This window comes from Pseudomonas sp. DF11 (assembly GCF_058148565.1).
Genome location: NZ_JBYVYN010000001.1, coordinates 1,322,050 through 1,435,045, shown reverse-complemented (window position 1 = coordinate 1,435,045; position 112,996 = coordinate 1,322,050). Strand labels below are relative to the sequence as shown.

At 59.6% G+C, this 112,996-nt stretch carries 102 protein-coding genes, 9 tRNA genes and 3 pseudogenes (2 of these 114 running past the window's edge); 75 read left to right on the top strand and 39 right to left on the bottom strand.

The window, feature by feature from the left end; genetic code table 11:
* The 4 genes and pseudogenes from AC30D9_RS06160 to AC30D9_RS06145 all read left to right on the top strand — a co-directional run.
* Positions 1 to 1,068, top strand: partial view of a sensor histidine kinase gene (locus AC30D9_RS06160; protein ID WP_307571661.1) — the 3' portion only. It extends 246 nt beyond the left edge of the window; the window shows 1,068 of its 1,314 coding nt (coding positions 247-1,314); the start codon falls outside the window, past its left edge; its stop codon occupies positions 1,066 to 1,068.
* A 272-nt stretch (positions 1,069 to 1,340) separates the two neighbouring features.
* On the top strand, positions 1,341 to 2,657 hold the full coding sequence (locus tag AC30D9_RS06155; RefSeq protein ID WP_307572408.1) for a Na+/H+ antiporter family protein: 1,317 nt from the start codon (positions 1,341 to 1,343) through the stop codon (positions 2,655 to 2,657).
* Positions 2,658 to 2,744: 87 nt separating this feature from the next.
* Positions 2,745 to 3,707, top strand: a pseudogene (locus AC30D9_RS06150) (cache domain-containing protein); the annotation flags it as partial.
* Between the two features lie 36 nt (positions 3,708 to 3,743).
* Positions 3,744 to 4,565 (top strand): methyl-accepting chemotaxis protein, encoded by an 822-nt coding sequence (locus tag AC30D9_RS06145; protein ID WP_370873826.1) that lies wholly within the window; start codon positions 3,744 to 3,746, stop codon positions 4,563 to 4,565.
* Positions 4,566 to 4,854: 289 nt separating this feature from the next.
* Here AC30D9_RS06145 and trhP read toward each other — a convergent pair whose 3' ends face one another.
* Complete coding sequence (gene trhP / locus AC30D9_RS06140; RefSeq protein WP_307571663.1) at positions 4,855 to 6,192, bottom strand: prephenate-dependent tRNA uridine(34) hydroxylase TrhP; 1,338 nt, start codon at positions 6,190 to 6,192, stop codon at positions 4,855 to 4,857.
* A gap of 150 nt (positions 6,193 to 6,342) precedes the next feature.
* On the opposite strand from trhP, the gene AC30D9_RS06135 reads away from it, so the two are divergent.
* Complete coding sequence (locus AC30D9_RS06135; RefSeq protein ID WP_134925118.1) at positions 6,343 to 7,404, top strand: AI-2E family transporter; 1,062 nt, start codon at positions 6,343 to 6,345, stop codon at positions 7,402 to 7,404.
* Here the strand turns inward: AC30D9_RS06135 and AC30D9_RS06130 are convergent.
* The 3 genes from AC30D9_RS06130 to AC30D9_RS06120 all read right to left on the bottom strand — a co-directional run bounded on the left by AC30D9_RS06130 (position 7,401) and on the right by AC30D9_RS06120 (position 8,191).
* Positions 7,401 to 7,583 (bottom strand): hypothetical protein, encoded by a 183-nt coding sequence (locus tag AC30D9_RS06130; RefSeq protein ID WP_490143648.1) that lies wholly within the window; start codon positions 7,581 to 7,583, stop codon positions 7,401 to 7,403. The genes AC30D9_RS06135 and AC30D9_RS06130 overlap by 4 nt on opposite strands.
* A 90-nt stretch (positions 7,584 to 7,673) precedes the next feature.
* A complete protein-coding gene (locus AC30D9_RS06125; RefSeq protein WP_003203896.1) occupies positions 7,674 to 7,868 on the bottom strand; it encodes a hypothetical protein in 195 nt (64 codons plus the stop codon).
* 247 nt (positions 7,869 to 8,115) lie between these two features.
* Positions 8,116 to 8,191, bottom strand: a tRNA-Asn gene (locus tag AC30D9_RS06120).
* Between the two features lie 234 nt (positions 8,192 to 8,425).
* Here AC30D9_RS06120 and AC30D9_RS06115 point away from each other — a divergent pair.
* Positions 8,426 to 8,653, top strand: coding sequence for a hypothetical protein (locus AC30D9_RS06115; protein WP_307571665.1), 228 nt, complete (start codon positions 8,426 to 8,428; stop codon positions 8,651 to 8,653).
* 251 nt (positions 8,654 to 8,904) lie between these two features.
* Here the strand turns inward: AC30D9_RS06115 and AC30D9_RS06110 are convergent, their stop codons facing one another.
* Positions 8,905 to 10,101, bottom strand: a complete 1,197-nt coding sequence (locus AC30D9_RS06110) for an amino acid aminotransferase (protein ID WP_134925114.1) — start codon at positions 10,099 to 10,101, stop codon at positions 8,905 to 8,907.
* Positions 10,102 to 10,432: 331 nt separating this feature from the next.
* Between AC30D9_RS06110 and uvrB the strand changes: the two genes are divergently transcribed.
* The 11 genes from uvrB (at position 10,433) to AC30D9_RS06055 (ending at position 19,108) form a co-directional block, all read left to right on the top strand.
* A complete protein-coding gene (gene uvrB / locus AC30D9_RS06105; protein ID WP_053123488.1) occupies positions 10,433 to 12,448 on the top strand; it encodes an excinuclease ABC subunit UvrB in 2,016 nt (671 codons plus the stop codon).
* A gap of 217 nt (positions 12,449 to 12,665) precedes the next feature.
* On the top strand, positions 12,666 to 14,147 hold the full coding sequence (gene gltX / locus AC30D9_RS06100; RefSeq protein ID WP_072407052.1) for a glutamate--tRNA ligase: 1,482 nt from the start codon (positions 12,666 to 12,668) through the stop codon (positions 14,145 to 14,147).
* 146 nt (positions 14,148 to 14,293) lie between these two features.
* A tRNA-Ala gene (locus AC30D9_RS06095) sits at positions 14,294 to 14,369 on the top strand.
* A gap of 79 nt (positions 14,370 to 14,448) precedes the next feature.
* Positions 14,449 to 14,524 (top strand) — tRNA-Glu (locus AC30D9_RS06090).
* 53 nt (positions 14,525 to 14,577) lie between these two features.
* Positions 14,578 to 14,653, top strand: a tRNA-Ala gene (locus tag AC30D9_RS06085).
* A gap of 76 nt (positions 14,654 to 14,729) precedes the next feature.
* Positions 14,730 to 14,805, top strand: a tRNA-Glu gene (locus AC30D9_RS06080).
* Between the two features lie 180 nt (positions 14,806 to 14,985).
* The gene (locus AC30D9_RS06075) at positions 14,986 to 15,525 is read left to right on the top strand and encodes a TetR/AcrR family transcriptional regulator (protein WP_109754589.1); all 540 of its coding nucleotides are present in this window, start codon (positions 14,986 to 14,988) and stop codon (positions 15,523 to 15,525) included.
* Positions 15,526 to 15,553: 28 nt separating this feature from the next.
* Positions 15,554 to 16,387, top strand: coding sequence for an alpha/beta fold hydrolase (locus tag AC30D9_RS06070; protein ID WP_134925113.1), 834 nt, complete (start codon positions 15,554 to 15,556; stop codon positions 16,385 to 16,387).
* Positions 16,388 to 16,476: 89 nt separating this feature from the next.
* Positions 16,477 to 16,926 (top strand): acyl-CoA thioesterase, encoded by a 450-nt coding sequence (locus AC30D9_RS06065; protein WP_307571666.1) that lies wholly within the window; start codon positions 16,477 to 16,479, stop codon positions 16,924 to 16,926.
* Between the two features lie 650 nt (positions 16,927 to 17,576).
* Positions 17,577 to 18,536: a tRNA dihydrouridine synthase gene (locus AC30D9_RS06060; RefSeq protein WP_490143647.1), complete on the top strand. Its 960-nt coding sequence runs from the start codon at positions 17,577 to 17,579 to the stop codon at positions 18,534 to 18,536.
* Positions 18,537 to 18,655: 119 nt separating this feature from the next.
* Entirely contained in the window at positions 18,656 to 19,108 is a 453-nt protein-coding gene (locus AC30D9_RS06055; protein ID WP_003203872.1) for an Hsp20 family protein, read from the top strand.
* 230 nt (positions 19,109 to 19,338) lie between these two features.
* Here the strand turns inward: AC30D9_RS06055 and AC30D9_RS06050 are convergent, their stop codons facing one another.
* Together AC30D9_RS06050 and AC30D9_RS06045 are read right to left on the bottom strand one after the other, a co-directional pair.
* A complete protein-coding gene (locus AC30D9_RS06050) occupies positions 19,339 to 22,617 on the bottom strand; it encodes an EAL domain-containing protein (protein ID WP_134925108.1) in 3,279 nt (1,092 codons plus the stop codon).
* A gap of 67 nt (positions 22,618 to 22,684) precedes the next feature.
* Positions 22,685 to 23,575, bottom strand: coding sequence for a LysR family transcriptional regulator (locus AC30D9_RS06045; protein WP_109754595.1), 891 nt, complete (start codon positions 23,573 to 23,575; stop codon positions 22,685 to 22,687).
* A gap of 155 nt (positions 23,576 to 23,730) precedes the next feature.
* Here AC30D9_RS06045 and leuC point away from each other — a divergent pair, with 155 nt between their 5' ends.
* From leuC to AC30D9_RS05950, 19 genes are all read left to right on the top strand, one after another.
* Positions 23,731 to 25,149 (top strand): 3-isopropylmalate dehydratase large subunit, encoded by a 1,419-nt coding sequence (gene leuC / locus AC30D9_RS06040; protein WP_134925106.1) that lies wholly within the window; start codon positions 23,731 to 23,733, stop codon positions 25,147 to 25,149.
* An 11-nt stretch (positions 25,150 to 25,160) separates the two neighbouring features.
* Positions 25,161 to 25,805 carry a 3-isopropylmalate dehydratase small subunit gene (gene leuD, locus AC30D9_RS06035; protein WP_134925105.1) on the top strand — a complete coding sequence of 215 codons (645 nt, stop codon included), beginning with the start codon at positions 25,161 to 25,163 and terminating at the stop codon, positions 25,803 to 25,805.
* 133 nt (positions 25,806 to 25,938) lie between these two features.
* Complete coding sequence (locus AC30D9_RS06030; protein WP_116833048.1) at positions 25,939 to 26,703, top strand: class I SAM-dependent methyltransferase; 765 nt, start codon at positions 25,939 to 25,941, stop codon at positions 26,701 to 26,703.
* 54 nt (positions 26,704 to 26,757) lie between these two features.
* Entirely contained in the window at positions 26,758 to 27,840 is a 1,083-nt protein-coding gene (gene leuB / locus AC30D9_RS06025) for a 3-isopropylmalate dehydrogenase (protein ID WP_490143646.1), read from the top strand.
* Positions 27,841 to 27,894: 54 nt separating this feature from the next.
* Positions 27,895 to 29,007, top strand: coding sequence for an aspartate-semialdehyde dehydrogenase (gene asd / locus AC30D9_RS06020; protein ID WP_134925104.1), 1,113 nt, complete (start codon positions 27,895 to 27,897; stop codon positions 29,005 to 29,007).
* A gap of 309 nt (positions 29,008 to 29,316) precedes the next feature.
* Complete coding sequence (locus AC30D9_RS06015; protein ID WP_307571669.1) at positions 29,317 to 30,327, top strand: aspartate-semialdehyde dehydrogenase; 1,011 nt, start codon at positions 29,317 to 29,319, stop codon at positions 30,325 to 30,327.
* A 210-nt stretch (positions 30,328 to 30,537) separates the two neighbouring features.
* Positions 30,538 to 33,132 (top strand): FimV/HubP family polar landmark protein, encoded by a 2,595-nt coding sequence (locus AC30D9_RS06010; protein WP_490143645.1) that lies wholly within the window; start codon positions 30,538 to 30,540, stop codon positions 33,130 to 33,132.
* A gap of 438 nt (positions 33,133 to 33,570) precedes the next feature.
* Positions 33,571 to 34,395 (top strand): tRNA pseudouridine(38-40) synthase TruA, encoded by an 825-nt coding sequence (truA, locus tag AC30D9_RS06005; RefSeq protein WP_134926672.1) that lies wholly within the window; start codon positions 33,571 to 33,573, stop codon positions 34,393 to 34,395.
* 63 nt (positions 34,396 to 34,458) lie between these two features.
* The gene (locus AC30D9_RS06000; RefSeq protein WP_307571671.1) at positions 34,459 to 35,091 is read left to right on the top strand and encodes a phosphoribosylanthranilate isomerase; all 633 of its coding nucleotides are present in this window, start codon (positions 34,459 to 34,461) and stop codon (positions 35,089 to 35,091) included.
* 255 nt (positions 35,092 to 35,346) lie between these two features.
* Positions 35,347 to 36,267, top strand: coding sequence for an acetyl-CoA carboxylase, carboxyltransferase subunit beta (accD, locus tag AC30D9_RS05995; protein WP_109754604.1), 921 nt, complete (start codon positions 35,347 to 35,349; stop codon positions 36,265 to 36,267).
* Positions 36,264 to 37,571: a bifunctional tetrahydrofolate synthase/dihydrofolate synthase gene (gene folC / locus AC30D9_RS05990; RefSeq protein WP_490143644.1), complete on the top strand. Its 1,308-nt coding sequence runs from the start codon at positions 36,264 to 36,266 to the stop codon at positions 37,569 to 37,571. The genes accD and folC overlap by 4 nt, the downstream gene beginning before the upstream one ends.
* Positions 37,555 to 38,235, top strand: a complete 681-nt coding sequence (locus AC30D9_RS05985; protein ID WP_490143643.1) for an SPOR domain-containing protein — start codon at positions 37,555 to 37,557, stop codon at positions 38,233 to 38,235. The genes folC and AC30D9_RS05985 overlap by 17 nt, the downstream gene beginning before the upstream one ends.
* 89 nt (positions 38,236 to 38,324) lie before the next feature.
* Positions 38,325 to 38,885, top strand: coding sequence for a CvpA family protein (locus tag AC30D9_RS05980; protein ID WP_003179770.1), 561 nt, complete (start codon positions 38,325 to 38,327; stop codon positions 38,883 to 38,885).
* A gap of 41 nt (positions 38,886 to 38,926) precedes the next feature.
* Positions 38,927 to 40,432 (top strand): amidophosphoribosyltransferase, encoded by a 1,506-nt coding sequence (purF, locus tag AC30D9_RS05975; protein ID WP_109754607.1) that lies wholly within the window; start codon positions 38,927 to 38,929, stop codon positions 40,430 to 40,432.
* A gap of 58 nt (positions 40,433 to 40,490) precedes the next feature.
* Entirely contained in the window at positions 40,491 to 41,702 is a 1,212-nt protein-coding gene (locus AC30D9_RS05970; RefSeq protein ID WP_109754608.1) for an O-succinylhomoserine sulfhydrylase, read from the top strand.
* Entirely contained in the window at positions 41,699 to 42,472 is a 774-nt protein-coding gene (locus tag AC30D9_RS05965) for an SDR family oxidoreductase (protein ID WP_134925099.1), read from the top strand. Before AC30D9_RS05970 ends, AC30D9_RS05965 begins: the two co-directional genes overlap by 4 nt.
* Before the next feature lie 104 nt (positions 42,473 to 42,576).
* A tRNA-Val gene (locus AC30D9_RS05960) sits at positions 42,577 to 42,652 on the top strand.
* A 58-nt stretch (positions 42,653 to 42,710) separates the two neighbouring features.
* Positions 42,711 to 42,787: transfer RNA gene (locus tag AC30D9_RS05955), tRNA-Asp, on the top strand.
* Positions 42,788 to 42,876: 89 nt separating this feature from the next.
* Positions 42,877 to 42,953: transfer RNA gene (locus AC30D9_RS05950), tRNA-Asp, on the top strand.
* Positions 42,954 to 43,176: 223 nt separating this feature from the next.
* Here the strand turns inward: AC30D9_RS05950 and AC30D9_RS05945 are convergent.
* On the bottom strand, positions 43,177 to 44,460 hold the full coding sequence (locus AC30D9_RS05945; RefSeq protein ID WP_134925098.1) for an NAD(P)/FAD-dependent oxidoreductase: 1,284 nt from the start codon (positions 44,458 to 44,460) through the stop codon (positions 43,177 to 43,179).
* Between the two features lie 183 nt (positions 44,461 to 44,643).
* Here AC30D9_RS05945 and AC30D9_RS05940 point away from each other — a divergent pair.
* The 8 genes and pseudogenes from AC30D9_RS05940 to AC30D9_RS05905 all read left to right on the top strand — a co-directional run bounded on the left by AC30D9_RS05940 (position 44,644) and on the right by AC30D9_RS05905 (position 51,848).
* Positions 44,644 to 44,720, top strand: a tRNA-Val gene (locus AC30D9_RS05940).
* Between the two features lie 116 nt (positions 44,721 to 44,836).
* The gene (locus AC30D9_RS05935; protein WP_490143642.1) at positions 44,837 to 45,175 is read left to right on the top strand and encodes a DUF2388 domain-containing protein; all 339 of its coding nucleotides are present in this window, start codon (positions 44,837 to 44,839) and stop codon (positions 45,173 to 45,175) included.
* A gap of 133 nt (positions 45,176 to 45,308) precedes the next feature.
* The gene (locus AC30D9_RS05930; protein WP_490143641.1) at positions 45,309 to 45,650 is read left to right on the top strand and encodes a hypothetical protein; all 342 of its coding nucleotides are present in this window, start codon (positions 45,309 to 45,311) and stop codon (positions 45,648 to 45,650) included.
* Between the two features lie 227 nt (positions 45,651 to 45,877).
* Positions 45,878 to 47,072: pseudogene (locus AC30D9_RS05925) on the top strand (IS3 family transposase).
* Between the two features lie 317 nt (positions 47,073 to 47,389).
* A complete protein-coding gene (locus tag AC30D9_RS05920; RefSeq protein ID WP_490143640.1) occupies positions 47,390 to 48,742 on the top strand; it encodes a hypothetical protein in 1,353 nt (450 codons plus the stop codon).
* A 748-nt stretch (positions 48,743 to 49,490) separates the two neighbouring features.
* A complete protein-coding gene (locus AC30D9_RS05915) occupies positions 49,491 to 49,682 on the top strand; it encodes a hypothetical protein (protein ID WP_490143742.1) in 192 nt (63 codons plus the stop codon).
* A gap of 313 nt (positions 49,683 to 49,995) precedes the next feature.
* Positions 49,996 to 51,081 (top strand): PIN domain-containing protein, encoded by a 1,086-nt coding sequence (locus AC30D9_RS05910; RefSeq protein WP_490143639.1) that lies wholly within the window; start codon positions 49,996 to 49,998, stop codon positions 51,079 to 51,081.
* A gap of 494 nt (positions 51,082 to 51,575) precedes the next feature.
* On the top strand, positions 51,576 to 51,848 hold the full coding sequence (locus AC30D9_RS05905; RefSeq protein WP_003203821.1) for a hypothetical protein: 273 nt from the start codon (positions 51,576 to 51,578) through the stop codon (positions 51,846 to 51,848).
* 130 nt (positions 51,849 to 51,978) lie between these two features.
* On the opposite strand, the pseudogene AC30D9_RS05900 reads toward AC30D9_RS05905, so the two are convergent.
* A pseudogene (locus AC30D9_RS05900) lies at positions 51,979 to 52,161 on the bottom strand (addiction module antidote protein); the annotation flags it as partial.
* Positions 52,162 to 53,111: 950 nt separating this feature from the next.
* On the opposite strand from AC30D9_RS05900, the gene AC30D9_RS05895 reads away from it, so the two are divergent.
* The 9 genes from AC30D9_RS05895 to AC30D9_RS05855 all read left to right on the top strand — a co-directional run bounded on the left by AC30D9_RS05895 (position 53,112) and on the right by AC30D9_RS05855 (position 61,534).
* The gene (locus AC30D9_RS05895; protein WP_490143638.1) at positions 53,112 to 53,546 is read left to right on the top strand and encodes a hypothetical protein; all 435 of its coding nucleotides are present in this window, start codon (positions 53,112 to 53,114) and stop codon (positions 53,544 to 53,546) included.
* A gap of 93 nt (positions 53,547 to 53,639) precedes the next feature.
* Positions 53,640 to 54,029 (top strand): SMI1/KNR4 family protein, encoded by a 390-nt coding sequence (locus AC30D9_RS05890; RefSeq protein WP_176689391.1) that lies wholly within the window; start codon positions 53,640 to 53,642, stop codon positions 54,027 to 54,029.
* Between the two features lie 121 nt (positions 54,030 to 54,150).
* Complete coding sequence (locus AC30D9_RS05885) at positions 54,151 to 54,405, top strand: DUF7660 family protein (RefSeq protein ID WP_490143637.1); 255 nt, start codon at positions 54,151 to 54,153, stop codon at positions 54,403 to 54,405.
* A gap of 1,341 nt (positions 54,406 to 55,746) precedes the next feature.
* A complete protein-coding gene (locus AC30D9_RS05880; protein ID WP_490143636.1) occupies positions 55,747 to 56,679 on the top strand; it encodes a hypothetical protein in 933 nt (310 codons plus the stop codon).
* 71 nt (positions 56,680 to 56,750) lie between these two features.
* Positions 56,751 to 57,125: a DUF6152 family protein gene (locus AC30D9_RS05875; protein ID WP_307571685.1), complete on the top strand. Its 375-nt coding sequence runs from the start codon at positions 56,751 to 56,753 to the stop codon at positions 57,123 to 57,125.
* Positions 57,126 to 57,714: 589 nt separating this feature from the next.
* Entirely contained in the window at positions 57,715 to 59,052 is a 1,338-nt protein-coding gene (locus AC30D9_RS05870) for an alginate export family protein (RefSeq protein ID WP_307571686.1), read from the top strand.
* A gap of 413 nt (positions 59,053 to 59,465) precedes the next feature.
* Entirely contained in the window at positions 59,466 to 60,230 is a 765-nt protein-coding gene (locus AC30D9_RS05865; RefSeq protein WP_490143635.1) for a hypothetical protein, read from the top strand.
* Between the two features lie 569 nt (positions 60,231 to 60,799).
* Positions 60,800 to 61,225 (top strand): hypothetical protein, encoded by a 426-nt coding sequence (locus tag AC30D9_RS05860; RefSeq protein ID WP_307571688.1) that lies wholly within the window; start codon positions 60,800 to 60,802, stop codon positions 61,223 to 61,225.
* Positions 61,226 to 61,333: 108 nt separating this feature from the next.
* Complete coding sequence (locus AC30D9_RS05855; RefSeq protein WP_307571690.1) at positions 61,334 to 61,534, top strand: hypothetical protein; 201 nt, start codon at positions 61,334 to 61,336, stop codon at positions 61,532 to 61,534.
* Positions 61,535 to 61,644: 110 nt separating this feature from the next.
* On the opposite strand, the gene AC30D9_RS05850 is transcribed toward AC30D9_RS05855, so the two are convergent.
* Together AC30D9_RS05850 and AC30D9_RS05845 are read right to left on the bottom strand one after the other, a co-directional pair.
* Positions 61,645 to 61,863 (bottom strand): hypothetical protein, encoded by a 219-nt coding sequence (locus tag AC30D9_RS05850; protein WP_490143634.1) that lies wholly within the window; start codon positions 61,861 to 61,863, stop codon positions 61,645 to 61,647.
* Between the two features lie 146 nt (positions 61,864 to 62,009).
* A complete protein-coding gene (locus tag AC30D9_RS05845; RefSeq protein ID WP_307571692.1) occupies positions 62,010 to 62,225 on the bottom strand; it encodes a DUF6434 domain-containing protein in 216 nt (71 codons plus the stop codon).
* A 175-nt stretch (positions 62,226 to 62,400) separates the two neighbouring features.
* On the opposite strand from AC30D9_RS05845, the gene AC30D9_RS05840 reads away from it, so the two are divergent.
* From AC30D9_RS05840 to AC30D9_RS05830, 3 genes are all read left to right on the top strand, one after another.
* Complete coding sequence (locus AC30D9_RS05840; protein ID WP_307571693.1) at positions 62,401 to 63,012, top strand: hypothetical protein; 612 nt, start codon at positions 62,401 to 62,403, stop codon at positions 63,010 to 63,012.
* Between the two features lie 109 nt (positions 63,013 to 63,121).
* On the top strand, positions 63,122 to 63,628 hold the full coding sequence (locus AC30D9_RS05835) for a P-loop nucleotide/nucleoside kinase family protein (RefSeq protein WP_307571694.1): 507 nt from the start codon (positions 63,122 to 63,124) through the stop codon (positions 63,626 to 63,628).
* 157 nt (positions 63,629 to 63,785) lie between these two features.
* Positions 63,786 to 63,998, top strand: coding sequence for a hypothetical protein (locus AC30D9_RS05830; protein ID WP_163857735.1), 213 nt, complete (start codon positions 63,786 to 63,788; stop codon positions 63,996 to 63,998).
* 89 nt (positions 63,999 to 64,087) lie between these two features.
* On the opposite strand, the gene AC30D9_RS05825 is transcribed toward AC30D9_RS05830, so the two are convergent.
* The gene (locus AC30D9_RS05825) at positions 64,088 to 65,026 is read right to left on the bottom strand and encodes a LysR substrate-binding domain-containing protein (RefSeq protein WP_490143633.1); all 939 of its coding nucleotides are present in this window, start codon (positions 65,024 to 65,026) and stop codon (positions 64,088 to 64,090) included.
* 106 nt (positions 65,027 to 65,132) lie between these two features.
* Here AC30D9_RS05825 and AC30D9_RS05820 point away from each other — a divergent pair, with 106 nt between their 5' ends.
* From AC30D9_RS05820 to AC30D9_RS05810, 3 genes are all read left to right on the top strand, one after another.
* Positions 65,133 to 65,624 (top strand): PACE efflux transporter, encoded by a 492-nt coding sequence (locus AC30D9_RS05820; RefSeq protein ID WP_490143632.1) that lies wholly within the window; start codon positions 65,133 to 65,135, stop codon positions 65,622 to 65,624.
* 64 nt (positions 65,625 to 65,688) lie between these two features.
* Entirely contained in the window at positions 65,689 to 66,360 is a 672-nt protein-coding gene (locus AC30D9_RS05815) for a hypothetical protein (RefSeq protein WP_307571697.1), read from the top strand.
* A gap of 8 nt (positions 66,361 to 66,368) precedes the next feature.
* Positions 66,369 to 66,962: a hypothetical protein gene (locus AC30D9_RS05810; RefSeq protein ID WP_490143631.1), complete on the top strand. Its 594-nt coding sequence runs from the start codon at positions 66,369 to 66,371 to the stop codon at positions 66,960 to 66,962.
* A gap of 208 nt (positions 66,963 to 67,170) precedes the next feature.
* Here the strand turns inward: AC30D9_RS05810 and AC30D9_RS05805 are convergent, their stop codons facing one another.
* Entirely contained in the window at positions 67,171 to 67,947 is a 777-nt protein-coding gene (locus AC30D9_RS05805) for an APH(3')-II family aminoglycoside O-phosphotransferase (RefSeq protein WP_490143741.1), read from the bottom strand.
* A 265-nt stretch (positions 67,948 to 68,212) separates the two neighbouring features.
* On the opposite strand from AC30D9_RS05805, the gene AC30D9_RS05800 reads away from it, so the two are divergent.
* Positions 68,213 to 68,365 carry a hypothetical protein gene (locus tag AC30D9_RS05800; RefSeq protein ID WP_307571700.1) on the top strand — a complete coding sequence of 51 codons (153 nt, stop codon included), beginning with the start codon at positions 68,213 to 68,215 and terminating at the stop codon, positions 68,363 to 68,365.
* A gap of 95 nt (positions 68,366 to 68,460) precedes the next feature.
* Here the strand turns inward: AC30D9_RS05800 and AC30D9_RS05795 are convergent, their stop codons facing one another.
* Entirely contained in the window at positions 68,461 to 68,889 is a 429-nt protein-coding gene (locus tag AC30D9_RS05795; protein WP_134925085.1) for a DUF2628 domain-containing protein, read from the bottom strand.
* A gap of 402 nt (positions 68,890 to 69,291) precedes the next feature.
* Here AC30D9_RS05795 and AC30D9_RS05790 point away from each other — a divergent pair, with 402 nt between their 5' ends.
* Positions 69,292 to 70,002 (top strand): AzlC family ABC transporter permease, encoded by a 711-nt coding sequence (locus AC30D9_RS05790; RefSeq protein ID WP_134925084.1) that lies wholly within the window; start codon positions 69,292 to 69,294, stop codon positions 70,000 to 70,002.
* Complete coding sequence (locus tag AC30D9_RS05785; protein ID WP_134925083.1) at positions 69,999 to 70,307, top strand: AzlD family protein; 309 nt, start codon at positions 69,999 to 70,001, stop codon at positions 70,305 to 70,307. Before AC30D9_RS05790 ends, AC30D9_RS05785 begins: the two co-directional genes overlap by 4 nt.
* Before the next feature lie 53 nt (positions 70,308 to 70,360).
* On the opposite strand, the gene AC30D9_RS05780 is transcribed toward AC30D9_RS05785, so the two are convergent.
* Positions 70,361 to 70,567: a hypothetical protein gene (locus tag AC30D9_RS05780; RefSeq protein WP_134925082.1), complete on the bottom strand. Its 207-nt coding sequence runs from the start codon at positions 70,565 to 70,567 to the stop codon at positions 70,361 to 70,363.
* Positions 70,568 to 70,798: 231 nt separating this feature from the next.
* Entirely contained in the window at positions 70,799 to 72,010 is a 1,212-nt protein-coding gene (locus tag AC30D9_RS05775) for an MFS transporter (protein WP_490143630.1), read from the bottom strand.
* 128 nt (positions 72,011 to 72,138) lie between these two features.
* Between AC30D9_RS05775 and AC30D9_RS05770 the strand changes: the two genes are divergently transcribed.
* Positions 72,139 to 72,642, top strand: a complete 504-nt coding sequence (locus tag AC30D9_RS05770; protein ID WP_134925081.1) for an anti-virulence regulator CigR family protein — start codon at positions 72,139 to 72,141, stop codon at positions 72,640 to 72,642.
* Between the two features lie 199 nt (positions 72,643 to 72,841).
* Here the strand turns inward: AC30D9_RS05770 and AC30D9_RS05765 are convergent, their stop codons facing one another.
* Positions 72,842 to 74,686 (bottom strand): sigma-54-dependent Fis family transcriptional regulator, encoded by a 1,845-nt coding sequence (locus AC30D9_RS05765; RefSeq protein ID WP_134925080.1) that lies wholly within the window; start codon positions 74,684 to 74,686, stop codon positions 72,842 to 72,844.
* A 421-nt stretch (positions 74,687 to 75,107) separates the two neighbouring features.
* Here AC30D9_RS05765 and AC30D9_RS05760 point away from each other — a divergent pair, with 421 nt between their 5' ends.
* From AC30D9_RS05760 to AC30D9_RS05735, 6 genes are read left to right on the top strand one after another with little or no spacing between them, the layout of a single operon-like run.
* A complete protein-coding gene (locus tag AC30D9_RS05760) occupies positions 75,108 to 76,202 on the top strand; it encodes an ABC transporter ATP-binding protein (RefSeq protein ID WP_134925079.1) in 1,095 nt (364 codons plus the stop codon).
* Positions 76,202 to 77,311, top strand: coding sequence for an ABC transporter ATP-binding protein (locus AC30D9_RS05755; RefSeq protein ID WP_490143629.1), 1,110 nt, complete (start codon positions 76,202 to 76,204; stop codon positions 77,309 to 77,311). The genes AC30D9_RS05760 and AC30D9_RS05755 overlap by 1 nt, the downstream gene beginning before the upstream one ends.
* Positions 77,308 to 78,174 carry a carbohydrate ABC transporter permease gene (locus AC30D9_RS05750; RefSeq protein WP_014337489.1) on the top strand — a complete coding sequence of 289 codons (867 nt, stop codon included), beginning with the start codon at positions 77,308 to 77,310 and terminating at the stop codon, positions 78,172 to 78,174. The genes AC30D9_RS05755 and AC30D9_RS05750 overlap by 4 nt, the downstream gene beginning before the upstream one ends.
* 10 nt (positions 78,175 to 78,184) lie before the next feature.
* Positions 78,185 to 78,985 (top strand): carbohydrate ABC transporter permease, encoded by an 801-nt coding sequence (locus tag AC30D9_RS05745; protein WP_134925077.1) that lies wholly within the window; start codon positions 78,185 to 78,187, stop codon positions 78,983 to 78,985.
* Between the two features lie 10 nt (positions 78,986 to 78,995).
* Complete coding sequence (locus AC30D9_RS05740; RefSeq protein ID WP_134925076.1) at positions 78,996 to 79,268, top strand: DUF2160 domain-containing protein; 273 nt, start codon at positions 78,996 to 78,998, stop codon at positions 79,266 to 79,268.
* 48 nt (positions 79,269 to 79,316) lie between these two features.
* Positions 79,317 to 81,059: an ABC transporter substrate-binding protein gene (locus tag AC30D9_RS05735; RefSeq protein ID WP_490143628.1), complete on the top strand. Its 1,743-nt coding sequence runs from the start codon at positions 79,317 to 79,319 to the stop codon at positions 81,057 to 81,059.
* Between the two features lie 497 nt (positions 81,060 to 81,556).
* Here the strand turns inward: AC30D9_RS05735 and AC30D9_RS05730 are convergent, their stop codons facing one another.
* From AC30D9_RS05730 to AC30D9_RS05645, 18 genes are all read right to left on the bottom strand, one after another.
* Positions 81,557 to 82,495, bottom strand: a complete 939-nt coding sequence (locus tag AC30D9_RS05730) for an alpha/beta hydrolase (RefSeq protein WP_307571703.1) — start codon at positions 82,493 to 82,495, stop codon at positions 81,557 to 81,559.
* A gap of 277 nt (positions 82,496 to 82,772) precedes the next feature.
* A complete protein-coding gene (locus AC30D9_RS05725) occupies positions 82,773 to 83,564 on the bottom strand; it encodes a carbohydrate deacetylase (RefSeq protein WP_490143627.1) in 792 nt (263 codons plus the stop codon).
* Positions 83,536 to 84,714, bottom strand: coding sequence for a GNAT family N-acetyltransferase (locus AC30D9_RS05720; protein ID WP_490143626.1), 1,179 nt, complete (start codon positions 84,712 to 84,714; stop codon positions 83,536 to 83,538). Before AC30D9_RS05720 ends, AC30D9_RS05725 begins: the two co-directional genes overlap by 29 nt.
* A 5-nt stretch (positions 84,715 to 84,719) precedes the next feature.
* Positions 84,720 to 85,409: a GNAT family N-acetyltransferase gene (locus tag AC30D9_RS05715; RefSeq protein ID WP_307571706.1), complete on the bottom strand. Its 690-nt coding sequence runs from the start codon at positions 85,407 to 85,409 to the stop codon at positions 84,720 to 84,722.
* Positions 85,410 to 85,507: 98 nt separating this feature from the next.
* Positions 85,508 to 86,197, bottom strand: a complete 690-nt coding sequence (locus AC30D9_RS05710) for a GNAT family N-acetyltransferase (protein ID WP_307571707.1) — start codon at positions 86,195 to 86,197, stop codon at positions 85,508 to 85,510.
* Entirely contained in the window at positions 86,194 to 88,143 is a 1,950-nt protein-coding gene (locus tag AC30D9_RS05705; RefSeq protein WP_490143740.1) for a hypothetical protein, read from the bottom strand. Before AC30D9_RS05705 ends, AC30D9_RS05710 begins: the two co-directional genes overlap by 4 nt.
* A 68-nt stretch (positions 88,144 to 88,211) precedes the next feature.
* Positions 88,212 to 89,516, bottom strand: coding sequence for a lipopolysaccharide biosynthesis protein (locus tag AC30D9_RS05700; protein WP_307571708.1), 1,305 nt, complete (start codon positions 89,514 to 89,516; stop codon positions 88,212 to 88,214).
* A complete protein-coding gene (locus AC30D9_RS05695; protein WP_307571709.1) occupies positions 89,513 to 90,517 on the bottom strand; it encodes a polysaccharide deacetylase family protein in 1,005 nt (334 codons plus the stop codon). The genes AC30D9_RS05700 and AC30D9_RS05695 overlap by 4 nt, the downstream gene beginning before the upstream one ends.
* 12 nt (positions 90,518 to 90,529) lie before the next feature.
* The gene (locus tag AC30D9_RS05690) at positions 90,530 to 91,666 is read right to left on the bottom strand and encodes a glycosyltransferase family 2 protein (RefSeq protein ID WP_490143625.1); all 1,137 of its coding nucleotides are present in this window, start codon (positions 91,664 to 91,666) and stop codon (positions 90,530 to 90,532) included.
* Entirely contained in the window at positions 91,659 to 92,618 is a 960-nt protein-coding gene (locus AC30D9_RS05685) for a glycosyltransferase (RefSeq protein ID WP_134925067.1), read from the bottom strand. The genes AC30D9_RS05690 and AC30D9_RS05685 overlap by 8 nt, the downstream gene beginning before the upstream one ends.
* Positions 92,615 to 93,985: an O-antigen ligase family protein gene (locus AC30D9_RS05680; RefSeq protein ID WP_490143624.1), complete on the bottom strand. Its 1,371-nt coding sequence runs from the start codon at positions 93,983 to 93,985 to the stop codon at positions 92,615 to 92,617. Before AC30D9_RS05680 ends, AC30D9_RS05685 begins: the two co-directional genes overlap by 4 nt.
* Positions 93,982 to 95,085, bottom strand: a complete 1,104-nt coding sequence (locus tag AC30D9_RS05675; protein ID WP_490143623.1) for a glycosyltransferase family 4 protein — start codon at positions 95,083 to 95,085, stop codon at positions 93,982 to 93,984. The genes AC30D9_RS05680 and AC30D9_RS05675 overlap by 4 nt, the downstream gene beginning before the upstream one ends.
* A complete protein-coding gene (locus AC30D9_RS05670; RefSeq protein WP_307571714.1) occupies positions 95,082 to 96,674 on the bottom strand; it encodes a GumC family protein in 1,593 nt (530 codons plus the stop codon). Before AC30D9_RS05670 ends, AC30D9_RS05675 begins: the two co-directional genes overlap by 4 nt.
* Positions 96,675 to 96,689: 15 nt before the next feature.
* On the bottom strand, positions 96,690 to 97,715 hold the full coding sequence (locus AC30D9_RS05665; RefSeq protein ID WP_307571715.1) for a polysaccharide biosynthesis/export family protein: 1,026 nt from the start codon (positions 97,713 to 97,715) through the stop codon (positions 96,690 to 96,692).
* A 20-nt stretch (positions 97,716 to 97,735) separates the two neighbouring features.
* On the bottom strand, positions 97,736 to 98,380 hold the full coding sequence (locus tag AC30D9_RS05660; protein WP_134925062.1) for a CpsD/CapB family tyrosine-protein kinase: 645 nt from the start codon (positions 98,378 to 98,380) through the stop codon (positions 97,736 to 97,738).
* Positions 98,381 to 99,127 carry a sugar transferase gene (locus AC30D9_RS05655; RefSeq protein WP_134925061.1) on the bottom strand — a complete coding sequence of 249 codons (747 nt, stop codon included), beginning with the start codon at positions 99,125 to 99,127 and terminating at the stop codon, positions 98,381 to 98,383. It abuts the gene before it with no gap.
* The gene (locus AC30D9_RS05650) at positions 99,114 to 100,193 is read right to left on the bottom strand and encodes an NAD-dependent epimerase (protein ID WP_490143622.1); all 1,080 of its coding nucleotides are present in this window, start codon (positions 100,191 to 100,193) and stop codon (positions 99,114 to 99,116) included. The genes AC30D9_RS05655 and AC30D9_RS05650 overlap by 14 nt, the downstream gene beginning before the upstream one ends.
* Positions 100,190 to 101,554, bottom strand: a complete 1,365-nt coding sequence (locus tag AC30D9_RS05645) for a UDP-glucose dehydrogenase family protein (protein ID WP_134925059.1) — start codon at positions 101,552 to 101,554, stop codon at positions 100,190 to 100,192. Before AC30D9_RS05645 ends, AC30D9_RS05650 begins: the two co-directional genes overlap by 4 nt.
* A 376-nt stretch (positions 101,555 to 101,930) precedes the next feature.
* Between AC30D9_RS05645 and AC30D9_RS05640 the strand changes: the two genes are divergently transcribed.
* The 6 genes from AC30D9_RS05640 (at position 101,931) to AC30D9_RS05615 (ending at position 108,493) form a co-directional block, all read left to right on the top strand.
* Positions 101,931 to 103,628: a sulfatase-like hydrolase/transferase gene (locus tag AC30D9_RS05640; protein ID WP_490143621.1), complete on the top strand. Its 1,698-nt coding sequence runs from the start codon at positions 101,931 to 101,933 to the stop codon at positions 103,626 to 103,628.
* Between the two features lie 156 nt (positions 103,629 to 103,784).
* A complete protein-coding gene (locus AC30D9_RS05635; RefSeq protein ID WP_490143620.1) occupies positions 103,785 to 104,456 on the top strand; it encodes an ABC transporter ATP-binding protein in 672 nt (223 codons plus the stop codon).
* Positions 104,453 to 106,921 carry an FtsX-like permease family protein gene (locus tag AC30D9_RS05630; RefSeq protein ID WP_490143619.1) on the top strand — a complete coding sequence of 823 codons (2,469 nt, stop codon included), beginning with the start codon at positions 104,453 to 104,455 and terminating at the stop codon, positions 106,919 to 106,921. Before AC30D9_RS05635 ends, AC30D9_RS05630 begins: the two co-directional genes overlap by 4 nt.
* Entirely contained in the window at positions 106,911 to 107,981 is a 1,071-nt protein-coding gene (locus tag AC30D9_RS05625) for a lipocalin-like domain-containing protein (RefSeq protein ID WP_490143618.1), read from the top strand. The genes AC30D9_RS05630 and AC30D9_RS05625 overlap by 11 nt, the downstream gene beginning before the upstream one ends.
* A 65-nt stretch (positions 107,982 to 108,046) precedes the next feature.
* Positions 108,047 to 108,289 carry a hypothetical protein gene (locus AC30D9_RS05620; RefSeq protein ID WP_134925054.1) on the top strand — a complete coding sequence of 81 codons (243 nt, stop codon included), beginning with the start codon at positions 108,047 to 108,049 and terminating at the stop codon, positions 108,287 to 108,289.
* 30 nt (positions 108,290 to 108,319) lie between these two features.
* Positions 108,320 to 108,493, top strand: a complete 174-nt coding sequence (locus AC30D9_RS05615) for a hypothetical protein (RefSeq protein ID WP_490143617.1) — start codon at positions 108,320 to 108,322, stop codon at positions 108,491 to 108,493.
* Between the two features lie 519 nt (positions 108,494 to 109,012).
* On the opposite strand, the gene AC30D9_RS05610 is transcribed toward AC30D9_RS05615, so the two are convergent.
* From AC30D9_RS05610 to glcE, 4 genes are all read right to left on the bottom strand, one after another.
* Positions 109,013 to 109,531 (bottom strand): Hcp family type VI secretion system effector, encoded by a 519-nt coding sequence (locus tag AC30D9_RS05610; RefSeq protein ID WP_307571720.1) that lies wholly within the window; start codon positions 109,529 to 109,531, stop codon positions 109,013 to 109,015.
* A gap of 298 nt (positions 109,532 to 109,829) precedes the next feature.
* Positions 109,830 to 111,206: a 2-oxoadipate dioxygenase/decarboxylase HglS gene (gene hglS, locus AC30D9_RS05605; RefSeq protein WP_490143616.1), complete on the bottom strand. Its 1,377-nt coding sequence runs from the start codon at positions 111,204 to 111,206 to the stop codon at positions 109,830 to 109,832.
* An 89-nt stretch (positions 111,207 to 111,295) separates the two neighbouring features.
* Positions 111,296 to 112,516 (bottom strand): glycolate oxidase subunit GlcF, encoded by a 1,221-nt coding sequence (glcF, locus tag AC30D9_RS05600; RefSeq protein ID WP_490143615.1) that lies wholly within the window; start codon positions 112,514 to 112,516, stop codon positions 111,296 to 111,298.
* A gap of 1 nt (position 112,517) precedes the next feature.
* Positions 112,518 to 112,996: the end of a glycolate oxidase subunit GlcE gene (glcE, locus tag AC30D9_RS05595; RefSeq protein ID WP_490143614.1), read on the bottom strand. The gene runs 580 nt beyond the window's last position; only the last 479 of its 1,059 coding nucleotides appear in the window; the start codon falls outside the window, past its right edge; it ends in the stop codon at positions 112,518 to 112,520.

Below are 112,996 nucleotides of genomic sequence, written 5' to 3'. Positions count from 1 at the left end.
ATCGATTTCGCCGATGTGCACTGGCGCTCCCGTTCCCTGTGGGACCAGGAGTTGCCCCGGCTCGATCACCCAGGCCTGCACAGCAACCTGCAGTTGGGCCCCGAGGGCCAGAAGCTGCTGGTGCTGCGTACCGATTACCGGCGGCTGGGCCAGGCGATTTCCATCAGCGTGGCCCAGGACTACACGCCGGTGCGTGACAGTTTCCGAAGGATGCAGCAGGTTGGCCTCGGGCTGGGGTTGGCGGGGCTGCTGCTGATTCTGTTGCTGCAACGCATCACCGTGCGCCGCGCCTTGCGTCCGCTGGACCGGGCCCGGGAGCAGATTGCCCAGTTGCAGCGCGGGCAACGTTCGCAACTCGACGAACAGGTGCCACGGGAGCTGGAACCGCTGGTGGCGCAAATCAACCATCTGCTGGCCCACACCGAAGACAGCCTCAAACGTTCACGCAACGCCCTGGGCAACCTCGGTCATGCCTTGAAAACCCCGCTGGCGGTGCTGCAAAGCCTGGCGTCGAACGAGAAGCTCGACCCGTATCCCGAGCTGCGCAAGCTGTTGCTCGAGCAATTGGAGCAAGTCCGGCAGCGCTTGAACCGCGAACTCAACCGCGCCCGCCTGTCCGGCGATGCGTTGCCTGGTGCGCACCTGGACTGCGACGCCGAACTGCCAGGATTGCTGGCCACGTTGAACATGATCCACGGCGAACACCTGCACCTGAGCTACGTCGCCCCGCCAGGCATGCACCTGCCCTGGGACCGTGAGGACCTGTTGGAATTGCTCGGCAACCTGCTGGACAACGCCTGCAAATGGGCCGACGCCGAGGTACGCCTGACCATGACCGAAACGGCCGAGGGCTTCAGCCTGGCGGTGGAGGACGACGGCCCGGGCATCCCCAAGGACCGCCGCGACCAAGTGTTCAGCCGGGGCACGCGGCTGGACGAACAGACCGATGGACACGGCCTGGGCCTGGGCATCGTGCGGGATATCGTCGACACCTGGGGCGGCCTGCTGGCGTTGGACGACAGTGAGTGGGGTGGGTTGAAGGTCGTGATCGAGTTGCCCAAGCGCTGATGTCTGCGCTAACCCTTTATAGCCGTGCCACAGATTCTCTGTCTGGCTTGGCCCCTGTGGGAGCGAGCCTGCTCGCGATGGCGTTGGGTCAGCCACATCAATGTCGACTGGCAGACCGCTATCGCGAGCAGGCTCGCTCCCACATTGGTCTGTGGTGACTGCAAACCTTGTGAAAACCCGCCCCACGGCCCTTGCAGCTTGCCGCCGCTTGCTGCAAAGTCGCGACCTTTTTGTCCGGTGGCTTTCCATCGCTGTGCTTTGAGGTAACGATGATAAATGCAGTAATTGCCGCGGTAGGCGTCATGCTGGTGCTCAGCCTGTCCCGCGTGCATGTGGTGATCGCGCTGATTATTGGCGCGTTGGTGGGTGGCCTGACAGGCGGCCTGGGGATCGAGGCGACGCTCAAGGCGTTCAATGCCGGCCTGGGTGGCGGTGCGACGGTGGCGTTGTCTTATGCCTTGCTCGGAGCCTTCGCCGTGGCGATTGCCAAGTCCGGCATGGCCCATGCCCTGGCCGACAAAGCCCTGGCCCTGGTGGATCGCCAGGATGCCGCCGGCGGCTCGGGCGTCAAGTGGGTCCTGATCGGCCTGCTGGGAACGGTCGCGGTCGCCTCCCAGAACATTTTGCCGATCCATATCGCCTTCATCCCGCTGCTGGTGCCGCCACTGCTCTATGTGCTGACCAAGTTGCAGTTGGACCGCCGGTTGATCGCCTGCGTCATGACCTTCGGCCTGATCACCCCCTACATGTTCCTGCCGGTGGGCTTCGGCAATATCTTCCTCAACGAAATCCTGCTGGCCAACATCGCCCGCAGCGGCGTGGACGTCAGCGGTATCAATGTCACCCATGCCATGGGCATTCCGGCGCTGGGCATGGTGTTCGGCTTGCTGTTGTCGTTGTTCTCCTATCGCAAGAAGCGTGTCTACGACCTGAAGAAAATCGCCCGGGTCGAGCAAGTGGCGGTGCGCTACAACCCGCTGAGCCTGATGGTGGCCGGGTTTGCGGTGGCGGCGGCGTTCGCGGTGCAGCTACTGGTGGACTCGATGATCATCGGCGCCCTGGTCGGGTTCCTGATTTTCTCGCTGTCGGGGGTGGTGCGCTGGCGCGAGACTGACGACCTGTTCACCGAAGGCATGAAGATGATGGCGATGATCGGCTTCATCATGATCGCCGCCTCGGGGTTCGCCGAAGTGATGAAGGCCACCGGTGAAGTCCAGGGCCTGGTGGAAGCCTCGGCGGCCTGGATCGGCCACAACAAGGGCATCGGTGCGCTGATGATGTTGTTGGTGGGGCTGCTGGTGACCATGGGCATCGGCTCGTCGTTTTCCACGGTGCCGATCCTGGCGACGATTTTCGTGCCGCTGTGCCTGCAACTGGGCTTCAGCCCGCTGGCAATCGTCTGCATCGTCGGCACCGCCGGCGCCCTGGGCGATGCCGGCTCGCCCGCCTCGGACTCGACCCTGGGCCCGACCTCCGGCCTGAACATCGACGGCCAGCACCATCACATCTGGGACACCGTGGTCCCGACCTTCATCCACTACAACCTGCCGTTGCTGGCGTTTGGTTGGGTGGCGGCGATGGTGTTGTAATCCGAGACGGCGTTGCCTGCATCGCGAGCAGGCTCGCTCCCACAGGGGACTTGCAGTGGACACAACATCTGTGAACACCTCAATCCAATGTGGGAGCGAGCCTGCTCGCGATGGGACCCTCCAGGTTCAATCCCTCCCTCAAGCCTTGTTCACTTTGTCCTACAGTTTTGCCGTGCCTTGCCGTTAATACAGCTAACCACGCCAATAACACCAAAAAGAGTGAACAGCATGCGCCTGAGCCTGAAGGCTAAAGTCCTGTCCCTGGCAGTACTGCCTGTATTGTTGTCCGCTGTGATCATCAGCCTGACCACGGCATTCATTCTGCAGGAACAGGCTGTCAAAGAGGTCCAGCAGACCCGCGAACGCCTGCTCAGCGAGGCCAAGGCTACGTTGCAGAACTACGTGGCGGTGGGGCTGACGGCCATCAAGCCGTTATACGACGCAGCCGCGCCCGGTGATAACGAAGCGCGTGCCCAGGCGATCAAGCTGCTGTCGAATATCAGCTATGGCAAGGACGGCTATTTCTTCGGCTACGACTCCGAAACCATTCGTCTGTTCAAGGCCAACAGCCCCGATGGCGTGGGCAAGAGTTTCAAGGACAACCGCGACCCGAACGGTGTCTACGTCAACCGTGACCTGGTGAAAGTCGCCAAGGACGGGACGCATTACCTGGAATACAGCTCGCCGCTGCCCGGCAGCAAGGACCTGGTGCCCAAGCTTGGCTACACCGAATATTTGTCCAAGTGGGACATGGCGGTCGGCAGCTCGGTCAACCTGGACGGCATCGAAGCCCAGGTGGCGTTGGTGGAAACCAAGGTCCATGAGCGTCTGCAAGGCGTGGTGCTGAGCATTGTCGGGATCGCCGCCGTGGTGTTGTTGGTGATCGCGGTGGTGGGGATCGTGCTGGCCAATACCATTCTGCGGCCGCTGCACTTGATGAAAGACAACCTCGATGACATCGCCGCCGGCGAGGGCGACCTGACGCGGCGCCTGGCCATCACCAGCCAGGACGAACTCGGCCAACTGGCCGGTTCCTTCAACCGCTTTGTCGACAAGATCCACGGCCTGGTGCGGCAGATCACCGAGATGACGTCCCAACTGACCGGGCTGGTGACACAGGTTTCCGAACAGGCCCAGCGCTCCGAACAGGCCATGGAACGCCAGCGTCACGAAACCGATCAGGTCGCCACGGCGATCAACGAGATGTCCTCGGCCGCCCAGGAAGTCGCCCGCAGCGCTCAGGGTGCCGCTGTCGCGGCCCAGCAGACCGACGAGGAAGGGCAGTCGGCCAAGCGCGTGGTGGCTGGCAGCATCCAGCAGATTCATGCGTTGGTGAACGATATTCGCAGCAGCGGCGTGTCCCTGGACAGCCTGCAGCAGGACGTGGCTTCGATTGTCAGTGTGCTCGGGGTGATTCGTTCGATCGCCGAGCAGACCAACCTGCTGGCCCTCAACGCCGCCATCGAGGCCGCGCGTGCCGGGGAAGCGGGGCGTGGATTCGCGGTGGTGGCCGATGAAGTGCGGGCCCTGGCCAGTCGGACCCAGCAGAGCACCCAGGAAATCCAGGGCATGATCGACCGCTTGCAATCAGGCACCCATGCGGCGGTGGAAGCGATGCGTCGTTCCAGTGAGGCCGGCGATGGTACCTCGGAACGGGCCAACGAGGCGGGTGCTTCCCTGGACACCATGGCGCAGTTGATCGGCACCATCAATTCGATGAACGCCCAGATCGCTAGCGCTGCCGAAGAACAAACCGCGGTGGCCGAAGAAATCAACCGCAGCGTGCATCAGATCGCCGTGGCGGTGGACAGCGTTGCCGATGAAACCCAGCTCGGTGCCCAGACCTCCCGCAGCCTGGCCGACCTGGGCCAGCGCCTGGGCCAACTGGTGGGGCAGTTCCGGATCTGATCCCGCCGCAGCAGGAGCTGCCGAAGGCTGCGATCTTTCGCTTTCGATCCAGATGTTTTCGCCTGGGCTACCAGGCCCTATCGGAAGCGGAGGATCGCAGCCTTCGGCAGTTTCTGCCGGGCAAGTCGTTCCGCCAACTTAAGTCATACACCATTGTGGCGAGGGGATTTATCCCCGCTGGGCTGCGAAGCAGCCCCAAGGTAGATTTCGTGGTGCATCAGGTAAGCCGTATTGGATTTTTTTGGGGCCGCTTCGCAGCCCGGCGGGGATAAATCCCCTCGCCACAGTTTCATGATCCGGCAGGTGACTCGCGCAGATCCCGCATCAACAACCCAAACCGCAAATCCACCGCATCCGGAATCGGCAGGTACACCACATGCCCATCCCCGGGCGCCACCTCGATGCTCTGGCCTTTGACGTCCTGCAACTGATGCAGGTCGAAGTGGAAGTTGCCCTTGGGGGTCATCAGTTCCATGTGATCGCCCAGGCCAAAACGGTTCTTCACCCGCACTTCGGCCAGGCGTTCGCGGCGTTCGCCGGTCAGCTCGCCGACGAACTGCTGGCGCTCCGACACCGAGCTGCCGTTCTGGTAGTTCTGGTACTCGTCGTGCACGTGGCGCCGTAGAAAACCTTCGGTGTAACCACGCTGGGCCAGGGACTCCAGGTCGGTCATCAGGCTGCGATCGAACTCCCGGCCAGCCACCGCGTCATCGATGGCCCGGCGATAGACCTGGGTGGTGCGCGCGCAATAAAAGTGCGACTTGGTCCGGCCCTCGATCTTCAACGAATGCACGCCCATGCGCGCCAGCCGCTCCACGTGCTGCACCGCTCGCAGATCCTTGGCATTCATGATGTAGGTCCCATGCTCGTCCTCGAAAGCCGGCATGGAGTCTTCCGGGCGGTTGGCTTCCTGGAGCAAAAACACCTGGTCGGTGGGCGCGCCGAGGCCCAGGGTCGGTTCGGGCTGATAGGTTTGCACGATGTCGCCCACGGCGTTTTCCACCGCCGGTTGCGCCGAATATTTCCAGCGACAGGCATTGGTGCAACTGCCCTGGTTGGCGTCGCGCTTGTTCAAGTAGCCGGACAGCAGGCAGCGCCCGGAATAGGCCATGCACAACGCACCATGGACGAACACCTCCAGTTCCATGGTTGGCACCTGCTCGCGGATCTCGGCGATTTCCTCCAGGGACAGTTCCCGGGACAGGATGATCCGGCTCAAGCCCTGCTGTTGCCAGAACTCGACGCTCGCCCAGTTCACCGTGTTGGCCTGCACCGACAGGTGAATCGGCATCGCTGGAAAATGCCGGCGTACCAGCATGATCAGCCCCGGGTCGGACATGATCAGTGCGTCCGGCGCCATGGCGATCACCGGTTCGAGGTCTTTGAGGAAGGTGCGCAGCTTGGCGTTGTGCGGGGCAATGTTCACCACTACGTAGAAGCGCTTGCCCATGGCCTGGGCCTCGGCGATCCCCAGGGCGAGGTTGGCGTGGTCGAATTCGTTGTTGCGCACCCGCAGGCTATAGCGCGGCTGGCCAGCGTACACCGCATCGGCACCGTAGGCGAAGGCATAGCGCATGTTTTTCAGGGTGCCGGCGGGCGCCAGCAGTTCGGGGGCGGCGAGGGTCATGGTGGGGTCAGGTCGCAAAAAGCGGGGAGGGTACGCCAGGGCGAGTCGGGACTTATTGACTTGGGTCAATGTACAGCGCCGCAAACGTGAAGGCACTCCGGCGAGTCCTGGATGACTAATGTTTATCCCGCCTTTGGACATGGAAAGCTGATGAATCGAAAGATGCTGCAAAACAAAGCCCAGATGTTGCTCCTGGTGCTGGTCACGGTCGCCTTCATCTGGATTCTGCTGCCATTTTACGGCGCGGTGTTCTGGGCGGTGATCCTGGGCATCGTCTTTGCCCCGATGCAACGCCGCCTGCAGTTGAGGTTCGGCTGGCACCGCAATGTCACCTCGTTGTTCACGTTGAGCATCTGTGTGGTCAGCGCGATCCTGCCGGTGATCATCATCAGTACGTTATTGGTCCAGGAAGGCGCGGCGCTGTACAAGAGCCTGGAAAGCGGCGAGCTGGACATTGCCGATTACCTGGCCCGCTTCAAGGATGCCTTGCCGCCGTACTTCCAGCACCTGCTGGACCGCTTCGGCCTGGGCAACCTGAACGGCTTGCGCGACAAGATCGTCAAGAGCGCGATGCAAGGCAGCGAGTTCTTCGCCACCCAGGCCTTCAGTTTCGGCCAGGGCACGTTCCAGTTCCTGGTCAGCTTCTTCGTGATGATCTATCTGCTGTTCTTCTTTCTGCGCGACGGTCCGGAATTGGTGCGCAAAGTGCGCACGGCTGTTCCCTTGGGGGAGCATCAAAAACGCCGCCTGCAATTGAAATTCAATCGGGTGGTGCGGGCCACGGTGAAAGGCAACCTGCTGGTCGCCATCAGCCAGGGCGCGCTGGGCGGGCTGATCTTCTGGATCCTGGGAATCCCGACGGTATTGCCCTGGGCGGTACTGATGGCGTTCCTGTCGCTGTTGCCGGCGGTGGGGGCGGGGCTCGTCTGGGCACCGGTGGCAGTGTATTTCCTGCTCTCGGGGGCGATCTGGCAGGGCGTGGTGCTGACGCTGTTCGGGGTGTTCGTGATTGGCCTGGTGGACAACTTCCTGCGGCCGATCCTGGTGGGCAAGGACACCAAGATGCCCGACTACATGGTGCTGGTCTCGACCCTGGGCGGGCTGGCGGTGTTCGGGCTGAACGGCTTCGTGATCGGACCGCTGATCGCCGCGCTGTTCATGTCATGTTGGGCGTTGTTCGTCGAAAGTACGCCGCGCATACAACTTCCCTAGGCGCTCAGCGCATACGGGCCGATGCGTTGCGACAGGGCTTGGGCGGCGGGCAGTGAAGTCAGCGGGCCGCTGATGGTCACGCCGTCCTGCACCAGATACCAGCAGGCCAGCAAACCGCGCTCCCGGAGTGGGGCGGGGACGGCACTGCCTATGACAGACATGATTTGAACCTTGGGCATGGGAAACCTCCATCAAACGATGGGGTTACCTTACGACTCAGTAGGGGATGAGGAAAAATCAACCGGCTCAATAGTAGGAATCGATGCCGCTCAATCGACGACCAAATCGAGCATGTGCACCACTTCCTGCTCGTTGAGCAGGCCCTTGCGCACCAGGTTTTCCGCCAGCAGCGAAAGGAATTTGGCGCTGCGGTGGCCTTCCAGTTGCTTGAGTTCGGTCAGCACGTTGTACACCTTGCTGGAGGTGCACAGGCCGACAATGCGATGGGGATTTTGCGTGGGCATACTTTCGTCCTTGTTTTTATGAAGCTGTTGTTGGCGGACAGTGCCAGTTTGCGGCCCTGTCATGACGCTCACGTGACAGCTCAGGTGGTTGGAAAAAGAAAGCAGGATCCGGACCATAATGCCTTTTTGGCGCCGGATTATTGTTCCGGCAGCGACCTCGGGCAGGCTCATACGGCCATCTGGACTATTTTTCACCCACAAAAAAGCCCCTGGATCTTTCGATCCAGGGGCTTTTTCTGTTGCTGTCTGGCTCCACGACCTGGACTCGAACCAGGGACCCAGTGATTAACAGTCACTTGCTCTACCAACTGAGCTATCGCGGAATGGCGCGTATGTTACTGATTGGAAAAGAGAAGTCAAGCGTCTATTGCCGGGTGGCGCATTCCTGGGGCCCATTGACGATCAATCAACGATTGCGGTTACCGCAATGGCGGGAGAGGGCTACCATGCTCGCCCGGAAGTGGCAGGACGCGCTGCCGGCCATTCGCCGACATTGAGGTACGCGCCATGAACCACCTGTTACCACTTCACACAGCCTGTTGCGCCAAGGTGTGCCTGTGAGCACCGCCCAGATCAGTTTGCCCAAGGGTGTGGGGCCTCACGCCGAGAAACTGTATGACGCCATCACCCAGGCCAGCACCGCCGAAGAGCTGAACCGCGCCGCTGGCAAGGCCGAAGGATTTGTCCTGGGGCTGGAAAGCACCAAGGCGATCAAGAGCCAGATTGCCGAGTCGTTGTATGTGATCTATGACGATGCGGCGAGCCAGCGGGCGACGGAGCTGTAGCCTGGTTTGAATAGGCGTGTCAGGCCAGACGCGTTTGTGGCGAGGGGATTTATCCCCGCTGGGGCGCGAAGCGGCCCTAAACCAGACCACCCGGTGTGTCAGGCCGATTGAGTTGACTGTCTTGGGTCTGCTTCGCAGTCCAGCGGGGATAAATCCCCTCGCCACAGGTTGGGGGGTTACCTGGCCTGGTAGTGACGCTTAAAAAAACGGGAAGCCCCATGGCTTCCCGTTTTTCATCCAGCGCGAAAGTTTCAGATCACCTGAACAATCGCTTTGGTCACCACATCGATGTTGTTCTGGTTCAACGCGGCCACGCAGATGCGGCCGGTGTCCAGGGCATAGATGCCGAACTCGTTGCGCAGGCGCGTCACTTGTTCAACGGTCAGGCCGGAGTAGGAGAACATCCCGCTCTGGCGTGCGACGAAGCTGAAGTCGTGCTGCGGGGCGGCCTTGGCCAGCATGTCTACCATCTGGTTGCGCATGCCGCGAATCCGCAGGCGCATTTCGGCCAGTTCGGCTTCCCACTGTGCGCGCAGCTCAGGGCTGTTGAGCACGGCGGCGACGATGCTGGCGCCATGGGTTGGCGGGTTGGAGTAGTTGGTGCGGATCACGCGCTTGACCTGGGACAGCACGCGGGCGCTTTCTTCTTTCGATTCGCTGACGATCGACAAGGCGCCGACGCGCTCGCCGTACAGCGAGAACGACTTGGAGAACGAGCTGGAGGCGAAGAAGGTCAGCCCCGACTCGGCGAACAGGCGCACGGCCGCTGCGTCTTCGTCGATGCCGTCGCCAAAGCCCTGGTAGGCCATGTCCAGGAACGGTACGTGGTTCTTGGCCTTGACCACGGCCAGCACGTCTTTCCAGTCCTGCGGGCTCAGGTCCACGCCGGTCGGGTTGTGGCAGCAGGCGTGCAGCACAATGATCGAGCGTTCGGGCAGGGCGTTGAGGTCTTCCAGCAGGCCGCTGCGGTTCACGTCATGGGTGGCGGCGTCGTAGTAGCGGTAGTTCTGCACCGGGAAGCCGGCGGTTTCGAACAGGGCGCGGTGGTTTTCCCAGCTCGGGTCGCTGATGGCCACGACGGCGTCAGGCAGCAATTGCTTGAGGAAGTCGGCACCGATCTTCAGTGCGCCGGTGCCGCCCACGGCCTGGGTGGTGATGACGCGACCGGAGGCGATCAGCGGCGAATCCTTGCCGAACAGCAGGGTCTGCACTGCTTGGTCGTAGGCGGCAATGCCGTCGATCGGCAGGTAACCACGGGAAACGTGCTGAGCCACGCGAGCCGCCTCGGCTTCGACAACCGCGCGCAGGAGTGGAATGCGCCCCTCCTCGTTGCAGTAAACACCTACGCCCAGGTTGACCTTATTGGTACGGGTGTCGGCGTTGAAAGCTTCGTTGAGGCCCAGGATGGGGTCGCGGGGTGCCAATTCGACAGCGGAAAACAGGCTCATTATTGCGCGGCTCTGAATGGAGTGAGGGGGACGTGTCGCGCTCCAGCCGGATGCACTAGAGCGGTGCACAAACGGGGAGCTAGTATAGAGGCCATCACCCGGCACGGCGACAGGCGATTCGGCTTTTGCGGTAAGTATTTTCGATTTTTTTTGACCGTTAGTCCCTTCTCCACGTCAAAGTCTGCAAGGCGTGTAGGACGTTCGTCTTGAAAGCGAAGGCATTCACCTCCACATTGTGTGCATCCCAGCTTTTTCCTCGGACGGCATCAGTCGTTTCGGTCTTTCTCGTTCCTGTCGGCTGGCCGACAGGGATGAACCCAGAGGTTATGTCATGTCTGAATTCCAGCTAGTCACCCGATTCCAGCCCGCCGGCGACCAGCCGGAAGCCATCCGCCTGATGGTCGAAGGCATCGAGGCCGGGCTGGCGCACCAGACGCTGCTCGGTGTGACCGGCTCGGGCAAGACCTTCAGCATTGCCAACGTGATCGCTCAGGTGCAGCGCCCAACCCTGGTACTGGCACCGAACAAGACCCTGGCGGCGCAGTTGTACGGTGAGTTCAAGGCGTTTTTCCCGAATAACGCCGTGGAGTACTTCGTTTCCTACTACGACTACTACCAGCCCGAGGCCTACGTGCCGTCGTCGGACACTTTCATCGAGAAGGATGCCTCGATCAACGACCACATCGAACAGATGCGCCTGTCGGCGACCAAGGCGTTGCTGGAGCGCAAGGACGCGATCATCGTCACCACGGTGTCGTGCATCTACGGCCTGGGAAGCCCGGAAACCTACCTGAAGATGGTGCTACACGTGGACCGCGGCGACAAACTCGACCAGCGCGCCTTGCTCAGGCGCCTGGCGGACTTGCAATACACCCGCAACGACATGGATTTCGCCCGGGCGACGTTCCGGGTGCGCGGCGATGTGATCGACATCTACCCGGCGGAATCGGACCTCGAAGCGATCCGCATCGAGCTGTTCGACGATGAAGTGGAGAGCATTTCCGCGTTCGATCCGTTGACCGGCGAAGTCATCCGCAAGCTGCCACGCTTCACCTTCTACCCCAAGAGCCACTACGTGACGCCGCGGGAAACCCTGCTGGACGCCATCGAGGGGATCAAGGTCGAGCTGCAGGAGCGCCTGGAATACCTGCGGTCGAACAACAAGCTGGTGGAAGCCCAACGTCTGGAGCAGCGGACCCGCTTTGACCTGGAGATGATCCTGGAGCTGGGCTACTGCAACGGTATCGAAAACTACTCGCGCTACCTGTCGGGTCGCCCGGCGGGCGCGCCACCGCCGACCTTGTATGACTACCTGCCGGCCGATGCCTTGCTGGTGATCGACGAGTCCCACGTCAGCGTGCCCCAGGTCGGCGCGATGTACAAAGGTGACCGTTCGCGCAAGGAAACCCTGGTGGAATACGGTTTCCGTCTGCCATCGGCCCTGGATAACCGGCCGATGCGCTTCGATGAATGGGAAAGCGTGAGCCCGCAGACGATTTTTGTCTCGGCCACCCCCGGCAACTACGAAGCCGAGCATGCCGGGCGGGTGGTCGAGCAAGTGGTACGACCGACCGGGTTGGTGGACCCGCAAGTCGAGGTGCGTCCGGCGTTGACCCAGGTCGACGACCTGCTCTCGGAGATCACCAAGCGTGTGGCGGTGGAGGAGCGGGTGCTGGTCACCACGCTGACCAAGCGCATGGCTGAAGACCTTACCGATTACCTGGCCGACCATGGCGTGCGGGTGCGTTACCTGCACTCGGACATCGACACGGTGGAGCGGGTCGAGATCATCCGCGACCTGCGCCTGGGGACCTTCGACGTGCTGGTGGGCATCAACCTGCTGCGCGAAGGCCTGGACATGCCGGAAGTGTCGCTGGTGGCGATCCTTGACGCCGACAAGGAAGGTTTCCTGCGTTCCGAGCGCTCGTTGATCCAGACCATCGGTCGCGCGGCGCGTAACCTCAACGGCCGGGCGATTCTGTATGCCGACCGCATCACCGGTTCCATGGAGCGGGCCATCGGTGAGACCGAGCGCCGTCGCGACAAGCAGATCGCCTTCAACCTGGCCAACGGCATTACCCCTAAGGGCGTGTTCAAGGACGTCGCCGACATCATGGAAGGCGCCACCGTGCCAGGCTCGCGCAGCAAAAAGCGCAAGGGCATGGCCAAGGCCGCCGAAGAGAGCGCTCGCTACGAAGCCGAACTGCGCTCACCAAGCGAAATCACCAAGCGGATCCGGCAATTGGAAGAGAAGATGTACCAACTGGCTCGGGACCTGGAGTTCGAAGCGGCGGCGCAGTTGCGCGACGAGATTGGCAAGTTGCGCGAGCGCTTGCTGACTGTCTGAGGTTTGTAGTGGTTGTAATGGCCTCATCGCGAGCAGGCTCGCTCCCACATTTTGACCGAGTCGAGGTCCCTGTGGGAGCGAGCCTGCTCGCGATGGGCGCGACTCGGTCCAACGGCTGACCATACAAATCCCGCTCTCACTGGAGCCCGCCCGCCATCGCCTGTTACCATTCGCCCCCTGTTTCATCTTCGCTTTTATATTCTTTCCGAGACATGCCATGACCACCGTCCGCACCCGCATCGCGCCTTCGCCCACTGGCGATCCCCATGTCGGCACCGCCTACATCGCTTTGTTCAACTATTGCTTTGCCAAGCAGCATGGCGGCGAGTTCATCCTGCGGATCGAGGACACCGACCAATTGCGTTCGACCCGCGAGTCCGAACAGCAGATCTTCGACGCCTTGCGCTGGCTGGGCATCGACTGGAGCGAAGGCCCGGACGTCGGCGGCCCGCACGGTCCGTACCGCCAGAGCGAACGGGGTGACATCTACAAGCAGTATTGCCAGCAGTTGGTGGACATGGGGCACGCGTTCCCGTGTTTCTGCACCGCCGAAGAGCTGGACCAGATGCGCGCCGAGCAGATGGCCCGTGGCGAAACCCCGCGCTACGACGGCCGGGCGCTGCTGCTGTCCAAGGAAGAAGTCGCCCGTCGCCTGGCGGCCGGCGAGCCCCATGTGATCCGCATGAAGGTGCCGAGCGAAGGCGTCTGCGTGGTGCCGGACATGCTGCGGGGCGATGTCGAGATCCCGTGGGATCGCATGGACATGCAAGTGCTGATGAAGACCGACGGCCTGCCGACGTACTTCCTGGCCAACGTGGTCGACGATCACCTGATGGGCATCACCCACGTCCTGCGCGGCGAAGAATGGCTGCCGTCGGCGCCGAAACTGATCCTGCTCTACGAATACTTCGGCTGGGAACAGCCGCAACTGTGCTACATGCCGCTGCTGCGTAACCCGGACAAGAGCAAGCTGTCCAAGCGCAAGAACCCGACTTCGGTGACGTTCTACGAGCGCATGGGCTTCATGCCCGAGGCGATGCTCAACTACCTGGGACGCATGGGTTGGTCGATGCCGGACGAGCGCGAGAAGTTCTCGCTGCAGGAAATGGTCGAGCATTTCGATCTGTCGCGCGTGTCCCTGGGCGGGCCGATCTTCGATATCGAGAAGCTGTCGTGGCTCAACGGCCAGTGGTTGCGGGACCTGCCGGTGGAAGAGTTCGCCGCGCGCGTACAGAAGTGGGCGTTGAACCCTGAGTACATGATGAAAATCGCGCCCCATGTGCAGGGCAGGGTGGAGACGTTCAGCCAGATCGCCCCGCTGGCTGGTTTCTTCTTTGCCGGTGGCGTGACGCCGGATGTGAAGCTGTTCGAGTCCAAGAAGTTGTCGGGTGACCAGGTGCGCCAATTGATGCAGTTGATCCTGTGGAAATTGGAAAGCCTGCGTCAGTGGGAGAAAGACAGCATCACCGCGACCATCCAGGCCGTGGTCGAGTCGTTGGAGTTGAAATTACGCGATGCCATGCCGCTGATGTTCGCCGCCATTACCGGTCAGGCCAGCTCGGTGTCGGTGCTCGATGCGATGGAAATCCTCGGACCTGACCTGACCCGTTTCCGTCTGCGCCAGGCTATCGATCTGCTCGGTGGCGTGTCGAAGAAGGAAAACAAAGAGTGGGAAAAACTGCTGGGCGCGATCGCGTAAGCGCTCGATGAGGCAGGACATACCCCGGTTTTCCGGGGTTTGTCGGTAAGTGATTGTTATCCCGGCAAAAAATTTTCAAATTTGTTGAAAATAAATTTGACAGCCCTCCGATACGCCCTTAAGATTCGCCCCGTCCTCAGCGATGAGGGGCTATAGCTCAGCTGGGAGAGCGCTTGCATGGCATGCAAGAGGTCGACGGTTCGATCCCGTCTAGCTCCACCAATTTACACTTCAAGGCCTGGCCACACCGGTCTTGAAGCGATCAACACTCAGCGTTGATCAGTTGTATAGAAGGGTTTGCGTCCCCTTCGTCTAGTGGCCTAGGACACCGCCCTTTCACGGCGGTAACAGGGGTTCGAGTCCCCTAGGGGACGCCAGTTTTACAGAAGCGATGTTACAAGATGTCGCTCCGCCGCGAGGCGAAAAATCCGGGGCTATAGCTCAGCTGGGAGAGCGCTTGCATGGCATGCAAGAGGTCGACGGTTCGATCCCGTCTAGCTCCACCAATTTACAGGTTCAAGATCTGGCCACACCGGTCTTGAGCCGATCAGTTCTCAGTGCTGATCACGTCAGAAGGTTTGTGTCCCCTTCGTCTAGTGGCCTAGGACACCGCCCTTTCACGGCGGTAACAGGGGTTCGAGTCCCCTAGGGGACGCCACGATTACCCGCTCTGCGGGATTTTATAAGGGTCATTCAATTCTTGAATGGCCCTTTTGTTTGTCTGGCGTTCGGCCAACTCCCTTATCCTTGAAAGCGACTTCTGACCAGCGGTCAAAATTTCTGCTTGCGGAAAATTATTATGGGAATAATATTTCAATCGTAATATTCGGAGGCGACGATGAGCGATAAGAAGGCACAAACCCGTGAACGCATTCTCAAGGCCGCCAGCGATGCGCTGATCCAGCGCGGGCCGGCTGAACCGAGCGTGGGCGAGGTGATGGGCGCGGCGGGGCTGACGGTGGGCGGTTTTTATGCCCATTTCGAAAGCAAGGATGCCTTGATGCTGGAGGCATTCAAGCAATTGCTCAATCGGCGCCGCGGCTTGATTGCCGATATGGACGGCGAGCTGACAGGCGAAGAGCGGCGTGCGTTGGTAGCGGCGTTCTATCTGTCACGAAAACACCGTGACTCCACCGAGAATGCCTGCCCGATTCCTGCGTCGGTCGGCGAGCTGGGCCGGCTGCCGGATGCGTTTCGTGAGGTGCTCAACGAGCATGTTGAATTGATGGTCGCGCAATTGGCGGCCAGCCCGGAGGACGCCGACAAGGCCCTGGCCGACATCGCCTTGATGGTGGGCGGCCTGGCCCTGGCGCGGGCCTTGGGGCCTGGAGAGTTATCCGATCGTTTGCTGCGCGCCGCCAAGTCGGCGGTGCAATGAGCTGAGGCGCAAGCCCTGGAGATGAGCGATGAACAGGTTGAGCTGGATTCGTAGCGTCAATGGCACGCTTGGTTGGGTAGCTCCGCGCCTGGTGGCCAAGCAGATGCGTCTGCTGTTCATGCGCCCTCGAGACCTGCCGCCGCGGGATTGGGAGTTACCGCTGCTGGCCTCGTCCGAGCGTATCACCTTGCGCTTCGGTCTTTCGGCGTTGCGCTGGGGCAAAGGCCCGGTAGTCTTGCTGATGCACGGCTGGGAAGGGCGGCCGACTCAATTCGGGGCGCTGATCACGGCCCTGGTGGACGCCGGTTACATGGTGGTGGCCCTGGACGGTCCGGCCCATGGTCGTTCGCCGGGCCGCGAGGCGAATGTCCTGTTGTTCGCCAGGGCCATGCTCGAGGCCGCGGCTGAGCTGCCACCGTTGCAGGCCGTGATCGGGCATTCCATGGGCGGCGCCAGTGCCATGCTCGCGGTTCAGTTGGGGTTGCAGACCGAGACCTTGGTCAGCATCGCTGCGCCTGCGCGCATTCTTGGCGTATTACGCGGATTCGCGCGGATGATGGGGCTGCCGCCCAAGGCCCGTTCAGCTTTCATTCGTCTGGTGGAAAGCGATGTGGGCATGCGGGCCGAGAAAATGGACGTCGCCCATTACCAACTGGACGTGCCCGGGTTGATCGTCCATGCCGACGACGACACTTTCGTTTCGGTCAAGGAATCGCAACTGATTCACGAGGCCTGGTTCGACAGTCGTTTGCTGCGACTGCCACAGGGCGGGCATCAGCGGGTGCTGGCCGATCCACGGGTCATTGATGGCGTGTTATCCCTGTTGGCCGGGCGCAGCCTGCAAGCGCGGCAATCGGCTTGACTTGATCTGGGAGCAAGGCTTGCCCGCGATGGCGATCAAGCTCGGATCCGTTACACTGCCCCCCAACCAAATTCGACCGGGAGAGGGGCATGGGCTGGGATCGGGCAACGCCGTTCATCATTGATCTTCAAGTAAATGCCGAAGACATCGACGGGTTGGGCCACGCCAACAACGCGGTATACGTCACCTGGCTCGAGCGCTGTGCCTGGCGCCATTCCCAGCGCCTGGGCCTGGATCTGGTGGAATACCGGCGCCTGGATCGGGCCATGGCGGTGGTGCGGCATGAAATCGATTACCTGGCGGCCGCCTATGAAGGCGACGAGCTGCAGTTGGCAACCTGGATCGTCGATTGGGACCAGCGCCTGAAAATGACCCGGCATTTCCAACTGGTCCGCCCCAGCGACAACACTACCTTACTGCGGGCCCAGACCTCATTTGTCTGCATTGAACTGTCCACCGGCCGGCCAAAGCGCATGCCGCAGGAATTCATCGAGGGTTATGGCGTGGCGCTGAATCCATCTGGCATCTTCATAGACTGACCCACCGCTTTCGCGAGCAGGCTCGCTCCCACAGGGGATTTGTGGCGGGCTCCAATTCTGTAAACACACTGGAACCATTGTGGGAGCGAGCCTGCTCGCGATGACGGCAGCACATCCGACATCAATGTAAGCGGACCCACCGCTATCGCGAGCAAGCTTGCTCCCACAGGATTTGTGGCGGGCTCCAATTCCGTGAACGCCTTGGAACCATTGTGGGAGCGAGCCTGCTCGCGATGACGGCAGCACATCCAACATCAATGCAAGCTGACCCACCGCTATCGCGAGCAGGCTCGCTCCCACAGGGGATTTGCGGTGGACTCCAATTCCGTGAACGCCTCGGAACCATTGTGGGAGCGAGCTTGCTCGCGATGACGGCAGCACATCCGACATCAATGCAAGCGGACCCACCGTTTTCGCGAGCAAGCCCGCTCCCACAGGGATTTGCAGTGGACTCCAATTCCGTGAACGCCTCGGAACCATTGTGGGGGCGAGCCTGCTCGCGATGACGGCAGCACATCCGACATCAATGCAAGCGGACCCACCGTTTTCGCGAGCAAGCCCGCTCCCACAGGGGATTTGTGGTGAATGCCGGCTATGTGGGCAAAATCCGGTAAACTGCCGCACGTTTTTTCGTTTGAGTGTGTGTTTCCATGCAAATTGCCTTGGCACCCATGGAGGGGTTGGTCGACAACATCCTGCGGGATGTCCTGACCCGTGTTGGCGGTATCGACTGGTGTGTCACCGAGTTCATTCGCGTCAACGACCGTCTGCTCACGCCGGCCTACTTCCATAAGCTCGCCCCTGAACTGTTGACGGGCGCCCGGACTGCTGCCGGCGTGCCGCTGCGGGTGCAGTTGCTTGGTTCTGATCCGGTGTGCCTGGCGGAAAACGCGGCGTTGGCCTGCGAACTGGGCTCAGAGGTCATTGACCTGAACTTCGGTTGCCCGGCCAAGACCGTGAACAAGTCCCGGGGCGGGGCGGTGTTGCTCAAGGAGCCGGAACTGCTCAACGAAATCGTCGAGCACGTGCGCCGCGCGGTGCCAAGACACATCCCCGTCACCGCCAAGATGCGCCTGGGTTTCGATAGCCCGGATGGTGCATTGGTCTGTGCCACGGCGTTGGCCGAAGGCGGCGCGGCGCACATTGTGGTGCATGCGCGGACCAAGACCGACGGCTACAAGCCCCCGGCTCACTGGGAGTGGATCCCGCGAGTTCAGGAGGTGGTCAAGGTGCCGGTGTTCGCCAATGGCGATATCTGGAGCGTCGAAGATTGGCGTCGATGCCGTGAAATCAGCGGCGTTGAAGACATCATGCTCGGTCGCGGCCTCGTTTCTCGCCCTGACCTGGCCCGGCAGATCGCCGCGGCCCGGGCTGGTGAGGAAGTGGTCGAGATGTCCTGGGCCGATTTGCAGCCGATGCTCCAGGACTTCTGGGTGCAAGTGGTCGAGCAACTCACCCCCCGCCAGGCCCCGGGCCGATTGAAGCAATGGCTGGCCATGCTGACGCGCAATTATCCCGAAGCGGTGGCGCTGTTCAGCGCTCTGCGGCGGGAAACCGACCTGGACGCGGTGGGGCATTTGCTGGGTGTGCAGCGCACCGAAGCGACCTGAAAAAATTTCAAAAAAAGCTCTTGAAAAGTTTTTGGCGAACCCTAGATAAGGGTTACGCGATGCCGAATTCGGGTCGCGGAGACAAAAAAACTTGCTGAATTTTTCAGGAGATTTGAATCATGAGTACTGCATTTTCGCTGGCCCCTCTGTTCCGTTCCTCGGTGGGTTTCGATCGTTTTAACGACCTGTTCGAAACCGCCCTGCGCAACGAACCGGGCAGCAGCTATCCACCCTACAACGTGGAAAAACATGGTGATGACGAGTACCGCATCGTGGTCGCCGCCGCCGGGTTCCAGGAAGAAGACCTGGACCTGCAAGTGGAAAAAGGTGTGCTGACCATCAGTGGCGGCAAGCGCGAAGCGAGCAACGACAGCGTGACTTACCTGCACCAAGGTATTGCCCAGCGTGCGTTCAAGCTGTCCTTCCGGTTGGCCGATCATATCGAGATCAAGTCCGCCGGCCTGAGCAACGGTCTGTTGAGCATCGACCTGTTGCGGGTGATTCCGGAAGAGGCCAAGGCCAAGCGCATCCCGATCAACGGGGCGCAGCAGCAACCCGCGCTGCAAAACTGATGCATCGCAACTGAAGAAGGGCGCCAGATGGCGCCCTTCTTCATTCTGGAGCACGGTGGAAGATTAATGGTGGCGAGGGGATTTATCCCCGCTGGGCTGCGAAGCGCCCCCAAAAAAGACCAGGCGACGCTGTTTAGCCTGACACACCCAGGCGACGGCTTTTAGGGCTGCTTCGCAGCCCCGCGGGGATAAATCCCCTCGTCACAAGCGCCCCCCGTAGCGTCTCCATGTCACGGCAACAACCGTTCAAACGCCTCCAGCGGCAACGGCCGGCTGTGCAGGTAGCCTTGGTACAGATGGCAACCCAGCCCTTGCAGGAACTGCAATTGCTCCAGGGTTTCCACGCCTTCGGCAATCATCTCCAGGTTGAGACTGCGGGCCATGGCGACGATGGCGCGGATGATCTCCGCGTCGTTGGGGTCGCTGGTGGCGTCGCGCACGAATGACTGATCGATCTTCAACGTATCCACCGGCAGGCGCTTGAGGTAGGTCAGCGACGAATAGCCGGTGCCGAAATCGTCCATGGCAAAGCTCACCCCGAGTTTCTTGAGCCGGCGCATCTTGGCGATGGTGTCATCCAGGTTCTGGATCACGATGCCTTCGGTGATTTCCAGCTTCAGCAGGGAGCAGGGCAGGCCATGGGTGGCCAGGTTGCTTTCGATGCGTTCGACGAAGTCGCTTTGGCGGAACTGCCGCGGACTGATGTTCACACACAGGCTGAATTGCTCCGGATCGATCTTGCCCTTGGCAATCAGTTGCTTGAAGCCATCGCAGGCTTCGTCGAGGATCCAGGTCCCGACTTCCAGGATCAGGCCGCTGTCTTCCAGCACCTTGATGAATTCGTTGGGCGATTGGGCGCCCAGGTCCGGGTGATGCCAGCGCACCAGGGCCTCGGCGCCGACAATGCGGTTGTCCCGGGCATCGACCTGGGGCTGGAAATGCACGCTGAACTCGCCACGGGCCAGTGCCTGGCGCAGGTCGGTCTCCATGCGCAGCCGTTCGCTGGCGGCTTTTTGCATGGTGGTATGAAACATCTGCGAGGTGTTGCGCCCCGAATCCTTGGCGCGATACAGCGCAATGTCGGCGCGCTTGAGCAAATCGGTGGGCGTGGAGCCGTGGTCGGGAATCAGCGCTATACCAATGCTCGGCGTGACCTGCAGTCGCTGGCCATCAAGAAACATCGGCTCCGAGAGCAATTCGCGCAGGGTGTCGGCCAGGGTTTGCACCTGCTTGCTGACTTCGTTGCGCGTGCCTTCCAGGCCGCTGAGCAGCACCACGAACTCGTCGCCGCCCAGTCGTGCGACGGTGTCCTCCAGGCGCACGCTGGCTTCCAGGCGCGCGGTGATGATTTTCAGCACGGTGTCGCCCACCGGGTGACCGAGGGAATCGTTGATGTGCTTGAAGTGGTCCAGATCGAGAAACAGCAGGGCGCCACGCAAATTATGGCGCTTGAGCAGGGCGATCTGCTGGCTCAGCCGGTCCATCAGCAAGGCTCGGTTGGGCAGGTTGGTCAGTGGGTCGTGATAGGCGAGGTGGCGGATCTGGGCTTCGGCATTGCGCAGCAGGCTCACGTCCCGGGCGGTCAGCAGCAGGCACGCCGTTTCGTTGAGCGTGATGGGCTCGACCGAGACTTCCACGGTGAGGATTTCCCCACGTTTATTGCGCCCGAGCATTTCCTGGTGGACGACGCGGCCCTTGAGTTGCAATTCGGCCAGCAGGGCGGCGCGTTGTTTTTCTTCGGCCCAGATCCCCACTTCGTAGACCGTGCGCCCGATCACCTCGTCGGCGCGGTAGCCGGTCAACCGACAGAAGCCGTCGTTGACCTCCAGGTAGCGACCGCTCTCGTGTTCGGTGATGGTGATGGCGTCGGGGCTGGAATGAAACGCCTTGGCGAATTTCTCTTCGCTGGCCTTGAGGGCGGCCTCGGAGCGTTGTTGCTGCGTGATGTCCCGCAAGGTCGTGACGATGCAGGGCTGGTTGCCGACATTGATTTGCCGGCTGGAAATCACACAGGTCAGCGGCTGGCCGTTCTTATGATGAACGACGATGGCGACATTGCTCAGCGATTGTTCGCGGATCACCCGTTCGATGCGTTGCAGGCTACTGCCCGAGGCGTCCCAGAGGCCGATTTCGTCGGCGCCGAGGCCGATCACGTCGTTGGCGGTCCAGCCGAAGGTCTGGGTGAAACTGGAGTTGATCTCGAGAAACCGGCCGCTGTCCTGGTGGGTGACGCAGATCGGGTCGGGGCTGACCTGGAACAGCGTGGCGAATTTTTCTTCCGAGGCGGCCAGGCTCTGTTCGCGCTCCACCTGGTCGGTGATGTCCAGCAGGGTGCCGGCCATGCGCAAGGGGCTGCCGTCGTCGTTGCGATAGAGGCGGGCGCGGCTTTCCAGGTAGCGCGAGCTGCCGTCCGGCAGTTGCACCCGGTAGGTCAATTGGTAGTTGCCCGCCGGGCCCTCGCGCAGGCTGCGATAGGCGTTGCGCATGTTGTTGCGCTCTTGCGTGGGGACGCCCTCGAAAAACGCGTCGAACGATTCGTGGAAGGGCTTGGGTTCCAGGCCATGGAGCTGCGCGGCGCGGGCCGAGCCGTAGAGCATGCCGCTGGGAATGTGCCAGTCCCAGGTGCCCAGTTGCGCGGAGTCGAGGGCCAGGTCCAGGCGTTCCTGGCTATCCTTGAGGGCCTGTTCGGCGAGTTTGCGCTCGGTGGTATCGAGAAAGGTGCTCAACAGGTAGGGCTGGCCTTCGAGTTCGACTTTCTGCGCACTGAGAATGCCGTTATGAATCTGGCCGTTGCTGGCCCGGAACTCCACCTCCATGCTCACCAGGTCGCCCTTGGCTTTGGTCGCCTCCACCAGTTTCACCCGCTGGCTCGGGTCAACCCACAAGCCCAGCTCCAGGGTGGTGCGGCCGATCACGTCATGCACCGGCCAGCCGAACAGGCTTTCGAAATACTGGTTGGCTTCGCTGATCAGCCCGTCTTCCTGGCGGGTCAGCAAGACCATGTTCGGGCATAGATGAAAGAGCGTGGCGAAGCGTTTTTCCGAGCTGCGCAGGGCTTGTTCGCGCTCGCGCTGATGGGTGATTTCGCGGATCACCCCGATCATGCGCGGACGGCCATGCTTGTCGGGCAGCACGCTGCCGCTGATTTCCAGCCAGTGCAGGCTGCCGTCGGGCCAGACGATGCGATGGTGCATCGCCTGTTCCAGCGGCGCCCCGGCCACTGCCGCGTGAAAGGCACGCACGGCCCGGGCCCGGTCTTCGGGCAGCAACAGGTCCAGATAATCCACATCCGCCGGCAATGGCTGGCGCGGATCGAAGCCGAACAGCGCCTGGGTGCCGCGGGACCAACTGATCTGTCCGCTGTCGATGTCCCACGACCAGGCCCCCAGCCGTGCACCGTTCAGGGCGGCCAGCAACTGCGGCGCGCTGTCCCAGCTTTGCTCGGACCGTTTCGGGTCTAGCGCCTGGATACGTGGCAAGGGCGGGAGATGGTCAGCGGGTTTGGGCATTTCTGGCGAGCCTTGAGCGGGTTGGGCATAAGCACAAGCATCCAAGGCCCTACAGGCGCGGCACAACCTATGCCTTTGTCCCTGGCAAATCGATTTGTGCGTCCAGTAAGGCCATGAAAGCCCGTGCAGCGTTCGACAGCGTCCGTTCGGTGTGCAAGATATAGCCTAGCTGGCGACTGAGCTGTATGCCCGGCAAAGGAATGCGTGCCACCTGTTCGTCGAGCATGGTGCGCGGCAAAACGCTCCAGGCCAGGCCGATGGAGACCATCATTTTTATCGTTTCCAGGTAATTCGTGCTCATGGCGATGTTCGGCGTCAGGCCCTGGGCCTCGAACAGCCGTCGCACGATGTGATGGGTAAAGGTGTTGCCCCCCGGGAAAACCGCCGGATGCAAGGCGATGTCCGCCAGGCTGACCGCGCCGTTTTCCAGCAACGCATGCTCGGGGGCAACCACGAAATCCAGGGGGTCGTCCCACACCGGCGTGGCCCGTACCAGCGTGTGGGGTTCGGGGGCGAGGGTGATGACGGCCAGTTCGGCCCGGCCATGGAGGATTTCTTCGTAGGCCACTTCCGAATCCAGGAACTGAATGTCCAGCGCCACCTGGGGGTAGCGGCGGGTGAACTCCCTAAGTAGAGGCGGCAGGCGGTGCAGGCCGATGTGGTGGCTGGTGGCGAGCGTCAGGCGCCCGGTCACTTCACCGGTCAGGTTGGTCAGGGCGCGGCGGGTGTCGTCCAGCACATTGAGGATTTGATAGGCCCGTGGCAACAGGGCCCGGCCGGCCTCGGTCAAGCCCACTTCACGGCCCAGGCGGTCGAACAGGCGCACCTTGAGTTGTTGTTCGAGGCCGGCAATGCGCTTGCTGATGGCCGGCTGGGTCAGGTGTAGGCGTTCGCCGGCACCGGAGAAACTGCCCGTCTCGGCGATGGCAATAAAGGCATTGAGATTGGCGAGGTCCATGGCGGTTCCGGTCGAATTCCAGTTGGTTATGCAAAGTATGAAAAATATGAATTTGAGTTATTTAATGTAACCCCATAGGATCAGCCTCACAAGCCAAGGGGTTATTGATTCGTTCAGGCCCGGGGCATAGAAACAAGCTGATGAGGAACCGTCTGATGGCCGGCAAAACGCTCTACGACAAGCTCTGGGATTCGCATTTGGTCAAGCAGCGCGACGATGGCTCGGCGCTGATCTACATCGATCGTCACATCATCCATGAAGTGACTTCACCGCAAGCCTTCGAAGGCCTGCGCCTGGCCGGGCGCAAGCCGTGGCGCATCGATGCCAACATCGCGACCCCGGACCACAACGTACCGACCACGCCGGAGCGCAAGGGCGGCATCCAAGCCATTGCCGACCAGGTCTCGCGCTTGCAGGTCCAGACCCTCGACGATAACTGTGACGAATATGGCATCGTCGAATTCAAGATGAATGACGTGCGCCAGGGCATCGTCCACGTCATCGGCCCGGAGCAGGGCGCGACCTTGCCGGGCATGACCGTGGTCTGCGGCGACTCCCACACCTCGACCCACGGTGCCTTCGGGGCCCTGGCCCACGGCATCGGCACCTCCGAGGTAGAGCATGTGCTCGCCACCCAGTGCCTGGTCGCCAAGAAAATGAAGAACATGCTGGTGCGCGTCGAGGGCAAGTTGCCGTTCGGTGTGACGGCCAAGGACATCGTCCTGGCGGTGATCGGCAAGATCGGCACCGCCGGCGGTAACGGCCACGCCATCGAGTTCGCCGGCAGCGCGATTCGCGACCTGTCTGTCGAAGGGCGCATGACCATCTGCAACATGTCCATCGAGGCCGGTGCTCGCGTTGGCCTGGTGGCTGCCGATGAAAAGACCGTGGAATACGTCAAGGGCCGCCCGTTCTCGCCAAAAGGCGCGGAATGGGACATGGCGGTCGAGGCCTGGAAAGACCTGGTCTCCGATGCCGATGCCAAGTTCGACACCGTGGTCGAGCTCGACGCGACCCAAATCAAGCCGCAAGTCAGCTGGGGCACTTCGCCTGAAATGGTGCTGGCGGTGGACCAGAACGTACCGGATCCGGCCAAGGAAATGGACCTGGTCAAGCGTGACTCCATCGTCCGCGCCTTGAAATACATGGGCTTGAGTGCCAATCAGGCGATCACCGACATTCAACTCGACCGCGTGTTCATCGGTTCCTGCACCAACTCGCGGATCGAAGACCTGCGCGCCGCGGCGGTGATCGCCAAGGGCCGCAAGGTCGCCTCGACGATCAAGCAGGCCATCGTGGTGCCGGGCTCGGGCCTGGTGAAGGCCCAGGCCGAAGCGGAAGGGCTGGACAAGATTTTCCTCGAGGCCGGTTTCGAGTGGCGCGAGCCAGGGTGCTCGATGTGCCTGGCGATGAACCCGGACCGTTTGGAGTCGGGCGAGCATTGCGCCTCCACCTCCAACCGTAACTTCGAAGGCCGTCAGGGCGCCGGTGGCCGTACGCACCTGGTGAGCCCGGCGATGGCCGCGGCGGCGGCTGTCAACGGCCGTTTCGTCGACGTCCGCGAATTGATCTGAAGGAGCGCAGCATGAAAGCTTTTACCCAGCACACCGGTCTTGTCGCGCCTTTGGATCGTGCCAACGTCGACACCGACCAGATCATTCCCAAGCAGTTCTTGAAGTCCATCAAGCGCACCGGCTTCGGCCCGAACCTGTTCGACGAATGGCGTTACCTGGATGTCGGCCAGCCGTACCAGGACAACTCCAAGCGGCCGTTGAACAAGGATTTCGTGCTCAACGCCGAGCGTTACCAAGGCGCCAGCGTGTTGCTGGCCCGTGAGAACTTCGGCTGCGGTTCCAGTCGCGAACACGCGCCATGGGCCCTGGAAGAATACGGTTTCCGCAGCATCATCGCGCCGAGCTACGCCGACATCTTCTTCAACAACAGCTTCAAGAACGGCTTGCTGCCGATCATCCTGAGCGACGCTGAAGTGGATGAGTTGTTCCAGCAGGTCGAGGCCAGCCCCGGCTACCAGCTGAAAATCGACCTCGCGGCCCAGACCGTGACCCGCCCCGACGGCAAGGTGCTGGGTTTCGAGATCGACGCGTTCCGCAAGCATTGCCTGCTCAACGGCCTGGATGATATCGGCCTGACCTTGCAGGACGGCGAGGCGATTGCCGCGTTCGAGGCCAAGCATCGGGCGAGCCAGCCTTGGTTGTTTCGCGATGCTTGATTTTGCGTAAGGCGTAACGACGCCATCGCGAGCAGGCTCGCTCCCACATTGGATTTGCGGCGTAAAGAAAATCCCTGTGGGAGCGAGCCTGCTCGCGATGAGGCCAGAACAGACACAGCCAAAAGGAAGTTCCATGACCAGCACCGCCCACAGTCAGGTTGTACAAAAACAATTCGGTGAACAGGCCTCGGCCTATCTGAGCAGTGCCGTGCACGCCCAGGGCGCCGAGTTTGCGCTGCTACAGGCTGCGCTGGCTGGCCGTGGCGATGCCCGTGTGTTGGACCTGGGCTGTGGCGCCGGCCATGTGAGTTTCCACGTGGCGCCGCTGGCCGGTGAAGTGGTGGCCTATGACTTGTCCCAGCAGATGCTCGATGTGGTGACTGCGGCGGCCGCGGAGCGGGGCCTGGGCAACATCAGCACGGTTCGCGGCGCCGCCGAGCGCCTGCCCTTCGCCGACGGTGAGTTCGACTTCGTGTTCAGCCGCTATTCGGCGCATCATTGGAGCGACCTGGGCCTGGCGTTGCGGGAAGTGCGCCGGGTGCTCAAGCCGGGCGGGGTGATGGCGTTCATCGATATCCTGTCGCCAGGCACGCCGTTGCTGGACACCTACCTGCAAAGCATCGAAGTGCTGCGCGACACCAGCCATGTGCGCGATTATTCGGCCGGCGAGTGGTTGCGCCAGGTCAGCGAAGCGGGGTTGCACACCCGCAGCACCTCGCGTCAGCGCCTGCGCCTGGAGTACCACTCCTGGGTCGAGCGCATGCGCACCCCCGAGGTGATGCGTGCGGCGATTCTCCAGCTGCAGCGTTCGATGGGCGATGAAGTGCGTGAATATTTTGAGATTGAGGCCGATGGTTCGTTCAGTACCGATGTACTGGTGCTGTGGGCCGAGCGATAGCATTTTTCCCGGCCAGCGCCAGAGGCCTGTGTCGACAGAGCAAACGAGGAAAGCATGAGCAAGCAGATTCTGATTCTCCCAGGTGATGGCATTGGCCCGGAAATCATGGCCGAAGCGGTCAAGGTCCTGGAGCTGGCGAACGACAAGTACAGCCTGGGCTTCGAACTCAGCCACGACGTGATCGGCGGCGCGGCCATCGACAAGCATGGCGTGCCCCTGGCCGATGAGACCCTGGACCGTGCCCGTGCCGCCGATGCCGTGCTGCTGGGTGCCGTGGGCGGCCCGAAATGGGACAAGATCGAACGCGACATCCGCCCCGAGCGCGGCCTGCTGAAAATTCGCGCGCAATTGGGCCTGTTTGGCAACCTGCGTCCGGCGATTCTTTACCCGCAACTGGCCGACGCCTCGAGCCTGAAACCGGAAATCGTCTCGGGCCTGGACATCCTCATCGTTCGTGAGCTGACCGGCGGTATCTACTTCGGCGCCCCGCGTGGCACCCGCGAGCTGGATAATGGCGAGCGTCAGGCCTACGACACCCTGCCGTACAGCGAAAGCGAAATCCGCCGTATCGCCCGGGTCGGCTTCGACATGGCCCGCGTGCGTGGCAAGAAGCTGTGCTCGGTGGACAAGGCCAACGTGCTGGCCTCCAGCCAATTGTGGCGCGAAGTGGTCGAGCAGGTGGCCAAGGATTACCCGGACATCGAGCTGAGCCACATGTACGTCGACAACGCCGCCATGCAACTGGTGCGCGCGCCCAAGCAGTTCGACGTGATCGTCACCGACAACATGTTCGGCGACATCCTGTCCGACGAAGCGTCGATGCTCACCGGTTCCATTGGCATGCTGCCGTCGGCTTCCCTGGACGCCAACAACAAGGGCATGTACGAGCCATGCCACGGTTCGGCGCCGGACATCGCCGGGCAGGGCATTGCCAACCCGTTGGCGACCATCCTGTCGGTGTCGATGATGATGCGTTACAGCTTCAACTTGAACGATGCCGCCGACGCGATCGAAAAAGCCGTCAGCGTGGTCTTGGACCAAGGCTTGCGCACCGGTGATATCTGGTCGCAAGGTTGTACCAAAGTCGGTACGCAGCAAATGGGCGATGCAGTAGTCGCCGCGCTGCGGAATCTGTAATCTTTCGGGCCCACTGCTTCGACGGTGGCCCACTTTTGTATAGGTGTAGTTGCGATGAAACGTGTAGGTCTGATCGGTTGGCGCGGCATGGTCGGTTCCGTGCTCATGCAGCGAATGCTGGAAGAGCAGGATTTCGATCTCATTGAGCCGGTGTTTTTCACCACTTCCAATGTCGGTGGCCAAGGCCCGTCCGTGGGCAAGGACACCGGTGCGCTCAAGGATGCCTACAGCATCGAAGAGCTCAAGACCCTCGACGTGATCCTGACCTGCCAGGGCGGCGACTACACCAGCGAAGTATTCCCCAAGCTGCGTGAAGCCGGCTGGCAGGGTTACTGGATCGACGCCGCTTCCAGCCTGCGCATGCAGGACGATGCGGTGATCATCCTCGACCCGGTCAACCGCAAGGTCATCGACCAGCAGCTGGATTCGGGTACCAAGAACTACATCGGCGGCAACTGCACCGTCAGCCTGATGCTGATGGGCCTGGGTGGCTTGTTCGAAGCCGGGCTGGTGGAGTGGATGAGCGCCATGACCTATCAGGCGGCATCCGGTGCCGGCGCGCAGAACATGCGTGAACTGATCAAGCAGATGGGTGCGACCCACGCCGCCGTCGCCGATGACCTGGCCAACCCGGCCAGCGCCATCCTGGACATCGACCGCAAGGTCGCCGAGGCGATGCGCAGCGATGCGTACCCGACCGAGAACTTCGGCGTGCCGCTGGCCGGCAGCCTGATCCCGTGGATCGACAAGGAACTGCCTAACGGCCAGAGCCGTGAAGAATGGAAGGCCCAGGCCGAAACCAACAAGATCCTCGGTCGCTTCAAGAGCCCGATCCCGGTGGACGGCATCTGCGTGCGCATCGGCGCCATGCGTTGCCACAGCCAGGCGCTGACCATCAAGCTGAACAAGGACGTGCCGATCGCCGATATCGAAGGGCTGATCAGCCAGCACAACCCTTGGGTCAAGCTGGTGCCGAACAACCGCGAAATCAGCATGCAGGAGCTGAGCCCGACCAAGGTCACCGGCACCCTGAATGTACCGGTGGGCCGTTTGCGCAAACTGAACATGGGCTCGCAATTCGTCGGTGCCTTCACCGTCGGCGACCAACTGCTTTGGGGCGCGGCCGAACCGCTGCGTCGCATGCTGCGGATCCTGCTCGAGCGTTGATCGATTGTCGCTGTGAAGAACCCGTGCCTTGTGAGAGGTGCGGGTTTTTTTATGTCGCTGAATGCATGGGATCAATTGTAGGAGCGGGCTTGCTCGCGAAAGCAGAGCGTCAGTCACTAATTTTTAGCTGGCACACCGTATTCGCGAGCAAGCCCGCTCCCACATGGGATCCTCGGTGGCCGCAAAACCTGTGGGAGTGAGCCTGCTCGCGATGGGGCCAGCCCAGGCACCGCAAATCCTCCTGCCAATTGCCTGCATACCGACCACCCGGTAAAGTGCCGCTCCCCACGTTTTACCTGAGGTAGACCCATGAGCCAGTCCTTTGATATTGCCGTGATCGGCGCCACCGGTACTGTCGGCGAAACCCTCGTCCAGATTCTCGAAGAACGGGACTTCCCGGTCGGCAACTTGCACCTGCTGGCCAGCAGCGAATCGGCAGGCAGCTCGGTGATGTTCCGCGGCAAAAACGTGCGGGTGCGCGAGGTCGACGAGTTCGATTTCAGCAAAGTCCAACTGGTGTTCTTCGCGGCGGGCCCGGCGGTGACCCTGAGTTTCGCCCCGCGGGCCACGGCGGCCGGTTGTGCGCTGATCGACCTGTCCGGTGCCTTGCCGCCCGAACAGGCGCCGCAGATCGTGCCGGAAGCCAATGCCCAAGTGCTGGCCGGCTTGAGCAAACCGTTGCAGGTCAGCAGCCCCAGCGCGTCGGCCACGGCCTTGGCGGTGGTGCTGGCGCCGCTGCGTGAATGCCTGGATTTGCAGCGCATCAGCCTGACCGCCAGTCTTGCGGTGTCGGCCCAGGGCCGCGTGGCCGTGAGCGAGTTGGCGCGCCAGACCGCCGAGCTGCTCAACGCCCGTCCGCTGGAGCCGAAGTTCTTTGACCGGCAGATGGCGTTCAACCTGCTGGCCCAGGTTGGCGCGCCGGACGAGCAGGGGCATACGCAGCTGGAAAAACGCCTGGTCCGCGAGTTGCGCCAAGTGCTGAATCAACCTTTGTTAAAGATTTCCGTCACTTGCATTCAAGCCCCGGTGTTTTTTGGCGATAGCTTTAGCGTGACTGTGCAGTCTGCCAAGGCCGTCGACCTGGTCAAGGTCAACGCGGCTCTGGAAGCGGCGCCCGGTATCGAGCTGGTGGAAGCGGGCGATTATCCGACCGCGGTAGGCGATGCGGTGGGGCAGGATGTGGTCTACGTTGGTCGTGTGCGCGGTGGGATCGACGATCCGGCGGAGCTAAATATGTGGCTGACGTCAGATAACGTGCGCAAAGGCGCGGCGCTCAATGCCGTGCAGGTGGCTGAGTTGTTGATAAAAGACTTGCTGTAAAAGATACTTGGCATCAATTTGTCGAATGATTCTAGCTGGGCGCTATGCTTGGCCGGAGTGCTGAAGGCGAACATCCCTCTGGGGGACTTTCCCGGGGCATGAGTGAAACGATCGCGCGCACCGTCGCATCGGGGCTGCGCGCAATGCCTTACGGCAGCGGCATCAATACCTTCTCGCTGGCCGAGGAATGTTCAAACAAAGGAAGAGGCTATGGTTCAAGTTCGCAAACTGGTGTTAGCAATAGCGGCCGCCTCGGCGCTGTCCTCCGGTATGGCGCAAGCGCTCGGGCTCGGGGAATTGACCCTGAAGTCGACGCCGAACCAGCCTCTGGTCGCCGAGATCGAGTTGCTCGACGTCCAGCAACTGACCGCCGCCGAAGTCGTGCCGAGCCTGGCCTCACCCGAAGATTTCGCCAAGGCCGGGGTCGACCGCCAGGCCTTTCTCAATGACCTGTCCTTCACCCCGGTGATCAACGCCAACGGCAAGAGCGTCCTGCGGGTAACCTCCAGCCGCCCGCTGTCCGAACCCATGGTCAAGTTCCTGGTGCAGGTGATGTGGCCCAACGGCCGCCTGCTGCGCGACTACAGCGTATTGCTCGATCCTTCCAAGTTCTCGCCACAGGCCGCCGACGCCGCCCGGGCGAAGCCGCCCCAGGTCGTGTCCACGCCGGTCACTGGTGCCACCAAGCCTTCCCAGTACACCACCACGCCGCGCGATACCCTGTGGGAAATCGCCGCCAAGGTGCGCAACGGCGGGTCGGTCCAGCAAACCATGCTGGCGATCCAGGCGTTGAACCCGAACGCGTTCATCAACGGCAACATCAACCTGCTCAAAACCGGTCAGGTGTTGCGCCTGCCGGATCCGGTGCAAAGCACGGCGTTGCCGCAACCCCAGGCCATCGCCGAAGTGGCTGCGCAGAACGCCGCCTGGCGTTCGGGACGTCGTGGCGTGGCGGGTGCCGGCAAGCAGCAGTTGGATGCCACCAAGCGTGGTCGTGGCGAAGGCGCGCCGGCACAGGCGGCCGGTCGCGACAACTTGAGCCTGGTGTCGGCCGACTCGGCGAAGGCGGGTGGCAAGGGCAAGGGGGCTGCCGGCGATGCCCAGGCGCTCTCCAACAAGCTTGCTGTCACCCAGGAAAGCCTCGATTCGGCGCGCCGGGATAACGAAGAACTGAAAAGCCGCATGGCGGATCTGCAGAGCCAACTGGACAAGCTGCAGCGCCTGATCGAGCTGAAGAACAACCAGCTGGCCAAGATGCAGGCCGAAGGCGCCGCCGTTCCGCCTGCGGGCGAGGCGCCTGGGGCGATGTCCGCACAGTTGACGCCTGCGCCAGCGGCACAAGCCCCGGCGACTGCACCGGCACCTGCGCCAGAAGCGACCCCGGAAGCGACGCCGCCTGCCGCACCGGTCGAACCGGCGCCTGCCGCGTCCAACGAGCAAAAATACAACGACCTGCTGACCAATCCGATCCTGCTGGGATTGATTGGCGGCGGCGCGCTGCTCCTGTTGTTGCTGCTGTTGCTGCTCGCTCGTCGCCGCAAGGCCCAGCAGGAAGCGGAAAAACACTTGCGCATGGCCCGGGCCCTCGAGGAGGAGGCTGACTTCTCCCCGGAGCTCGATCTGCCCCCGAGCAGCTTCGAGGGCATTGAGGTTCCACCACCTAGCGTAAAACTCGAGCCAAAACCGGCCCCTGCGCCAGCGCCCAAGCCGGCCCCTGTGATCGCGCCTGTAGTGGTCACGCCGCCTATCGCCGCACCATTGGTGGCGCCGGCCGCCGAGCGTTCCGACGACGTGCTGCCCCAGGCCCAGTCCCATATCGACCGCGGTCGATTGAACCAGGCTGCCGACCTGCTCGAGCAGGGCATCAAGGCCGAGCCTCAGCGCAGCGACTTGCGTCTGAAACTGATGGAAGTTTACGGTCAGCAGGGTGACCGCGACGCCTTTGTCGCCCAGGAGCGCCAGCTGGTGGCCAATGGCGAGAACTTCGCCCAGGTCGAACAACTGAAAAGCCGTTTCCCGGCCATGGTGGTCGCCGCTACGGCAGGCCTGGCCGCGGCGACCGTGGCGGCGGAACTGGATGCGCAGTACGTCAAGGATCTGCTGGAAGACAAGTCGCCGACCGATGAGGAACTCGACAGCGCCTTCGACCTGAGCCTGGATGACCTGGAAACCCCGGTCGCACCGGCGGCCCCCGAGCCTATCGCGGAGCTGGACGCGTTCCCGGAGGACGATGACCTGAGTTTCGAGTCGGTGCTCAAGCAGCAGACCGAGGCCAACGAAAGCCTGGACGACCTGTCGGAGTTCGACCTGGACCTGGGCGCCGACGCGCCGACCCCGGTCCCGGCGCTCGATGATGAAGACTTCCTGCTGGACCTGGACGATGACCTCAAGGGACTGGACGAGCCTGCGGCTGAAACGCCAGCCTTGGCCGATACACCGGCTGACGACCTTGAACTGCCAGCGGATTTCGACCTTTCCCTGTCCGATGAAATGGACGCGCACGATGCGCCCAAGGACGCCTTCGAGTCCGAGCTGGATGATGTAAACGCCGAGCTGGATCGTTTGTCCGACAGCCTGGGACAACCGACCTTCACCGCCGAAGATGCCTTGGTCGGCGCTGAAGACGAACCGGACTTCGACTTCCTCAGCGGTACCGACGAGGTGGCGACCAAGCTCGATCTGGCCCAGGCCTACATCGACATGGGTGACAACGACGGCGCTCGCGACATCCTCGGCGAAGTCCTCAGCGAAGGCGACGCGACCCAGAAGAGCGAAGCACAGGAAATGTTGTCGCGCCTGGTCTGAGAGGCTCGGTTCAACAAGAGCGGCAGCCAATGAGGCTGCCGTTTTTGTTTGGGGTTGGGAGGTGATGGTGTTGGGCTAGCCCCATCGCGAGCGGGCTCGCTCCCACAGGTTTTTTGTGTGTAGCGCAAAATCTGAATCCAACAGGACTCTTTGTGGGTGCGGGCTTGCTCGCGAAAGCAGGGTGTCAGTCATGAAGTTTTAGCTGGCACAGCGTATTCGCGAGTAAGCCCGCTCCCACATGGGATTTGTGTGTTGCGTAAATTCTGAGTCCATCGCCAGCCCCCTGTGGGAGCGAGCCCGCTCGCGATGGCGCCGGCCCGTCCAGCGCAGGACTAACGGTTGCACTGGCATCCCGTCCCGACCGCCTTATAATGCCCGCCTTTGCGTACCTCAGCAGGCTGTAATTCCTTGGCAAACATAGACAACCCGGCCGCCGAAATGGCGGCCGACGGCTTTTTCCGGATCGCCTTGGGCGTGGAATACAAAGGCTCGCGCTACCGTGGCTGGCAGCGCCAGGCTTCCGGTGTATTGACGGTGCAGGAAACGCTTGAAGACGCGCTGTCCAAAGTCGCCGACTCGCCCGTGTCGCTGCATTGCGCCGGCCGTACCGACGCTGGCGTGCATGCCTGCGGCCAGGTGGTGCATTTCGACACCCAGGTCGAGCGTTCGATGAAGGCCTGGGTGATGGGCGCCAACATCAACTTGCCCCACGACGTCAGCGTCAGTTGGGCCAAGGTGATGCCGGCGCATTTTCATGCACGCTTCAAGGCCATCGCCCGACGTTATCGCTACGTGATCTATAACGATCAGATCCGTCCGGCGCACCTGAACGAGGAAATCACCTGGAACCACCGCCCGCTGGACGTCGAGCGCATGGCCGAGGCCGCGCAATACCTGGTTGGCATCCATGATTTCAGCGCGTTCCGTGCCGGTCAGTGCCAGGCCAAGTCGCCGATCAAGGAACTGCATCACTTGCGCGTGACCCGTCACGGCAAGATGATCGTGCTCGACATCCGCGCCAGTGCCTTCCTGCATCACATGGTGCGCAACATCGCCGGCGTATTGATGACCATTGGGGCCGGCGAGCGCCCGGTGGAATGGGCCAAGGAAGTGCTCGACAGTCGTATCCGCCGCTCCGGTGGCGTCACGGCGCACCCGTTTGGCTTGTACCTGGTGCAGGTCGAATATCACGATGAATTCGAGTTGCCACAGCGTTACATCGGGCCACATTTCCTCACGGGCTTCTCGGAACTCGACGGCTGACGCCCCGCGTAGCATTTGCTACCATCCGGGACTTTCACGGATTTGCCTGAGGTTTTAACCACCATGCCGGTCGTTCGCAGCAAGATTTGCGGGATCACCCGCGTCGAGGACGCGTTGGCGGCGGTCGAGGCCGGGGCCGATGCCATCGGGCTGGTGTTTTACGCCAAGAGTCCGCGGGCGGTGACGGTGCAGCAGGCGAGGGCTATCGTCCAGGCCTTGCCGCCATTCGTGACTCCCGTGGGCCTGTTCGTCAACGCCAGTCGTTGCGAGCTGGGCGAGATTCTCGATGCAGTGCCGCTGGGCTTGTTGCAGTTCCATGGCGACGAAACCCCGGCCGATTGCGAAGGCTGGCATCGTCCGTACATCAAGGCGTTGCGGGTCAAGGCCGGCGACGACATTGCCGCCCGTTGCGAGGCTTTCCCCAGTGCCAGCGGCATTTTGCTCGACACCTATGTGGAAGGTGTTCCTGGCGGTACCGGCGAAGCTTTCGATTGGTCGCTGGTGCCACAAGGCCTGGGCAAACCGATCATCCTGGCCGGCGGCCTGACGGCGGAAAATGTTGCCGCGGCCATTCGTCAGGTTCGCCCTTACGCGGTGGATGTGAGCGGTGGAGTGGAGCAGGGCAAGGGCATCAAGGACCCGGCAAAGATTCGCGCGTTCATGGCTGCTGTTAGCGACGGCCAGTCGTCAATGTGACGGCTGGCAGACTGCCGCCGTCCATACCAGCACTGTACAAAGCAGGCAGGCGCCGCCTCCGGGTGGGCCGATAACGTAGGGGTAACCGCGCTGCAGCGGTTACCGGGATGGCTGAGGAGGTTGGGCCGCATGCAGGTCATGTTTCGCGCTGACCGTGGTGGCCTTCGATCCTCGCCGCACAATGAATTTAGCTCAAGGGCATACGCGGGGCCGCGAACCAGAGCGTTCGGGCCGCCGGTACTGGAGAAAGAAAGCATGAGCAACTGGTTAGTAGACAAACTGATCCCTTCGATCATGCGTTCCGAGGTGAAGAAAAGCTCGGTGCCTGAAGGTCTGTGGCACAAGTGTCCATCCTGCGAGGCGGTGCTGTACCGTCCCGAGTTGGAAAAGACCCTGGACGTTTGCCCCAAGTGCAACCACCACATGCGCATCAGTGCGCGTGCCCGTATCGATATTTTCCTGGACGCTGAAGGTCGTGTGGAATTGGGCGCCGACCTGGAGCCTGTGGACCGCCTGAAGTTCCGCGACGGCAAGAAATACAAGGACCGCCTGACCGCTGCCCAGAAGCAGACCGGCGAAAAAGACGCCCTGGTGTCCATGAGCGGTACTTTGCTGGGCATGCCAGTGGTGGTTTCGGCCTTCGAATTCTCCTTCATGGGCGGTTCCATGGGCGCCATCGTCGGTGAGCGCTTCGTTCGCGCAGCCAACCATGCCCTGGAAAACCGTTGCCCGATGATCTGCTTCTCCGCTTCTGGTGGTGCGCGGATGCAGGAAGCGCTGATCTCCCTGATGCAAATGGCCAAGACCTCCGCGGTACTGGCGCGTTTGCGTGAAGAAGGCATTCCGTTCATCTCGGTACTGACCGACCCGGTCTACGGTGGTGTTTCCGCCAGCCTGGCCATGCTCGGCGACGTGATCGTCGGCGAGCCGAAAGCCCTGATCGGTTTCGCCGGCCCACGCGTGATCGAGCAGACCGTGCGTGAAAAACTGCCGGAAGGCTTCCAGCGCAGTGAGTTCCTGCTGGAGCACGGCGCCATCGACATGATCATCCATCGCCAGGAGCTGCGTCCGCGCCTGGGCAACCTGCTGGCTCAACTGATGGGGCTGCCGACGCCGAAATTCGTCGCCGCACCGATCGAGCCGGTCGTGGTTCCGCCGGTGCCTGCAGGCCTATGATCCAACGTACCCTGGGCGAATGGCTTGCCTACCTCGAGCAGTTGCATCCATCGGCCATCGACATGGGGTTGGAGCGCTCGCAAGCGGTAGCGTCCCGCATGGGACTCGCCAAGCCAGCGCCCCGGGTCATCACCGTCACCGGCACCAACGGCAAGGGGTCGACCTGCGCCTTCATGGCCTCGCTACTGCGGGCCCAGGGGCTGAGCGTCGGTGTCTACAGTTCGCCGCACCTGCTGCGCTACAACGAGCGGGTGCAAGTGAACGGCGTCGAAGCCACGGATGCCCAGCTGTGCGAAGCCTTTGCCGCGGTGGAAGCCGGGCGAGGCGATACAACCCTCACTTATTTCGAGATGGGCACCCTGGCGGCGTTCTGGTTGTTTGCCCGTGCCGGTCTCGATGCGGTGGTGCTGGAAGTCGGCCTGGGCGGGCGGCTGGATACGGTCAACCTGGTGGATGCAGACATTGCGCTGGTCACCAGCATTGGCGTGGACCATGCCGATTACCTGGGCGATACCCGCGAATCCGTGGCCTTCGAAAAGGCCGGCATCTTTCGCCAGGGGGCGCCCGCACTCTGCGGCGATCTCAATCCGCCCCAGCCGTTGCTGGACAAGGTGCGCGAACTGAGTTGCCCGTTTTTTCTGCGCGGGCGCGATTTCGACCTGGCGATGACCGAGCAGCATTGGCAATGGCGCGGCAGCGACCTGCGGGGTAATCCGGTGGAGCTGCGTGATCTGCCGCTGCTGGACCTGCCCATGGAAAACGCCGCGCTGGCGCTCCAGGCCTATCTGCTGCTGGGCTTGCCCTGGGATGCCGGGCAAATCGTCCAGGCGCTGCAGGCGACTCGTGTGGTCGGGCGCCTCGATCGTCGTCAGTTCGATTGGCAAGGCAAGCGCCTGAACCTGTTGCTGGATGTCGGCCATAACCCCCACGCAGCGCAGTACCTGGCCGAGCGCCTGGCGCGGCGACCGATGGTGGGACGACGCCTGGCGGTGTTCGGGTTGTTGTCCGACAAGGATCTGGATGGCGTTGTCGATGCGTTGGGTGCTAGTGTCCAGCACTGGGCGGTGACGCCACTGGATTCGCCGCGCTCGCGTACGGCGGCGCAGTTGCAGGAAGCCTTGCAGCGTCGCGGTGCTTCAGTGCAAGCCTACGCCAGTGTGGCCGACGCCCTGGAAGGGCAGTGCGCCCTGGCGACGGCCGATGATGAAATTCTGCTGTTTGGATCATTTTTTTGTGTTGCCGAGGCCCTTCAATGGTTGGCCCGGCGCTCCACGGAGGAGGCTGCAGATGGCATTGCTGGATAAGGCGTACAAGCAGCGCATGGTCGGGGCCCTGGTGTTGGTGGCCCTGGCGGTGATTTTCCTGCCGATGCTGTTTTCCCGCCAGGATGAGCAGCGCCAGGTCACAGTCGATGCGCCGGCTGCGCCCCAGGCGCCTTCGGTGCCGCCGGTGCAGGTTGAGCCAGTGGTTGTGCCCGAGCCTCAGGCGTTGCCTCAGGAACCGGTACCAAGCGACGAGGAGCTGGCTGAGCAACCTGCTGCGCCTTCCACGCCTATTGCGCCCGCGCCTGCCACGCCTGCCACGCCTGCTCCGGCCGCGCCAAGCAAGCCGCCTGTCGCGCCTGTGCCTGTTCCAGCAGCACCGGCGGTCAAGCTGGCCCCGAGCCAGCCGATCACTGCGGCGCCCGCCAAGCCGGACACGACCCAGAGTCGCGTGGATGCCAATGGCCTGTCAGTCAGCTGGTCGGTGCAACTGGCCAGCCTGACCAGTCGCGAAAGTGCCGAGAACTTGCAGAAAACCCTGCGCAGCCAGGGCTACAACGCCTACATCCGTTCCGCCGATGGCAAGAACCGGGTGTTTGTCGGTCCGCTGATCGAGCGAGCCGAGGCCGACCGCCTGCGTGATCTGCTCAGTCGCCAGCAGAACCTCAAGGGGTTCGTGGTGCGCTTCCAGCCCGAGCGCGGCTGACAGCGATTTAGTGGATTTGAATCGTGCAGCTTACCGACAGCTCTAGGCTCTGCTAAAATGCGCCGCCTTATCCGTCTGTAGGCTGCACCGTGCCATTTACCTGGGTTGACTGGGCGATCGTTGCGATCGTCGCCATCTCCGCATTGATCAGTCTGAGCCGCGGCTTCGTCAAGGAAGCCCTCTCGCTGCTGACCTGGATCATCGCGGGGGTCGTAGCCTGGATGTTTGGTGGTTCGCTGTCCCAGTACCTCGCCGGATACATCGAAACTCCGTCGGCTCGCGTGATCGCGGGCTGTGCCATCTTGTTTATCGCCACCTTGCTGGTTGGCGCAATGATCAATTATCTGATCGGCGAACTGATTCGCGTCACCGGGCTTTCCGGGACGGACCGGTTCCTGGGCATGGCCTTCGGCGCGGCGCGTGGCGCGTTGCTGGTGGTCGTGGCCGTCGGGCTGTTGAGCCTGGGGCCGGTGCAGCAGGATACGTGGTGGCAGGAGTCTCGGCTCGTGCCACAATTTCTATTGGTCGCAGACTGGTCCAAGAACCTGATCCTGGGTTGGAGCAGTCAGTGGCTTGCCAGCGGTATCAGCGTACCCGCTGAAATACCGTTCAAGGAACACCTCTTGCCGATGGCCAAAACGCCGCAGTGAGTGTTGTTCAGTTCAGATCCATTAAGTAGGGGTTGCGTCGCATGTGTGGCATCGTCGGTATCGTCGGTAAGTCGAACGTCAATCAGGCGCTGTATGACGCGCTAACCGTGCTCCAGCACCGCGGCCAGGACGCTGCCGGTATCGTGACCAGCCATGACGGCCGGTTATTCCTGCGCAAGGACAACGGCCTGGTGCGTGACGTGTTCCACCAGCGTCACATGCAGCGCCTGGTCGGCCACATGGGTATCGGCCACGTGCGCTACCCGACCGCGGGCAGTTCGACGTCGGCTGAAGCCCAGCCGTTCTACGTCAACTCGCCTTACGGCATCACCCTGGCCCACAACGGCAACCTGACCAACGTCGAGCAACTGGCCAAGGAGATCTACGAATCTGACTTGCGCCACGTCAACACCAGTTCCGACTCGGAAGTGATGCTCAACGTGTTCGCCCATGAGCTGGCCCAGCGCGGCAAGCTGCAGCCTACCGAAGAAGACGTGTTCGCCGCCGTGACCGACGTACACAACCGTTGCGTGGGTGGCTACGCGGTGGTGGCGATGATCACCGGCTACGGCATCGTCGGTTTCCGCGATCCCCACGGGATCCGTCCGATCGTCTTCGGCCAGCGTCACACTGATGAAGGCGTGGAGTATATGATCGCCTCCGAAAGCGTGTCCCTGGACGTGCTGGGCTTCACCCTGATTCGCGACCTGGCCCCGGGCGAAGCGGTCTACATCACGGAAGATGGCAAGCTGCACACCCGTCAGTGCGCGACCAATCCGACCCTGACCCCGTGCATCTTCGAACACGTCTACCTGGCGCGTCCGGACTCGATCATCGACGGTGTCTCGGTCTACAAGGCCCGCCTGCGCATGGGCGAGAAACTGGCCGACAAGATCCTGCGCGAGCGTCCGGAACACGACATCGACGTGGTCATCCCGATCCCGGACACCAGCCGCACCGCGGCCCTGGAGCTGGCGAACCACTTGGGCGTCAAGTTCCGCGAAGGCTTCGTGAAGAACCGCTACATCGGCCGGACCTTCATCATGCCGGGCCAGGCCGCACGGAAGAAATCCGTACGCCAGAAGCTCAACGCCATCGAGCTGGAATTCCGCGGCAAGAACGTGATGCTGGTGGACGACTCCATCGTGCGCGGCACCACGTGCAAGCAGATCATTCAGATGGCCCGCGAAGCCGGCGCCAAGAACGTGTATTTCTGCTCCGCGGCCCCGGCCGTGCGCTACCCGAACGTCTACGGCATCGACATGCCGAGTGCCCATGAGCTGATCGCTCATAATCGCACCACCCAGGACGTCGCCGACCTGATCGGCGCCGACTGGTTGATCTACCAGGACCTGCCGGACCTGATCGAAGCGGTCGGCGGTGGCAAGATCAAGATCGAGCAGTTCGATTGCGCGGTATTCGACGGCAAGTACGTCACCGGCGATATCGACGAGGCCTACCTGAACAAGATCGAGAACGCACGTAACGATGCGTCCAAGGCCAAGACTCAGGCGGTCAGCGCGATCATCGATCTGTACAACAACTGATTGACGAACCGGCCCTGAGGGGCCGGTTTGCGTTTAAACCGAATTCAGGAGTGACAGCATGAGTCAGGATTGGGATGCCGGTCGGCTGGACAGCGACCTTGAAGGTGTAGCGTTCGATACCCTGGCGGTTCGCGCGGGTCAGCACCGCACGCCGGAAGCCGAACATGGCGATCCGATGTTCTTCACCTCCAGCTACGTGTTCCGCACGGCCGCCGACGCGGCGGCGCGGTTTGCTGGCGAGGTGCCGGGCAACGTTTACTCGCGCTACACCAACCCGACTGTGCGGGCTTTCGAGGAGCGCATTGCCGCCCTGGAAGGCGCCGAGCAAGCCGTGGCCACTGCCACCGGCATGGCGGCGATCATGGCCGTGGTGATGAGTCTGTGCAGCGCCGGCGACCATGTGCTGGTCTCGCGCAGCGTCTTTGGCTCGACCATCAGCTTGTTCGAGAAGTACTTCAAACGCTTTGGCGTGGAAGTCGATTACGTGCCCCTGGCGGACTTGTCCGGTTGGGATGCGGCGATCAAGGCCAACACCAAGTTGCTCTTTGTTGAATCTCCCTCTAACCCGCTCGCCGAATTGGTGGACATCGCCGCGCTGGCGGAAATCGCCCATGCCAAGGGCGCCATGCTGGTGGTCGATAACTGCTTCTGCACTCCAGCGTTGCAACAACCGCTGAAGCTGGGTGCGGACGTGGTGGTGCATTCGGCGACCAAGTTCATCGACGGTCAGGGCCGTTGCATGGGCGGCGTGGTGGCCGGTCGTGGCGAACAGATGAAAGAAGTGGTGGGCTTCTTGCGCACCGCAGGCCCCACCCTCAGCCCGTTCAACGCCTGGATCTTCCTCAAGGGCCTGGAAACCTTGGGCTTGCGCATGAAAGCCCATTGCGCCAACGCCCAGGCCCTGGCCGAGTGGCTGGAGCAGCAGGACGGCATCGAGAAAGTGCATTACGCCGGCCTCAAGAGCCATCCACAACACGACCTGGCCCTGCGTCAGCAACGCGGTTTTGGTGCGGTGGTGAGCTTCGAGGTCAAGGGGGGCAAGGAGGGCGCCTGGCGCTTCATCGACGCCACCCGGCTGATTTCCATCACCGCCAACCTGGGTGACAGCAAAACCACCATTACCCACCCGAGCACCACTTCTCACGGTCGCTTGTCGCCCCAGGAACGTGAATCGGCGGGTATTCGTGACAGCCTGATCCGCGTTGCGGTCGGCCTGGAAGACGTGGCCGATCTGCAAGCCGACCTGGCCCGCGGGTTGGCGGCCTTGTGATCGAGCTGGCTACGCCGCCGGGCGGCACTCATGGCCGGGTTGCACTGGTTACGGGCGCCGCGCGCGGCATAGGCCTGGGTATCGCCGCCTGGCTGATCTGTGAAGGCTGGCAGGTGGTGCTGACCGACCTGGATCGCGAACGCGGTTCCAAGGTGGCGAAGACCCTGGGCGACAATGCCTGGTTCATCGCCATGGACGTGGCGGACGAGGCGCAGGTCGCCACCGGTATCGCCGAGGTGCTCGGGCAGTTTGGGCGGCTCGACGCGCTGGTGTGCAACGCGGCCATCGCCGACCCGCACAACATCACTCTGGAAAGCCTGGACCTGGCTTACTGGAATCGCGTCCTGGCGGTGAACCTGGGTGGGCCGATGCTGCTGGCCAAGCACTGTGCGCCGTATCTGCGCGCCCACAATGGCGCCATCGTCAACCTGGCCTCGACCCGCGCCGCGCAATCGGAACCCGACACCGAAGCTTATGCGGCGAGCAAGGGCGGCTTGCTGGCCCTGACCCATGCCCTGGCGATCAGCCTGGGGCCGGAGATCCGGGTCAACGCCGTCAGCCCTGGCTGGATCGACGCGCGGGACCCCTCCCAGCGTCGCGCACAGCCGTTGACTGATGCCGACCACGCCCAGCATCCAGCGGGCAGGGTCGGCACGGTAGAGGACGTGGCGGCGATGGTGGCGTGGCTGTTGTCGCGCAATGCCGGTTTTGTCACGGGCCAGGAGTTCGTGGTGGACGGTGGCATGACCAAGAAAATGATTTATAAGTGAGGGCCGTTGCGGGTGCCGTTTGAAACTGTTTTTGAAAAAAATCCAACCCTGCTATTGACTTAGCTTCGGTACCTGCGTAAATTTCGCGGCCTCAACGAAGCAAAGGGTGATTAGCTCAGCTGGGAGAGCGTCTGCCTTACAAGCAGAATGTCGGCGGTTCGATCCCGTCATCACCCACCATGTTTTACGAGAGTCTTGCGAAAGCGAGACGGAAGCTGTCAAAAGCCTCCACCGACGCGCAGCGGTAGTTCAGTCGGTTAGAATACCGGCCTGTCACGCCGGGGGTCGCGGGTTCGAGTCCCGTCCGCTGCGCCATATTTTCCGAAGCAGGTTCGCCTGGTTCGAGATCCGAGCCCAAGGGGTTGGATCAGACGAGTTAACTGGACGCAAGTCCATAGCGATACGCAGCGGTAGTTCAGTCGGTTAGAATACCGGCCTGTCACGCCGGGGGTCGCGGGTTCGAGTCCCGTCCGCTGCGCCATATCTGCTTCGAGGCCCACTGAACGCCATGAAGCTAAGAGGAAAGCTGAAAAGCTTCTTCTAATCGATAGCAAAGACCCTGGTCGAAAGACCGGGGTTTTTTGTTTTCGGGATTTGAAAGGTTGGAACAAGCCCGTGGCGAGGGGGCTTGCTGTGGCGAGGGGATTTAGCGAAACGTCGCACCGCCCCGTTGGGCTGCGAAGCAGCCCTTGTTGTTGGGCGCTTCAGAACCCCAACTTATCCCGCAACCCGTAATACCAAGCCCCCATCGCCGCAAACGGCGTGCGCAACAACTGACCGCCGGGGAAGGGGTAGTGGGGCAGGTCCGCAAACGCATCAAAACGCTCAGCCTGACCACGCAGCGCTTCAGCCAGGACTTTGCCCGCCAGGTGCGTATACGTCACGCCATGGCCGCTGCAGCCCTGGGAATAATAAATGTTATCCCCCAGCCGCCCGACCTGCGGAAGACGTGACAGCGTCAGTAGGAAATTTCCGGTCCAGGCGTAATCGATCTTCACATCCTTGAGCTGCGGGAACGCCTTGAGCATCTTCGGTCGGATGATCGCTTCGATGTTCGCCGGATCCCTCGCGCCATACACTACACCGCCGCCGAAGATCAGACGCTTGTCGCCCGTCAGTCGGTAGTAATCGAGCAGGTAGTTGCAGTCTTCGACGCAATAGTCCTGAGGCAGCAGGCTATGAGCCAACTCATCGCCCAACGGCTCAGTGGCAATCACCTGCGTACCGCAAGGCATGGACTTGGCCGCCAGTTCCGGCACCAGATTGCCCAGGTAGGCATTGCCGGCCACGATAATGAACTTGGCCCTGACCTTGCCCTGCGGTGTATGCACAACCGGGCTGGCGCCACGCTCGATGCGCACCGCTGGCGACTGTTCATAAATCACCCCACCCAGCGACTCCACCGCCGCCGCTTCACCCAAGGCCAGGTTGAGCGGATGAATATGCCCGCCGCTCATATCCAGCATGCCGCCCACATACTCCTCGCAAGCCACCACCTCGCGAATACGGCGCTGATCCAGCAACTCCAACTGGGTATGCCCGAAACGCTCCCATAAACGCTTCTGCGACTCCAGGTGGCCCATCTGTTTAGCGGTGAGGGCAGCGAATACACCGCCGTCCTTCAAATCGCACTGAATCTGATACTTCGCCACCCGCTCGCGAATGATCCGCCCACCCTCGAACGCCATATTGCCCAGCAACTGCGCCTGCTGAGGCCCGACGCTACGCTCGATCACATCGATGTCGCGGCTATAACTGTTAACGATCTGCCCGCCGTTGCGACCCGAAGCCCCAAAGCCGACCTTCGCCGCCTCAAGCACCGTCACCTTGAAACCGTTCTCCAGCAAAAACAGCGCAGAAGACAGACCGGTGTAACCAGCGCCGATCACGCAAACATCCGTCTCGACGTCATCCTGCAGGGCAGGGCGCGGAGGAACCGGGTTGGCCGATGCGGCGTAATAGGACGCTGGATAGGATGTGTTCGCCATTCTGCAACCTCTGTTTTATATTTTTTACGAATGCGCCGATCCTACCCGAGATAAAAATTGGCCGCCAGCCACCGCAAAATCTTCGTTGCTTTGGCGAAATTAAATATTTTGCATATTCATAGGGTTAGGTGAAAAAAAGGTGTTGACACCCCTCCGGAATTCCGTAGAATGCCGCCTCACAGCAGGCACGTAGCTCAGTTGGTTAGAGCACCACCTTGACATGGTGGGGGTCGTTGGTTCGAGTCCAATCGCGCCTACCAAACAAAATCCGCTCTGCTGGGCGGTCTAGAAGGGCTCACCGAAAGGTGGGCCCTTTTTTGTTGGCGTCTGGAAACGCTTTGGAAAAGCGGCCACCGATATCAACCCTTTGATCACAATGGAAGTATCGAAGCATGGGTTCTCATGGAAGACTTTGGTAATCGCCGTCACGGTATCGATCAGCGCTCAAGCCAATGCGGAAGATAAGGGCTCATATCAAAACTCGATGATGATAACGTTGGCTCCAACCGTCCTCCTTTCGGGGACTACGGGGCTTTCTGCGCTGGCTGCAAAAAACTTCAAGCCTGCCAAGGCCGATGCGCTCGCATTCATTGGCTCTGATGGCGAAATTCGCGGCGCTCAGTTTGAGCAAGCCGTACGCTATTACCGTACGACATACAGGCCGGCGCTGATGACGGATCAGCAGCTCGCCTTAGCGATCGTAACTTTGTATTGAACAGGGACTAGGCGCTTCGCTGCGCTGCAGCTTCCATCGAATGAATTTGTTTGGATCAACTGACGGCCGGCTAGAAATAAATCTGTTCCCCTTTTCCGTCTCGTCCCCTTTTCCGTTTGCGGATGATTTAAATATGCGATTTATTTCAAAAAGCGGTTATCTGCTGGCTTTTGTTGCGCTAAGTAGCGTTGGACAGGTTTCGTTCCCGACCAACGTCAATCAATCTATTGCTGTCAATGCAGTTGCGATCGGCCGCATGTGTGCGGAGCGGAAGCCCGAGATGAACTACTCGTTGCAGAACTTGCTCAGCGTGCCAGATCGCGGGGTAACTCCAGAGCTAAAGGAAGAAATCGCCAAGGTGGATGCCGATCCGTCCCTTCAGGATGAAATCATGGCGATACAGATACACATGGCAGGGGATCCGTCAGCAATGAAGTACCTCTGTCCAAGCTACTCCCCGAAAGACGCGAAATAGCCTTGATCCTAAGGGGACGAGTCGGGTTTGTTTTCGTCCTCATCGGGGTGTGATCTTTCGTCCGGCATGGGCTGCCCGGCTTATTGGCTTTCGCCTCCAATATTCCACCGCTCCGGTTTCCCATTTTTGGGCCCACCAATTGTGGGGTAAACAAATCACACCCGATGCTGCCCTGTCCCGTCCTGAATAAGGTTTACACCTTCTGATCTGTTTTTCAGGAGGACGTAATGGAATCAGCAAAAAGGCGTAGTCAGCGAGACTACACGCTGACCTTTAAATTGTCGGTCGTCGATCAGGTCGAAAAAGGCGAGCTGAGCTATAAAGAGGCTCAGGAGCGCTATGGGATTCAAGGCAAAACGACCGTTCTGACGTGGTTACGCAAGCACGGTCGGCAGGATTGGAGCCCAGGCACCTACATTGGCTCGCCGAGGATGGGGTCTATGCCCGACAAAAACCGACCATTGACGCCAGAGCAACGCATCAAAGATGCTTGAAGAACAGTTGGCTCTGTCCAATCAGAAAGCGCAGTTTTTCGAGGCTGTCGTGGATGTCTTGAAAAATGACTACGGTCTCTCTGTCGTAAAAAAGCGTCCCGGCAAGTCCTCGCGCAAAAACGAATCCAAAACCTGAGCATCAGCAAGGCTTGCCAGTTCATGGGGATAAGCCGACAGGCTTACTACAAACGCAATCGCGCCGACGCTGCTCGTCTGATTCTGGATGAGAAAGTTGCCGATTTCGTTCAGCAAAAGCGCCTGCGGCAGCCGCGGCTGGATACCCGAAAGCTGTATTACTTGCTGCAGTGCCAACCGCAGCATGAGCTGCAAGTGAGTCGAGATCGCCTGTTTGCGATTCTGCGTGAACGGCGTTTATTGGTAGCTCGCAAGCGGGCGTATCACAAGACAACCGATAGTCATCATCGCTTTCGACGCCATCCGAACCTGCTCAAGCCGGGGCCTTATCAGGTTGTACCCAGCGGCCCGGAACAGGTCTGGGTGGCTGACATCACCTATCTGCCCACTCAGGAAGGTGTGGCCTATTTGAGCCTTGTGACGGATGCTTTTTCGCGAAAGATCGTGGGCTATCACGTCCATGAAAGCCTGCACACCGCGTCGGTCGCGCAGCCACTGATTCATCACTCGGACAGAGGCAGCCGGTATTGCTCCGGAATGTACCAAGAGCTGCACGCGAAACACGGTATCCGGTATCCGGTGTTCGATGACGGACGGCTACGACTGTTATCAAAACGCCCTGGCAGAGCGGGTCAATGGGATATTGAAGACCGAGCTTTTGCTCCAGCAACCACAGGATTTAACGCAGGCGAAGAAGATGGTGAGTGAGTCGGTATCGATCTACAACCGCGAGCGTCCGCACCTGTCTTTGAAATACAAAACGCCCGATGCGATGCATCGGGCGTTGGGGTGAAACAGGTGTAAACCTATTTCAGGACTAGACACGGCTAGGAAATAAATTCGTCCCTTTTCTCCATGGATTATTCCGTTGTTATTCGGTTGGCCTGAAGATCGAATCCCGAGCAGCTGCAGAGCCTTAGGCTCATTCTAGCCTGGCATTCTTCTTCGTGGTTGAGGTGGTGGCGCTGAGCCATTATCATGCGGCGATGGGCTGAGACTTGGCGGATGTAATATGTCCTAACGCATCATAGGCTGTGTTACGACAGCGTTGAAAATCTTGGGACCAAGAAAAACTCGAATAACTGTACTTTTTCACACCAAGGACGAGCGATGATAGAAGATCAAGAACCGAAGCATCATTTTAACAAGGATGCGAGCTGGTTCATTAAGCAGATGAACAGTCGGAAGCGTGCTCTACCAGTCTTTGCCTACGCCGCGTCACAGGTCACTTCACGCAGCCAAAATAACCTAATGAAGTTTATTGAAACTCACTCCATCGACACTGAGTACGATGAAGAAGGAGACATAATAAAATATGCTGTACCTATCGGCATGAATCAAAGACACAACCTGCTAAAGAACACGTTTGAAGATTTCGCCATTTTCGCTACAACTCTTCCTAGAATGGCACTAGTATCCGTGGTTAGTCTTTTTGACGCATATCTAACCCGTCTTTTGAAAAGTGTTTACGCAGTAAAGCCTGAGATGTTAAATGGTTGCACCAGGCAAATTAATTTCACAGAGCTGGTTGCCTTTGGATCAATTGATGCAGCTAAAGAGCACATAATCGACAAAGAGATCGAAACCGTGCTGCGGGATAGCCATGCAGCTCAATTTTCATGGCTTGAAAAGAAACTGAAGATGCGGCTCACTGATTTACCGTCTTGGAAAGATTTCATTGAGCTAACTGAGCGTCGCAATCTGTTGGTGCATGCCGACGGAGTCGTCAGCAGCCACTACCTTGAAACATGCAAAGAGCATCAGGTTAATTTAGATAAGGACTTGAAGCGCGGTGACAAATTAGAAGTTGACGAAGAGTATTTTATAAATGCTTGTAACTGCGTGACAGAGATAGGAATTAAACTAAGTCAGGTGTTATGGCGAAAACTTATACCCAGCGAACTAGAACAAGCCGAAAACTCTTTCATTCAAGCGACCTATGATTTGTTAGTTCTTAAGGACTATAAGCTTGCAGAGAAGGTTCTGGAAATCACAAAAAGCAGTGGGTTCAAGAAACTGAATTCTGAAACCGGACTTTTCCTCACAATAAATCTCGCAATTGCGTTGAAGGGACAGGGAAAGGAAAAGGAATGCATCGCACTACTGAAGAAAACAGATTTCTCCGCACTCTCACTCAGGTTTAAGTTGGCTAACCAAGTGTTGAACGATTCGTTTGACGAGGCTGCGGCGACCCTGAGAAAAATTGGATCCGATGGTGAAATTTCCGAGAGCCAGCTAAGGCAATGGCCACTATTTCGATGGTTCAGGAAGACGGATCAATTCAAGGCGGCATTCGAGGAGATGTATGGGACTGAATTTGTTGTCATCGAAGGAAAGGTTCTACTAGACGGTGATGATCAATCTGCGGAAAATGCAGGCTTGAACCCCAGTCAAGATGGCATTGCTCCGCGCCAGATCGACCCTGCGGAAGGGGCGATACCGTCAGTCGAAACGCTCCAGTAGCTTTTGTTCGCAATTTCCCGGCGGCGTCCTCGGATTTGGCTTGCAAGACTGCTAAGCCTCGGACAGAATGCAGTTGAAACAACCATCAGGATGACGGAGAACAGAGATGAAACGCGATTGATTTTATCTACACATGGAAGTTGCAAAGGCCCGGTCTAGCCGGGCTTTTTTATGCTTCGATTTCCTCGTTCCCGCCCCGCTCTATCTTCATTGTGCCCCGGGCCATTCGTGCCAATGAATGGCAGCTGGGGCTGCCGGTCCGTCCGAAATCAGGCAACAGGATCGTGCCTGGTTGCCTCGGGAGAGGCCTGCTCCTATTGTCTGTCGCCGTCATCAGGGATCCGATGAAGGATAACCTTAGCTAATTACCAACCGACAGCTCATCGCCAACCGAGCCGTGAAGCGAAGTCTTTGATCCTTCAAAAGGCTCAGGTTCGTTGAGCTTTCTAAGGCACTCTGGCTTGATGGCCGGATCGACTTCCAAGATGGGCTCCCACCTCCACGTCACCAGCCCGGTGCCGGACTTCTTCCAATGGTTATCGGGCAATGTGATGATCATTTGGTTAGGAAATAAATCCGTCCCCTTTTCCCGCTGTTGAGTATTCCCATCCTGGTAACTGACGCGGGTTTTCGGCGTCCGTGGATGAAGGCAGTGGCAGCGCAGGGCTGGTATTACGTGGCTCGATCGTGTCCCAGTGGGCGAAGTGTTTGCATCTAAGCTGACGAAGCATGGCCTGAGGAAGAGTTAATCAATGCCGAAGAAACAGCAGCGACGGTTGCTGACATTGAGCGCTCCATCCAGGCACAGAACAAGATGGCTGAACGACTCTGGGGCGATGGTCGGGAAGCTGAGGTGAAGGCGCTACTCGATGCCTCGGATGCTTTAAACCGGGCGCTCGATCGGATCAGGATTGGAGAGAGTCCCAAGGTTCTGCATTGATGGAGACAGTAGGCTGTTTGGGAGGTACGTGCTTACGCCATCAAAACCTCCGAATTCCTTGACTGGTGGCAAATTGATGCTAATTATCTTTTAAGGAGCTTGAGATTAGGTGACAAGGACGATAGAAGGCAGCACGTAGATATAGAAACCAACGAAAAAAGGGGACAGATTTATTTTTTTGCTTCGCTGTGCTGCGAGCTTCCATCGAATGGATTCGCTTGGATCAACTGGCAGCCGGCTCGAAAATAAATCTGTCCCTTTTTCCAAAATCTTGCTTAGGTTTGGATTGTTCTCAGGGGGAAGGGGGTGATACTTGGAACTTAGATCGCGTTTAATTTTCGTAGATACGAATATCTACGAAGGCAAAAATTTTCAGTTTTTGACACATAGTCTTGGCTCACTAAAAAACTTGATCGATGAAGGGCAGGTCCACCTCCTGATAACAGATGTGACGAAGGGTGAAGTCGTTTCACACATCCATAAGAAAATTTCCGTGGCATTGTCGGAGCTCAAGGCTATAAAAAAAAGCTCGATGATCCTTCGGAATTTGCCTGATTCACCCGCTCACGGCATTTTCGCGGAGCCAAACAAGGAGGAAATGGCTGCTACTATTATTGGAAACTTCGAAATGTTCTTGCGGTCAGCCCACGTAGAGACCGTATCGATCGATTCCGTTAAGCCTAGCTACGTTTTTGAGCGTTATTTTTCTGTGAAGGCACCGTTCGCGGAGGGTGATAAAGAAAAGGAATTCGCTGATGCGTTTGTTTTAAAGGCGTTACATGATTTATCAGAGGCTCGCGGGCATTATATTCATGTGATATCGAATGATAAGGACATGTTTCGTTATTCAGAGGATCATCCTAGACTTATTTGTAGCTCATCTATTGATGAGTACATTGACGCCGTGAATAAATCTGTCTCTATAGAACCCGCTGTTTTCGCGGCTTCGGCGCTCGAGTGTGTGCGTGGCGAGATAATGAACTTGATTTGTGAACAGCTGAAGGACATTGAGCATGAGTTCAAATACGGAGGTTGGGATTCCGAGTTAGAAGATCTTGAGGTTTTTGATATCGAGCTTATAACCGATAGTTTGATATCCGTTACTGATGAAGCGTGCGTCTATGAGTTAGGGTTTAGATTTAAAGCTAATTCTGTAGAGGTAGAAAAAGATTACGATCGAAGTCCGTTCGATCATGAAGATGGGCGATACGCTTTTGTCCTTGAGAATGTGTTCGAGCGGAGCTTTGATGGTGAGGTTTATATGCAAGTTACGATCTCCTATCAAGATAAATTGTTAGACACCGTTGAAATTAGTGACTATGAGTCACCTACGGGTTTGAAACTTTCGCTTCCGTATAACGAGACTGTCAGATATCTTGATATTAATGGTGAAACATAATTGTTTGGTGATGTTCACGGAATACGTAAATAGGAAAAAGGGGACGAAAAAAGGGGACAGATTTATTTCGCCGCACTGAAAGTCTTTTTTTACTGGTTCGGGAAAAAAGCTGTCCCTTTCCGTCTCCTTTTCCCACGTCCCTTCGCTGCGGCTTATGAGGACTCAAACGAGCGCCGCGAGAGTATTGACGCAAATTCCTACACAAACCTCGGAAATCAGCACATTGCCGCTTCAGGATCTGCAACTTATTGTCTCTCTGTCGCCCAGATGGCGATTCGGGTTTGGCGACTCGATTGAATGAAGAGCAGAAGCTCCTGCTACACTGCGGGGCTTTTTTGCAGTTGCAGACTGCTTTATGGCAGCTGTGCGCGGGAGACTTTCGAGTCTGCCGGTTCGCTTTCATTCCCGGTTCGCCAACCCGAGCACAGCTGCCACCCCATTCGTTTGGCGACGTTTGAGTGGTAGTCCTTATCAACTGAATGAAGGTACTGCTCATGACCAGATACATGCCCATCACCGGCATCGACTGCATCCCCGCAACCCTGCTCATCGATACCGAAGCGCCTCTGGACGTCCTTTTCGAAACCGCTGATTACCGTATCCGGACTGTGACCCAAGTCTTGGAAAATATCGCGTTCCGCTCGGACATCAGCTCAGACACGGTGGTGCTGACTGATTTTTGTAAATTGCTGACCACATCGTTACGCGATGGTTGTGATGTCATGGATGTGATTGGAAGACGATTGCGGGCGCAGGCGGCGGAATAATGAAGACGGGCGACTTATAAGTAAGCCGTCCGTTTCATAAGAGGAGAACGGGGACGGACTACGATTATGAGGCGGTCCAATTACAAGTGAACTCAAAATCGTGGTTTGTCCCCGGTGTCTAATCCGTTCGTCAGACAGGTAAATGATTAGCCGCATGCCCAGGCTGCGCATGAAGATCGATGCCTAGCGCATGAATGACCTTGAGTACGGTATCGAATCTCGGCGTTGATCCGGGTGCGAACGCCTTGTACAAGCTTTCTCACCCCATGCCAGAGTCTTTAGCGATCTGCGCCATGCCTCTGGCCCTGGCTACGCTCAAATCGCGGACTGTCCCCAGCTTTCTGGTTTCCGCCGATCGAGGTGGGTTGTATAGCGGCACTTACAGCAAGTCCTCGTCGTAGCTCACGCTGGGAAAGCATCCAATCAATTTATACTCCGCGTTTTTGCCCGGACACTCGCCAAGTTGGTTGGAACTTATATGAAAAAAGTAATTTTGGCACTCTCGCTGGTCACACTGGCGGCCTGCATGCCCTATCAATCAGTGACCTCGCCAGATCCAAATTGGATGCGTCTGGGTGGAAATGAGCCTGAAGGTTATCCAAGGACGTTTGTTGAGAACCTGAGCGGTCATTGCGCCCTGGTTACCGAGTCATGGTCTGATGGAAGAATCAACGGTCGTCTTCTATGGACCAAGAAGCAGTCCCGAAAAGCTATTACCTGCCCATAGGCGCCTGTGTAAGGGCCGATTCGTGCCGGGAAGAAGGGGAAAACCCCGAATAGGGCACCGCCAAATTAATGTATGCACTATCGTGGTCTGTCCCCCAGCTTTGCTGAAATACCATCACCAACAGTTTCATATCGCCCGGGTCTGCTGCGCCGCGAGCAATGCGATGGGTGATAGCGATTTTTGCTCGCAGATCACTGACAGATGAATGCTAAGCAGTGAACGTCTGCGTTTTCTGGATGAGATAATTCATGGGTGGACCGTATCCAGTTGGATACTGGAGGTCAAGATGCTGATGCTGGTCATCCCCCAGCATTCTCAATCCAAGGTAGGGGGGGGAGGGGCAATTTATTTTTGCTCCGCTGCGCTGAGAGTTTCCATCGAGTGGATCGCTTGGATCAGCAGCCGGCTGGAAAATAAAATCCGTCCCCTTTCCGATGCTTCCCGCTGCACCTGTTGCCTGAGGGGCTTAAGCTGATCACTCGCTCCGTGGTGATGGCTCCATGCTGGCAATTTCGCGGTAGGTAGGATTGAATAGCATGATCCACGAATGGAGTACGGGTCGGTCTATGCAGTTCAAGTGCGGGTTCAAGATCTTCGGTTTCGCTTTGGTTATAGCTACGGCGGCTGGTTGTAAGTCTTACACTGAGAAAGCGGCGGAGGGGTTGCCAAACTCCCATACAGCAGGTATTCGGGCGATAGAGAAGACGCTCACTATTGCCAGCGTAGATGGAGCAGATACCCTATATGCTTTGTATACGCAGCGGACCGAATATCGCTTATCCTCAGGAAACCATCGTCTGGAAGTAAAGAAGTGGACGGGAACGCGCGCGACTAGATCGATTTTTCGGGGCGTTAACCTGAAGGCCGGGCGGGAGTACGGTCTTAAGGCCGTGCCAAGTGAAGATTGGTGGGACTTTAGGATTGATGATATGGAAACTGGTGAGCGGATAGATACTCCGATCATCCCCTAAGCCTTCCACTCGTCCCCCTGATTGCGACGTTAATCTAACCCAAGGCACGTGATCGTGTTGACGACTGGCCGCGCAGCAGCAAGGAGCGCTTCGTTGAAGATTCACTCGGACTGGGTTGGCAATAAGGGTGCTTCTGCGGAAGCGCTCGAAGCTCTTCGTGTGGCGGCACCTAGACACCTGCCTGTCGATTATTACCAGCTATTAGAGTTCAGCGATGGAGGAGAATGCCCGCTATCGGCTCCTCCATTCAATTTCTGCCTTGATTCAGTGGACATGGCCTCCGACGTTGAGCAGATAGCTATTTTCAACAGAATTGCGCCTAGCCTATTTGTTTTTGGAAGCGATGGCGGAGGACAATTGTTCGCTTTCGATCTGCATGGGGCGGAGCCCTGGCCGATAGTTACGTTTGATGGCGTAGATCCAGATGGAAGCATAAAGACTGTGGCAAGCAGTTTTACCGAGTTTCTGAAGTTGGTCGGCTAAGTGAACCCTTACACGTTGGCGGCTACTCCGGTAGGCGAAGTTACGTGATTGTACGGCGCTTTTTTCAGTCTCTGTGGCATCTTGGCTGCATACAATGGCTCATACGCAAAGGCTAAATGACATGGACCTCCACGATCTCCTGGACCAAGTCGATGATGGTCAAACCTTCTTACGTTTTGCCCGTGCTCTGGCGGAAGACAGGGCAGCAGCGTCTCCAGAGGGCACAGATTGGCAAAACGATACGATAGAAAGCTTCCTAGAATGTGCCGTTGCTTGGGCGGAAGCCAGCGACTTCGGTATCAGCCAGGGGCTTGATGCGTCTAATCCCTGGCGTCAGTTTGCGGTTTTTCTGTACTGCGGCAAGATCTATGAATGAGCAAAACCGTCTTTGTAGCCAGCAATCTAGACAGCGTAGTTTGTGGTGACCCCTAACTGATCAGCGCGCTAGAAAATAATCTGTCCCCTTTTCCACATTCTTTCCAGTCGTCCCCTTTTCCAGGCTGACCTTCAAGGGCAATCGGACTTGCCTATCTGAAAGACTGTGATCGGAGCGCTGCTTGAGTCAATGATTGTGGGGAAAAGGGGACAGATTTATTTTTTTGCTGCGCTGCGCTGAGAGCTTCCATCGAGTGAATTCGATTGGATCGATTAGCCATCGTTAGAAAATAAAACCGCCCCCTTTCCCTTTTCCCCGCATTGCGGGCCAAGTCCTATAAGTGAGCGCTCCGTGAGTGATAACCTACGTGCTCTTCTATAAATGATATCGGACCAATTATGAAAAGCTGTGTGAGGACGCTCGGAGCTAGCCTCGCTAACAGTATAGTGATCCCCGCCGCTTGGTTATCGGGGCTTGTGACGATAGGACTCTTGTGGGGCATGGTAGAGTTTTCGTCCGGTAAGCTTACAGCCGAAGGACGTCAGCTCTTCCTGGCTTCTGTTTCTATTTTTTGCCTCGCCCTATGGCACTTGATACGGCGCAAGAGGCGAGCAAAAGCACTGGTAGCCTCCATCAACCTGAAAGAAGGTCTGAGCCTGGACGATACTCAACTGCTAGGCTACCCAAACCCCCAATTTTTTGTCTTTGACCTCTCCAACAAGAAGCTCGCTCAATGCCAAAGCACCACCGGCGACTATCAAATTCGAGACCTCACGTGGGTAACAGGCTGGCAATGTGAGTGGCAACGGATTGACAGCAGGGTATCGGGCGGGGTTCTTCAAATAGTCGATGGGGCGGGCATGAGTGTTCCAGCCGACGAGATTCGGCGTAGATTCATAAGATTCTCGCTGGTTTTGACAGTTGCCGATACAAGTCATCCTCTTCTCCGTTTTCCAATGAACCGGAGCGCAGCAGAAGGGTGGTGTACCCGGTGCAATTTACTTTTCAAATGCTAAACACGAAGTATCACGCCAGAAGATAATTATCTTTAGAACTCGCGGCAGCGCTGATGCTAATGGAATGGAATAGGGGAGCAGATTTATCTTCTAGCCGGCTGCTATTTAATCCAGGCAAATCTATTCGATGGAAGCTCGCAGCGCAGTCAAAAACAAATCTGTTCCTTTTTCCGTTCTCTTTTCCGCTTTTCCGTATGTCCTCGTTTCCGTTTCCGTTTCCGTATGGAGTCGGGGGCTCCTCATCGCAACAGCATACGAAATGCCGATTTGGGTTAATCATGTTCCTTCGCCCTCAGTATCATCGGTCAAAGCTTGATCATTCCGTATGCAGAAGATTGGTACAAAGGGGGATGGTGCCATTTCGCGCACTATCTACTTTTATAAACCATTGAAGGCGCAGATAAAACCTATGAACATCAGGAATATTCGGTTTTCTTATGTTGCAGTAGCGCTCGCAACTTTGGTGACAGCAAGTGCTTTTTCGTTGTCGGCCACTGCTGCAGGAGGGAGCGCTCCACCTGATCTTAGCGGTCTTTGGGTGGCTCCTGGCGCCGGACTCGATCCATCGAGTCGCGCTACCGGATCAGAGGGGGACGACTCACTTGGCGAGGCACCGGAACCGCTCTTCGGTACCCTCCCTGAATATAAAGGCGTGTACCTCGAAAGCTTCAAGAAGCGCAACGAGGCGTTGTCCAAACTTGGCGTCGGGTTCAAATCGACATGCAAGTTACTCGGCATGCCGACCATGATGTCTAGTTTGTACGCCGTAGAGATCCTGCAAACACCCAAGCAGATCAACTGGTCTCAGGAGCTCTATAAGGAGACACGCAGAATCTACTTGGATGGACGCTCTCATCCCGATCCCGAAGAAGTCCCACCAACGTTTAGCGGGAGCTCGATTGGACACTGGGAGGGAGATGTACTGGTTGTAGAAACTAAACACGTCCGCCAGGAAACCACGCTAGGGGAGTTTGCCCAAGCCGAAGATGCGATGGGCCATAGTCCACTTATGACCATCAAGGAACGTATCTTCATCAACGGTGACGGGATGCTTCAGGTCGATACCGTGGTTGAAGACCCAAAGGCGCTAGCCAAGCCATGGAAACTGGATCCGATTATCTTGATGCGCGCACCGAAGGGGACTGAATTTCTTGAGTACATTTGCGAGGACAACAACACTGAAACAATCGATCCGACAACCGGTCGGGAAGTCACTAATATCCCTGAGCGAAGCAGCCCGCCCTCGACCAATAAATAAACAATAGCGAGTTCGCCTCCACAATACGTGCACTTTGGTCTGAGTGCGAATAATAATGAAGGATTCGTCAATTGAATATCAAATCTACACTTCTTGGTTTGGCCCTGATTGGTGTGCCCGCCACTTTTGCGTTTGCTCATCATTCCTACTCGGATTTTGACATGAGTAAAATGGTGGAAATCAGCGGTATCGTAGCTGAGGTTCAATATCGAAACCCGCATGTCTGGGTGTTCGTTGATGTGGATGATCAGGGGCAGCCCCAAAGCTGGGCTGTTGAGGCAGGTGGACCAAACATCCTAATGCGCCAAGGATGGAAGGCGAACACGCTGAAGGCCGGCGATAAGGTAGATATACAGCTGGCCCCGATGAAAGATGAAACTAAGAGGGGGGGCGCTCTCCAAGCGATGCGCTTTCCTGACGGTAAAGTCATCGGAACGTGGAAATAGCCTCTGCGCTGGGACGGCTGAAATCTTCTTCGGTATGAAACCATATCGGCGCCGATGTTGAGTCGGTTCCGAAGCGTCACGTCAGAATTCTCGATCCGTTATAAACAGTAAGGCGCATCACACAGGCTTTCGCCAGCAGCGGTAATGGCTGGGGCGATGTCTTGCAAATAGATTCTTCCTCTACGTACTCGTGTTTGGCCTGCTCGATGAATTCAGTGCCTTCTACAATCATATTCTTATTATGAGCTTCATCCCTGATGGATATAGGTCGCTCCCAATAGAGTGTATCCAAAGTCGGTAATCTGAACGGTGTTTCCAACGCTAACTTACTGCCCATTATCAGGCATTTGCCTTGGTAAGCGCACTAATCTTGTGCGTCTTTATTGGAGGCTAAAAACTCTACCTGTGCTGCTATAAATGCCGATTTGGGATATCAAATTAGCCCGATATCACATTAGCTTGATTGGCTGAAATATTCCCAGCATGAGAAATGCCCTCATCACTTTTTGACTGAAATTGGGCGTCTCTGGTGGATTGAAGCAAGGTGCACATGGCGGAACCACAGAAAATATAATAAGAGACATACACAATGCGCGCAGCAAGAAGTATTCCTTTCGCTTCAGCCATTCTGATCTATGCGCTTTGCCAACAGGCGCAAGCTTATAAGTTGTATGATGAGGATGATGGTGCAACCTTTCTGAATGCAGATCTGATGGGGGCGGTAGGTTTTTTTACCCTCAATAGAAACTATCTGGGCGATCCTGATAGAAACCCAAGTCGAATGAACTGGCAAGAGGGCATTATCAAGTACGGCTTTAGCGGTGCTACCGATAAAATACCTGCAGGTTCGGTATACGGTGGTTTCAGCCTTCTCAGTACAGGCTCTTTTGGTGATGGCGACCCCGGCGGCGTTACTGCTGGTAACGAGCATGCCACCACGGTTGAAGAGGCCTACATCGGTTGGCGCTCAGGCGAAATGTTTCCTGCGCTGGGTCAAGACGGTGTGGATTTATCCATTGGCCGTCAGTTGGCTGCAACTGATAGTTTCATGGTCGTAGAGGACGGCTTCTCACCAGGCAATGCTTTTAATCCAGACCCCAATCTGCCATACGGTTCGTTCGACCGCGGCGGTGCTTACACTTTGGGAATGCGCTTGGCATTTGCTAACACCGCAGTACTGCGTTTAGGTGGAGATGAAGGCCTGCATGGTGATCTGATGTGGATCAAATCGAATAACCGTATCGAGGGTGAAGCTGAATTTGCAGTTACCAACATTGACTACACCACGGACTTCGGCACCATCGGCACCACTTACATTCAAGGCCTCGATGTGAACAAGAAATGGGTCCAGGGCGTTACTGCCGAGCGCGACAGCCTTAAGGCCTACAGCATTCGTGGTGAAAGTAGATTAGGAATTGAAAATGCTGATTTTGCTTTTGAAGTTGCCCTTCAGAACAACAAAGGTCGCACCGAAAATGGGATGTACTTTGATGTGGGCTACACCTTTGCTGACGCCTTTTGGAAACCCCTGCTGAGCTTCCGACAGTCGCGTTTCAGTAAAGACTGGGATCCGATCTTCCCAGGTGGCTACCGTAAGCGTTTCCCAGGTGAGGTAGGGGCAGGCTATGCCGGTCCTACTACTAATAATTACAAAACGAACGACGTGTTCCTATCGCTTCACCCCACTGATGATCTGTCCCTCAATGCTCAGTACTTCGTATTCACTCAACTGAGTGATCGCGATAAGGGGGACATGGGAGGCAAAGAGCTTGATCTTTCCGTGGATTGGATGGCTACCGAGAACATCGTAGTTTCCCCACTGATTGGTTTCTTTAAACCTAATCGCTGGCTGGGGAATGGTGGCCTACAAAGTGGTGATGACTCCATCGCCACTCTCATGCAGCTAACTGTGTGGTTCACTTATTAATTAGGTTGTGGGCTGCAGAGGACCCAGTCGTGGCTCCGCTGCAGTCTTGAAAATGTCTTATGAAGGCTCAGTCGTGTGCCGCGAGTGGCAGAGACGCAAATTCCTACACAAACCTCGGAAACCAGTGCATTGCAGCCTCAGGATGTGCAACCTGTTGTCTCTCTGTCGCCCAGATGGCGGTTCGGGCGTGGCGACTCGATTGAATGAAGCGCAGCAGCTGCGGGGCTTTTTTGCAGTGTTTATGGCAGATGTGCGCGGGCGACTTATAAGTCGCCCGCCTCACAAGATGGGAGAGCTTTAAAACGCAAGGCATCTACCCCTTTCTCTGATAGCGTTACGTGAAAGGGACATGGATGGGTACAACGAATGGGCAAACCAGTTGTTCCGATGTCTATTCGGAATGAGGACCGTTAATGCCGTACAACTACACGAACGGCCGCTACCTGGTCTTCAAAGGCCGGAGCAGCGACGGGGCGCCCTTGGGCCGGATTCACCAGGACGGAAAAGTTCGAAACCTCCTGGGTGAGCCGCTGTACTACATAGATATGGACGAACATGCGTTCTGTTCGATCGATTTTACCTTTCAGGGCACTATACAAAAATGCCGCGACACGTTTTGTGTGCTCAGCGACAAAACGCTTTTCACATTTTCCGAGATGAAAGTTAAGCCACTGGGAAACGAGACCGAGGAGCAGGCGCTGCACAGGGAGTTCAAAAGGAGGGCGCTAAGTTTGGCAGGGCAGATCGTCCAAGCGAAAAATGAGATGGTGCAGGCACGCTTGGATATGACCTGGTCCGATTTAAACCCCTTGCGTCGTTTCCGTGCCTTCTTCACGAGCCGAGCCCGCAGGAAGCGAGCATCGCTGGGGTGGCGTTACAGTGGGTTAGCAAGTGATCATGAGCTCAAATCGAAGTCTGTCCCGATCTCCTCATCGTCACTTGCGACAATGGTCTTGTGGGCTGCGGATGCAAGGAAAGCGCGGGCAGACGACGATTATGAAACGGTCCGATTACAGGTGAACTCAAATCGTGGGCTGTCCCCAGCTTTCTGGTTTCCGCCGATCGAGGTGGGTTGTATAGCGGCACTTGCAGCAAGTCCTCGTCGTAGCTCGCGGTGGGAAAGCATCCAATCAATCTACACTCCGCGTTTTTGCCAGGACACTCGCCAAATGGATTGAGACTTATATGAAAAAGGTAGTCTTGGCACTCTCGCTGGTCACACTGGCGGCCTGCATGCCCTATCAATCAGTGACCTCGCCAGATCCAAATTGGATGCGTCTGGGTGGAAATGAGCCTGAAGGTTATCCAAGGACGTTTGTTGAGAACCTGAGCGGCCATTGCGCCCTGGTTACCGAGTCATGGTCTGATGGAAGAATCAATGGTCGTCTTCTATGGACCAAGAAGCAGTCCCGAAAAGCTGTTACCTGCCCATAGGCGCCTGTAATAAGGGCTGGCTTCGCGCCGGGAAGAGGGGGACAAATCACGATTTTGAGACCGCTAAATTGATGTACGCAATATTGTGGTCTGTCCCCAGTCTTTCTTGTAAACGCATCGGTGGTGAGGCGGGCTGGTTCCAGGTGAACTCAAAAAGCATGGTCTCTCCCCAGCCTCGCATCTTTGATTTCGCTCAATCCGGCCTCGGAACTTTTTCTTAAAATGATGTCAATTTGATAGCCTGTCGCGACGCTCAATAAAGTAGGATCAACCAGTGCCAGGCTGTTTCCTGGCAGGTTCAGGAACGTATGAAATGAAAGTGATTCTTGCGATGGTATTGATGTTCAGCGGCTACGCCTTTGCCAGTTGTGGCAACATCGATGATCATGACCAGCGCGCCTATTGCAATGCCAGGGAGAGTGGCAGCAGTTGCGGGAACATCGATAATCACGATTTGCGTGCGGCGTGTAACGCCGAGTTAGGGGGCAGTTCTTGCGGCAACATCGATGATCATGACCAGCGCGCCTATTGCAATGCCAAGCAGAGCGGCAGCAGTTGCGGCAACATCGATAATCATGACTTGCGTGCGCGGTGCAACGCGGAGACGGGTAGCAGTTCCTGCGGCAACATTGATGACCGTGACCAGCGCGCCTACTGCAATGCCACGACCGGCAGCAGTAGTTGCGGGAATATCGACAATCATGATCTGCGCGCTCAGTGTGAGTCCATGAAGCGCTGATTGGGGGCATCGGCGGTGGGGTGGGTATGGAACCCTGCATAGCGTTCTGCCGTGCGATGTATTCGCGTCGACGCTGATGAAGCAAACGCGCCCGAGGACGATTAATCAATGCCCAAGAAACTTCAGGAAAGCAAAACAGCAACGGCTGCTGACATAGAGCGTTCTATCCAGGCACTGAACAAAATGGCTGAACGCCTCTGGGGCGACGGTCGGGAAGTTGAGGCGAAAGCCCTGCTCGATGCCTTGGATGCTTTAAACAGGGCGCTCGACAGGATCAGGATTGGGGAGAGCCGCAGGGTCCTTCATTAATGCTTGAAGAGGGGCGCCCACGATATGAAACGGGCCGATGACACGGGGCCCAAATCGTGGTCTGTTCCCGGCTTCACAAATAGTTTCGTCTCCATTCAAGCTCGATACGGCTATGGGGTCCGAAACTGATGCAGCGCCACCATTATCGCAATCATCACCGCAGCAATTCCTAATCCCATCGTCCAGTTCGACTCGGGCGTATCCTTGAACCACATACCTTTACGCGGGTAGCGCCCCAAGCTGATGAGCTTGACTATCGGCCAACCGACTGGAAAGAAAATAGCCCGTCCCACAGGTTCGAGAACGAATTCCAATAATGCGTCCAACATCGTAGCTCCCCCTCGCACATGCGATCCTCGGCAAGCGTATCGCAAGCACGCCTTGCGTAGTAAACGGACGCCCACTTATGAGACGGGCTGATTTACAGGTGAGCTCAAATCGTGACCTGTCTCCGGTTTTAGTCATGCCCGCTTGTTCAATGGCCATCGCGATTGCGCTGCAGCCACTCATCGACGACTTCTCCGAGCGTTTTAGGGGGGCCATTATGTATCCAGGCCATAAAGCCTCTATCAAACTTAAACTTCGCGCCGCAGTACTCCAGCATGAATCTGCGGACGTTCTGTGTGTTTCGGTAATGCTTGCAAACTGGCGTATCTCTTGTGAGCTGATCACTGTGCCAATTAAAACTCATGGGGCAGGCTCCATGCTGAATGATAGGTTGAAGTGACGTCGCCAGGCGGTGACGGGAGCACTTCGTACTCATGTCTAATAAGCAGTTTAAGACCTCTGATAGCGGCGCCCACTGCCCATTTTCGATACTCTCCCACGCCTGCCCTCAGGTAACCCAAGCCATTCAAGGAAGAGTCATGAACAGGACGCTCTGTACCGCGCTAAGCATTTCGATTATTGCGTCATCTGCTGGGTGCGCCACAAAACCTGTGAGGGAACCGTTCAAAGCCCCCCAGATTTACGGCTATACCTTGAACCAACCGCTGTCCAGCGATGAGTTCAAGGCGCTTTCCGCTACCGGAGCAGAGTCGCTCACGGGCTACAAGGTCTACAAGCGCGTCGATGACCAAGGCGATACCTACGAGGTCGTTCTCGATCATCAGGTTCGCCCGGATTCCATTAGGAAGAAGAGTCGTGCTTTTACAAGTCAGCCTGAATGTGAGGCTGAGTTTGAGGCGCAGGTCGCCCAGTTGGAGCAGCTCCTTGCCAGTCACGAAAGCCGTACACCAGTGCCGGGTGATCGTTATGTCGGCTTGTACACTACGAAATGCAATTTCAATCGGCACGATCAATCCCCAACCTATCGTTATGCCCTGAGCCTGTCCGAGAGCATTCTCGCTCCACCATCGAAACGAGGCCTGGGCGATAAGATCCATGACGCCTACGGGGCCGCCTGGATGACGGTGTTCACCATCGCCCTGTTGCCGTTGGTGCTGGTTGGTTTGGCCGTTGATAAGGCCACCGATTGAGTTTCGTTCGGTCTTGGTTTTTATGGGGAGGGAGGTAGCCCGCGATTTTGAGGCCACTCGGGAAAAACGGTTGCCTACACTGGACAGCTCACTCATCGAAGGACATTGAATGCTCATCGTCTTCAGCGGCCTCCCCGGCACCGGAAAAACGACCATCGCCCATGATCTCGCCGCTACGACAGGCGCCGTGTACCTGCGGATCGATACGATTGAGCAGGCGATTCGAAACTCCGGCGCGCTTGCGCAAGATGTGGGGCGCAGTGGTTACAGGGTTGCCAATGAACTTGCCCTGAGTAATCTTCGTTTGGGTCGCACAGTCATCGTTGATTGCGTCAATCCCGTCCTCGAAAGCCGAATCGCGTGGAGCGAAGTTGCCTCGCGGGCGGGTAGTCGCTTGGCAAATATCCAAGTGATTTGCTCCGATAAGCATGAACATCAGCGCCGGGTAGAAACAAGGAGGGGTGATATTCCCGGGCTGACGCCGCCCACCTGGCAGTCTGTACTGGATCATGAATATGAGCCGTGGGATGAAGTTCCGTTTTGCATAGACACAGCCCTGGTCTCTGCGGTGCAAGCGGTCTCGATGGTCATTGACCGATTCCTGCCCAATGAGTAGCGCAAATCCAGTGTCAGGCCCCAGCAGGCAGTGAGCATTGCCTCGTAATGAATTGACCGGCGGTCCGACCTTTTGGAATTACTGCCGCCGGGCGGACTCCATTCATCGAGGAATATGTATTCCTCAATGGCGGTGAACTCCGCCCGAGGTAAATGGAATGACGTCGTTCGAAGAATTCAGGGCCACGTCCCATGAGCTTCTCAAAGAGTTGGATGCCGCGACGATAAAAATGATGATGCTGGTTTCTGCGAAAGAGGTATCCGGTCCTTCTTGGGATGATGCTACCCAGCGGCATCATGACGCTGTAGATGCTTGGCATGCCTTTCTCAATATCCCTACGAATTTCGCGGCGAATCCGCCTCTTCCCTGAGGGCGCGCAAGGAAGAGGATGGATCGAGCTTCGTTATCCTTCTGTGCAGAAGAGGCCACAGGGATCAGTCAGGCTTGTACGGCACAGATTCAGGGGATAGATTTCCTTTCCTGGTCCGGGGTGAGGCTGGCTGGAGCATCCGGTTCTGCGACGCTCCGCCCCAGCAACCACTCACTAAACACCCGCACCTCCGCCTGCCGCTCCCGCCCTGGCACACACACCACCGTATACCGCGCCCCCGCCAAACGAACCTCGGGCCGGTAATCAACCAACTGCCCATGCGCAACCGCCTCAGCCACCAGCACATTGCTGGCAAGCACCAGCCCGTGCCCGGCGATCGCGGCCTGCAGTGCATGCTGTTCCTCGTCATAACGCCGCACGCGCGCGTTCTCCAGCCAACCCGGGGTACCGGCCTTGGCGCACCATGCAGGCCAGTCAACCGCTACGCTCGCGCTACTCAGCCATGGCACGTCGATCAGTTCGATAGGCGAGCCCGCGGCGGGTGGTTGCCAACCGGGGCGGCAATAAACGCCAAAGTACTCATCCAATAAAGGCTGTTCGAACAGCTGTGGGTCGGGCCTGAACAGGGCGCGGATTGCCAGGTCGATGCTGGCGTCACGTCGCAGGTCCACCACGTCATTGCTGCTGTGCAGGCTGATGTCGATCTCTGGATGCAACCGATGAAAGTCCCCGAGCCGAGGGATCAACCACAGGCTGGCGAACGCTGGCGTTGTGCTTACCACCAGCGATCGCGTGGTACACGATGGCGACAGTATTTGCAGGCCCTGCTGGATATCGAGCAGGGCGCGGTGCATGTAAGGGTGAAGGCGCTCGCCGTCGGCGCTCAGGCGCACGTTTTGGCTGGAGCGTTCGAACAGACGCACGCCAAGGAACGCTTCAAGGCTTTTGACCTGATGGGAGATCGCCGCCGGGCTGACGTTCAATTCCTGGGCCGCCGCCTTGAAGCTGCCCAGCCGTGCGGCGGACTCGAAGCCGCGCAAGGCGGTGAGGGGCAGTTTGGCGAACATGGGCGGGTAGGTTACTCAGGTTGAGCGTGGCTCAATTTAGCTCAATTGTGCGCGGGTGCTCAACTTGCCAGGCTGTGGTCTTCCAATCCCGCCAAGGAGCCCACCGATGCAAGGCACACCCCGTAAAATCCTCCAGGCCATCCTCTACGAGGCCGGCGGTGTCCTGTTCGTGGCCCCGGCGCTCGAGCTGACCTACGAACAAGGAATGGGCTACTCAACCCTGCTGTCGCTGGTGATCTCCGCCGTCGCGCTGGCCTGGAACATGCTTTTCAACGGCCTGTTCGAGTGGTGGGAGCGTCGCCAACCCAGCCGTCAGCGCAACTGGCAGCGACGACTGCTTCACTCCCTGGGATTCGAAGGCGGCTTGACGCTGATTCTTACCCCCGTGATTGGGGCATGGTTGGGCATCAGTTTGTGGCTGGCGCTGGTGACTAATCTGGGGCTGTTTGTGTTCTTCTTTTTTTACTCGCTGGTTTTTCAATGGCTGTTTGATCGGGTCTTTGATGTTCCGCTTTCGGCGCAGTCCGGTCAGGGTTCTGCGTCCAACGCCCGCAGCCTTTCAACACAAGGTGGGATGCCCGGACGGTTACGTTCGTAAGGCAACAGCTCTCCATATGGTGGCAATTAAATGGCATTATTGGCGCTCACCTAAGGAGAGGCGCATGCAATTTTTACAAAAGGAAAAACGCCATTACTTGACTGACGAGTTCATCGGCACGGAGCAAGGGTGCGGCATATTCATACCTGCCAACAAAGCGCTCTACAGCTTTGTGCGAGAAAATCCCAGTCATACCGATCATGCGCAGGTGGCTTCAAAGGCGCTGATCATTGGTCGCAGCCTGGCGGCATCGGTCGAGCGTCGCACCAAGGATGAGGAGGATGGCTATGAGGGTTCCACGGGAGGCTTCTATGCGCGGTTGGCTAAATCTATTTGCAGCTCGGATGTAGGTTTGGAAGCGTCCTTTCTTCCAGTCGGGGAAAGGCTTGCCGGATCTGTCTGTATCGCGGTGCACAAGGTTCATTCCCGGCTCTGCGAGGCCATCAGTGCCGTCACTAACAAGGACGCGAGCAGCTTCGCTTCGAAGTATCTGCATTTCCATTATCCGACTTTGTTTCCAATGGTCGATTCGCGAGCCAGGGAGGCGCTGAAGTGGATCGCGGATGAGGAGGGGCTGGTTTTCGCTCCGACCACGGCGGGTATGTCGAAAAACTATGCGACCTACATAGACTTCTACTTACGCGTTCGCAGCCTGTTTGAAGAAGAACTTGGCCGGGAAATCAGTCTTAGGCAGATGGATAATATTCTGCTTAATCGCTACGACAATTGGGTTTAGGAGACAGCATGAAATGGACTGTGGTCGTTGCGATCGCGATCGCGATTCTGAGCGGGTGCACGACAGGGCCTGCCTGGAAGATATCCAGCGAGAGTGAAGTATTCCCCAAAAGAACCAGTTTGATCGTCACGACTGGAAATTACACAGCGGGTAACTCGTTTCTTAATATTTCGAACATATTTCCAGTTGTCCGTAAAGAGGGCGAGGAGATTTACGTCGGGCTGATGTCCAATGGAGATGTTCGGATTCCGATCGCAACGGCTCAAATATGGATTGATCAGAACGAGGTATGGACAATCTCATCACAGGAGACCCCTATGATCTTGGGGAGGCCATCCCTGGATTATGTGTTGGGGCCACCTTCGGAGCTCGCAAGGCAAGCCCAGGCGCAGGGTTTGAATATTTACAAAATATTGGGTGGTTGCGCAGTGACTGGAGGGGACAAAGCCAAGGCAATTCTTAAGCAGATGCTCAGGGGCAGCGTTTTAAGATTCAGGACGATTGGTATCGATAAAAACGTGTCTGCGACCCAGGAAGTCGTCTTGGACGAGTCGTTTTCTCAATCGCTCGGATGGGCTGGGATTGATCAGAAGAGTTTATAAACCTCCGCATTGCGTCTGGCGTGGGTTGTATCTAGCGTCAGCATTAGCGGTCCCGGTGGTCATTAAGCGATTCCAATCGAATGCGTAGACCGGAAATAAAAGGGGATGGATTCTAGTGCTGTGCTGACGCGTTCCTGAAAGGGAGAGCGGTTTTGCTTGGATCAGTTGAGACTGCTTGGGAAATAAATCCGCCCCCTTGTTTCAGGTGCTAGAAGAACTCATCCAGAAGCCGATAAAAATAAATTTGATCCTGATCGACTTCCAGCACTCCGTATCGCCGCAGAAACGGCGCTACCCATTGTCCTCCCAACTCCCCGGCAATGTCCCGAGTTGCCAGCGCCAAGTCCTGATGTCGATCCGCAACCCCCAGCCGACCGCAATCGATGAAGCCCGTAAAACGACCGTTATCGATGATGATATTGGGCATGCACGCGTCGCCGTGGGTCACGACGAGGTCTTGTTCGGCGGGTTGGCGGTTTAGCAATTTTTCAAAGAGTAAGGCGGGGGCGAGTCCCTGGTGCTCTTCGTCCAATGCCTCATGATCGACAAGCCCGGCTTCCATCCGGGCCCGGGCCTTGGCAATGCGATGGTGGGCGCTATGGTCGAAGGGGCAATCGACCGGGTCGAGTTGATGGAGTTGGCGCAGGGCGTCGGCGATGACATCGACCTTGGCTGCCTCGCCGATGGGGGCTGACAGCAGGTCAACCCCCGGCACTGCGCTTAACAACAGCCAGTCCCTGTCAGTTGTGTGGGCTTCATCAAGGACATGGGCGCAAGGTGTGCCGGTAGACGCCAGCCAACGCAGCCTTGCCGCTTCGTCGCGTAGCTCGCTTAAGGGGCCAGCCGGTTCTGTCTTGATGAACAGGGCGGGTGTGCCGGGAGCATCCAGGCGAAAGACCGCGGCATCCGAACAGCCGCCGGTCATGGGGTGCCAGCTGTGATACTTGAAGCGCTGCTGCCAATCGCTCGGGAGTTTCGCGATCATTTCTTCGTGTAACGGGGTGGCGGTTGATTCTTCCTGGGTGTTCACCACTGCTCCTTGGAGAGGCTGGATCGACCGTTATGAAAGCACGCATTGGCCCGCCGGGCAGGGTGTCATTGGTCGGCGACTCGTCTAGACCGGGGTTTATACGGGGATCAAGGGTTGTCATGCAGGTTGATGGGGACTACCCTGAAAATGTTTGGATTGTTACGAGGTTTTTCTAGCGTGGCGATTTTTGATCAACCCACTTAAGGATGAGGTGAGCACGATGTTTTCTCATGAAGGTACTGCAATAGAGGTGTTGCTATTCATTTTTGGCTTTGCCGGGTTTGCCCTGGCACTGTGGTTTATTCATGCCTATTTCGAGCGGAAGGTTAGAAATGGTGTAAAAAAACAACATTCCGCTCATCGGGGCAGTTGAGCATCGGCTGATGCTTCCCCAAGTATTTACCCTCAGAAACAACAAGCCCGCACACTCGTGATGAGGTGCGGGCTCTTGATGACTCAAGCCTGCAATCAGAGACGCATGCCTTTGAACGGGTTCCAGCCTTGCTCACCTTTCACTTCTTTGAGGTAGTACGCGTAGTTGGTCATGAGTGCGTACATCATCGACAGGGCGATGCTCAGGCCCGTGTTCAAAGGCCGAGGAAACTCCATGCCGATGATTGCGAAGATCACGCTCAATGCGATGTTGATCGCCAGGAAAATCCCAAGCAGGGCAAGATTTTTCTTCCACAGGCCCAGGACGAACAGGTAGATAGGGCCGAAGAAAAACGCGATCACGTTGGCGTTGATGAGGATTTTCTTCTTGAAGCCAGGCAGCGTCTTGACGGCTTCCTTGTAACGCGGGTCGTTTGGTGCCCCATGGGTTTCAAAGAAATCAAAACGTTCCTGCCACTTCGCGCTGTACTTACCGGCGCTTTGCACTTGTTCGGTGCTGCTCATTTTTTAAGGCTCCTGTTTTCCATGAATGTTTTTTTCTTCCGAGAAATCCTGTGCCCTGTGTTTAGAGCATTGATTGCCTTGGTCTTTGTCTAGAGGCTCACGTGAATTGCCAGAGGTGCTTATTCTGCCGTTTTATGGTCGTAGGTGTGGAACATTCCGTACTGGCCGTTTAAGCACTCATCTGGTCTGTGACGTGCTTCACTGTATTCGTGTCAATGGGCTCTTATCACTCCAGGGCAGTCCGGTAATCAGTCGCCTTCCGGTACTTTTCATCTCTGGCCTGCTGGCAATTAGACGTTGTCTGGGGGGTGAGGCGGCCTTTGCCCGTCGAAAAGTTTTCGATATGAAGATTGAGCCTCATACTCCCAGCTTTTACACAGTGGATAACCAGAAGGCCATCTCTTGTCGAACGTTGAACCTCACCTGCACGAGCTAAAGCTCAAACACATTTACGACGGTTTCAAACAGCTGATTCCCATCTCTCTTTTCGTCGTCGTGTTCGGCGTCGCTTTTGGCCTGGCTGCTGCACAAACCGGCTTGAGTGATACGTCAGCCGTGCTCATGAGTACGCTGGTTTTTGCCGGTGCTTCTCAATTTGCCGCGCTGGATCTATGGGGTCAGCAAGTCCCGGTCGTTCCGCTGATGATCACCGTCTTCGCCATCAACGCCCGGCACTTGTTGATGGGCGCGACGCTGTATCCGTGGCTGCGGGAGTTACCCGTAGCCAAACGCTACGGTGTCATGCTGGTTGTCTCGGACGCCAACTGGGCCATGGCGATGCAGGCGTTCAATCGTGGCAAGCCGGGGCTCGGGATTTTGTTCGGCGGTGGCATTGCGCTTTGGGTGGCCTGGATCCTGGGCACTTGGCTAGGCCTTCATTTTGGTAGCGCCATCGAGAACCCGGTCAGTTTCGGCCTCGATATGGTGATGGGCTGTTTCCTGTTGGCGATGGTTGTTGGCGGGAAGAAAAACCTGCGCATGTTCATCATCTGGACCGTGGCGGCCTGCTCATCACTGCTGGCCTACTGGTACTTGCCGGCGAACAGTCATGTCGTGGTCGGCGCTCTGGCGGGGGGAATTCTGGGCGCGCTATGGATGGAGAAAAAACAATGAATATCGAAACGGCGGGTTATGGCACGTTGATCGTCATATTGATTATGGCTGTCGTGACATTGGCGACTCGGTGGGGCGGTGTTTTCGTGATGTCGTTCGTGCCGATCAACTATCGGGTGCAGCAATTCATCACGGCCATGTCGGGCTCGGTGTTGGTGGCGGTGCTGGCTCCGCTGGCCGTTAAAGGTGATAACGGCGCGCGCTGGGCGCTGCTGAGCACGGCAATCGTCATGCTGATCCTTAAGAAACCGCTGCCGGCGATTGCGGCCGGCATATTGGCAGCGGCTCTAGCCAGGCAGTTCTGAACGACCGAGTCGCCCGCGAACAAGCGGGCGACTGATTCCAATCAACACCCAGGTCAAAAACTCAGCGCAGCCGCTTCTCCGAACGAGTGATCCTGTACACCCGTCATAAAGTGCAACGACATCTTCTGTGGCGCTTCGATGGGTGGAATTTCAAAACTTCCCACCACCTGACCCTGAAGCGCACTCAGCCGCATCGACTCTTCTTCCTTTAACTTTGCCATTCTCGCGTGGTTCGCTGCGATTTCGTTGAGAGTTGACACGGTACATCTCCGTTTGCTGACCAAGCATTGATTAATTTGCCGCCGCGTCAGAATTACGTCGTTCTTGGCTGCTGAGACAGGCCAGTGCAAACCCTGAGCCAGACGCGGCCGTCCATTGGCCTCGACATTTAACAGGTGACGAATGGCGGGGCAGACGTGCATCGACGCCGGCAACGTTTCAACCATGCCTCAACAATAAGTCACTGATAATACAAACCGCCTCTGGCAGGCTCAGTCGGTATTGGCGTTGCAAACGCCTGGCGCGCGCGCCGAATGCCGGTGCGCGACGACCACGCCAACCCCGATCAGGCTGGTGGCCACCGCCAGGAGCAGAATCACCTGCTGCGTTCCAACCGGTGCAGCCAGTACCGCGACCAACAGGCCCGCGAACGGTTGCGACAAGTTGTTGAGCAGGGTAATGACGCCAACGGTCTTGCCGAAATCCTGGGGAGGAATGACTTGCTGGCGCAGGGTGCGGAAGTAGACGTTGAACATCTTGTCGAAACCGACGATCAGCAGAAAACCGACGACATAACCCCACATGTTCGGGCTGAGCGCGGTGATGAAGGCGCCAGCGGCGATCAGCGTATAGGACAGTACTCCCAGGAGTTTCAAGGGCAAGCTCACCCGCGCCAGGAAGAACAGAATGATGATGGTGGTGACCGCCCCGGCCGCCTGTAACCCGGCGTAATCGTCCTTACTGGCGCTGTATTGGCCGATGACCATGGCGGCCGAGGTGGCGAGGGTGACGCCGATGATCAGGTTGACGCCCACCGCCAGGCCGATGATTTTTTTCAGCTCCGCCAGGCGACGGATATGGCCGAAGGCAATGCGCAGCGGGTTCAGCCAGAGGTCGTGATGCTGCTCGAAGGTTTGCAGCGTGACCGAACTGGTGCGCTGCCAGTACAGCATGGCCAGGTCCGCCAGCAGGAACATCCCGGCAATCGCCAGCACCACCCAGTGCCACGCCCATACTTCAAGCAGCAGCGCAGCGATCAGCGGGCCCAGTACCAGCCCGGTCTGGTCGGCAATTTGTGAATAGGCCAGGGTCTTGGTGTAGGTGTAATGCCTGAAGATGTAAGGCATCACCACTTCGCGAGCCATGATGCCTTGGGTGGTCAGAACACCGCACAGGGCCGAAAGGGCGACGATCCAATAGATACCGCCGAAGACGCCATAGAGCGCGACCGCCACCCCGCAAGCTACGGCGCGATAGACCTGGCTGATGTGCAGGATACGAATTGGCGGAAACTTGTCGCACAGCGCGCCGCAGATCGGGAACGACAGGTAGCGCGGCAAGGATTCGACGAAGAAAGCCAGGCCCGCCCAGGAGACGCTGTTGGTGGTCTGGAAAACAATCAGCGGGACGATGAACAGTAAAATCTGGTCGGCCAGCCGGGAGAGGAACATCGAGACGAAAAAAGCCAGGTAATCCTTGCGCATGAAGCTCCTTGATCGCGGGTTGAAAGCGTCATTCTGTCCTGGCGACGACGGTAGCGTGATATGGAACTAATATCACCGTTAGTCTCTATATCTTTACAGGGGATATCCCCTTTTTTGAGAGAACTGCCATGTTCAAATCGCGCTCGTTGATTGCTGCAGTTACCTGTTTTGCCCTGGCGGCGGGCCCTGGCATTGTTGTCGCAGACCCGGGCAACGGCAAGGGAAACGCTCAATTCGATCAAGGCCCCGGTCACGGCCAGGGAGGCAAAGGCGGGCAGGGCAACAAGGGCGGTCAAGGAAATCCCGGCAACAAGGGCAATAAGGGCAACCAGGGTGGTGGCGGCGGCGATTGGCATAACGGCCCGAGCATCGATCGCAGTGGCATCCTGGGTGTGATTGGCGGCTATCGCGATTACTGGAGCCCTGGCCCGGCATTGCCGCCGGGCATCCAGAAAAATCTTGCCCGGGGCAAGCCGTTGCCACCCGGTATCGCCAAGAAACTCGACGGTCGACTGCTGGGGCGGCTGCCGCACTATGACGGTTATGAGTGGCAACAGGTCGGTACTGACCTGATCCTGGTGGCGATCGCCACTGGCATCATCTATGAAGTGCTCAACGGGGCGTTTGATTAACCCGGTGTTCCAACGAAATGGCAGCCTCTTCGGAGTAGTGCCTGTTAGTTGAGAAACGGAACTTGTGGGAGCGGGCTTGCTCGCGAAAGCGTCGGGTCAGTCAACATCAATGTTGAATGACACACCGCCTTCGCGAGCAAGCCCGCTCCCACAGTTTTTCCGAGTTGTCTCAGGTATCGCATTCACCACAGGTTTCGTATCAGTTTTCCAGTTGGCGCAGGCGTTTGTACAAGGTATTGCGACTGACCCCCAGCCGTCGTGCCAAGCGCGAGATATTCCCGCCCACCGCCTGCAACTGGCGGTTCAGGTCCTCGGCATCGTTCAGGTCCACCGTCAGCGGCTCAGGCGTTTCCACCGGCTCCATTTCCAGGTCGACAAAAAAATCGTCGGGCAGGTGTTCCGGGCGGATCGGCTGTTCCTCGGCCATCGCCAGGGCCACTTGCAGCACGCTGCTGACCTGGCGTAGGTTGCCCGGCCACGGATGGCGCTCGAACAGGTCCAATACTTCGCGGCTCAAACCGGCCCACTGGGTCGGTTCGCGGTGGTGTTCCCAGAGGCGCTTGAACAGCGCCTGTTTGTCACTGCGCTCGCGCAGCGGCGGCAGTTCCAGGGTCAGGCCGCCGATGCGGTAGTACAGGTCTTCGCGAAACCGCCCCAGTTGCACCTGTTCACGCAGCGAGCGGTTGGTGGCGGAGATGATGCGGATGTCCACCGGGAACAGCTCGGCGCTGCCCACCGGCTGCACACAACGCTCCTGCAAGACCCGCAGCAGCCGGGCCTGGGTTGGCAGGGGCATGTCGCCGATCTCGTCGAGGAACAGCGTGCCCCGATCGGCCTTGCGGATCAGGCCGATGCTGCCTTTCTGGTTGGCGCCGGTGAACGCGCCTTTTTCATAACCGAACAGTTCCGATTCCACCAACTCAGCGGGAATCGCCGCGCAGTTGACGGCAATGAACGGCTGCTTGCAGCGGGAACTGGCCTGGTGCAGGGCTTTGACGAAGACTTCCTTGCCGACGCCGGTTTCGCCATGGATCAGCAGCGGAATGTCCTTCTCCAGCAAGCGCTCGGCCTGGCGCACGGCTTTTTCCACGCGGCTGTCGCCGAAGTGCAGGGTGTTGAGGCTGATAGCGTTGCTGACGGGCGTTGGTGCAGGCGCTGTTTCGGTGAAGACCCGGGCCTTGATCGACACTTGGCTCGGGCGCCTGAGCAAGCACTGGAAGCGATTGCTGCCGGATGCTTGCAGGGCGAACGGCAGGCCGTCGGGTTGGTTCAGCAGTTCCAGCAACGAGACCTTGAACAGGCTTTCGATGCTGACTCGCGACAGGCTCAAGCCCAGCAGGTTGTCGGCCCGGCGGTTGGCGGACAAGACCTGGCCGCTCTCATCGAAGATCAGTAGCCCGGCCCATTGGCTGTCGAGGTTGTTCAAGCCGGTGTTGAAGGTCAGTTGGAAGTGTTCACCACGGAACAGATTGAGGATCAGCCGGTTCTCCACGGTCTGGCTCATCATCTTGACCATGCCCAGGGTGTGGGACGGCGGCAGGTAGCTGTCGCTGGAGACGTCCAGCACGGCGATGACCTTGCGCTCGGCATCGAAGATCGGCGCGGCTGAGCCGGTCATGAAACGATTGGCCTTGAGGAAGTGTTCATCGTGTTCGATGTGCACCGCCTGTTCGCAGGCCAGCGCGGTGCCGATGGCATTGGTGCCGGTGCAGCGCTCCATCCAGCTCGCCCCGGCGCTGAAGCCATGGGCCAGTTTCGGCTCGATGAAACGCTGGGTGCCCCAGGAGGTCAGCACTTGGCCCTGATTGTCGGCCAGCATGATCAGGCAGTTGGAGTTGCTCAGGATGTTTTCGTAATACGGCAAGACTTCCTGATGGGTGGTCTGCACCAGCGAATGCTGGCTCTCCAGCAACTGGGCGATGCCTTGGGCGGGCAACTGATCGAAGGCCGGCACGCTTTGATGATTAAGGCCGAAGGCGCGGCAACGGGACCAGGAAGCCTGGATGATGGCCTCGTGGGATAAGGCTGGAGCAGGTGCGGCCATGGGGCACTCTCGCAGGAGCTGTTTTTATTGTTGTGATCAGTCTCGCACATCCTCCTTGTGCTGGGGCAAGCCTGAATACCACTTCATACACAGAGCCTTGTAGGAGCGGGCTTGCTCGCGAAAGCGTTGGATCAGCAGCATTTATGTTGACTGACACACCGCCTTTGCGAGCAAGCCCGCCCCCACAGGATCGCTGCCAGGCTACCCGGAAACGTTCATTCAGTGTTGTTCAAATTTGTTCATTGTCAACCGAGGGATTGTTCAGTTGTTCATTGCTGCCTGTTCATTTGTGTTCATCAACGAATGCGGTTTTTTGAATGAATAGAGAAAAAATTAATTAGATCAAAGAGTTGTGATTTCTGGCACGGCTTTCGCTTTTAGACTCGGGTCGCTTGACTCCAAATAATAAAAAGGCCGAGCCATGTCATTAAAGCTTGAGCACATCTGTCGCACCGTCGAAGGCCAGACCTGGATCGACGATGCCAATCTGAGTTTCGAACCCGGATCCTTCAACGTTCTGCTGGGCCGCACGCTGTCCGGCAAGACCAGCCTCATGCGCCTGATGGCCGGTCTGGACAAGCCCGACAGCGGCCGCATCCTGATGAACGGCGTCGACGTCACCAACCGCCCGGTGCGGCTGCGCAACGTGTCGATGGTTTACCAGCAGTTCATCAACTACCCGACCATGACCGTTTTCGAAAACATCGCTTCGCCGTTGCGCCAGGCCGGCGTGTCCGAGGAGGTTATCCAGGGTAAGGTCCTGGAAACCGCAAAAATGCTGCGGATCGAGAAATTCCTCAAGCGTCATCCGCTGGAGCTGTCCGGCGGCCAGCAGCAACGCACGGCCATGGCCCGGGCGCTGGTCAAGGACGCCGAGCTGATCCTGTTCGACGAGCCGCTGGTGAACCTGGACTACAAGCTGCGCGAAGAGCTGCGCCAGGAAATGCGCGAACTGTTCCAGGCCCGCCACACCATCGCCGTCTACGCCACTACCGAGCCCAATGAAGCATTGGCCTTGGGCGGCACTACCACCATCCTGCATGAAGGCCGGGTCATCCAGAGCGGCAAATCGTCCTCGGTGTATCACCAGCCGCAGACCGTCCTGGCCGCCGAGCTGTTTTCCGAGCCACCCATCAACCTCATGCCCGGACGCATCGCCGGCAATGAAGTGAGCTTCGCCAATTTCGTGCACTTCCCGCTGAACGTCGATCTGCGCCCGGTGGGCGAGGGCGAGTTCCGCTTCGGCGTGCGCCCCAGCCATATCTCCCTGGTGCCGAGCAACGACGACGACCTCGAACTGGCGGTGACCGTCGAGGTGGCCGAGATCAGTGGTTCGGAGACGTTCCTGCACGTGCGCAACGAGCATTTCCTGCTGGTGCTGCACTTGCCGGGCGTGCATGAGTACGACGTGGACGCGCCGATCCGCATCTACATTCCGACCCACAAACTGTTTGTTTTCGATGCCCAGGGCAAGCTGGTCCAAGCCCCTGGCCAGCGTATCGCGAGGGTTGCCTGATGGCTGAAATTCGTTTGCAGAACCTCGCCCACAGCTACACCAGCACCCCAGCAGGGCCCGAGGACTACGCGATCCGCGAGATGAACCACATCTGGGAGCAGGGCGGCGCCTATGCGCTGCTCGGGCCTTCGGGCTGTGGCAAATCCACCTTGCTCAATATCATCTCTGGATTGCTCAGTCCCTCCGAGGGCCAGGTGATGTTCGACAGCAAGATCGTCAACGAGCTGACTCCCGAGCGGCGCAACATTGCCCAGGTGTTCCAGTTCCCGGTGGTGTACGACACCATGACGGTGTTCGATAACCTGGCCTTCCCCCTGCGCAACCAAGGCATGGCCGAGGCCCGGATTCACACCAAGGTGCAGGAAATCGCCGAGGTCCTGGACCTGCAGAACCTGCTGGACAAAAAGGCTCGCAACCTAACCGCCGACGAAAAACAGAAAGTCTCCATGGGCCGCGGGCTGGTGCGCGACGATGTGTCGGCGATCCTGTTCGACGAGCCGCTGACGGTGATCGACCCGCACCTGAAATGGAAGCTGCGGCGCAAGCTCAAGCAGATCCACGAGCAGTTCAACATCACCATGGTCTATGTCACCCACGACCAGTTGGAGGCCTCCACCTTCGCTGACAAGATCGCCGTGATGTATGGCGGCCAGATCGTGCAGTTCGGCACGCCCCGGGACTTGTTCGAGCGTCCGAGCCACACCTTTGTCGGCTACTTCATCGGCAGCCCGGGGATGAACCTGATCGAAGTCACGGCGCAGCCCGGTGGCGTCGGCTTCGGCTCGACCCACTTGCCCCTTTCCTCGACCTTGCAACAGCGCATCGTCGAGGCTCAAGGCAAGAGCCTGAAGGTCGGTATTCGTCCGGAATTCGTGCATGTCTGGGATGGCCCATACGACGACGCGATGCGCGCCGACGTGGTCCACGTCGAAGACCTGGGCACCTACAAGATCCTGACCCTCAACCTCGATGGCGCACCGTTGAAAGTGCGTCTGGCCGAAGACAAACCGGTGCCGGAAGGCACGGCGTATATCAGTTTCCCGGCGCAATGGTTGATGGTCTATGCCGATGAATACCTGCTGGAACCACTGAGCGAGGTGCAGCCATGAACAAGGTGCAGAACAACAAGGCCTGGTGGCTGGTGTTGCCGGTGTTCCTGCTGGTGGCCTTCAGCGCCGTGATCCCGATGATGACCGTGGTCAACTATTCGGTGCAGGACATCTTCGACCAGTCCAGTCGCTATTTCGTCGGTGCCGACTGGTACAGGCAGGTGCTGCTCGACCCCCGGCTGCACGATTCGCTGCTACGCCAGTTCATCTACTCGGCGTGCGTGTTGCTGATCGAGATCCCCCTGGGCATCGCCATCGCCCTGACCATGCCGACCAAGGGCAAATGGTCGTCACTGGTGTTGATCATCCTGGCGATCCCGTTGCTGATTCCCTGGAACGTGGTGGGCACCATCTGGCAGATTTTCGGTCGCGCCGACATCGGCCTGCTGGGTTCCACCCTCAACGGCCTGGGCATCAACTATAACTATGCGGCCAACACCATGGACGCCTGGGTCACCGTGCTGGTGATGGACGTCTGGCACTGGACTTCATTGGTGGCGCTGCTGTGTTACTCGGGGCTGCGGGCGATTCCGGATGTGTACTACCAAGCCGCGCGGATCGACCGGGCATCGAACTGGGCCGTGTTCCGGCACATCCAGTTGCCGAAGATGAAGAGTGTGCTGCTGATCGCCGTGATGCTGCGCTTCATGGACAGCTTCATGATCTACACCGAGCCGTTCGTGCTGACGGGCGGCGGGCCGGGTAACGCCACCACGTTCCTCAGCCAGACCCTGACGCAGATGGCCATCGGTCAATTCGACCTGGGTCCGGCGGCGGCGTTTTCCCTGGTGTACTTCCTGATCATTCTGTTGGTGTCGTGGTTGTTCTACACCGCCATGACGCACTCCGACGCCAACCGTTGAGGCCCGCGCGATGAGCAAGAGAAAACTGATTCCGTTGTTGATCTACATTCTGTTCCTGCTGGTGCCCATCTACTGGCTGCTGAACATGTCGTTCAAGAGCAACACCGAGATCCTCGGCAGCCTGACGCTGTGGCCGCAGGATTTCACGTTCCACAACTACAAGGTGATCTTCACTGACCCGAGCTGGTACACCGGTTACCTGAACTCGCTGTACTACGTCAGCCTGAACACGGTGATTTCCCTGACCGTCGCGCTGCCGGCGGCCTATGCGTTTTCCCGCTACCGCTTCCTGGGGGACAAGCATTTGTTCTTCTGGTTGCTGACCAACCGCATGGCTCCACCGGCGGTGTTCCTGTTGCCGTTTTTCCAGCTGTATTCGTCCATCGGCTTGTTCGATACCCACATTGCCGTGGCCTTGGCGCATTGCCTGTTCAACGTGCCGCTGGCGGTGTGGATCCTCGAAGGCTTCATGTCCGGGGTGCCGAAAGAAATTGACGAGACCGCCTACATTGACGGCTACAGTTTCCCCAAGTTCTTCGTCAAGATTTTCATTCCGTTGATCGGCTCGGGCATCGGTGTCACGGCGTTTTTCTGCTTCATGTTTTCCTGGGTCGAACTGCTGCTGGCGCGCACGCTCACCTCGGTGAATGCCAAGCCGATCGCCGCGGTCATGACCCGCACCGTGTCGGCGTCCGGGATCGATTGGGGCGTGCTGGCGGCGGCGGGGGTGTTGACCATCCTGCCGGGCATGCTGGTGATCTGGTTCGTTCGCAACCACGTGGCCAAGGGCTTCGCCCTGGGCCGGGTCTGAGGAGTCGATGATGGAATGGATGAACTGGACCGCCCCCACGGCGGCATTCTTTGGGGTCATTGCCGTGCTGCTGGCAGGCATGACCACGTGGGAATTACGTTCGCCGAGTATCCCTCGGCGTGGTTTCCTGCCGATTGCCACCACCCGTGGCGATCGGTTGTTTATCGGTCTTCTCGGTAGCGCCTACCTGCATATGCTGGTGATCGGTGCTACCGACTGGAGCATCTGGATAGCGTTCGCGTTGTCTTTGGTGTGGCTGTTGGCAGTGATGCGGTGGGGCTAGTCGCGAGCGTTCGACGATCAGGCTCTTAAACCCAAACAGGAGGTCTCTATGTTCAATAAAAACAATAAGCTGCGACATAGCGTTTCATTGGCAGCCATGCTGGCACTCAGCGGGTTGAGTGCTGCGGCCTGGGCCGACGCCTATGAAGACGCCGCTAAAAAATGGATCGGCAGTGAGTTCAAGCCGTCGACCCTGACGGACGCCCAGCAGCTTGAAGAACTCAAATGGTTCATCAAGGCATCCGAGCCGTTTCGCGGTATGAAGATCAACGTGGTGTCGGAAACCCTCACCACTCACGAATACGAGTCCAAGGTACTGGCCAAGGCCTTCACCGAAATCACCGGGATCCAGTTGACCCATGACCTTCTGCAAGAAGGCGACGTGGTGGAGAAAATGCAGACGGTGATGCAGTCGGACAAGAACATCTATGACGGCTGGGTCAACGACTCGGACCTGATCGGTACGCACTTTCGCTACGGCAAGACCGAGTCGATCACCGACCTGATGGCCAACGAAGGCAAGAACTTCACCTCGCCTACCCTGGACATCAAGGACTTCATCGGCATCTCCTTCACCACCGCGCCGGACGGCAAGATCTATCAACTGCCCGACCAGCAATTCGCCAACTTGTACTGGTTCCGCGCCGACTGGTTCGAGCGTCCGGAACTGAAGGCCAAGTTCAAGGAGAAATACGGCTACGAGCTGGGTGTACCGGTGAACTGGTCGGCCTACGAGGACATTGCCAAGTTCTTCTCCGAAGACGTCAAGGAGATCGACGGCAAGCGCGTCTACGGGCACATGGACTACGGCAAGAAAGACCCCTCCCTGGGCTGGCGCTTCACCGATGCCTGGTTCTCCATGGCTGGCGGCGGCGACAAAGGCCTGCCCAATGGTCTGCCGGTGGACGAGTGGGGCATTCGCGTCGAAGACTGCCATCCGGTCGGTTCCAGCGTGACCCGCGGCGGCGATACCAACGGGCCGGCGGCGGTGTTTGCCACCACCAAGTACGTGGACTGGCTGAAGAAGTACGCGCCACCGGAAGCGGCTGGCATGACCTTCTCCGAATCAGGTCCGGTACCGTCCCAAGGCAACATCGCCCAGCAGATTTTCTGGTACACCGCGTTTACCGCCGACATGACCAAGCCGGGACTGCCGGTGGTGAACGCCGATGGCACGCCGAAATGGCGCATGGCGCCTTCGCCACGCGGTCCGTATTGGGAAGAGGGCATGAAGCTGGGGTATCAGGACGTGGGTTCCTGGACATTCATGAAGTCCACGCCTGAGAAACAGAAACTCGCCGCCTGGCTCTATGCGCAGTTCGTGACGTCCAAGACCGTGTCGCTGAAGAAGACCATCGTTGGCCTGACGCCGATTCGTGAGTCGGACATCAACTCCCAGGCGATGACCGAGCTGGCGCCGAAACTCGGTGGCCTGGTGGAGTTCTACCGCAGCCCGGCCCGCGTGCAATGGACCCCGACCGGGACCAACGTGCCGGACTACCCGCGCCTGGCCCAGCTGTGGTGGAGCCACATCGCCGAAGCTGCCAGCGGCGAGAAGACCCCGCAACAGGCACTCGATGGGTTGGCCAAGGACCAGGACGCGATCATGACCCGTCTGGAACGCTCCAAGGCCCAAGCCATCTGCGCCCCGAAAATGAACCCCGAGCGCGACGCGCAATACTGGTTCGATCAACCGGGCGCACCGAAGCCGAAACTGGCGAACGAGAAGCCTAAAGGTGAAACGGTGAGCTACAGCGAGCTGTTGAAATCATGGGAGGCGGCACGCAAGTAAAGCCCCACGCGTGAAAACGAACGGCACCGAAAGGTGCCGTTTTTTTGCCTGCGCTTGCACCGCTATCGCGAGCAGGCTCGCTCCCACACGGTCTGTCTCGGGGTGACCCAAAGCTCCATGCACACCGCCAACCCCTGTGGGAGCGAGCCTGCTCGCGATAGCGGCGGGTCAGTTGCAGCGACGTTGGCTGGGCTGACGCTTTCGCGAGCAAGCCCGCTCCCACAAGGGGGGGTGGTGATCTGAAGGGAGAGAGATCAGCCCGCCTTGGCCGGGCTGACCAGGGCGTTTCCAGCCACCGGCGATGGTGAGCTTTTCATCAGGGCATCTCCCACACGGTCTGTCTTGGGGTGACCCAAAGCTCCTTGCACACCGCCAACCCCTGTGGGAGCGAGCCTGCTCGCGATAGCGGCGGGTCAGTTGCAGCGATGTTGACTGGGCTGACGCTTTCGCGAGCAAGCCCGCTCCCACAAGGGGGGGGTGATCTGAAGGGAGAGAGATCAGCCTGCCTTGGCCGGGCTGACCAGGGCGTTTCCAGCCACCGGCGATGGTGAGCTTTTCATCAGGGCATCCAATGCTTGCCGGTAGCTTTTGCCCGCCAGGCTCATGCTGTTGTTGTGCGTCGCGCCGGGCACCAGCAGCAGACGCTTGGGCTCCCGGGCGGCGTTGAACAGCTGCTCGCTGAACCGGGGCGGTACGTAGCGGTCGGCGGCGCCATGGACAATCAGCAGCGGCATGTTGATCTCGCTGATTTTGTCGATGGAGTCGAATTTCTGCGACAACAACCAGCGCACTGGTAGGGACGTATTCGCCATCGCGGTAGCGACATCGCCCAAGGAGGTGAAGGTGGATTCGATGACCAGGCCTCGGACCTGGGCGCCGCCATTCTTCGCCGCCTCCTGACCCAACTGCGCAGCAAGGTCTACCGCGACGGCCCCACCCAGGGAATGACCATAAATCAGCCGCAGGGCCGGGTCCGGTTGCAGTACCTTGAGACGTTCCCAGGCGATGCGTGCATCTTCATAGACGCTGGCTTCCGACGGCAGATCCCCATGGCTTTTGCCAAAACCACGGTAATCGATCGCCAGCACCGAATAGCCCAGTGCCCTCAGTTGCTGGATACGAAACAACTGGCCGGTCAGATTCCAACGCACGCCATGCAAGTACAGGATGGCCGGCGCATTCTTGCGTTCGGCCGGCCACCACCAGCCGTGGATATTTTCCCCGGCCTTGAAGCTCTTGGGCTTGAGATCGAATTCCTGCACGTCGCTGGGCAGTCCACTGAACCAGCTCGCCGTCCCCGGCTCGATGCGAAAGACCAGCTCGCGTTCCTTATGCTGCAACACTGCACAGCCCACCGGCAGGCCGACCACCAATGCGCTCATGCACAGCCAGGCCAACCAGCGTCGTTTCAGGCGAGAAAGTAAGAGTGAAGACATCGGTGCAATTCGCTACTGCAAACGGAATATGCCTTGTAGCAGATTCTCCGGAAGTGGCGCAGGAATTTGGGGCTGTCATTCGTCAGAAGCGCACTTTGGGGCATTTGTACGGACCGGACACAGGGTTGCCGGGGGCGCAACCACGAAGAGATGCTCGAGAACGGTACGCAAGGCCGGCTTGCCTCGCTGGCGCGGGTATGTTTCGGTGGGTGAGATGATCTAGGGGGGGAATGAATCTTCTCCCCCACAAGATAAAGCCTTAATGGCAGAGGGATAATTACGCACTCTCAAGCTGGACCAGCTCAATTGCCCGCTCAGGCTTGCCATACCCGACTCTCGGCACCCCCGCCAGGCACTGATGCAGCACCTGGGTCAACGAGCAGCCAGGTGCCAGGTAGGTGTCGCCGAAATCCCCATCCAGCAGTACCGGATGCACAATCACTTCCAGCAAGCCATGGTCCGGTGCCGCGGCATGATGCAAGTCGGCCGGCGTGCAGACATAGTCAGCCGTCGCGCCGCATAAACGACGCAGGCGGCGGTTGAGCAAGGTCTTGAAAATGCGCTTGGGTACCGTCAGGTTTTTCCCGAGGTTGCGCGCCAGGCGAATGGGCACACCTTGCCGCGCAGCGAAGCGCGCCACCAATTCTCCGATGGGCCAGATGTTGTGCACGTGCTGATGGGAGTCCAGATGACTTGGACGCAAACCATGATCCAGGCAGCGCTGCCATTGCGCCTGAAGTTCGTCCTGTATTGCCGCGAGGTCTTTTGCGCCCAGGCGCAGGCAATAGCGTGACAGGCTGAAGTTGAATTGGCCGTGCGCATCGCAAAATGCCGGGCACGACTTTATGGCCTGGCTCAACGGCTGCCCATGACTGAGATTGAAATGCAGGCCGATGCGTCCTTTGAGCCGGGGCTGTCGGGACAGTACGCACGCCTGCTTGAAGCCCGGCGTATTGGCCATGATGGTAGCGGAACTGATCAGGCCTGCTTCGAAGGCCCGGACGATTATCGTGTTTTCGCTGAAACACAGTCCGAAGTCATCAGCGTTGATGATTACTTGGCGGGGCATGGGAAGTCTCCTTTTCCTCAAGGGTAGAAGGTGAATCTGTTGCTGTGGTTTTTTTGGACGGGTGTTTGCGAAGCCAGGGTTTAAGGCTTTTCCAGAACCGCAAGGCGAGCCCGAGGATCAGGCCATCGGGTTGCCACGAATAAAAACTCCAACGCCAGTGCTCCAGTTGTCCGGTCATGCGTTCGTGCAATTGATGGCTGGAGTTATCGAGACTGACCCGTGACGCATCGATCCACCGCCAGTTTTCGTCCAGCCCCCAGCGGATCCACTCTTCGAGCAATACACGGCCGCTGCCCAGGTTGGCATGCTGCGGCAGGAACGCCAGGTTGTAGTCATACAGTCGCCCCTGATCCAACAGACCGAGGCGATAGCTTATGCATTCGCCGTCCAGCTCCAGCATCACGATCCGCACCAGGCCTTGGGCGGCGAGGGCGGTGAAGGCGTGATTCATCCACTGACGGCGCCTGGGGTTGGCGAAGATCCCGACACCTTCCTCGCCTTTCCAACTGGCGGCCTCGACATCGGCAAGCGCCCGCAACAGCTGTCCCACGCTGATAGCGTCTGGTGTCACTCGGCGGATCTCGGCGCCGCAAGCGGCGATCCGCTTGCGCGCCCGGCGTAGTTTGTAACGTGGATCGCCGGAAATTTCCTGACGGTCGCTGTCGCTGATCAGGTGCACCGGAACCCGGCAACTGAGCCTCCGCTCTCCGGTGGAACTCATTGCCATCCAGGTGCTAAGGACGCTTTGCTCGCCGACTGGCTCCACCACTTCATTGAGTTGCAGCATTGCGTGGGGTACTTGCTGACGGATCTGCATCAGCGCTTGGCCCATGCCTTCGGCGTCCAGGCGCGCCAGCAGGGCGATGCGGTCGGCCAAGGGGTAACCCAAGTGATGCAATACTCGGAACCGCAGTCCGCCGATACGCTCACGTCCCGAAACCAGGGGCAGGCATAGAGACAAGTCCTGGTCCTGCCAGCCCAGTAGCACATGCAATTGCTGATCAGGCAACAGGGCAAATTCTGCCGCTTGCAACCAGGCTAGGGTGTTGAATGGTGTGGCGTCGGCCACCTGGGTTCGCAGCTGTTCATAAGCTGATACGGGGAAGTCCGCGGCGCCCAGGGAGCGACACCATTGGAAGCGGATCGTCATGGACGTCAGGCCGCCGCAGTGGGTGCAACCGGCTTGGCCGGTTGACGAAAGGAGTCCAGTATCGAGCCGGTGTAGAACGAGTCACGGAAAAACCGCCAGCGACCGAACCAGCGATACATATGGGTAATCTGGCCACGCTCTTGAAAGTTCATTCGCAGGTGCATCTTGACGGCGGGAACGTTCCATAGCTCGCAGACGTCGACTACTTTGTTGCAGCCTTGGGCGGCCATGGCTTTCCACAGTTCCAGTTGGAAATCCACCGATAGCTGGGTTCCCCAGTAAGCGTGGTACAGCTCGGCGCCGAACTCGAAGAACTCACCCGATTTGACCGGGAACCAGCAGCGAAAGAAATGACGGTCGTAATAGTCCCGTGTACTGCCCCAGATAAAAGCGACGGTGTCGCCTTTGTCGTCCAGATACATGAGCCCGGTGTAGCCTTCGGCGGCCAGCTCTCGCATGGTCTCGACACGGTCGCCAAAGTAAGTGGCGAAGGCATCGGCGTTGCTGGTGGTAATGGACTCCCGGCGCAACGGCGTATAGGGCCTGAGGTTGTTAGGCCGTATCGGGCTGACCAGATCGCGTTCCATCCACACCAGTTGCTCGTGGAAATACACGTAATGTTTGCACACCTGTTTCAGGACGGCACGCAAACCTTTTTTCCGAATGCGATCACGCAATTTTTGCAAAATGTTCATGGTGCCTCCTGACTGGGGGGCTGAATGGGCGAAAGGGGAGCTGCCCCGCTGCTGAGGCAGCAGGGAGCCACACCATTGGAGCCGGATCGCCCTGGACATCAGGCCGCCGCGGTCGATGTGACAGGCTGGGTCGGTTTACGAAAGGCGTCCAGCACCGAGCCGCGGTAAAACGTGTCGCGGAAAAACCGCCAGTGACCAAACAGACGATACACATGGGTGATCTTGCCGCGCTCCTGGAAGCCCATGCGCAGATGCATCTTGATCGCCGGGATGTTTTGCAAGTCGCAGACATCGACCATTGTGTCGCAACCTTTGTCTGCCATGATCTTCCAGATTTCCAACTGCATGTCCGCCGACATACTGGAGCCCCAGTAGGCACGGATCATTTCGCCACCGAACTGAAAGTACTCGCCAGTCTGGATCGGGAAGTTGCAACGATAGAAATGACGGTCGAAATAGTCTCGCGTACTGCCCCAGGCGAAACCCACGGTGTCGCCCTGACCATCCAGGTACATCAAGCCTGTGTAGCCTTCGGCCGCCAGCTCGCGCATGGTTTCGACGCGGTCGCCGAAGTGCCGGGCAAAAGCATCGGCATTGCTGACCGTGATGAACTCCAGGCGCATCGGTGGGTAGGGCTTGAGGTTATGCGGGGGAAGCGGGGTCCGCACATCGTGCTCCAGCCACACCAGTCGGGAATGAACAAACACGTAGCGTCTGCATAGCTGTTTAAGAACAGCGCGCAGACCTTTTTTCTGAATGCGATCACGCAATGTTTGCAGAGCGTTCATGGTGCCTCCTGACGGGTGGCGGGTTGGGGGGAAAGCGGGGCTGTCCAACTGAGGGCGAACACGGTTTCCCCTGGCAGGAGAAACCCGACCTGGCCGGCCTTGCAATCAAACGGAACGCTGCGGCTGCGGTTGTCCGCACCGAAATACATCAGGGTCATCCTTGGCTGCGGGCAAACCGTGCCGTCGAGGCTGACCTGATGGGCTCGCGTGCTTTTGTTCACGCCTAGCAGACTGCGTTGCTCCCCGGTGGCCATGGCCAGCGCATCGACTTCAAACGCGTCGTTGTCCAGGCGCAGTACCTGATCGAGCCAGTGTTGTTGGATGAACTGCTGGGCCAGGCCCACGGGCTTGAGTTCGAAGCGCTGGTTGTCCAGCATCCGCACCATGCCTTTGGGGTACTCAGGTTCGTCGACGAGCATGAACCAGTTGAGCATGTCGAGCCAACCATCCGCCGAGGCGTTGATCGCCACCGATGTCCACCAAAGGGCGGCGTAGTGAGTTTCCTGGTCGTAAGGACTCAGGCTCGAGCCGCTGGACATGTTGGTCTGATCCAACAGCAAAGCCTTGCGCGGGCGGCCCTGGCTATTCAATCCCACCAGTTGGGCAGCCTGACGAACGCTATTGCGATAGACCCGCGTTGCCAGCAGGTCGCGGATCATCCATTCATGCCAGGCCAGGGCGTCGATCTGATCGGCGGATGTCGCGAGCAGGCGCCGTGCCCAGTCGATTCCGCGCTTGTCAGCCGCGTTTTCGGCCAGAGGGCCGTTGATGAACCGTGAGCTGGCCGGTATGGCGATGCGCACACCTGCGCGAGCGTTGGCTGGATCGGCACGGACCTGGGCAGCCATGCTCTGGAACACTTGCTGGAAACTGGCGAAGTCTGGGTAATTGAGGTTCGGCTCATCGGCGAAACTGAGGTAATGGAGGCCTGTGCCGCCCAAGGCACGGGTCGACGCGAGCCAGGCTTGCAAGCCGTTGTTGCTGGTCCGGTCGGCGCGCAGATCGGCCTGACGTTGGCTGCCGGCCAGCAGGGTCATGTCTTGGCTGATGCCGAAGCGGTCCTGGTGCAAGCGTCGGAAGGCATCTTCGTAATGCGCCCTGGTCGCCATGATATCGACGAAGCTGTAGCTCGTGGCCGCCTGGGGTTTGAGCGCATCGAGCACGGCGTAGCTGGATGGCGGCAGTAATACGTAGGGCAGGTATATGCCCAGCTTGGGGGTCGTGCCGAGCGCCTCGTCGTGCAGCGTCAGGTGGGTTTGCCCAGGATCCTGGCGCTGTGGCTGCAGGTGCGCCGGGTCCTGGGCGAACAGGTTGGCGGTGCCGTCCAGCCAGAACGCTGCCTTGCCGTTGCCTTGCAGATGCAGACGCCAGATTTGATCCACGTCCGCCACCGGCAGGGCCACCTGATCGAATTGCCAATAGGCCCGATATGGCTTGAGATTCAGTTGCAACTGCTTGCCGTCGGCAACGCGCCGGACTAGCAGGCTGCGCACGCCGCCGTGGAACTTGCCCGCCAGCACGGCCTGTTCGCCGGCTGCCACTTTGAAATACAGCTCATCGCCGTCGTGAGATTCGGCGCTGAAATGCACCTTTGCCGGGGCGAATAGAGCGTGGGTGCGCGCGTCATGTTCAACCGTGTAGCGACGGAAACTGTAACCGGGAATCTCCAAGCGATAACTGGTTGCGCCTGGCAACAAGGGCCACTGCTGCTCGCCTCGTACCTGATCGGCCTCGACCAGGCGTTCACCCACTAATCGCCCCTGACCGTCGAGCAGATACAGGTGTTCGCTATTGGCTTCTGCTTGCCAGGCGGGTACCCAGCGCACGGTTACAGAATCCGGGTGATCGGTTTGCAGGTATAGGCTGCCGTCGCGGATACCGGTCCATTGCATGGACGCGCCATGGGCCGAGATTGCCAGGACCAGCAGACACAGACAGCCACCCATTTTGAGCATGCGCCGCACTGGCGCCATCGCGAGCAAGCTCGCGATGGCGGTTTGGCTGGCGATGATGTTCACGCGGATTTCCCCAACAGCATCTGCCGCATCGGCAGTAAATCGCTGGGCAAGATGATCAGCGTCTGCCACAACGCGACACCGCTGAGGCGGCAATACACTGCCAGCAGCCCCAGGGTGATGCCCAGGTAAGCGATAGAGGAAGCCGCTGCGGCGCCGACGATGCCGTAGCGCGGGATCAGGATCAGGTTCAGCGCCAGGCTCAGCAACGCACCGGCTCCCATCAGCAGTGAAACTGTACCGGGACGGTCCTTGCCCAGCAGGTCCAGGCGCAGGATGCTCGCATAGCACAGTCCGAACAGTCCCGGCAGCAACGCCAGCAACGCCGGGTAGGCTGGTTGATAGGCGATGCCGAACAAGGTGACGATCAGCCATTCGCCGATCAGGGCCATGGTCAGGCAGGCGCCAAGCATCACCGTCGCGGTCAGGCGCAAGGCCAGCGGGGTCAGGCGCTTCATGTCGCTGTCCTGCTGCAACAGGCGTTTCATCAGCGGTGTTGTAACCGCTTCCGGCACGATCAGCAGCAGTTCGGCCGCCGCGCTGGCCATGGCGTAGTGCCCCAGCGCCGTGCTGCCCAGCAGGGCGCCGATGAACAGATAATCCGAGCGCAGCACCACTTGCTGGAACAGCAGGTCTGGATGGCTGCGGGCGCCGTAGCGCAACAGCTCATTCTGGGCGGCGCGATCCCAGTGCAGAGTGAACACATGATCGCGGCGCAACCAAACCCAGCCAGTCAGCACCACCAGGCTCAGGCCCGCCAGCCAACTGGTCAGCGCCGCTTCCAGCGCTGTGTCTTTCCACATCCAGAACAGTGCGATAAACAACAGCAGCGGTGCCAGGGACTCCATCAGCCGCAAGGCGTTGAACGCGCCGACGCCGCCGGAGGCGTTGTGCAGCGTCAACAGGCCGCTCTTGAGCACTGTCAGCGGCACCGCCAGCAACAGCAGCCATGCCAGCAATCCCAGTTGCGTGGTGATGTCCAGCTCAGCGCCGAACTCACGCACCAGCGCCACCACCAGCAGCGTCAATACCCCCGCCAGCAGGCAACCGAAGACCAGCACCTGACTGAGCAACAAACCCATCGAGCGGTGCTGCGCCGCCTGGTAACCGACGGCGGAATTGAGGCCGCCACTGGTGGCAGCACTGATCAGGTCCGGCAGGGTGCTGAACAGCGCAAACAGACCGCGTTCGCTGGGCCCCAGGATCCGCGCCAGCAATACGTTGCGCAGCAGCCGCAGGCCGATCATTGCCAAGCTCGTGCCCATGCTCAGTGCCAGGTGCTTGAGATAGTGAGCGCGGCTCATGGACGTGCCCCTCGGCGAATGCGCCAGGCCAGTAGTTCAGGGTGATGGGCATTGCGCTGGCTGACGCCGAAGCGCGGCAGGTTCAGTGGGTCGCCATCGTGGCGATACAGCCCTGCCTCGGTGCCGAGGGCGAACGCAAAACCGTGGGCCGCCACCTGTTGGCGCACGCGCTCATCGTTATCACCGTTGGGGTAGCAATACACCGGCAGCGGTTGGGCGCAGCCGTTTTCCAGGGCGATCCAACTGCGTGTCAGCTCTTCGTGCAGGCGCTGGTCGTCCAGCCCCGTCAGGATCGCGTGGCTGGCACCATGGGGGCCGAAGCGGATCAGGCCGGAATCTTCGAGCATGCGCACCTGGGGCCAATCCAGGGCCTGGGGTTGGGAACCCTGCGGGCAGGCTTCGGTGAGGTCGCTCAAAGTGCGTGGATCGAGGCTCTTGAGACTTTGCAGGTAGTGCAACAGCGACAGGCTGCGGCGCTCGATATCGATGTCATCGAGCATCACCGGCAGCGGCCGGCCGACATGCTGCAAGTGCTCGATCAACGCATGCCGCGCCACCTGGCCGTGGCTGCCCCAGAGGGTCTCGCCGATGCTTTCCCACCAGAAGTGCTGGCGGCTGCCGATGAAATCGGTGGAGAGGAAAATACTCGCCGGCACCTGGTATTGGCGCAGCAACGGAAAGGCATTCATGGCGTTGTCACGCCAGCCGTCATCGAAGGTCAACGCCACCCGTGGGCGGTTCGGAACGCTTTCCGGATCGGCCAGCAACAAGCTCATCAGCGGCACGCACTCGAAATGCCGTTGCAGCCAGATCAGCAAATGCTCGAACGCTTCTGGCCCCACGCACAACTCGTTGCGATGGGGCAATTCGGCAGCGCGGTCGTTGTTCAGTACGCGATGCAACATCAGGATCACGCCGGCGCCACGCAACGGGCCGCGGCCCAGGGAGGTATTCAGGTAGAGCCAGCCTCCGGTGCGCTTGAAGACCTGTTTGATTGACATCGGCCATCCTCCTCAGCGGTTCTGTTCCGGATTCCATTGGCTGTAGCGCTGGCCCCGCAGGAACTGCCACAGGCCGATGCTCATGCCCGCCAATGTCACCAGCACGAACGCGGCCAGGCGAAAGGGCCGGGGCAGGCGATGGCCAGCGTCCAGCAACCCGACCAGCGCCATGGTGTAGCCGAGCAGTTGCCCGACCAGGCTCAGGCGGTAGAACCCGTGGTCGTCCCACAACCACACATTGCTGAGCAACAGCGGCAGCAACAGCACTGGCGCGAGACGGCGGATCAATTTGTGGCTGATCAGCCCGATGGCGTAGAGCCCATGATGCAGCGGGTTGAGCAGTCCCCGGCGCTGGGCCAGGCTCTGCAACCCGCCGACGGTGACCCGTTGGCGCCGACGGAACTGTTTGTCGGCCTCGTCCACGCCTTGGTCGGTGACACGGGCCAGCGGTGCATAGACGATGGCCTTGCCAGCGGCCGGCGCGCAGGTGCTGAGGAAAAAATCATCGTTGACCTGGGCCGGTATCGGTTGGAACAGCACCCGGCGCAGGGCCAGCAGCGCACCGTCGGCCGAGACCATGCACCCGGTGCGGCTCTCCACCTGGCGCAGCCAGCCTTCGTAATGCCGATACAGACTGTCGCCCAGGCTCAGGCCTTTGCCCGGCACCGGGATTTCCATGTGTCCGGCACTTGCGCCGACTTCCGGATCGCCCAGCGGCGCCAGCAGATGGCCGAGAGTGTCGCTGGCCCATTGGTTGTCGGCGTCGGTGAACACCAGGATCTCGCCGCTGCTGTGGGCCACACCGGTATTGAGGGCGGCGGCCTTGCCCTGGCGCGGCAGGTCGAGCACGGTGATGCGCGGATCGATCACCTTGCGTGCGCAGGCCACCGTGTCGTCGGTGGAGCCGTCGCTGGCGAGGATGATTTGCAGTGAGTGCGCCGGATAATCCTGGGCCAGCAAAGTGCGCAGTTTCTCTTCGATGTGCCGGGCCTCGTTGTGGGCGGCAATGATAATGCTGACGTCCATCGGCAACGCCTTGCCATAGCGCCGCAGCGGAAACAGCGGCACCAGCAGGCTCAACATCAAGGGATAACCGAGGTAGGCGTAAGCCGGCAGCAACAGGCATGACCAGTAAATGAATTCAGCCACGGGCAGGTCTCCTGACGTTCCAATGACACAGGTTGAGCAGCAGCGCGGCACCGGTCAGGTGCAGGCGCACCCCATGCAAGGTCCACAACTGCAAGGTAAGGCGCGGGTCGCGCCGGCTCTGGCGCAGGCTCAGGAACAAGGGCGGCAGCGCGGTAACCAGCAACAGCATCAGTGCCAGGCGCCACTGCCCCTGGAGCAGCGCGAGCAATGCCAGCAGGTCCAAGCCCCAGGCGCCCACGGACAGCGCCGGGAAGCGCAGCAGGCGCAGGCTTGGGCCATGGCTGCGGAGCAATTGCAGATGGCTGCCCTGGCGCCACAGTTCCTTGCTCATCCACTCGCGCCAACTGCCCTCGTAGCCCCAATGCAGGGCGACGCTTTCATTGACCAGCAGCAATTGCGCGTCGGCCTGGCGCAGGCGCAAGGAGAAATCCTTGTCTTCGCCAGTGCGCAGGGTTTCGTCGAAACCACCGACTCGTTCGAACCAGCTACGGCGCATCAACAGGTTGGCACTGGGCAGCCACTGCACCCGGTGCAAAAGACGCGAGCAGGGACGTTGGCTCCGGCGTTGCCAGGCTTCGGCGAACCACGGCGCCTGCCGGGGGGTGTCGAGATCCAGGCCCAGTACGTCGCCCTGGTGGCCTTCGAGTTCCAGCAGCAGCTTGAGCCAGTCGGCCGGCATTTCGATGTCGGCGTCGATGAACGCCAGCCATTCGCCGTGGGCGACGGCGGCGCCGCGATTGCGCAGGGCGCCGATGTGCACGCCGGGCACGATCAGCACCCGTGCTCCCAGTTCGTTGGCGATGCGCGGGCCGTGGTCGTCGGAGCCGTTGTCCACCACGATCAACTCACATTCCAACTGTGCTTGGCGGGCGGCTTCCTGGGCCGCCTGCAGTGTACGGCCGATGTGCCGGGCCTCGTTGTACATCGGGATGACGATGCTGACGCGACTCATGGGCGAGCCTCCTGTGGCGCGGCCTGTTCGGCGTCGTAGCGCAACACGCTGGTGAGGGCGAGCATGATCCACAGCAACTTGTGGTTCGGTGCACTGAGAAACATCAGGAACAACGCCAGCGACAGGAAACTCATGCCCAGGTGCGTCAGCAGGTCCGCCTGCGCCCAGTCCCGTCGTTGCAACCAGAGCTGGCGGGCGCGCACCAGGTTGTACAGGCCAAGGCCGAGCATGCCGACGAACATCAGCCCGCCCGGGACGCCGATTTCGCTGAAGATTTCCAGATAGGTGTTATGGGCCCGGCGATACAGGTCCCCCAGCTTGCGATTGGCCGAGAACGCCTTGGCGTAGCCGGTGGGCGCGTAGTGCAGGGGAAAGGTGCCCGGGCCTGTGCCCAGCACCGGGTTCTCGCGGATCATCTGGCTGCCGACCACGATGTACGAGGCACGCCGGCCCAGGGATTCGTCCTGGTAGGCGTTGGTGCCAGCGCTGAGGATGCTCAAGGACTGGATGCGGGCCACGTAGCCGGCCGGCATCACCACGATCGCCAAGGGGACCATCAGCGCCAACCCGAGCATGGCGAAGCCCAGGTGCCGTGGGCGGATGCGCGGTAGCTGTGCGCGATAGTGATACAAGCCGATCATCAGGCTGATCAGCAACACCACCAGTCCCGAGCGCGATTCGGTCTTGGTCATGCCGCCCAGCAGCAAGATGAAACAACCGCCCCAGAACAGCCGATAGAGCAGGTTCGTGCTACGCAGCACCAACAGCAGCGCCAGCGGTATGGTGAAGGCAATCAACAGGGCAAAGACGTTCGGGTCCTCCAGCATGCCGGAGGCGCGGCCGCGGTCCTGGTATTTGGCCGAAAACATCGCCAGCACGCAGGTGGTGGTGACGCTCAGGGTCATCAGTCGGCAGAACAGGTCCAGGTTCAGCTCGCGACCGATCAGCAGGGTAATCACGAACAGAATCAGGCCCACCGACAGTTCGCGGAAATGCGTCAGAGACAGGTCCATGTTCTGCGATAGCAACAGACTCAGGCCATACAACAGCATGAAGCCGATCAGCGGCCGCCAGATATTGCTGCGAAGGCGCGTCCCGGGAATCTGGTGCACGGCCAGTTGCAACATCAGGATCAGGATCAGTGCCAGGCCAAAGAATTTGCTGCCGGAAAAGACGTTGTCCTTGAACAGGCCTTCGAACGGCACCAGCGCGGCGATGCCCAGCAAACCCCAACTGGGTTTGCGGTACAGCATGGCAACCCCCACCAGGCCCAACACCGCCCCCGGTGCCAGGAACGGATAAGGGCTGGCCAGCAATGCCAGGCATACCAGGCCCAGCAGACTGACGATCGAGAGCGGGACAATCATGGACGAGCCTCCCGTGCCGTGCGGATGTAAAGCTGCGACCAGCGTTCGGCCAGCGTGCGCAGGTCATAGCGGTCCTGTTGGGTGCGGCGCGCGTTGTCGGCCAGGATCCGCGCCAGGGGCGGTTCGCTGAACAGCGTTTCGATCTGCGCCGCCAGTTCTACGCTGTTGGCCGGTGCCGCGAGCAGGCCGTTATGACGGTCCTGCACCACGTCGGGAATACCGCCGACGCCGAACGCCACCACCGGCACGCCGGCCTGCATGGCTTCGAGCAGAATCATCGGGGTGCCTTCGGTGCGTGAGCTGATCACCAGGGCGTCGAGACGGCTCCACCAGGCATTCATGTCGGTCTGGTAACCGGGCAGTTCGATGCGCGTCGGCAAGCCGGCGTCGGTGATGCGCTTGAGCAGGGCCTGGCGCTCCGGGCCGTCGCCGAGCATCACCGCGTGCAGCGATGAATGCCGCTGGCACAGCGGGATCATGGCGTCGAGGAACAGGTCCGGGCCTTTCTCTCGGCTCAAGCGGCCGACGTAGCCAACCCGCCAGCGTTGCTTGTCGGCGCGATGGGCCAATGGCGTGCTGGGTGCTGGCAGGCCATTGGGGATGACGTCGAGTTTTTCCGCCCGCACGCTGGCCCGGCGGTGCAGTGTGGCGATGCTCTCGGCCACGCAGACGACCCGCTTGACCGAGGCGGTGCGGCACAGTTGCAGGCTCAACCAGGTATAGAAACGCTGCTTGGGACTGCGCGGTGTGAAGCCATGCTGGGTGATCACCAGCGGCAGGCGCAGCAGCGTGGCGGCGGACCAACCGAACAACAGCCCCTTGAAGTTGTGGGTGTTGATCAGCGGTCGTTCGTCCCGTCGCTGGCGCAAGTGCTGCAACAGCTCGGCCCAGCTGGCGCAATGATGGCAGTCGACCCCGGCCTGGCGAAAACGCGTGATCAAGGTTGGTGGCGCTGCCAGGAACAGCACTTGGTGCTGCCCGGGCGTCGCCAGGCAATGATCGAGCAGCATCCGCTCGGCCCCATAGAAGCCGCCGCTGTCGAGCAGATGAATGATCGACAGGGGGCTGCTGTGGCGGATCGGGCCGAACGGCGCGTTCAATTTCGCACCCAATGGACAAGGCTGGGCAGGCTCCAGTTGGGGTGCGGGTTGACCTGGTCAGGGGACTGCTCATTGATCACCAACAGCACTGGCACATCCAGTTGTTGGGTGATTTGTGCTGGATGCTTGAAGCGATGGTCGAAGAACTCACGCACATAGACCAAGGCAATCGACAGCAGCAGGCCGCTGAACATGCCGAAGGCAATGATCAGCATCGGCTTGGGAAAAGCCGGGGCGGTCGGTTCGAACGGCGGGCTCAGGACCCGGGCGTTGGACAGGTCGTTATCCAGCGAGCGCGCGGTGCTGGCTTCGGCGAACCGCTGGGCATAGGTAGAGAACGCCGCGTGCAGGGCGTTGATCTCGGTGTCCATCTGCCGCAGCTTGCTCTGGGTTTCCTGCAATTGATGGATGCGCTCCTTGAAGGCGGCGATGCGTTCGATCTTCTGATTGATCACCGAGCTGACAACGGCCAGGTCGGTGGTACGTTCCTGAATCCGGTTGCTCACTACCTTGAGGAACTGCTGGCGCGTGCGGACGATCTGTTCCCGGGCCAGCAGCATCGGTTCGCTGCCGGGCTGGAAGATCGCCAGGTCATTCATGTAGCGGCTGACCTGGCCGGTCAGTTGCTCGCCGAGTTGTTTGATCTCCCGGTCTTCGAAAGCGATGTTGTCCACGGTGGTGGTGAAGGTGAACGGGAAGGTGTAGTCGTTGAACCGCGAGCTGTTCGCCGCCGCCAGGCTGGTCTTGAGGTAATCGAGCCAGCGTTGGCTTTGCAGCAGGCGATCCTGGTAAAGGTTCAGGGCCTGCTCTTCGGTGTTGATAGCGTTCAGGCGGAAGGTGATTTCTTCCTTGGGATCGGACGAGCCGATGTTTTCAAGCAGGCTCAGCCGGGTGCCTTCCAGGCCGTCGAGGCGAGTCTGGTACTGGCTTTTCTTCTGTTCATAGAAGGTCTGCGGCAACTCGATCGATTGCAGGTCCTGGCGGCCAGACAGGTAGTTCTGCAGCAGTTGTGCCACGAACCGGGTGCCTTGGGCCGGGTCGCCGAAGCTGTAGACGATGGAGATGACGTTGGAGCCGGGCAGAGTCTCGATCTTCAGGTTTTCGATGGCCTCGTCGGTCAGCGAATCGAGCACGGTGTCGCGCACCGGATCGACCTCCAGCCCCAGGCCATCGCGCAGCGGGTTGATGACGTACTCGCGCAGTGGTGTGGTGATGTAACGCTTGAAGGGGTCGCTCACCCACTTGTTGAAGATGCCCGGGCTGGGTGTGTATTCGCCCTGGTCGCGCAGGGTGGCGATGGTCTGCCGAATCAACGCGGGCGAGCGCAGGATATTGCTCTCGGTTTCCATATCCGCCAGGGACGGTGGAATGAAGGTCGCGTTCTCCTGGTTCAGCGACGTGGTGGCGTCGCCCTGGGAGAGTTTTTTCGACTGGACGATCACCTGGGCGGTGATGTCGAAGCTCTGCTTGAGCATCAACGGCAGCACCAGGGCGATCACGGCGAAGATCAGGAAGACGCGCTTCACCCACTGCTTGTTGGCGAAGAAGATCCTGAAGAACTCATGCAGATAGTTTTCCTTGGGGTTCATGATCGGGCACCTGGGTCAGTTGCTGTTGCTGCTTTTGTTGTCGAGGCGGTAGCCGAAGCTGACCCCAACGCCCTGGAACAGCACCACGTCGGCCAGTTGCCTGGCCAGTTCGCCGGCGCTGGCTAGCTTGGTCTTGGGCACGTAAAGCATGTCTTCCGGTTGCAGGTAGGCGATCTGCGAGGCGTCTCCGCTCAAGGCCTTCTCCACGTCGTAGTGGCGGGCTTCAACCAGATTGCCGTTGCGGCGCATGATGACCACCGAGTCGAGCCTTGCCTTGACGTTGGTGCCACGGGCCAGGGTCAGCGCCTCGAGGACGGAGATCGGCCGGCGGATCGGATAGGAACCGGGTTGGGCCACTTCACCGAGGACATAGATCTCGTTGCCGGCGGTGGACTTGAGCAGCACGTCCACGGTCATGTGGCCGGGCAGTTGGGCGTAGCGCTCGTTGAGGAAGGTCTCCAGCTGGGTAACGGTCATGCCCTGCAACGGCACCGAGCCGATTTCCGGGAAGCTGGCGTAACCATCCCTGCCCACGATGATCTCCCGGCTCATACCCGTCGCCGGGTGGGTCAGGGTGTTGCGCAGGTTCGTCTCGTCGGACAGCGGACTGGTCACCATTACGGTCAATTGGTTGCGGTTGGGCTGGAACAGCATTTTCTGGTCATAGGCGCGCTGCACCGCCAGGCGCGCCTCATCGGTGGTCAGCCCGGCGACTTTCACCGAGGTGTTGGCCCCTGGCAGTTCGATAGTGCCGTCGGGCATCACCTGTTGCGTGCCGTTGAGCTGGCTGGCGGCGGTGAAGTTCAGTGCCACCTGGTCGCCCGCCTGCACCCGGTAGGCCTGGGGCCCGGTAGTGCTGATATGAAAGATCACATCCAGCACATCCTGGGGCCGCAGGGTCTGTTCGACCTTGGGCATGTCGGTGGCCTGGGCGTTGGCCGGCGCAGCCGTGAGGATCTGTACCGGCATCGAGCGGGTGTCTGAGGTGCTGGAGCAACCGGCAAGCGGCAGCAACAGCAGGACAAGCATTCTGGCGTTCATCTCGTCATCCTTTTGCAGGCTTACAGGTTGTTGTAGAGCCACTTGGGCATGTAGTACTTGCGGCGGTTGAACACGCTGCCGACCACTTTCGCGCCGGCCTGGGACAGACGCTGGCGAGCGGCCTGGGCCACTTCCCAGCGCGTGTCTTCACCGCGCACCACCAGCACCACGCCGTCCACCTGGGTACTGAGTACCAGCGTGTCGCAGGCCGAATACACCGCGTCGGCGTCGATCACCACAAAGCGGTATTGCGTCGCCAGTTGCCTGAACAGCGGACGCAGTTGCTCGGGGCTCAGGCGTTCGGCATTGCGGCCCAGGCGACCATGGGGCAGCACATCGAAGGGCAGGCTGGACGTCTGCACCACGCAGTCCTGCAACAAGGGCGGGGCGAGGCTGTTGAACAGCAGGTCGGTAAAACCGCGTTCCTTGTGCAACGACAGCTGCTGGCTGAGGTTGCGCGGTGACTGGCTGGCATCCACCAGCAGTACGCGGCCGTTGCTCATCTGCGCCAGTTGCGCGGCGAGCGCCATGGCGCTGGTGCTGGTGCCTGTGCCGGTGTTGGCGGCCGTCAAGAGCAGTATCCGCAGGGAAGGATCAAGCACGGTCGAGGTCAGGTTGGTCTCGCTCGGGCTGGCTATGGTCAGAATGTTGGTTGAACCGTCCATTTAACTCGCTCCGTGGCCGCTGAAAACTTTGAAGGGGGTAATCATCAGGATCTTCAAATCCAGCCACAGGCTCTGTTCAGCGATATAGCTGAGGTCCAATTCCACGCGCTGGTCGAAGTCGATATTGCTGCGCCCGGAGATCTGCCACAGGCCGGTCATGCCGGGGTAGATGCTCAGGCGCACAAGATGGTTGTCCTTGTAGCGATAGGCGTTGAACGAGGTCGGCCGTGGGCCCACCAGGCGCATGTCGCCGGTTACTACATTGATCAGGTTCGGCAGTTCGTCGAGGCTGCTACGGCGCAGGAACCGGCCGATGGGCGTGATGCGTGGGTCGTTGTCGATCTTGAAATCGATGGCATCGGCGCCGTGTTTGTTGAGGTGGCGCAGCGACTCCTTGAGGGCCTCGGCGTCGGCGACCATGGTGCGAAACTTGTACATGCCGAAGACCCGGCCGCGATAACCGGTGCGCTTTTGCACGAACAGCACGGGGCCGGGGCTGGAGAACTTGACCAGCAGCGCCAGGCCCAGCAGCAGTGGGCAGAGCACCAGCAGGATCGCCAGGGCGCCGAGGCTGGCCACTACGCGGTTGGTGCGCGAGACCGTCCAGGGCCGGCCGCCGTCGCGACCGGTCAACCAACCACGGCCCTGGCGGTGGATGGCCGCGTCAAGGCGCCTGCGGTGGTCGGGATCGACACGCTTGTCGCGTCCAGGGGCGTTGATCTCGATGACTTGCTCATGTCGGGTCATGGATTCCTCCGCTGAGGTTGGGCCGCAAGTGTTCAGCCGCGAGCGGCGCGTGGGCAGGCCGTGCGTAGTAATCGAGGAACCACTGGATGAAACGGCCCAGGCCGTCGTCCAGTTCGATGCACGGTTTGAAACCGGTGGTCTTTGCCAGGTCGCTGGCATCGGCGCAGGTGTTGAGCACATCGCCTGCTTGCAGGGGCAGCAACTCGACGCGGGCGGTGCGTCCCAGGTGTTTTTCCAGCAGCGCGACATAGGTGCGCAGCGCCACCGGGTGCTGTCCGCCGATGTTGTAGATCCGCCAGGGCGCGCGGCTGGTGGCCGGGCCCGGTTGTTCGTGATCCAGCAGCGGCGTGACCTGGGGCGCATGGGCGATCAGGCGGGCGATGCTTTCGACGATGTCGTCGACGTAGGTGAAGTCGCGTTGGTGCTCGCCGTGGTTGAACAGTTGCAGCACACGGTCTTCGATGATGGCGCGGGCAAACTGGATCGGTGACATGTCCGGCCGGCCCCAAGGGCCATACACCGTGAAGAACCGCAGGCCGGTGCAAGGAATGCCGAACAGGTGGCTGTAGCTGTGGGCCATGAGCTCGTTGGCTTTTTTGCTGGCCGCGTACAGCGACAGCGGATGATCGACGTTATCCTGCACCGAATAAGGCGTGCGCGGGTTGGCGCCGTACACGGAACTTGAGGAGGCGTAGATCAGGTGCCTGACCGGATAGCGACGGCAGCTTTCCAGGATGTTCAGGAACCCGGTGATGTTGCTGTCGACATAGGCCTGCGGGTTTTCCAGGGAGTAGCGCACACCCGCCTGGGCCGCGAGGTGAATCACCACGTCCGGGCGCCGGGCCTGGAACAGCTCGTCGATGGCCGGCGCGTCGGTCAGGTCGATCCGCGCCAGGGGGAATTCGCCGGCCTGATCTTTCACCCAGGTCACGCGGTCGTGCTTGAGCTGGGGGTCGTAGTAGTCGTTGAAATTGTCCAGCCCGCACACCCGATGGCCGTCGCGCAGCAGTCGCAACACAACGTGGGCACCGATGAAGCCGGCCGCGCCGGTGACCAGGATGTTCACGCTTGTGGCCCTGATGTCGAGGTACCCGGCACGGTATGCCGCAGCCCGATGCCGCGATACAACAGCCCGGCGGCGGCCAGGTGGTCGGGGTTGTACAGGTTGCGACCATCGATGATCACCCGGGCGCGCAACTTGCTGGCCAGCAGGTCGAAGTCCACCACGCGAAAATTCTTCCACTCGGTGCAGATCACCAGGGCATCGGCGTCTTCCAGGGTGTCGTCGCGGGTGGCGCAAAGGTTCAGGTCTTTGCGATAGCCGTAGAGGCGACGGCATTCGGACATGGCTTCCGGGTCATAGGCCTGGACCCGGGCGCCTTCGCGCCACAGCGCTTCCATCAGGTAGCGGCTGGGGGCTTCGCGCATGTCATCGGTGTTGGGCTTGAACGCCAGGCCCCAGATGGCAATCGATTTGCCGGCCAGGCCGTCGGGGAACTGCTTGGCCAGTTTCTCGAACAGGATGTGCCGCTGGCTGTCGTTGACGTCGGTGACGCTGCGCAGCAAGCGCAATGGCATGCCGCTTTGTTCGGCGGTGTGCAGCAAGGCCCGCAGGTCCTTGGGAAAGCACGAGCCGCCGAAACCGCAGCCAGGGTAGATGAAGTGATAACCGATGCGCGGGTCCGAACCGATGCCCTTGCGCACCGCTTCGATGTCCGCGCCCAGCCGTTCGGTGAGGTTGGCCAGTTCGTTCATGAAGCTGATGCGGGTGGCGAGCATGGCATTGGCGGCGTACTTGGTCAGTTCGGCGCTGCGGTTGTCCATGAACATCAGTTTTTCGTGGTTGCGGCAAAAGGGCGCGTAGAGCTCGGTCATCTGGTCGCGGGCCAGCGGGTCGGCGGTGCCGACGATGATCCGGTCCGGGCGCATGCAATCGGCCAGGGCGCTGCCTTCCTTGAGGAACTCGGGGTTGGACACCACGCGCACATTCAGCTTTTTCAGGCCCCGCCGCGCCAACGCCTGGCGGGCGCATTCGGCCACTTTGTCGGCGGTGCCCACTGGCACCGTGGACTTGATGACCAGGGTGCGGTCGCTGTCCATGAAGTCGGCGATTTGCCGGGTGACGGCCAGCACATGGCTCAGGTCAGCCGAGCCGTCTTCATCGGCAGGGGTACCGACGGCGATGAAAATCAGCTCGCCATGATTGACCGCGTCGCTGGCCTGGGAACTGAACGACAAGCGTCCGGACTTGATGGTGTCTTCGAGCAAACTGGACAGGCCCGGTTCGCTGATGGTCGGCACGGCTTGTTGCAGTTGCCGGATTTTGTTCGGGTCGATATCGATGCACAAAACGCGGTGTCCGACGTCGGCCATTGCGGCCGCCTGGATCAACCCGACATACCCCGTACCAAATACGCTCACGTCCATTCTTGGCGCGCCTCGCAGACCGAATGATGTAACTCGGATGAAACTGTTTAGAGGGGTATAGCGCAGCTTCAGGAAAGCGTGTCAGCAAAATGACAGTTGTCACTGTTGGCAATTCAAGTGGAATCGGGCCTTTTGATATCAAGTTATTGAGTGTCTTAGAAAAGTGGCTGTTTTATTGGGCTTCACGGGAATTTGACAAAGCGATAAACGGTAGTAATCCATAGATTTTTACATTTTGTGACGGGTTTTCGTGTCATTTTTGGGCTAACTTTTTTTTGACGCATGGTGATTTTGGGGCGTTTCTTGCGCTTTGAAAAACGGCTGCTAACGTGCAGGAACGGAGTGCTTTCGACGCTGCGATCCGGTCGAGGAAAACATGGCCCGCTACCTCAAGGAACTGCTGTTGGTTCTGTACCTGCTCAAGGGGTACGACTATTACCTTGACCGGCTCAACGCGTTGGGCATGAGCCTCACCACCTTGCTGTTCGGCGCCATGTTCGGGTTGTTGGTGCTGGTGCTGTGGATGAGCGCCTACATACGCCAGACATTGGTGAGGCATGTATTTGCCTTGGTGATGTTTGGGTCAGCGGTGTTTTTCGAGGTGTATACCCGGGTCACGGACAGTTACCTGACCTATAGCCAGTTCGTTTCGCTGGTGTACTCGGGAGGATTTATCCAGGAGGCGGCCTATCAGTACCGCGAGGTGATTATCAGCGCGGCGATCAGTGGCTTGTTGCTGTTGTTCGGCATCGCTCTCAAGCCTCGACGGTCGTTGCGGTTGCCCGGTTATCTGCCGATAGCGGCGCCCGTGCTGGGCGTGTTGCTGCTCAGTGGCGTGTTGTTCGTGCGAGCGGGCGAGGGCGCGCGCGGCCTGCCGGTGATGTACCCGCCGTTGGCCTATTTGAATCTGTTTGCCTATGAGTCCTTGCACAACACCATCGGCCCCCGGGAGCCGGTCACCCTGGTGCGACAATCATCCTTGATCGAGCAGGATATCGTGCTGATCATCGATGAAAGCATTGGCGGCAATTACCTGGATATCAACACGCCGTTCGGCGTGCACAGCGGTCTGAAGACGCCGCCCGAGGGCGTGGATATCTTCAATTTCGGCTATGCGGCCTCCATCGCCAATTGCAGCGCCGACACCAACGTCACCCTGCGTTACGGCGGCACGCGCACTGACTATATGCGCATCAACAGCACCCAGCCGTCGATCTGGCAGTACGCCAGGAACGCCGGTTTGCGTACTGTCTACATCGACGCCCAGCGCACCGGTGGCCACCTGCAGAACCTGATGACCGAGCTGGAAAAACAGGACATCGACGAATTCGTCCAATTCGACCAGACCAGCGTACGCGACCGCGACATGGCGGCGGCGGCGAAGTTGATCGAACTGCTGGGCGACAACCAGGCCGAACTGGTGGTGATCAACAAGGTGGGGGCGCATTTCCCGGTACACGACAAATATCCCGACGACTTCATGAGCTACCGCCCGACGCTGCCGCGAGGGCAGTTCCAGGAAGTGGCCGACACCGGCAGGCGTGACGGCTTCAATGGGCAGAAAGACGATTGGCTGTTGTACCGCAACGCCTACCAGAACACCTTGCTGTGGAATGTCGGCGAGTTCTTCAGGCGAATCTTCCAGCAGGCCGATTTGAGCCATGCCGTGTTGATCTACACCTCCGACCACGGCCAGGATCTGCACGAGCGCGGCAACCCTGGGCTCAACACCCATTGTGGTGGTGATCCGGTGGCCGAAGAAGGGTTGGTGCCGTTGGTCATCATCCAGGGCAGCCAGTTGCATACCCTCGATTGGCGCCAGGCCTGGGCCCGGAACAAGGACCGCTCGAGCCACTACAACATCTTCCCGACGCTGTTGCAGTTGATGGGCTACGACCCGGCCGGAGTCGAGTCGGCCTATGGAAAATCCCTCAGTCAGCCGACCGATGACGACTTCACCTTCAACTACCGCTTCAATGCGCGGTTGGGGGCCGCGCCTGAATGGAAACACATCGACCTGGACCACATCGTGACACCACCCCCCGGCCAGGCTGAAATGGCGGTGGGGCATTGATTAGCGGATGTGTTCGGCAGGATTCTGTGGGGCTGGATGTACACTCTGAATCCTCTGTGGGAACTTGCTCGTGGTGGCAATGAGTTCGCTATCGCGGGTGGGGCCGTCACTCAACTCCGCTATCCTGAGCCTCACGTTTACCCATCGAGCCTTTTCATGCTTGAAGTCCGCGATGTTTTTAAAAGCTACGCCACGCCCCAAGGCCCATTGCCGGTGCTGCAGGGGATCGATCTGACGCTGATGCCGGGCAGCAGCCTGGCGCTGATGGGGGAGTCTGGCAGCGGCAAGAGCACTTTGTTGCACCTGGTCGCCGGGCTGGACAAGGTCGATCGCGGCAGCATCCGCAGCGGCGAGTATCGGCTCGATGGCATGAGTGAAAGCCAGTTGGCGAATTGGCGGCGTACGGAAATCGGCCTGGTGTTCCAGCAGTTCAACCTCATCAGCAGCCTGCCGGTGGAGGACAATCTGGCGTTCCAGGCGCGTCTGTGCGGTCGTTACGACGCGGCCTGGCAAACTCATCTGGTGCAGCGGCTCGGGCTTTCCGAGCTGCTACGGCGTTATCCCGAGCAGCTTTCCGGCGGCCAGCAACAGCGGGTCGCGCTGGGCCGGGCGTTGGCCTCGCGACCGCCCTTGTTACTGGCCGACGAACCCACCGGCAGCCTCGACGAAGCCACCAGTGACGAAGTGCTGCAACTGCTGCTGGAACTGTTGGATGGCAGCCCCACCAGCCTGCTGATGGTGACCCACAGTCCACGGGTGGCGGCTCGCCTGGCCCAGCGCGTGGTACTGCATGGCGGGCGATTGGCGCAGGTGGCCCAGGGGGGATGATTTTTCGCCAGACCCTCAAGGCCTTGCTCAGCCATTGGCGCCAGCACCCGGTGCAGTTCTTCAGCGTGCTGACCGGCCTGTGGCTCGCCACCAGCCTGCTCACCGGCGTGCAAGCGCTGAACAGTCAGGCCCGGGACAGTTACGCCCGGGCCAGTCAACTGATCGGCGGCCAACCCCAGGCCAGCCTTGATGCACCCGGTGGCGGCACTTTCCCTCAGCAATGGTTTGTCGAACTGCGGCGCCAGGGCTGGCCGGTGTCGCCGGTATTGCAGGCCCGAGTGGTGCTCAAGGGCCATGAGGATCAGCGCTTGCAACTGATGGGCATCGACCCGGTGTCGCTGCCGCCCGGCGCGGCACTGGCGGGGCAGGTGCGGGAAATGAGCGAGGTGGTGGAATTCTTTACCGACCCCGGTCGTACCTGGGTCGCTGCGCAGACGTTGCAGGCCCTGGGGCTGAATGAGGGCGACCGGCCTCGTTCAGTCGATGGGCAATCCCTGCCGCCGCTGCATGTCCAGGTGGACATGGCACCCGGTGTGCTGTTGATGGACATTGGTTTTGCCCAACAGGTACTCGGGTTGCCGGAGCAACTGTCGCGGCTGCTGTTGCCCGCCACGTTCAGCGCCGCGTTGCCGCAAGCATTCAGCGGTCGGCTGCAGCTCAAGCACGCCGATGAAGAAAACAACCTGTCGCGCCTGACCGAAAGTTTTCACCTGAACCTCGACGCCTTGGGGTTTTTATCGTTCGTGGTGGGGCTGTTCATCGTCCATGCGGCCATCGGCCTGGCCCTCGAACAACGCCGCAGCCTGTTGCGAACCCTGCGGGCCTGTGGCGTCAGTGCGCGGGTGCTGATCACCAGCCTGGCGATTGAATTGGGCGCGTTAGCCTTGCTGGGCGGGGTCGCCGGGGTGCTCAGCGGCTATTGGCTGGCGGGGCTGTTGTTGCCCGATGTCGCGGCAAGCCTGCGGGGTTTGTACGGTGCCGAAGTGCCCGGGCAGTTGAACCTCAGCCCGTGGTGGTGGTTCAGCTGCGTCGGCCTGAGCCTGTTCGGTGCGCTGCTAGCCGGGGCCGACAGTTTGCTGCGGGCCGCGCGCCTGCCCTTGCTGGCGCTGGCCAATCCCCAGGCCTGGCATCAGGCTCATGCGCGTTGGTTGCGACGCCAGGGGTGGGTGGCGACGATGGCGGCGTTGGTTGTCGCCTCGGCGTTGATCTGGGGTGACAGCCTGGCCAGCGGTTTTGTCTTGATGACGGCCTTGTTGCTGGGGGCGGCGCTGGCCTTGCCGGTATTGCTCAATACGGTGCTGGAGCGGCTATTGCGTCATAGCCGCTCGGTGCTCGGACAATGGTTTCTCGCCGATTGCCGTCAGCAATTACCGACGTTGAGCCTGGCGCTGATGGCGTTGTTGCTGGCGCTGGCGGCGAACATCGGTGCCGGCAGCATGACCGCCGGTTTCCGCCAGACCTTCAGCAACTGGCTCGAACAACGGCTGACCGCCGAGTTGTACATCAATCCGCAAACCCCGGCCCAGGCGAACGAACTGCACGCCTGGCTCAAGCAGCAACCGGCGGTCACTGCCGTCGTTCCCCTCTGGCAAGTCTCGGTTCCGTTGCAGGGCTGGCCGACGGATATCCACGGCATCATCGATCATCCCCACTATCGCCAGCATTGGCCGCTGCTGGAATCGGCCGGCGACAAGCCGTGGGAGCAACTGGCGGCCGCCGATACCCTCATGCTCAGCGAGCAACTGGCCCGGCGCCTCAAGGTGAGCATCGGCGATCAGTTGACCCTGCCGACCCCGCAGGGGCCATGGCTACTGCGCATCGTCGGGATCTATGCCGACTACGGCAATCCCAAGGGGCATGTGCTGGTCAATGCCGATCACTTGCTGGCGCACTGGCCGAACCTGACACCGAACCGTTTCAACCTGCGTATCGAACCGCCCGCGATCCCGGCGCTACTGACAGCGTTGCAAGACCGCTTCAGCCTGGATGACAGCCGCATCGTCGATCAGGCTCGGCTCAAGGGCTGGTCGACCCAGGTGTTCGAGCGCACCTTCGCCGCCACCGCCGCCCTCAACAGCCTGACCCTGGCGGTGGCCGGGGTGGCGTTGTTCATCAGCCTGCTGACCCAGAGCCAGAGTCGCCTCGGTCAGTTGGCGCCGCTGTGGGCGCTGGGCGTGACGCGCCGGCAGTTGATGTTGCTCAACCTCGGCCAGACCTGGTTGCTGGCGCTGCTGACCCTGGTCCTGGCGTTGCCGCTGGGCATCGCCCTGGCCTGGTGCCTGGACGCGGTGATCAACGTGCAGGCCTTCGGTTGGCGCCTGCCGCTGCGGGTGTTCCCGTTGCAATTGGTGCAGTTGCTGGCCTTGGCGATGCTCGCCACGCTATTGGCATCGGCCTGGCCGCTGTACGCGTTGTACCGCACGCAGCCGGCGGATTTGCTGAGGACCTTTGCTCATGAGGATTAGTGTCTGCGTGTTGCTGCTGGCGTTGCTCAGTGGTTGTGATGACTCGGCCCCTGCGCAAAAGGGCTTTGCCGGTCTCGGCGACCAGGCTGTCGCGTTCACGCCGGTTGTGCCTGGGCGGGTGTTCAGTTTCCCGGCCGACCATGGTCTTCATGAAGGTTTTCGCATCGAGTGGTGGTACGTCACCGCCAATCTCAAGGACGCCCAGGGCCGTGATTTCGGTGTGCAGTGGACGCTGTTTCGCAGTGCCCTGGATGCCGCGCCCCAGGCCAGCGGCTGGCGCAACCAGACGATCTGGCTCGGTCACGCTGCGGTCACATCCGCCACCGTGCACCATGCCGCCGAGCGTTATGCCCGAGGGGGGGTAGGGCAGGCCGGGGTGCAGGCGGTGCCCTTCAATGCCTGGATCGACGACTGGCAATTCGGCACCCGGGTTTCAGGGGCCGAGCCGTTGGCGGACATGCAGTTGCAAGCTCGCGACCTGCGCTTCAGCTATGCGTTGCGGCTCACGTCGAGCCGTCCGCTGGTGTTGCAGGGCGATCAAGGCTTTAGCCAGAAATCCGAACAAGGGCAAGCGTCGTACTATTACAGCCAGCCGTTCTTCCAGGCCAGCGGTGAATTGGAGATCGACGGCCGGCGTTATGCGGTCAGCGGCCCGGCCTGGCTCGACCGCGAATGGAGCAGCCAACCCCTGACCGCCAACCAGACCGGTTGGGACTGGTTCTCCTTGCACCTGGACAACGGCGAGCATCTGATGCTCTACCGCATGCGCCACAAGGACGGTGCGCCGTACCTCACGGGCACCTGGATCGACGCCCAGGGCCAAGCGCAGACCCTGCACGCCGGGGAAATCAGCCTTGAGCCCCAGGACACCGCCAAGGTCGCCGGGCGCTCGATGCCGGTAGGCTGGGCCATCAGGATCCCCGGCAAGCAACTCGACATCACCGTCCACGCGCTGAATCCCAATGCCTGGATGAACTTGCGCATTCCCTATTGGGAAGGACCTGTACAACTGCGTGGCAGCCAGGGCGGCACGGGTTACCTGGAAATGACCGGCTACTGAGAATCGTTGGAACTCCCCGCGAACGTCGCCCCTCATAGTTTATGAATGTCTCGCAGGAGCCCGTCATGAGCGATGACCTCAAACTCGTGTCGCTGGCCGATTGGCAGCGATTGTTCGACGACAAGGCCTACTGGCAGCAGTCCCCCGATGCTCACTTCACCGAACTGATGCGCCTGGCCAATGATCTGTTCGGCCTGGGCGCCATCGACCTGGCGCAGTGGCAGGCCTTGAAGACCAAGGCCGAGCAACTGCACCGTCGCTCCCCGGATGCCAACGTCGCTGAAGAGGTCGCCGATCCCGACGCCTGATCCAAGCCCGAAGGATTCAAGGAGTTCGCCATGAAGCACAGCCCCGATCAAACACCGCAGAACCCCGACGAGCCGGCGTTGCCCGGTGAAGTGGAACGCGATAACGATGCCTTGCGGCCCAATGACCCGGCCAAGCGCAAGCAACAGCATGGCGACCCTGAGGTAGGGGATACCGATGCGCAGAAAACCGGTCGACGTGGCTGAAGTGGGTCACACCGACGGGTTATTAAAAGATTTTTTTAATGACTGTTTAAACTTGCAACGACTTGGTGCGAATAACGTTTGTACTTATTCATCGTTTTGTATAGCTGCTTGTACAGCTAAGACATAATGCGCTTCAAGCACAAACCCGTGGCGAGGAAGCAGGCGCCTGCCGGGTTGCGCAGCGGCCCCATGGAGAGCGGCCGTTGCGCCCGGGGTGTCCTCCCGGCCGAGTGGAAGCAAACGCTCCCGTCACGGCGCAGTGTAATTGTACAAGCGGTTGAGTTTCGATCAGATGTAAACAGTTGTAACGATGAATAATTATTTAAACAGCCTCGCGGACATGTTCTAAAAGTTCGATTATTATTGTGCTCGTTCGCCCAGTGTCAGGCTCTTTACCAGTGCATGGATTGCCGAGGCCATCGCACTGGGCGAACACCATCCTGAATCAACTTCTATCGATTGTTTTCAACTGCACATGGGTCAGCGGAGTTGGCCGATGCGTGAACGGCTGCCGCCGATTCAACCGACCACGGGCGAACGCCAGTCATCGGAACCCGAGGTGCTGCTGACTTCGTGGGTCCAGGTGATTTTGCGAAACGAGAAGTGCACGTCTTCCAGATGGGTGAAATGGGCGTTCGCCGGGTCTTGGCAATTGAGCATGTAGTCCTTGATCTCGACGATGATCGCGTCCTCCAGCGTGGTGGTGAAGTAATGTTCCTGAGTACCCGCGGCGGATGTCCGGAACCATTGAATCACCACCTCTTCCATGCGTTCGCCATTGGCAAGGGCCTCTTGCAGCAATGGCGTGGCCTTATCGAACACTTTGGTGATGATGAGGGGGTGGTGCACGCGCAGGCCAGTTGGCTGGCCGGATTGAGGATCACGCGGAACGCTCACCTGGTGCTGGAAACCTTGCACCATGATTTTGTTTTCACGTCCCTCCTGGAAAATATTGCCAACCGAGTCGGCGGTAAACGCGCCTTCAGTGATCTTTCCTTGTTTGATGCCTTTGATGGTCATGTACGCGGGGGTAGCCAATGGATGCTCTCCTTCCTGGATAACGATGGACCTGGGGCGGGAGTCGCCCCGAGGTGGCCTGACGATTATCAAGAGCTATGCCATTTTAAAAAAATATATAAATATCAATGAGTTGATTTAATGTCTGGCGGATTTTTACCCCCGCCTAGCAAGAAAGCGAACAAAGGTTTGCCTGGCGTGCTGCAGCTCTTGGTGGCCTGAGCAAACGCCGCGAAAGCCAGGCAAAGTGGCCGATGAAGGCGCGCCACGCAGCACGCCTGTCATGCAGCTTTTTGCCGTTTTATCCTTCGGCTGGTTCCTACAAGCCCAATGCGGCCCTGCACTCATCGATAGAGCGCTGCTGAGTCTGGGCATACAACCCCAGCTCATCGATGGTCGCCCGCCCCAACGCTTCTTCAAAGGCCTGGCGGTTGGACTGTCCGGCGCAATGGCTCTGGGCGGCATCGCCGAGGTTCGACTGGAAGATACCGGCGGCGCTGACCGGCAGGAAATCCTCGTACACCAAAGGTTCGGCGCGCAGGTATTGCTGCGTGAGCAAGTGCTCCAGGGAAGCCGCTTGCCCGAGGGTGCCCTTGGCGGCGAGGCCCTTGGGCGTCACGAAATAGCGAAAGTAGGCCAATGCTTGTCGGCGCAGCTCATCGTGGTTGTCAGGGAATTCGACAAAATGTTCGGTCATCAGCCGGTTGTAGCGTTCGGCGTTGGCTTCGTTGGGAAACTCCCCCAGCGCATCCCGCGCGGCGTTCAGCAATCGGTCGTAGAGCGCGCGGCCCTTGGGCGTGAGCGCGGCGCCCCGTTGTTCGATTTCACCGAAGCGGGCGCTGTGGCTGCCCTGGGCTTGTGCCTGGTCGGTAAAGGCGACGGGTTCGTCCAGAGCCTTGAAACTGGTCTGGCGCAGCAGGATCGGGCACTGCCGACGGGGTGGACCTTCGATCACGGCCTTGGGGGTAATGCCATGCACGGGCATCCGGGCCTGGACGATGTCGATGTCCAGGGTACGCGGCGTCAGGTGGTTGATGTGCGGTCCCTTGAACGCCACCACGTCGGCGATCAAACGATGTTGGGTACTCAATTGCCGGTACTGTTCGGCGGTGACCGTGGCGCTGTGGTGCCAGCGAAAGGTTTCCAGGGCCTGTAGGACGAAGTCCTCGGCCTGGGCTTCGGTCAGGCCACCCTGGCGTTCGGCCAGGTCAATGAGTTCAAGGGCGCTGGGGGTGAAGATCTGCCGTTTGGCCAGCACCGACTCGGCAAAGGCCCGAAGCTCGGCATTCTCGATCAGTTCCAGGCGCAGCAGTGAGGTAAACACCCGGAACGGGCTGACCTGCAACGCGCTTTCGTGCACGGCGCGGAAGGCCGTGGAATGCACCGGCACCCCGGCAGGCGTGAGGTCGTAGTAGCCCACCGGCTGCATGCCCATGACCGCGAACAGACGCCCCAGGGTCGCCAGCTCGGTGGCGGTGCCAACGCGAATCGCACCGTGGCGTTCCAGGTCCAGGCGTTCGAGTTCACCGGTGCTGCGCAGGTGAGCGGCCAGGGCCGGATCTTCGGCCAGCACCTGAGCGTTGGTGTGCTCCACCAGCTTCATCAGGGCGCCATACAGCGGCACCTCGTCGCGGTACATGTCGGACATCGCCCTGGAGAAGCGTTGGCGGATCAGGTCGGGGCTGACGAAGCTCATCGTGAGAATTCCTGGCGAGGGACTGTGGGAAAGTTGGACGAAAGATCGCAGCCTTCGCCGGCCCCGGCAAACGAAGAATCTTCAGGACTTCATTCTGCCAGGGACTGATCCACCAACTCGATCCAGTGTCGTACGGGCGTGCGGCCGGCGCCGTCGAGGTGGTTCTGGCAGCCAACGTTGGCCGTGACAATCAGCTCCGGCTGGCCGCTTTCCAGCGCGTTGAGGCGGTTGTCGCGCAACTGCCGCGCCAGGGCCGGCTGGGTCAGCGAATAGGTGCCGGCCGAGCCGCAACACAAGTGGCCGTCGGGTACCTCGGTGAGGTTGAAGCCCAACCGCGTCAACAGCGCTTCGATGCTGCCGCCGAGTTTCTGTGCGTGTTGCAAGGTGCACGGGCAATGCACGGCGATACGCTGGTTCCTGGCCGCACAGATCTGTTCCAGCGGTTCCTTGCCAAGCACCTGCACCAGGTCCAGCGCCCGCTCACTCACCTGTCGGGCCTTGGCGGCGTAGGCAGGGTCATGCTCCAGCAAGTGCCCGTAGTCCTTGATGAAGGCGCCGCAGCCGCTGGCCGTCTGGACGATGGCTTCAGCGCCGTTTTCCAGGTGCGGCCACCAGGCGTCGATGTTCTGCCGGGCGCGCTCCAGTCCGATGGTCTGGGCATCGAGGTGATAATCCAGGGCGCCGCAGCAGCCAGCTTGCGCACAGGGGATCACGCTGATGCCGAGTCGATCCAGTACCCGCGCTGCCGAGGCGTTGGTGTTGGGCGAAAGGCCCGGTTGCACGCAGCCTTCGAGCATCAACACCGTACGCTGATGCCGGACCGCTGGACGTCCGTCGCGGGCTGGGGAAGGGCGGGGTAATTTGGCGCTCAGGTTCGTCGGCAGTACTGGACGGAAGATCGCCCCAAGACGCAGCAGGGCCTTGAACCGCTCAGGGCTGGTGGCCAGGCTTCGCAGGCCCGAGCGCAGTGCGCGTTGGCCAGCGGGGCGCGGCACGGCTTGATCGACCACCGCCCGACCGATGTCCAGCAGGTTGTGGTAATCCACGCCGGACGGGCAGGTGGTCTCGCAGTTGCGACACGACAGGCAGCGATCCAGGTGCAGTTGGGTGCTGGCTGTCGCCGGCTCGCCTTCGAGCACCTGCTTGATCAGGTAGATGCGCCCTCGCGGGCCGTCCAGTTCATCGCCCAGCAATTGATAAGTGGGGCAAGTGGCATTGCAGAAGCCGCAATGCACGCAACTGCGCAGGATCCGTTCGGCTTCTTCGGCGCGGGGCAGATTTTTGCTTTCCTCACTGAACCGAGTCTGCATGCTAGATCTCCGGGTACATCCGGCCAGGGTTGAACAGCCCGAGCGGGTCGAGCTGGGCCTTCAACTGCCGGTGATAGCGCAGCAGCGCCGGAGCCAGTGGCTGGAACGGTGTATCGCTGGCACCCTGACGATAGCAGGTGGCATGGCTGCCCAGTTCATGGGCCAGGGCTTGCACGGTATCGGCATCGGTTTTCAACCAGCGTTGCGCGCCGCCCCAGTCGATCAGTTGCGCGCCGGGCAGGGCGAGCGGGCCGGTATGGTTGGGCAATGACAGGCGCCACAGCGGCAAGCCTTCGTCGAAGAATGCCAACTGATGTTCATTGAGTGCCGTCCAGTATCGATCGTCGATCACCTCGCCACCGAAACGTTGATGAGCGGCGCTGACCGAGCCTTCGCCACCCTCCAGGCGCAGGTGCAGACAGTTGCCGTCATGGCTGGCGGCGCTGATGGGCAACGGCTGGCGGCCCCATTCGGCAAGTT

What these genes read in the sequence shown, in the direction of transcription:
- glcF (WP_490143615.1), bottom strand. Translation starts at nt 112,516, where the DNA reads ATGCAGACTCGGTTCAGTGAGGAAAGCAAAAATCTGCCCCGCGCCGAA.
- AC30D9_RS05695 (WP_307571709.1), bottom strand. Translation starts at nt 90,517, where the DNA reads ATGTCAATCAAACAGGTCTTCAAGCGCACCGGAGGCTGGCTCTACCTG.
- AC30D9_RS05765 (WP_134925080.1), bottom strand. Translation starts at nt 74,686, where the DNA reads ATGGCCGCACCTGCTCCAGCCTTATCCCACGAGGCCATCATCCAGGCT.
- AC30D9_RS05645 (WP_134925059.1), bottom strand. Translation starts at nt 101,554, where the DNA reads ATGGACGTGAGCGTATTTGGTACGGGGTATGTCGGGTTGATCCAGGCG.
- AC30D9_RS06050 (WP_134925108.1), bottom strand. Translation starts at nt 22,617, where the DNA reads ATGCCCAAACCCGCTGACCATCTCCCGCCCTTGCCACGTATCCAGGCG.
- AC30D9_RS05635 (WP_490143620.1), top strand. Translation starts at nt 103,785, where the DNA reads ATGCTTGAAGTCCGCGATGTTTTTAAAAGCTACGCCACGCCCCAAGGC.
- AC30D9_RS06125 (WP_003203896.1), bottom strand. Translation starts at nt 7,868, where the DNA reads ATGCCCACGCAAAATCCCCATCGCATTGTCGGCCTGTGCACCTCCAGC.
- AC30D9_RS05880 (WP_490143636.1), top strand. Translation starts at nt 55,747, where the DNA reads ATGCAGAAGATTGGTACAAAGGGGGATGGTGCCATTTCGCGCACTATC.
- AC30D9_RS05730 (WP_307571703.1), bottom strand. Translation starts at nt 82,495, where the DNA reads ATGTCTTCACTCTTACTTTCTCGCCTGAAACGACGCTGGTTGGCCTGG.
- hglS (WP_490143616.1), bottom strand. Translation starts at nt 111,206, where the DNA reads ATGAGCTTCGTCAGCCCCGACCTGATCCGCCAACGCTTCTCCAGGGCG.
- AC30D9_RS05920 (WP_490143640.1), top strand. Translation starts at nt 47,390, where the DNA reads ATGATAGAAGATCAAGAACCGAAGCATCATTTTAACAAGGATGCGAGC.
- AC30D9_RS05740 (WP_134925076.1), top strand. Translation starts at nt 78,996, where the DNA reads ATGGAATGGATGAACTGGACCGCCCCCACGGCGGCATTCTTTGGGGTC.
- AC30D9_RS05625 (WP_490143618.1), top strand. Translation starts at nt 106,911, where the DNA reads ATGAGGATTAGTGTCTGCGTGTTGCTGCTGGCGTTGCTCAGTGGTTGT.
- AC30D9_RS05930 (WP_490143641.1), top strand. Translation starts at nt 45,309, where the DNA reads ATGCGATTTATTTCAAAAAGCGGTTATCTGCTGGCTTTTGTTGCGCTA.
- leuC (WP_134925106.1), top strand. Translation starts at nt 23,731, where the DNA reads ATGGCCGGCAAAACGCTCTACGACAAGCTCTGGGATTCGCATTTGGTC.
- AC30D9_RS05860 (WP_307571688.1), top strand. Translation starts at nt 60,800, where the DNA reads ATGAAAGTGATTCTTGCGATGGTATTGATGTTCAGCGGCTACGCCTTT.
- AC30D9_RS05775 (WP_490143630.1), bottom strand. Translation starts at nt 72,010, where the DNA reads ATGCGCAAGGATTACCTGGCTTTTTTCGTCTCGATGTTCCTCTCCCGG.
- AC30D9_RS05745 (WP_134925077.1), top strand. Translation starts at nt 78,185, where the DNA reads ATGAGCAAGAGAAAACTGATTCCGTTGTTGATCTACATTCTGTTCCTG.
- AC30D9_RS05855 (WP_307571690.1), top strand. Translation starts at nt 61,334, where the DNA reads ATGCCCAAGAAACTTCAGGAAAGCAAAACAGCAACGGCTGCTGACATA.
- AC30D9_RS05825 (WP_490143633.1), bottom strand. Translation starts at nt 65,026, where the DNA reads ATGTTCGCCAAACTGCCCCTCACCGCCTTGCGCGGCTTCGAGTCCGCC.
- AC30D9_RS05620 (WP_134925054.1), top strand. Translation starts at nt 108,047, where the DNA reads ATGAGCGATGACCTCAAACTCGTGTCGCTGGCCGATTGGCAGCGATTG.
- AC30D9_RS05795 (WP_134925085.1), bottom strand. Translation starts at nt 68,889, where the DNA reads ATGAGCAGCACCGAACAAGTGCAAAGCGCCGGTAAGTACAGCGCGAAG.
- AC30D9_RS06065 (WP_307571666.1), top strand. Translation starts at nt 16,477, where the DNA reads ATGGGCTGGGATCGGGCAACGCCGTTCATCATTGATCTTCAAGTAAAT.
- AC30D9_RS05935 (WP_490143642.1), top strand. Translation starts at nt 44,837, where the DNA reads ATGGAAGTATCGAAGCATGGGTTCTCATGGAAGACTTTGGTAATCGCC.
- AC30D9_RS06135 (WP_134925118.1), top strand. Translation starts at nt 6,343, where the DNA reads ATGAATCGAAAGATGCTGCAAAACAAAGCCCAGATGTTGCTCCTGGTG.
- AC30D9_RS05820 (WP_490143632.1), top strand. Translation starts at nt 65,133, where the DNA reads ATGCAAGGCACACCCCGTAAAATCCTCCAGGCCATCCTCTACGAGGCC.
- AC30D9_RS05800 (WP_307571700.1), top strand. Translation starts at nt 68,213, where the DNA reads ATGTTTTCTCATGAAGGTACTGCAATAGAGGTGTTGCTATTCATTTTT.
- AC30D9_RS05865 (WP_490143635.1), top strand. Translation starts at nt 59,466, where the DNA reads ATGCCGTACAACTACACGAACGGCCGCTACCTGGTCTTCAAAGGCCGG.
- AC30D9_RS06060 (WP_490143647.1), top strand. Translation starts at nt 17,577, where the DNA reads ATGCAAATTGCCTTGGCACCCATGGAGGGGTTGGTCGACAACATCCTG.
- AC30D9_RS05830 (WP_163857735.1), top strand. Translation starts at nt 63,786, where the DNA reads ATGACGTCGTTCGAAGAATTCAGGGCCACGTCCCATGAGCTTCTCAAA.
- AC30D9_RS06055 (WP_003203872.1), top strand. Translation starts at nt 18,656, where the DNA reads ATGAGTACTGCATTTTCGCTGGCCCCTCTGTTCCGTTCCTCGGTGGGT.
- AC30D9_RS05945 (WP_134925098.1), bottom strand. Translation starts at nt 44,460, where the DNA reads ATGGCGAACACATCCTATCCAGCGTCCTATTACGCCGCATCGGCCAAC.
- accD (WP_109754604.1), top strand. Translation starts at nt 35,347, where the DNA reads ATGAGCAACTGGTTAGTAGACAAACTGATCCCTTCGATCATGCGTTCC.
- AC30D9_RS06030 (WP_116833048.1), top strand. Translation starts at nt 25,939, where the DNA reads ATGACCAGCACCGCCCACAGTCAGGTTGTACAAAAACAATTCGGTGAA.
- AC30D9_RS05970 (WP_109754608.1), top strand. Translation starts at nt 40,491, where the DNA reads ATGAGTCAGGATTGGGATGCCGGTCGGCTGGACAGCGACCTTGAAGGT.
- AC30D9_RS06130 (WP_490143648.1), bottom strand. Translation starts at nt 7,583, where the DNA reads ATGCCCAAGGTTCAAATCATGTCTGTCATAGGCAGTGCCGTCCCCGCC.
- AC30D9_RS05655 (WP_134925061.1), bottom strand. Translation starts at nt 99,127, where the DNA reads ATGACCCGACATGAGCAAGTCATCGAGATCAACGCCCCTGGACGCGAC.
- AC30D9_RS05895 (WP_490143638.1), top strand. Translation starts at nt 53,112, where the DNA reads ATGATCCACGAATGGAGTACGGGTCGGTCTATGCAGTTCAAGTGCGGG.
- AC30D9_RS05835 (WP_307571694.1), top strand. Translation starts at nt 63,122, where the DNA reads ATGCTCATCGTCTTCAGCGGCCTCCCCGGCACCGGAAAAACGACCATC.
- AC30D9_RS05615 (WP_490143617.1), top strand. Translation starts at nt 108,320, where the DNA reads ATGAAGCACAGCCCCGATCAAACACCGCAGAACCCCGACGAGCCGGCG.
- AC30D9_RS05710 (WP_307571707.1), bottom strand. Translation starts at nt 86,197, where the DNA reads ATGAACGCTCTGCAAACATTGCGTGATCGCATTCAGAAAAAAGGTCTG.
- gltX (WP_072407052.1), top strand. Translation starts at nt 12,666, where the DNA reads ATGACCACCGTCCGCACCCGCATCGCGCCTTCGCCCACTGGCGATCCC.
- AC30D9_RS06070 (WP_134925113.1), top strand. Translation starts at nt 15,554, where the DNA reads ATGAACAGGTTGAGCTGGATTCGTAGCGTCAATGGCACGCTTGGTTGG.
- AC30D9_RS05680 (WP_490143624.1), bottom strand. Translation starts at nt 93,985, where the DNA reads ATGATTGTCCCGCTCTCGATCGTCAGTCTGCTGGGCCTGGTATGCCTG.
- AC30D9_RS05805 (WP_490143741.1), bottom strand. Translation starts at nt 67,947, where the DNA reads ATGATCGCGAAACTCCCGAGCGATTGGCAGCAGCGCTTCAAGTATCAC.
- AC30D9_RS05870 (WP_307571686.1), top strand. Translation starts at nt 57,715, where the DNA reads ATGCGCGCAGCAAGAAGTATTCCTTTCGCTTCAGCCATTCTGATCTAT.
- asd (WP_134925104.1), top strand. Translation starts at nt 27,895, where the DNA reads ATGAAACGTGTAGGTCTGATCGGTTGGCGCGGCATGGTCGGTTCCGTG.
- AC30D9_RS05850 (WP_490143634.1), bottom strand. Translation starts at nt 61,863, where the DNA reads ATGTTGGACGCATTATTGGAATTCGTTCTCGAACCTGTGGGACGGGCT.
- leuD (WP_134925105.1), top strand. Translation starts at nt 25,161, where the DNA reads ATGAAAGCTTTTACCCAGCACACCGGTCTTGTCGCGCCTTTGGATCGT.
- AC30D9_RS06000 (WP_307571671.1), top strand. Translation starts at nt 34,459, where the DNA reads ATGCCGGTCGTTCGCAGCAAGATTTGCGGGATCACCCGCGTCGAGGAC.
- AC30D9_RS05640 (WP_490143621.1), top strand. Translation starts at nt 101,931, where the DNA reads ATGGCCCGCTACCTCAAGGAACTGCTGTTGGTTCTGTACCTGCTCAAG.
- AC30D9_RS06110 (WP_134925114.1), bottom strand. Translation starts at nt 10,101, where the DNA reads ATGAGCCTGTTTTCCGCTGTCGAATTGGCACCCCGCGACCCCATCCTG.
- folC (WP_490143644.1), top strand. Translation starts at nt 36,264, where the DNA reads ATGATCCAACGTACCCTGGGCGAATGGCTTGCCTACCTCGAGCAGTTG.
- trhP (WP_307571663.1), bottom strand. Translation starts at nt 6,192, where the DNA reads ATGACCCTCGCCGCCCCCGAACTGCTGGCGCCCGCCGGCACCCTGAAA.
- AC30D9_RS05810 (WP_490143631.1), top strand. Translation starts at nt 66,369, where the DNA reads ATGAAATGGACTGTGGTCGTTGCGATCGCGATCGCGATTCTGAGCGGG.
- AC30D9_RS05845 (WP_307571692.1), bottom strand. Translation starts at nt 62,225, where the DNA reads ATGAGTTTTAATTGGCACAGTGATCAGCTCACAAGAGATACGCCAGTT.
- purF (WP_109754607.1), top strand. Translation starts at nt 38,927, where the DNA reads ATGTGTGGCATCGTCGGTATCGTCGGTAAGTCGAACGTCAATCAGGCG.
- AC30D9_RS05700 (WP_307571708.1), bottom strand. Translation starts at nt 89,516, where the DNA reads ATGAGCCGCGCTCACTATCTCAAGCACCTGGCACTGAGCATGGGCACG.
- AC30D9_RS05725 (WP_490143627.1), bottom strand. Translation starts at nt 83,564, where the DNA reads ATGCCCCGCCAAGTAATCATCAACGCTGATGACTTCGGACTGTGTTTC.
- AC30D9_RS05715 (WP_307571706.1), bottom strand. Translation starts at nt 85,409, where the DNA reads ATGAACATTTTGCAAAAATTGCGTGATCGCATTCGGAAAAAAGGTTTG.
- AC30D9_RS05755 (WP_490143629.1), top strand. Translation starts at nt 76,202, where the DNA reads ATGGCTGAAATTCGTTTGCAGAACCTCGCCCACAGCTACACCAGCACC.
- AC30D9_RS05735 (WP_490143628.1), top strand. Translation starts at nt 79,317, where the DNA reads ATGTTCAATAAAAACAATAAGCTGCGACATAGCGTTTCATTGGCAGCC.
- AC30D9_RS06145 (WP_370873826.1), top strand. Translation starts at nt 3,744, where the DNA reads ATGACGTCCCAACTGACCGGGCTGGTGACACAGGTTTCCGAACAGGCC.
- AC30D9_RS05685 (WP_134925067.1), bottom strand. Translation starts at nt 92,618, where the DNA reads ATGAGTCGCGTCAGCATCGTCATCCCGATGTACAACGAGGCCCGGCAC.
- AC30D9_RS06015 (WP_307571669.1), top strand. Translation starts at nt 29,317, where the DNA reads ATGAGCCAGTCCTTTGATATTGCCGTGATCGGCGCCACCGGTACTGTC.
- AC30D9_RS06045 (WP_109754595.1), bottom strand. Translation starts at nt 23,575, where the DNA reads ATGGACCTCGCCAATCTCAATGCCTTTATTGCCATCGCCGAGACGGGC.
- AC30D9_RS05670 (WP_307571714.1), bottom strand. Translation starts at nt 96,674, where the DNA reads ATGAACCCCAAGGAAAACTATCTGCATGAGTTCTTCAGGATCTTCTTC.
- AC30D9_RS05840 (WP_307571693.1), top strand. Translation starts at nt 62,401, where the DNA reads ATGAACAGGACGCTCTGTACCGCGCTAAGCATTTCGATTATTGCGTCA.
- AC30D9_RS05660 (WP_134925062.1), bottom strand. Translation starts at nt 98,380, where the DNA reads ATGGACGGTTCAACCAACATTCTGACCATAGCCAGCCCGAGCGAGACC.
- AC30D9_RS05750 (WP_014337489.1), top strand. Translation starts at nt 77,308, where the DNA reads ATGAACAAGGTGCAGAACAACAAGGCCTGGTGGCTGGTGTTGCCGGTG.
- AC30D9_RS06075 (WP_109754589.1), top strand. Translation starts at nt 14,986, where the DNA reads ATGAGCGATAAGAAGGCACAAACCCGTGAACGCATTCTCAAGGCCGCC.
- AC30D9_RS05985 (WP_490143643.1), top strand. Translation starts at nt 37,555, where the DNA reads ATGGCATTGCTGGATAAGGCGTACAAGCAGCGCATGGTCGGGGCCCTG.
- AC30D9_RS06010 (WP_490143645.1), top strand. Translation starts at nt 30,538, where the DNA reads ATGGTTCAAGTTCGCAAACTGGTGTTAGCAATAGCGGCCGCCTCGGCG.
- AC30D9_RS05760 (WP_134925079.1), top strand. Translation starts at nt 75,108, where the DNA reads ATGTCATTAAAGCTTGAGCACATCTGTCGCACCGTCGAAGGCCAGACC.
- AC30D9_RS05885 (WP_490143637.1), top strand. Translation starts at nt 54,151, where the DNA reads ATGGACCTCCACGATCTCCTGGACCAAGTCGATGATGGTCAAACCTTC.
- AC30D9_RS05720 (WP_490143626.1), bottom strand. Translation starts at nt 84,714, where the DNA reads ATGACGATCCGCTTCCAATGGTGTCGCTCCCTGGGCGCCGCGGACTTC.
- AC30D9_RS05905 (WP_003203821.1), top strand. Translation starts at nt 51,576, where the DNA reads ATGACCAGATACATGCCCATCACCGGCATCGACTGCATCCCCGCAACC.
- AC30D9_RS05815 (WP_307571697.1), top strand. Translation starts at nt 65,689, where the DNA reads ATGCAATTTTTACAAAAGGAAAAACGCCATTACTTGACTGACGAGTTC.
- AC30D9_RS05705 (WP_490143740.1), bottom strand. Translation starts at nt 88,143, where the DNA reads ATGGGTGGCTGTCTGTGTCTGCTGGTCCTGGCAATCTCGGCCCATGGC.
- AC30D9_RS05665 (WP_307571715.1), bottom strand. Translation starts at nt 97,715, where the DNA reads ATGAACGCCAGAATGCTTGTCCTGCTGTTGCTGCCGCTTGCCGGTTGC.
- leuB (WP_490143646.1), top strand. Translation starts at nt 26,758, where the DNA reads ATGAGCAAGCAGATTCTGATTCTCCCAGGTGATGGCATTGGCCCGGAA.
- AC30D9_RS05630 (WP_490143619.1), top strand. Translation starts at nt 104,453, where the DNA reads ATGATTTTTCGCCAGACCCTCAAGGCCTTGCTCAGCCATTGGCGCCAG.
- AC30D9_RS05785 (WP_134925083.1), top strand. Translation starts at nt 69,999, where the DNA reads ATGAATATCGAAACGGCGGGTTATGGCACGTTGATCGTCATATTGATT.
- uvrB (WP_053123488.1), top strand. Translation starts at nt 10,433, where the DNA reads ATGTCTGAATTCCAGCTAGTCACCCGATTCCAGCCCGCCGGCGACCAG.
- truA (WP_134926672.1), top strand. Translation starts at nt 33,571, where the DNA reads ATGGCGGCCGACGGCTTTTTCCGGATCGCCTTGGGCGTGGAATACAAA.
- AC30D9_RS05770 (WP_134925081.1), top strand. Translation starts at nt 72,139, where the DNA reads ATGTTCAAATCGCGCTCGTTGATTGCTGCAGTTACCTGTTTTGCCCTG.